Raw genomic sequence first — 115343 nt, forward strand, 5'->3', positions numbered from 1 at the left:
CGCCGCCAAGGCCGCCTTCCCCGGCTGGGCCGCCACCCCGCGCCCCGAGCGCGCCCGCATCCTGCACGCCATCGCCGGGGGAGTCGAGAAGCGGCTCGAAGAGCTGGCCGTCGTCGAGACCACCGACAACGGCGCCCTCCTGCGCTCCCACCGCCGCGGTGTCATGCCCCGCGTCGCGCACAACTTCCGCTTCTTCGCCGACTGGCTGCTGAAGCTGGAGCACGAGGACTTCGAGACCCGCGGTCACACCAACCACGTCAGCTGGGACCCGGCCGGCCCCTGCGTACTGATCACGCCCTGGAACGCACCGCTGATGCTCGCCACATGGAAGGTGGCCCCGGCGCTGGCGGCGGGCAACACGGTCGTCCTCAAGCCGGCCGAGTGGTCCCCGCTGACCGCCTCGCTGCTGGCCGACATCGCGGCCGAGGCCGGGCTTCCAGCCGGTGTGCTGAACGTGGTGCAGGGCTACGGCCCGGAGATCGGCGACGCGCTCACCTCGCACCCGGACGTGCGCAGGATCGGTTTCACCGGCTCCGTCGCGACCGCACGCCGGATCGCCGCGTCGGCCGCCGCCAACCTGACGCCGATGAGTCTGGAGCTGGGCGGCAAGTCCCCGCTGCTGGTGTTCGCCGACGCGGACCTGGACCTGGCCGTCGACCTGGCGGTGGAGCAGTACGACAACGCCGGGCAGGTGTGCCTCGCCGCCACCCGCGTTCTGGTCGAGGAGACGGTCGCGGAGGAGTTCACCCGCCGCTTCGTCGGCAGGGTGTCCCGGCTGAAGCAGGGCGACCCGCGCGACGAGGCCACCGACATCGGCCCCGTCATCCACCCCTGCCAGCTGGAGAAGATCGACGGCTTCGTCCAGCGGGCACTGGCGGCCGGCGCCCGCGCGGTCATCGGCGGACACCCCGAGCAGGGGCAGTACTACGCGCCGACCCTCCTCACCGGCGTCGCCCAGACCTCCGAGATCGTCCAGGAGGAGGTCTTCGGCCCGGTCGTGACGCTCCAGACCTTCACCGGCGAGGAAGAGGCGGTCCGGCTCGCCAACGACACCCGCTTCGGCCTGGCCGCCACCGTCGCCACGGGCGACCCCGAGCGCGCCGGACGCGTCACCGCCCAGCTGGTCGCCGGCACCGTCTGGGTCAACTGCTTCTTCGTCCGCGACCTGAGGGCGCCCTTCGGCGGCTCCCGCCGCTCGGGCATGGGCCGCGAGGGCGGCACCTGGAGCTTCGACTTCTACTGCGACGTGAAGAACACCGTCACCGCCCCGAACGGATGGAAGGCCCATGGGTGAGATCGTCGGGGCGGGCCTGCTCGCCCACGTGCCCACCATCGTGCTCCCGGAGGAGACCCGGCGGCAGCTGAACGAGGGCAAGGAGATCACCCTCGTCACCGGCCTGCGGCAGCTTCGCGAGGACGTCTTCGAGCGCGGCAGCGCCCACGCGTACGACACCGTCGTCGTCCTCGACTCCCACTGGGCCACCACCGTCGAGTTCGTCGTCACCGCACAGCCCCGCCGGGCCGGCCTGTTCACCTCCGAGGAACTGCCGCGCGGCATGTGCCGCATGCCGTACGACTTCCCCGGTGACCCCGAACTCGCCCACCGCATCGCGTCGTTCGCGGACAGGCACGGCACGTTCATCACGGCGATCGACGACCCGTACCTGCCGATCTCCTACGCGACCGTCAACCTGTGGAAGTTCCTCGGTGAGGGCCTGCCGGACAAGCGGTGGGTGACGATCGGCGTGTGCCAGACCGGCGACATGGAGGACCACCTGCGCCTCGGCCGGGCGCTGGCCGACGGCATCGCCGCCACCCCGGGACGCCGGGTCCTGCTCATCGCCTCCGGAGCGCTGTCGCACACCTTCTGGCCGCTGCGTGAGATCCGTGACCACGAGGCCAGCGACCCGGCGCACATCTTCACGCCCGAGGCGCGCGCGGCCGACGAGGAGCGGATCGCCTGGTTCAAGGAGGGCCGCCACGACCGGGTCCTCGACTCCATGGACACGTTCTGGAAGTACAGGCCCGAGGCCAGGTTCTTCCACTACCTGATGACGGCCGGCGCACTCGGCGGGCGGGCGTGCAGGGCCAGGGCCCGCCAGTACGGCGAGTACGAGAACTCGGTCGGCACCGGTCAGGTGCACCTCTGGTTCGACCGTCCCGCCGACGGCTGGACCGGTACCGGCCTGCCCGCCGCGCGCACCCCTCACAGTCGTGTCTAGGAGCCCTTATGCCCGAGTACCGCCGCGTACTCCTCGACGGCGCCGCCGTCCAGGTCACGGTCGACGGGGACGAGCTCGTCGCCGGGGACGGCCGTCGCGTCAGGACCGAGGAGGCCCACCACCTGCCCCCCGTGCTCCCCTCGAAGGTGATCGCGGTCCACCTCAACCACCGCAGCCGCGTCGACGAGTTCCGGATCGGCCTGCCGGACACCCCGACCTACTTCCACAAGCCGGTCTCCGCACTGAACAGCCACAAGGGCGCGATCGTCCGCCCCGGGGGCTGCAAGTGGCTCAACTACGAGGGCGAGGTCGCCCTGGTGATCGGGAGGACGGCCCGCAACATCTCCCCGGCCGAGGCGGGGGAGTACATCGCCGGCTACACGATCGCCAACGACTTCGGCCTGCACGACTTCCGCGACACGGACGCCGGGTCCATGCTCCGGGTCAAGGGGTCCGACACCCTGTGCCCGCTCGGTCCCGGCCTGGTCACCGACTGGGACTTCCATGGCAAGCGGCTTCGCACCTACGTCAACGGCGAGGTCGTCCAGGACGGCTCGACCGATGAGATGACGTGGGACATGCACTACCTCGTCGCCGACATCGCCCGCACCATCACCCTGTGCCCCGGCGACGTCCTGCTGACCGGCACCCCCGCCCACTCCCGTCCCGTGCAGCCCGGCGACGTCGTCGAGGTCGCGGTCGAGGGACTGGGCAGACTCACCAACCACGTCGTCACCGGCCCCACCGCCGTCCGTACCGACGTCGGCGCCCAGCCCACCGAGTCCGAGGAAGTGCTCTCGACCGCCCTGGGCGGCGACTGGGAGTTCCGCGGCATCCGCCCGCCCAGGCGCTGAGCCCCGGGCGCGTCCGCAGTCCATACAGCAGATCGAGGAAGAGGGACGGAATGGATCTGAACAAGTGGCTGGCCTCGGCGCTCGCCTCGAACGCCGAGTGGGCGGAGACCTTCGGCCCCTTCGACCCGCACCCGGCACTGGCCGTCGACGACAACCGGTTCGCCGCCGCGTTCGAGGTCTTCACCGAGCGGCTGAAGGACAACTACCCCTTCTTCCACCCCCGCTACGCGGGCCAGATGCTCAAGCCGCCCCACCCGGCGGCGGTCGTGGGCTACCTGACCGCGATGCTGGTCAACCCGAACAACCACGCCCTGGACGGCGGTCCGGCCACCGCCGCGATGGAGCGGGAGGTGATCCAGCAGCTGGCCACGATGTTCGGCTACGACACCCACCTCGGTCACCTGACCACCAGCGGCACCATGGCCAACCTTGAGGCGCTGTTCGTGGCGCGCGAACTGCACCCCGGCAAGGGCGTCGCGTACAGCACCGAGGCCCACTACACGCACGGCCGCATGTGCGGGGTTCTCGGGGTGGAAGGCTTCCCCGTCCCCACCGACGACCTCGGCCGCATGGACCTCGACGCACTCGAGGAACTGCTGCGCGGCGGCCGGGTCGGCACGGTCGTGCTCACCGCCGGTACGACCGGGCTCGGCGCCGTCGAGCCGGTCCACGAGGCGCTGGCGCTGCGTGAGCGTCACGGTGTGCGGATCCATGTAGACGCCGCCTACGGCGGATTCTTCACCCTGCTGGCCGGCGCGGACGGCCCCGAGGGACTGCCGGTCGAGCCCTGGCGGGCCGTCGCCCGGGCCGATTCCATCGTGGTGGACCCGCACAAGCACGGCCTGCAGCCCTACGGCTGTGGCGCGGTCCTCTTCCGCGACCCCTCGGTCGGCCGGTTCTACCTGCACGACTCGCCGTACACGTACTTCACCTCCGAGGAACTGCACCTGGGCGAGATAAGCCTGGAGTGCTCCCGGGCGGGCGCGGCGGCCGCCGCGCTGTGGCTCACCTTCCAGTTGCTCCCGCCCACCCGTCAGGGTCTGGGCCAGGTGCTGGCGGCCGGCCGGCGGGCGGCGCTGCGCTGGGCGGAACTGATCGAGGGGTCCGAGCACCTGAGGCTCTACCAGCCCCCGCAGCTCGACATCGTCGGCTACTTCCCGCTGACGTCGGGCCGTACCCTCTCGGAGATCGACGCGGCCAGCAACCGGATCCTGCGGGAAGGGATGACCGACACCCGGGACCCGGTCTTCCTCAGCACCCTCCGCGTGGGCGCCGAGCGCTTCACCGCCCGCCACCCGAAGATCACCGCCGACGCCGACGGCGCGCGCATTCTGCGCAGCGTGCTGATGAAGCCCGAGTCCGAGACCTACGTCGAGCACCTGCACCAGCGGGTGGAGCAGCTCGCCCGCTCCTGACCGCCCCTGCCGAATCCCCCTGGAGCGTGATGGCATGGCCCGTGTCCGTGGCTACTTCCACCCCAGGACGGCGACGGGCGCCTCGTCGCTGATCCCCTCCCCGCCGTGGCACTACTCCGGCGACCTGCTCACCGTCGAGTACCGCACGAACCCCGACCGGGTACGCGAACTGCTGCCCGAGCCGCTGGCACTCGCCGACGAGGACCCCGGCGCGGTCGCGCTGATCTGGGCCGACTGGCAGTCCTGCGCGGCGTCGGGGGAGGAGCTGCTGGACCCGGTGCGCTCCCAGTACAAGGAGGCGTTCGCCGTCGTCCGCTGTATGTACCGGGGCCGGACCTACACCCGCTGCGTGTACATCTGGGTCGACAAGGACTTCGCCCTCGCCCGCGGACTGCATCAGGGCTACCCGAAGAAGCTCGGCTCGATCCACCAGAGCCGCCCGCACCCCTACGGGCCGGCGCCCCGGATCGAGGCCGGGGCGCGGTTCGGCGCGACCCTCGCCGCCGCCGACCGGCGCCTGGCCCAGGCCGTGGTGACCCTGCGCGAGCCGGCGGAGACGAACGGGTTCGTCAACGCCCATCCCATGGCCCACCACCGCCGGCTGCCGTCGATCGAGAAGGGGAAGGGCCCCGCCCTGGACGAGCTGATCGAGTCCGGCGCCGCCTCCGTCGAGGGCGGTCGGCCCTGGGCCGGCGACGCCGAACTGGAACTGTTCGAGTCACCCACCGAGGAGCTGGCCCGGCTGGAGATCCGCGAGCCGATCGCCGCGTACTACCGGCAGGTCGGCGTGGTGTGGGACGGCGGCCGACTGCTCGAATCCGGAACTTCTGGCGCCGGGTGAGAGGCCGTCAGGAGACCTCCGCGCACACCGTCGGCACGATCGAAGCCCTCGTCACCGCCGATCGGCCGGCTCGGCGGGGTCGTGGGTGATCAGGTCCCCCGGCTGGCACCGGAGGGCATCGCAGATCCGCGACAGGGTCGAGAAGCGGATGGCCTTGGCCCGCCCGTTCTTGAGCACGGACAGGTTGACGACGGTGATGCCCACCCGCTCGGACAGTTCGGTGAGCGTCATGCCGCGCTCGGCGAGGAGCCGGTCGAGGTGGATCCGGATCGCGTGGAACTCCTCTTCGGGCATCAGATGGTCCCTTCGAGGTCCTCTCGCATACGCACGCCCTCGCGCATGATCTTCCCCATGATCACTGCGGCGAGGCCGGCCAGCACGAGCACCAGCGGCCCGGAGACCGCCGGCCCGGAACCCGCGACCGGCGCCATGCTCCCGACGAGCCAGGACCGCGACCAGCCGACGACGAGGCCGGCCAGCGGCGTGCCCACGGCGACGAACCAGCCGAGAACGGAGAGCCGTCGCGACACCGCGTCGGTGAACGGCCCATCCAGCTGGACGGTCTTGAGCAGCCGGGCGAAGAGCAGCAGCGCGAGGAAGCTGAACAGCAGCCAGGGCAGTTCGCCCCCCAGGTCGGCGGCGCGCTGACCCACGGAGGGACTGTCCTGGCAGAGGCGCGTGGCACTGCCGGACGCCTTCACGCCCTCGCCGACCGGCAGGTGGCCCGCGAGTGAGGCATTGGCCCAGAAGTCCGTCTGCACGCAGACCGCCCCGTCGTCGAGCATGTGCGTGACCCCCGTGCCGATGAAGGCGACCCCGCAGAGCACCGCCAGCAGAAAGGTCACCGAGGCCAGGGTCCTCGTGAGCCGCGTGTTCATCGCATCCGATCCTATCGACTTTCGATATGCCCGAGGGTGGGCGAGCATATCGACAGTCGACAAGTTGAAGATCGCCGCGGTCACCCTGGACGCGCTCGGTCGCCCGGACTCCTGGAGTCAGGCCGTGGCCTCGACCAGCCGCTTCATATGGGGCTGGTCGGTCACGCAGCCCACCAGGCCGAGCGTCCGGGCCAGCGTCAGGTCGCGCTCGTCGTTGACGGTCCAGGCCATCACGTCGATGCCGGCGGCGCCGCACTTCTCCACGATGGCCTGGTTCAGCTGGCGCAGCTCCACGCTGACCAGGGTCGAACCGACCTGCTGAGCACGGCCGACGAAGGTGTCGCGGTGCGCGCTGGGGCCTGCCACCAGCACGGTGCGGGCCTGCGGCAGCAGGCTGTGGATCTCGATCAGCGCCGCGTCGTGGAACGACAGCACCGAGACACGGTCCAGCAGGTCGCGGTCGGCGAGCACCCTGGCCAGCGACCGGGCGGCGGCCACGTCCTTGATCTCCGCCTGGATCGGCAGCGCCGGCCCGACGGCGTCCAGCACCTCCTCGAACGTCGGGATGCTCTCGCCGAGGCCGGCGTCGAGCTTCTTGAGCTGCCGCAACTCCTGGTCGGCGATCGGGCCGGAGCCGTCCGTCGTGCGGTCCAGGGTCTCGTCGTGCATGACGACCAGCTCGCCGTCCTTGCTCAGGTGCAGGTCCAGTTCGATGCCGTCCAGGCCCTCGCGTTCGGCCCGCAGGAAGGAGCGCAGGGTGTTCTCCGGCTCGGCGGCCATGACGCCGCGGTGGCCGATGGTGAAGAAAGACACTCGGTTGCCGTCCTTGGGTGCGGTGGTCCGGGCGGCCGCACGGGTGCCGTACTCCCGCGGGGTGGCGGCCGACCGCCGTCGGAGCGCCCAGCCTAACGGGCCGGCCGGCCGGGCAGCCGGGTGATCGCCGGCTGGGGGATCACCAGTAGGCGTCGTCGTCCCAGGACCGGAAGCCCGCGAACTCGACGGGGTCGTCGTCCTCGTCCAGGGTGGCGAACCCCTGTGTGACCAGCGTGCCGCGCTGCCAGTCGAGGAGGGTGTCGATCAGGCCGCCCTTCAGCGGCGGTCCCTGGTCCGCGTGGCGGGGCCAGACGATCAGCGGCCAGGTGTCGGGGTCCCCGCCCTCGGTGAGCCAGCCGAGGTAGTCGCCGTCGATGGAGTTGGCGAAGGGGAGGAAGCCGCCGGGCTCGGGCCACACGGCCAGCGGGAACCACTCGGCGTGGCTGTGCTTGAGTTGCCGGTAGGCGTCCACGGTGTCCTCGACGTGCGTGAGGAATCGCCGCTCGCCGGTCCGCAGCGGGGTGTGGAAACGCAGCCACCCGCTCCAGATGCCGGCGCCGTACTCGTCCATCAGCCGCACGTATTCCCCGGGCAGCCGTGTGCCCAGCTCGGCGAACAGCCCCTCCCAGGAGCCGTCGCCGAGGTACGGCCGCTCCGGTGGCGGCGACAGCAGCCGCAGCGCGTCCAGCCCGGTGCCGGTCTCCAGCGCGATGCGGCGCTCGGCCTCGGTGAGCCGGGGCGGGACCGGCGCGGGCGGGGTCCACGGTTCGGCGCCGGGAAGGAAGGCGGTCCGTGCGACGGTGCCCGGCAGCGGGCCCAGCAGCGGGCCGGGAGGAGAAGGGAGCTCCCAGGTGTCGCGGACGGTGTGCCGCAGATAGCCGGTGAGCGTCAGGTCGTACCGGTGCCAGGGGAGCAGGCCGCTGCCCGGCACCGCCCCCGAGTGCTGCACCACCACGGTCCACTCGTCGGGGTCGTCGGAGGCCGAGGTGTCCCAGAACAGTACGTCGCTGCCCCGCGTGCAGCCCCAGGCCAACAGGCCGCCGGGCTCGGGGTGGAGCACGGGCCGCTCGTCCTCGGGCAGCTCCCGCGCCTCGATCCGCGCCTCCCGGTGCGTCTCGCGCAGCCACTCGCCGTAGTCGAAGCGGTCCCGCTGGACGCACGGCACGTGGATCCACACGTACTCACCGAAGTCCAGCGGCCCGTACCGGTCGGCGAGCCGCTTGTAGTCGGCGGGCAGCCGCAGTCCGAGCCAGTCCTCGACGGCCGTCCAGTCGACCGGGACGGGGGAGGGCGGGCGCTCCGCGGAGGGGGTGGTGAACGTGCCTATGTCCGATGTCAATTGACGTCCTTCCCGCATGCGCGCCATGTACTCGGCAGATTCTTCCGTCTCCGCGGTCCGGGGCGGAAATCGGGCGGCGGCCGGTGTGCCGCGCGGGTCGGACCGGCGCGCACGGAGGACGGGATCACCCGCGGGGCGGCCGAACCGGACGCGGAGTCGACCGGGGTGGCCGGGGACGTGCAGCACGCGCCGGCCGACCCGTGCCCCGCCGACCGCCGACCTCCTGATCGGCATGCTGATCAGCGAGAGAGCCAGGGCCTCGGCGGCCCACTGGGCGTCCGGCGCGCCGTGCCGCGCCTGCGGCAGGCGTACGACGCGTTCCCGCGGCCGGGGGGAGGCACCCGACGACAGCGAGGGCGAGGGGCCGCGCTGGGCGCTCACTCTCCACGGCGGACGTGGTCCGACCGGGCAGTAGTCTCCGGTTACCCGACCCCGCAATCCCGGAGCGCCCTCATGGAGTTCACCTGGCGTCGGATCGACGAGCAGGACTTCCCGCTGCTGCGCATGTGGCTCCAGCAACCCCATGTGAGGCGTTGGTGGAATCACGAGACCACCGCGGAAGCGGTGGCACGCGACTTCGGTCCCGCGGCCCGCGGGGAGGAGCCCTCGGAGGACCTCCTCGCCTTCCTCGAAGGCCGGCCGGTCGGTCTCGTACAGCGTTCACGTCTGCACGACTACCCCGAGTACCTGGCCGAACTGGCGGCCGTCGTCCCTGTACCCGACGGCGCGGTGACCATCGACTACCTGATCGGCGATCCCCGCCGGACCGGGCAGGGCATCGGGACGGCGATGATCCACTCCGTCATCGTGCGAACCTGGGCCGAACACCCTGCCGCCCCGTGCGTCCTCGTCCCCGTGGTGGCGGCAAATCGCCCCTCGTGGCGGGCGCTTGAGCGAGCGGGGCTGAGCCGGGTCGGGGTCGGAGACCTGGAGCCGGACAACCCGGTCGATGACCGGACCCACTACCTCTACCGCGTCGACCGGCCACGGACCGGCGACTGACGCCACGTCACGAAGAAGCCTTACGACTCGGGGCGATGGCCCGGGCCGCCGGCGCGAGGCGCATGGCGCCGAGGGCCCCGCGGCGCGCCGCCGGGTATGTGTGCGGCACGCGGGCGTTCCGCCGACGCCGCCGTGCTGCTGTTCGCGAAGGCTGAAATCGGCGTCCCGGCCTCAGTGCAGGGCGGGACGGCCTCGGGTCACGGGCAGGGTGCCGGCCCGCCCGCTCCGTACCGGAGGCCGTCGAGGAGCAGGTCGAGGAGGCGGCCGGCCCGTTCGCGTTGGTCGGGCGCGCTGGTGATCAGCGCGACGCCGGCCAGGCTGAAGCCGACGTCCAAGGGGTCGATGTCCGTGCGCAGGACGCCGGTGTCGGCGCCGGCGCGCAGCAGGGTGCCGATCGCGGTGCCGAGCTTGTCGAGGGTCTCGGCGAAGGGGTCCGCACCGGATGCGACCGCTGCCCGCAGCGCGTCCGCCATGCCCTGCTTGGCAGCCAGGTAGTCGATGAAGTTGTCCATCCACAGGCGGATCGCCCGGTCCGGCGCGTGGTCGGCGAGCAGCTTCGCGGCGCTGTCGCAGACGCGGGCCAGCTCGTTGCGGTAGGCCGCCTCGACGAGCGCCTCGCGGGTGGGGAAGTGGCGGTAGAGCGTGGCCGAGCCGACGCCCGCGGTCTTGGCGATCGTGTCGATCGCGACGTCCGGGCCCTTCTCGGAGAAGGCGCGCACGGCCGCTTCGAGGATGCGTTCCCGGTTGCGGCGGGCATCGGCGCGCAACCCGCTCGGCTTGGTGGTCAAGGCTGCTCCCTTCGTCAGGGGGCCAGTCTAGCTGGACAACCGGGGAGTTCCCCGGTTACTGTCCCGGATAACTGGGGAACTCCCCGGTTACGGGTGTCGTCCCGTTGTGCTCCCCCGACAAGGAAGACCTCATGACCTCCCCGAAGACGGTTCTGATCACCGGCACGTCCTCCGGCATCGGCCTGGCCGCCGCCGTCGGAGCCGCCCGGGCGGGCTGGACGGCTGTCGCCACCATGCGCGACACCGGCAAGGCCGAGGCCCTGCTCAAGGCCGCCGCCGAGGCGGGTGTCGCGGACCGGATCCAGATCAAGCGCCTGGACGTGACCGACTCCGCCGGTATCACCGCCTGCCTGGATGAGATCGTTGCCGAGCACGGCCGCCTGGACGCGCTGGTCAACAACGCCGGCGCCGCCCAGGTCGGCACCATCGAGCAGAGCAGCCTCGACGACGTCCGCGCGGCCATGGAGGTCAACTTCTTCGGCGTGGTGGCGGTGACCCGGGCGGCCCTGCCGCACCTGCGTGCGTCGAAGGGCCGGGTGATCACCGTCACCAGCGTCGGCGGCGTCGTGGGCCAGCCCTTCAACGAGGCGTACTGCGCCGCCAAGTTCGCCGTCGAGGGCTTCATGCAGTCCCTCGCGCCGGTCGCCGGCACCGTCGGAGTCGATGTCACCGTGGTCGAGCCGGGCGCGGTGGCGAGCGAGTTCGTCGCCAATCTCGGCCTGGACGTCCCGGCGCTGCTCGCCGCCGCCGGTCCCTACAGCCCTGCGCTTGAGGCCTACCTCAGCCGCACCCGGCAGTCGTTCGGCAACGCCCAGACCCCGGCCGAGGCGGCCGCCCCGATCGTCGAGGCCCTGACCGCCGCCCACCCGCCCTTCCGCATCCAGACCTCGCAGTGGGCCCGCGACTTCGTCGCCACCACCCTCGCCGACCTCGACGGCTCCGCCGTCCAGAACCTCACCGGCACCTGGGTGCGCTGACCGGCCTGCCCCGCGTCCGGGTCGGGGATGCCCGGCCGCACCCGGCCCGGCTCGGAGACCGCAGCGCGCCGAACGCACCACCGACCAGTCACACACCGCGGGACGACCCGCAACAGCAAGGAAGATCACCATGGAACTCCGCACCCTCGGCAGTCAGGGCCTGACCGTCTCCGCCGAAGGACTCGGCTGCATGGGCATGAGCGCCTTCTACGGCGGCACAGACGAGACCGAGGCCCTCGCCACCATCGACCGCGCCCTGGAACTGGGCGTGACCCTGCTGGACACCGCCGAGGGCTACGGGCCGTTCATCAACGAACAGCTCCTCGGCAAGGCCCTCGCCGGGCGCCGCGAGCAGGCCGTCGTCGCCACCAAGACGGGCATCGAGTTCACCGACGACGGCACGCTCGTCGGCCACAACGGGCGCCCCGAGTACATCCGTCGTTCCCTGGACCGCTCCCTGCGCCACCTGGGCACCGACCACGTCGACCTCTACTACCTGCACCGGGTCGACCCGCAGGTGCCGGTCGAGGAGACCGTCGGCGCCATGGCCGACATGGTGGCCGCCGGCAAGGTCCGCTGCATCGGCCTGTCCGAGGTCGCCCCGCAGACCATCCGCCGCGCGCACGCCGTCCACCCGATCACGGCGGTCCAGACCGAGTACTCGCTCTTCGAGCGCGGCATCGAGGACGACGGGGTCATGGCCACCCTGAACGAGCTCGGGATCGGCCTGGTCGCCTACTCGCCGCTCGGACGCGGGTTCCTGTCCGGTGCGATCACCAGCCCGGACGACTTCGCCGCCGACGACTTCCGCCGCACCGACCCGCGCTTCCAGGGGGACAACTTCGCCCGCAACCTGGCCGTGGTCGACGAGGTCCGCCGCATCGCCGCCGCCAAGCGGGTCTCGCCGTCCCAGCTGGCCCTCGCCTGGGTGCTGCACCAGGGCGCGGTCGCCATCCCCGGTACCAAGCGCCGCCGCTACCTGGAGGAGAACGTCGCCGCCACCACCGTGTCGATCACGGACGAGGACGTGGCCGCCATCGAAGCCGTCGCCCCGCGCGGCATCGTCTCCGGCGACCGCTACGCCCCCGAGCTGATGCAGAACCTCAACGGCTGACCCCCGAGGGCGTCTCGGGAAGGCAGCCCGGACTGGGGCTGGAGACCGCACGCGTCCTGCGGGATGCCGGGGCGCCGAAGCACTGCAGGAGGTTCCCCCGGAAGCACCTACCCTTGAGTCATGACCAGCAGCAGCGACCGGAGCCAGGCAGTGGACCCTCGTTCATCTATGACGTACGAAATCCGAACCTACGGGTGCCAGATGAACGTCCACGATTCCGAGCGGCTGGCCGGGCTGCTCGAAGAGGCCGGGTACGTGCGGGCCGCCGAGGGCTCGGACGGGGACGCCGACGTGGTCGTGTTCAACACGTGCGCCGTCCGTGAGAACGCCGACAACCGGCTGTACGGCAACCTCGGCCGGCTCGCGCCGAAGAAGGCCTCGCGGCCCGGTATGCAGATCGCGGTCGGCGGCTGCCTCGCGCAGAAGGACCGCGACACCATCGTGAAGAAGGCGCCCTGGGTGGACGTCGTCTTCGGCACGCACAACATCGGCAAGCTGCCGGTCCTGCTGGAGCGCGCCCGCGTGCAGGAGCAGGCGCAGGTCGAGATCGCCGAGTCGCTGGAGGCCTTCCCCTCCACCCTGCCGACCCGGCGCGAGAGCGCCTACGCGGCCTGGGTGTCGATCTCCGTCGGCTGCAACAACACCTGTACGTTCTGTATCGTCCCGGCCCTGCGCGGCAAGGAGAAGGACCGCCGCCCCGGCGACATCCTCGCCGAGGTCGAGGCCCTGGTCGCCGAGGGTGTCTCCGAGATCACACTGCTCGGCCAGAACGTCAACGCCTACGGCTCCGACATCGGCGACCGCGAGGCCTTCAGCAAGCTGCTGCGGGCCTGCGGGAACATCGAGGGCCTGGAGCGGGTGCGGTTCACCTCCCCGCACCCCCGCGACTTCACCGACGACGTCATCGCCGCCATGGCCGAGACGCCGAACGTGATGCCGCAGCTGCACATGCCGCTGCAGTCCGGGTCGGACACGGTCCTGAAGGCGATGCGCCGCTCGTACCGGCAGGAACGGTACCTCGGGATCATCGAGAAGGTGCGCGCCGCGATCCCGCACGCCGCGATCACCACCGACATCATCGTGGGCTTCCCCGGCGAGACCGAGGAGGACTTCGAGCAGACCCTGCACGTCGTCCGCGAGGCGCGGTTCGCGCAGGCCTTCACCTTCCAGTACTCCAAGCGGCCCGGCACCCCGGCCGCGACCATGGAGAACCAGATCCCCAAGGAGGTCGTCCAGGCGCGCTACGAGCGGCTCGTCGCCCTCCAGGAGGAGATCTCCTGGGAGGAGAACAAGAAGCAGGTCGGCCGCACGCTGGAGCTGATGGTCGCCGAGGGCGAGGGCCGCAAGGACGGCGCCACGCACCGCCTCTCCGGCCGCGCCGCCGACAACCGGCTGGTCCACTTCACCAAGCCGGAGCAGGAGGTCCGCCCCGGTGACGTGGTCACCGTCGAGGTGACGTACGCCGCCCCGCACCACCTCCTCGCCGAGGGCGCCGTCCTCGACGTGCGCCGCACGCGCGCGGGAGACGCCTGGGAGAAGCGCAACGCCGCCGAGGCCGCCAAGCCGGCGGGCGTCATGCTGGGTCTGCCGAGGATCGGCGTGCCGGAGCCGCTGCCGGTCGCCACGGGCTCCGGCTGCGGCTGCGACTGACCCTGGCCGGCTGGGCCACGATCGACGGCGACGCCTGGATGCCGGTCGGGGACGGCTCGTCGGACAGCGTGTTCCTCCGGACTCGGGTCCGATCACCTGCTGACCGCCTGAGCGCGTACGCTGCCGATCATGCTTGTCGCCGCAGCAGTCTGTCCCTGCCCTCCGCTGCTCGTGCCCCAGGTCGCCGCGGGTGCCGCACCCGAGATGGACACCGCGCGCTCGGCCTGCGCCGACACGCTCGGTGTGCTCGCGGCCGCCCGCCCGGATCTCCTGGTGGTGGTCGGGCCCGCCGAGCAGAGCGGGTGCGGATCGTTTCCGCAGGGCACCCGGGGATCCTTCCGCGGGTTCGGGGTCGATCTGGAGGTACGCCTCGGGCCGGGGACGGACACCGTCGGTGAGCGCGAGCTGCCGCCGTCGCTGGCCGTCGGCGCGTGGCTGCTGCAGCGGACCGGGTGGGCGGACGCCCCGATCGAGGGACTCGGTGTCGGGGAAACGCTCGCGCCCGAGCGGTGTGCCGAAGCCGGAAGGGAGATCGGCGCCCGGGCCGGACGGGTTGCGCTGCTGGTGATGGGAGACGCCAGCGCGTGCCGCACGGTCAAGGCGCCGGGTTACCTGGACGAGCGGGCGGCACCCTTCGACGCGGAGGTCGCGCGGGCGCTGGGCGCGGCGGACGTGGCGGCCGTCCAGGCGCTGGACGCCGAGCTGGCGTACGAACTGAAGGCCTCCGGCCGGGCCCCCTGGCAGCTCCTGGCCGGCGCCGCCGAGGGCGCGTCCCTCACCGGCACGCTGCTGTACGAGGACGCGCCCTACGGCGTGGGGTACGTGGTGGCGACCTGGACCTAGCGGGCGGTGGCGCCGGCTTGGCGTTGCCGGGGTGCGTGGTGGTGGCCTGGTGTTGGCGGGTGGTGGCGTTGACTAGGCCTTGTGGCCCCTCGGCTCCCGCAGGGGCACGGCCGTCACCCCGTCCGCCCGGCAGGGCACGGCGGGCACCCCCGCCGTACGCGCGCGAAACGGCGGACGGTCGGGAGCGCCGTTGTGCTCCGCGACCGTCCGCCGATCCGCATGCCCTTCAGGAGACTCAGGAAGCCGGTGGCGGGCCCTCCGGCGGGGTGGGGGTCGTCGGATCGCCGGTGACCGTCTGCGGGCCAGGACCCTCCTTGTGGGCGAGGCGGTCCATCGCCTCCTTGGCCTTGCCGGTGCCCGCCTGGATCCTGTCGCTGTACTTGTGCTTGGTCCGCTCGTCCACGGCCTTCGCGGCCTTGTCGATGCCGTGCTGGACCTTGTCCCCGTGCTGCCGGGCGAGGTCCGACACCTTGTCCCTGGCCGGGCCGAGCTTGGCCTTCATGTTGTCCATCAGACCCATGGTCCACCTTCCTTCGAGGGCGGTTACCTGCGGGCGCCCTCGCCGGCCTCGTTGTCGGCGGCTTCCTCGGCGGACTGCTGCTTGGGGATTCCGGAGCCGTCGGACGCGTCGTCCGCACCGGCGTCCGACGCGGTCGCCACGTCCTCGCTCACGTCCTCGGACGAACCCTTCGCCTCCGCCGAACCGGCTGCCTCCGCCTCCGCCGGCTCCGCTTCCGCCGCCTCGGCCCCTGCCGACTCCGCGCCGGCCTCCGCCTCGGCGACCGACGCCTCCGGAGTCGCCTTCGACCTGCCGAGGAGTCGTGCAAAAACGCCCATATCCACTCCATACGGTACTCGTGCGGGCGAATTCCCGCGTTACCCGGTGCGTACGGTTGCGCCGCCGGGGTCACCGCCTCCGGCGGACCGGAGGCGGTATCTCGCCACGGGCAACGACCGGCGACCCCACCCGTCACGTAACTCGTTCGAGGCGCCGCCAGGACGTTTGCGAGACTGGTGCGGTGAGCAGTGCACCCCCCGCCCCCCGCGTCATCGCCGTCGTCGGACCCACCGCGGCCGGAAAGTCCGATCTCGGAGTCTTCCTGGCACAACAGCTCGGTGGGGAGGTCGTCAACGCCGACTCCATGCAGCTGTACCGAGGGATGGACATCGGCACCGCCAAGCTGACGCCCCAGGAGCGCGGTGGCATCCCGCACCACCTGCTGGACATCTGGGACGTCACGGTCACGGCCTCCGTCGCCGAGTACCAGAAGCTGGCCCGCGCCCGGATCGACGGCCTGCTCGCCGAGGGCCGCTGGCCGATCCTGGTCGGCGGCTCCGGCCTGTACGTCCGCGGGGCCGTGGACAACCTGGAGTTCCCCGGCACCGACCCCGGCGTCCGGGCCCGTCTGGAGGAGGAACTGGTCCTGCGCGGCTCGGGCGCGCTGCACGCCCGGCTGGCCGCCGCCGACCCGGAGGCCGCCCGCGCGATCCTGCCGAGCAACGGCCGTCGGATCGTCCGGGCGCTGGAGGTGATCGAGATCACCGGCCGGCCCTTCACCGCGAACCTGCCGGGTCATGACTCCGTCTACGACACCGTCCAGATCGGCGTCGACGTGGCTCGTCCGGAACTGGACGAGCGCATCGCGCGCCGCGTCGACCGGATGTGGGAGGCGGGCCTCGTGGACGAGGTGCGCGCACTGGAGGCGCAGGGTCTGCGCGAGGGGCGCACGGCGTCGCGCGCGCTCGGTTACCAGCAGGTGCTCGCGGCGCTCGCCGGGGAGTGCACCGAAGCGGAAGCGCGGGCCGAGACCGTCCGTGCGACCAAGCGCTTCGCGCGCCGCCAGGATTCATGGTTCAGGCGCGATCCGCGGGTCAACTGGTTGAGTGGGGCCGTGGCGGACCGCGGGGAACTTCCGCAGCAGGCCCTGGCGTTGGTCGAACGACCGGTTACAGCCTGATCACGTCATGGCATCGGGATGCGCCGCCGGTCATCGCGGCCTTCGGGGCCGTGCCATCATCGAGCTTCGATCGACCAAGTGGAGCCTAGTTGGGAGGGCGCGTGGCGATGGAGGCCGGCCCTCGCGACACCGCACAAAGTGCCGAGCGCGTCACCACCGAGGGTGACGGACCGGGCCGGGCGGAGGGCCGTACGACCGGGAACTGCCCGGGCGGGAACGGGCGGGCCGAGGCCCGTCCGGACGGAGACCGCCCGGGCGAGGAGAGCCTGACCGGACCCCGTCCAGCCGAATCCGGTCCGGGGGGATCCAGCCTGGCCGAATCCGCTCTGGCCGGAGACCCGCTCGCCGAGGACGCCCTCGCCGAGGTCCGGCTGACCGACGACGGCCCCGACGAGACGCCGGTCGGGGTGAGCGACGACGGGCCGGAGCCCGAGGAGATGTACCCGGGCGGTCCGGAGGTCGAGGTCGAGCTGCGCCCGCAGCGCCGGCTGCGGCTGTGGCAGCTCGCCCCCATCGTGGGCCTGTCCGCCGTCGGCTCGCTGATGTTCGCCTTCCCGCTCGCCTTCGACTTCGGCGACAGCGGCGCCGTCATCGCCATGCTCGGCCTGCTGATCTGCTCCTGTGCCGCCGGCTGGGCCATGATGGCCGCCCGCAAGGTGGGCTACACCTGGCCCGGCCTGCCGGCACGCGGCTCGGGCCGCCGCCCGGACTGGCGGGTCGTACTCGGATACGTCCTGCTGGTGGCCGTGGTGGTGATCCTGGCCATGTGGCGGGTGGCCAGGCTCCGCTGAGGCACCCCGCAGAGCCGCGGACTGCCCGCACCGGCCCGCTGAGCGGCACCACCCCCGCCTCTCGCCGGCCGGACCCGGCGGAGCGCTCCCGTACGATCGAGGAATGAGCACACGGATCGCCTTCCTCAAGGGTCACGGGACCGAGAACGACTTCGTGATCATCCCGGACCCGGAGAACGCCCTCGACCTGAGCCCGGCCGCCGTCGCCGCCCTGTGCGACCGCCGGGCCGGAATCGGAGGCGACGGGGTGCTGCACGTGGTGCGCTCGGCCGCGCACCCGGAGGCCGCGTCGATGGCGGCCGAGGCCGAGTGGTTCATGGACTACCGCAACGGCGACGGTTCGGTCGCCGAGATGTGCGGCAATGGAGTCCGTGTGTTCGCGCGCTACCTCCAGCACGCAGGACATGTGGGCGAGGGTGACCTCGCGATCGCCACGCGCGCGGGCGTCAAGACCGTCCACATCGCCAAGGACGGTGACGTCACCGTCGGCATGGGCAGCGCCCGCCTGCCGGAGGGCGACGTCACGGTGAGCGTCGGCGAGCACAGCTGGCCCGCGCGCAACGTGAACATGGGCAACCCGCACGCGGTGGCCTTCGTCGACGACCTCGCGCAGGCCGGCAACCTGTACGACGCGCCGCCGTTCAGCCCGGCCGCCGCCTACCCGGACGGGGTCAACGTCGAGTTCGTCGTCGACCGCGGCCCCCGCCACGTCGCCATGCGGGTGCACGAGCGCGGCTCCGGCGAGACCCGCTCGTGCGGCACGGGGGCGTGCGCCGTCGCCGTGGCCGCCGCCCGGCGCGACGGCGCCGACCCGGCCGTCACCGGCACCCCGGCCACGTACACCGTCGACCTGCCCGGCGGCCGCCTGGTCATCACCGAGCGGCCCGACGGCCAGATCGAGATGACCGGACCCGCCGTGATCGTCGCCGAGGGCGAGATCGACGGCGAATGGCTGGAAAACGCGCTTCGCTGACCCGGCGGCACGACGGTGAGGACGCCTTCCGGCTCCCGGATCAGCGGTTTCCCATGACCGTGGGCGTTCCCAACCGCGGGCGGACCGAGGACGGTTGGCGCAAACCCTAAACCTCCTTTCCGTCGCTCGAATGGGTGATCCGTTTCACGGTCGCCGAGAGGCGGTCGGTCGCACGTGGTGGGCTCGATAGCATCAAGCACCGGCACGGACGGGGGAACGTCGCCATCCCTGAGCCGCGTACGCCCTGGGGCCCCCGTCCGCCGGTCCACGAGCCGGAGGTGCCCATGAGTGCGGAGGCCACGAACCCTGCGACCCCTGGCCCGGTAACGCCCACAGCGTCCGCGGCGGCCTCCGCCCCCGCGGTGCCCCGGGCGGACCGCAGGAAGTCCCGGCCACGGCTCGATCTGCGCAGACTGGGCCGGGCCGCCCTGCTCGGCCCCGCAGCGCGCGGCAAACTGCCCGACGCCATCGGCCATGTCGTGGAGGCGCACCGCGCCCACCACCCCGACGCGGACCTCGACCCGCTGCGCCGCGCCTACGTCCTCGCGGAGTCCTCGCACCGCGGCCAGATGCGCAAGAGCGGCGAACCGTACATCACCCACCCGCTCGCCGTGACCCTGATCCTCGCGGAACTCGGCGCGGAGACCACGACGTTGACGGCATCTCTGCTCCACGACACCGTCGAGGACACCGATGTGACGCTGGATCAGGTCGGGGAACAGTTCGGCGAGGAGGTTCGCTATCTCGTCGACGGCGTGACGAAACTGGAGAAGGTCGACTACGGGGCCGCCGCCGAGCCCGAGACCTTCCGCAAGATGCTCGTCGCCACCGGCAGCGACGTGCGCGTGATGTCGATCAAACTCGCCGACCGCCTGCACAACATGCGTACCCTCGGCGTGATGCGCCCCGAGAAGCAGGCGCGGATCGCCAAGGTCACCCGCGACGTCCTCATCCCGCTCGCCGAACGCCTCGGCGTGCAGGCCCTGAAGACGGAGATGGAGGACCTGGTCTTCGCCATCCTGCACCCCGAGGAGTACGAGCACACACGGGAACTGATCGCCGCGAACGCCGCACGCCCGGACGACCCGCTCGCCGAGGTCGCCGACGAGGTGCGCGGGGTGCTCCGCGAGGCCGGCCTCCAGGCCGAAGTCCTCATCCGCCCCCGGCACTTCGTCTCCGTGCACCGCGTGGCCCGCAAGCGCGGACAGCTGCGCGGCACCGACTTCGGCCGTCTGCTGGTGCTGGTCGCGGAGGACGCGGACTGCTATGGCGTCCTCGGCGAACTGCACACCTGTATGACGCCGGTCGTCTCGGAGTTCAAGGACTTCATCGCCGTACCGAAGTTCAACCTGTACCAGTCGCTGCACACCGCCGTCGCCCGCCAGGACGGCCAGGTCGTCGAAGTCCTCATCCGCACCCACCAGATGCACAAGGTCGCCGAGGCCGGAGTCGTCGCCCTCGGCAACCCGTACGCACCCGCATCCGACGCCCCCTCCTCCGAGGGCACCACCGACGGCGAGCGCGCCGACCCCACCCGCCCCGGCTGGCTCTCCCGCCTCCTCGACTGGCAGCGGGCCGCGCCCGATCCCGACACCTTCTGGTCCACCCTGCGCGAGGACCTCGCCCAGGACCGCGAGATCACCGTCTTCCGCCCCGACGGCGGCACGCTCGGCCTGCCCGAGGGCGCCACCTGCGTGGACGCCGCCTACGCCCAGTACGGCGAGGACGCGCACGCCTGCATCGGCGCCCGCGTCAACGGCCGCCTGGCCACCCTCAGCACCGTCCTGCGGGACGGCGACACCGTCCAGCTCCTCATGGGCCAGGACCCGGCCTCCGAGCCCTCCCGCGAATGGCTGGAGCACGCCCACACGCCGGCCGCCCGCATCGCCATCCAGCGCTGGCTGGCGACGCATCCCGGCGGCGGCACCGGTACGGACGAGATGCCCGGCGCACGTGCCGAACCGGCCGGGGGCGCAGCCGTACCGCACCCCGCACAGGGGGCCGCCCCCGCCGACGGCACCGCACCGCACCGCCCTGCCGCCGCCGACGGTGCCGTCCCGTTCCGACCCGCGGCCGCCCCGGCCGGGGCGGCCGCGGCGTCCCGCCCCCGGCGCGCCGATGTGCTCGCGGACCGCCCGGGGGCCGCCGTACGGCTCGCCGGGTGCTGTACGCCCGTGCCGCCGGACGGGATCACCGGCTTCGCGGTGCGCGGGGGAGTGGTGACCGTGCACCGGGTGGAGTGCCCGGCGGTGACGCACATGAAGGGCCGGGGGCGCACCGAGATCGGTGTGCGCTGGGGGGACACCACCGAGTGCCGGGTCACTCTGGTCGCTGAATCGTTCGGCCGCCCCCATCTGCTCGCCGACCTCACCGAGGCGATCGCTTCGGCGGGCGTCGACATCGTCTCCGCCATCGTCGAACCGCCCAGCCAGCAGCGGGTACGGCACACCTACACCCTCCAGCTCCCCGACGCGGCCCGCCTGCCGGCCCTGATGCGCGCCATGCGGGACGTCGCGGGCGTCTACGACGTGACCCGCGCCCAGCACCAGGCCTCGGCCCCCTGAGGGACGCCGGAGCGTGCCGGAAGGCCGCCGGTCCGTGACGGGCGTGCCCGGTGCGGCGACGACCACGCACGGCGAGAGGAGGTACGCGGAAGGCCCCCAGGACGGGACCCGTTCGGGTGGGTCGGGCGCGCGTCGCCGTCGTAGCGCCGGGGTGCACTGGTAGCGGTGGTGCATGCCGCTCACCCTCCGCTTCAGCCGTCGCGCCCGCTCGCAGGCCCGGCCCCTCCGTGTCGCCCGGCACCGCAAGGCGGCCCTGCTCGCCTCCGCCGTCTCCGTCTGCCTCCTCGCCGCCGGGGCCCCCGCCAAACCGCTCGGTGTCGGCGACCGGCTCTACCCGTACCTGGGCAATCCGGGCTACGACGTGACGTCGTACGACGTGTCGCTCACCTATCCCGGCACCAACGACAAGCCGCTCCAGGCCGTCACCACCATCGACGCCCGGACCACCGCCGACCTGGAGCGGATCAACCTGGACTTCGCGCACGGCGACGTGCGGTCCGTCGAGGTCGACGGTCGTCCCGCCAGCTTCGCCGGCGCGGGCGAGGACCTGGTCGTCACCCCGGACCACCCCCTCTCCGCGGGCAGCTGGACCAGGATCACGGTGAGGCACACCAGCGATCCCGGCGCGGCCAAGGAACAGGACGGAGGCTGGGTGCGCACCTCCGACGGCCTCGCCATGGCCAACCAGGCCGACGCCGCCCACCTGGTGTTCCCGTGCAACGACCACCCGTCCGACAAGGCGATGTTCACCTTCCGCATCACCGCCCCGAACGGTTACACCGCCGTGGCCAACGGCCTGCCCGCCGGTGTGCAGCGGGCCGGCCGCACCACCACCTGGACCTACCGCACCCGCCACCCCATGGCCACCGAACTCGCCCAGGTGTCCATCGGCCGGTCCACCGTGGTGCACCGCGAGGGACCGCACGGGCTGCCGATCCGTGACGTCGTACCCAGCGCCGACGCCAGGGCCCTCGAACCGTGGCTCGCCAAGACGCCCGGCCAGATCGCCTGGCTGGAGAACAAGGTCGGCCCGTACCCGTTCGAGACCTACGGCCTGCTCATGGCACAGGCGTCCACCGGCTTCGAACTGGAGACACAGACCCTGTCGCTCTTCGAGAAGGACATGTTCACCGAGTCCTCCCTGCCCCGGTGGTACAAGGAGTCGATCATGGTGCACGAGCTGTCCCACCAGTGGTTCGGCGACAGCGTCAGCCCCCGCACCTGGTCCGACGTCTGGCTGAACGAGGGGCACGCCACCTGGTACGAGGCGCTGTACGCCGAGGAGACCGCGCACCGGTCCCTGGCCGACCGGATGAAGTCCGCCTACGCCGCCTCCGACAGCTGGCGCGCGGCCGGCGGCCCGCCCGGCCTGCCCAAGCCGCCCTCCCCGGGCCAGAAGATCGGCATCTTCCGGCCCAACATCTACGACGGCGCGGCGCTCGTCCTCTACGCCCTGCGGCAGGAGATCGGCCGCTCGGCCTTCGAGCGGCTGGAACGGGAGTGGGCCCGCGCGCACCGGGACTCCACGGCCTCCAGCGACGACTTCGTCCGGTTGGCCTCGACGGTCTCCGGCCGTGACCTGAGCGGCTTCTTCAAGGCCTGGCTGTACGGCGAGAAGACCCCGCCGATGCCCGGCCACCCCGACTGGAAGGTCTCGGACCCCGCCAGGTCGGCCAAGCCGGGCCGGAAGGCATCGGGGCCGGTCAAGGCGTCGAAGCGGGCCAAGGCGCGGACCGGGCGATAACACGGTGACGAGACGTGCCGCCCCGTGCGACCATCTTCAGGTCGGCGCGGGGCGGGACACGGGAATCTCCCGGGGTACCCGTGCGTTCACCCAAGCAGTGGTCCCGCAGGACCGCGTACCGACGCCGCAACGGCATCCCATCGACGTAAGGATCAAATGACCTCCTCTTCTTCCCCTTCCCAGGACACCAAGCGCCTCGCGCACGCCTATCCCGAGGGTCTTCGGGCCGATGCCCTGATGGAAGAGGACGTCGCCTGGAGCTACGAGATCGACGGCGAGCGGGACGGAGACCAGTTCGACCGCTCCGAGCGCGCGGCCCTGCGCCGCGTGGTGGGTCTGTCCACCGAGCTGGAGGACGTCACCGAGGTCGAGTACCGACAGCTCCGCCTGGAGCGGGTCGTGCTCGTCGGGGTGTGGACCACCGGCACCGCCCAGGACGCCGACAACTCCCTCGCGGAGCTGGCCGCCCTCGCGGAGACCGCGGGCGCGGTCGTGCTCGACGGCGTCATCCAGCGCCGGGACAAGCCCGACGCGGCCACCTACATCGGCTCCGGCAAGGCCCAGGAGCTGCGGGACATCGTCCTCGAAACGGGCGCGGACACGGTCATCTGCGACGGTGAGCTGAGCCCGGGCCAGCTGATCCAGCTGGAGGACGTCGTCAAGGTCAAGGTCATCGACCGTACGGCCCTGATCCTGGACATCTTCGCCCAGCACGCCAAGTCCCGGGAGGGCAAGGCGCAGGTCGCGCTCGCGCAGATGCAGTACATGCTGCCGAGGCTGCGCGGCTGGGGCCAGTCGCTGTCCCGGCAGATGGGTGGCGGTCGCGGCGGCCTCGCCACGCGTGGCCCCGGTGAGACCAAGATCGAGACGGACCGGCGACGGATCCGCGAGAAGATGGCGAAGATGCGCCGGGAGATCGCGGAGATGAAGACCGGCCGCGAGATCAAGCGCCAGGAGCGCAGGCGCAACAAGGTGCCGTCCGTCGCCATCGCGGGCTACACCAACGCCGGCAAGTCCTCCCTGCTCAACCGCCTCACGGGGGCCGGCGTCCTGGTCGAGAACGCCCTGTTCGCGACCCTGGACCCGACCGTCCGCCGGGCGGAGACCCCGAGCGGCCGGCTGTACACGCTGGCGGACACCGTCGGCTTCGTCCGGCACCTGCCGCACCACCTGGTCGAGGCGTTCCGCTCCACCATGGAGGAGGTCGGCGACTCCGACCTGATCCTGCACGTGGTGGACGGCTCGCACCCGGACCCGGAGGAGCAGCTCGCCGCCGTGCGCGAGGTGATCCGGGACGTCGGCGCCACCGACGTGCCCGAGATCGTCGTGATCAACAAGGCGGACGCGGCCGACCCGCTGGTCCTGCAGCGGCTGCTCAGGGTCGAGAAGCGCTCGATCGCCGTCTCGGCCCGCACCGGCCAGGGCATCGACGAGTTGCTCGCCCTGATCGACAACGATCTGCCGCGCCCGTCGGTCGAGATCGAGGTGCTCGTGCCCTACACGCACGGCAAGCTCGTCGCCCGCGCCCACACCGAGGGCGAGGTGCTCTCCGAGGAGCACACCGCGGAGGGCACCCTGCTCAAGGTCCGGGTCCACGAGGAACTGGCGGCGGACCTGGCGCCGTACGTTCCGGTCTCGGCGGCCTGACCAGAGCTGAACGGAAGGCCCGCTCCCTCGTGAGGGAGCGGGCCTTCCCGCTCTCACCGCCCGGCGAACTTCTTGCTGACCGACTCGTACACGCCCTTGGCCACGGAACCGAACCGCGGCCCGGCCAGCCACCCGGACGTCACCGGACCGATCGACGTGTTGGACACCAGTGCCGGCTTGCCGTCGGAACCGGTCTCCACCCAGCCCCCGCCGGAGGAGCCCGCGGTCATCGTGCAGCCGATCCGGTACATCGTCGGGTCCGCCTGGGCGAGGGAGAGCCGGCCCGGCTTGTCCGTGCACTGGTAGAGCAGCTGACCGTCGAACGGAGCCGCCTCCGGGTAGCCGGACGCCGTGATGCTCTTCACCTTCGGCACCGCCGGAGCGTCGAAGTTCACCGGCAGCGCCCCGCCGACCGTCTCCTCCAGCGACTTGCCGCCGGTGCCCTGCTCCGGCGTCACGTGGATGACCGCGTAGTCGTAGGGGGCGCCGTTGCCGCCGGTCTCACCGCCCTGGTCGATCCACTGCTGCGAGGTCCTCGCCGCGTCGGCCCACCAGACGCCGTACGGGGCGACCACCGACCTGCTGGCGTGCTGCAGCTGAGCGACCGGCTTGCCGGAGTTGTTGTACGACGGCACGAAGGCCATGTTGCGGTACCAGCCGCCCTTCTTTCCGGCGTGCACACAGTGACCCGCCGTCCAGACGAGATTCGACTTGCCCGGGTGCGCGGGGTCCTCCACGACCGTTCCGGAGCACACCATGTGGCCCTCGGGGGAGTCGAAGAACACCTTGCCGGAGGTGGCCGCGTTGGCGTGGTACGGCGGCGCCACCGCCCGGGCCTTCACGGGCTGCGGGGTCGGGTCCGTCACGCCCTGGTCACCGGAGATGTCGTTGTCGTGGACGCCCTTGTTGGGGTCGTTGGCGTGCCGCATCCGGTCCGGGTCCCACAGGCCCTTGATGATCGGGTTGATGAAGTCGTTGGCCTCGCGCAGCCAGTCCTGCTTGTTCCAGTCCTTCCAGGCGCCGTTCTTCCACTTGTCGATGTCGATCCCGTGCTCCTTGAGCCTCTTCCTGAGGTCGTCCGGGATCCTGATCTTTCCGTCGCCGGTGCCGGCCGCGGTCGCGGAAGCGGTCGGACTGCCGCCGGCGTTGTCGTCGCCGTTGCAGGCGGTGGCGGTCAGCGCCAGCGCCGAGGCGAGGGCGACCGCCGCCAGTGCGGGGGAGGTGCGGCGGGGGCCCCTCCCTCGCCGGACGCTGAACGACGGTCGTATGGATCGCATGCTTGTGACTCCCCCTGTGATGAAGGTATCTGGCGCTTCGGACGCGACACCGGCCGTGAACTGTCGGGCAGTTCACGGCGGTCCCACGACCGTCCGGGAACGGCATCACACACTATGCGCTCGCTGTGGGGGAGTTCCGACGGAACGGCAACGGTTCGGCTACAAGCCGTCTGACCTGGCCAATCATCCGGAGATCTACCGGTTTGACGTCCACTCACCCCTAGCGCCCGACGGACGATCTTGAGGGAACCCGTAACCCGTCGAACGGTCCGGGGTTGTAGCGGTGGGGGGCCAGCTGCCTGCATCCGGTCCCCGCGGATCAACAGCCTCTGAACAGCGGGGAGGACAGTGCGCCGTGGCCGTAACGGAGTCGATGGCCGGAGGACCGCACGGGGAAGCGCGTGCTGTTCACGAGGGCATCCTCAGACGCCAGTCGGCGCGCGAGTCCTCGGCCCGCACCTACGCCCGGGCCCTGCCCATCGTGCCGGTACGGGCGCGCGGGCTCACCATCGAGGGCGCCGACGGCCGCCGCTATCTGGACTGCCTCTCCGGCGCCGGCACACTCGCCCTCGGCCACAACCATCCGGTCGTGCTGGAAGCCATCCGCCGGGTCCTCGACTCCGGCGCTCCGCTCTCCGTCCTCGATCTGGCGACCCCCGTCAAGGACGCCTTCATCACCGAGCTGTTCCGCACCCTCCCGCCCGGCCTCGTCGACCGTGCCCGTGTCCAGTTCTGCGGACCGGCCGGTACCGATGCCGTGGAGGCCGCCCTGAAACTGGTCCGGGCGGCGACCGGCCGCACCGGCATCCTCGCCTTCACCGGCGCCTACCACGGCATGACCGCAGGCGCCCTGGCCGCCTCCGGCGGTGCCCGTGACGTCCAGGTCGCCCGCCTGCCCTATCCGCAGGACTACCGCTGTCCCTTCGGTGTGGGCGGACCGCGCGGCGCCGAACTCGCGGCCCGCTGGACCGAGTCCCTCCTCGACGACCCCAAGTCCGGGGTGCCCCTGCCGGCGGGGATGATCCTCGAACCGGTCCAGGGCGAGGGCGGGGTGATTCCCGGGCCGGACGACTGGCTGCGCCGCATGCGGCAGCTCACGGCCGACCGGTCCATCCCGCTGATCGCCGACGAGATCCAGACCGGCGTCGGCCGGACCGGCGCCTTCTGGGCCGTCGACCACAGCGGCATCAGCCCCGACGTCCTGGTCCTGTCCAAGGCCATCGGCGGCAGCCTCCCGCTGGCCGTGATCGTCTACCGGGACGATCTGGACGTCTGGCCACCCGGCGCGCACGCGGGGACCTTCCGGGGCAACCAACTCGCCATGGCCGCGGGCACCGCCACCCTCAGCCATGTCCGGGAGAACGGGCTCGCCGAACGAGCCGCCACCCTCGGCTCCCGCATGCTGGGCCAACTCCGGGAACTCGCCGAGACGTTCGCGTGCGTAGGGGACGTGCGGGGGCGCGGGCTGATGATCGGGGTCGAAATGGTCGACCCGGAAGACACCGGCGCCGAGCCCGACGGCCACCGCCGCACGCCCACCGGTCCGGAGCCCGCCCGCACCCCGCACAGGGCCGCGCCCGAACTCGCCGCGGCCGTCCAACGGGAGTGTCTCCAGCGAGGACTGATCGTCGAACTCGGCGGCCGTCACTCCGCCGTGGTCCGGCTGCTTCCGCCGCTCACGATCAGCGACGAACAGGCGGCAGCCGTACTGGACCGCCTCGCGGACGCGGTGGCAGCGGTGGCCCGCACGCACGAGGAACACGCCCCGCACCGCAGCCGGCACCACGACTCCGCGCAGCGCGCAGGCTGAGAGCCGCACCGACACCGCCCACCCGCCGAGGCCCGCACCAGCCTTGGGAAACGGTCCCTTCCGCGCCCAACCCCCTGGCAGGCAGCCCACGGCCCCGCACCATCCAGTCAGCCCACGAGGAGCCGTCATGAACGCCACCCCCACCCCCGACGGCAGCTCCGGTGCTCCCGACGAACAGGGAGACCCCGGCATCCCGGCCTCTCATGTGCCGCTCGCCGAGGCGGTTCCCCAGCAGAAGCGGCGCACCGTGGACCTCACCCGGGTGACCGAGCCCGGCGCCGACCTGCTGGAGGACCCCGACCCGCGCACCGCGGCGCAGGCCGCCGCCGTGGACAACCTGCTGCGCTGCTGGGTACGGGAGAGCAACCTCGCAGCCTCCCACAGCGGCGCGCTCTGCCTGCCGCTTCCGGCCAGTGGCACCTCCCTGCTCGTGCCGGTCCGCTACTGGTCACCGACGGGCTTGCACCGCTTCGGCCCGCCGCGCCTGACCGGCGCCCCCGCGACCGCCCCGGCGGTCGACGCCGTCACCCTGGCGGCTCTGCTCGCCCGGGAGACGGCCGGTGACCCCGGCAGCGCCGATTCCGGCCCGGACCTCAAAGCCGCGGGCCACGTGGACGGCGCTGATCTCGTGGCCAAAGTGGCGGACTCCCAGCGCCGCACCGCGACCTTCATCCGCGACCGGCGCGAGCATCCCTGCGATGTCCCCGACCTCTTTCTCTCCGCCGAGCAGGCCCTCCTCCTCGGACACCCGCTGCATCCGGCCCCCAAGAGCCGGGAAGGCCTGACCGAGGCCGAATCCCGCCGGTACTCACCAGAGCTGCGCGGCTCCTTCCCCCTGCACTGGATGGCCGTCGCCCCGGCCCTGCTCGCCACCGACTCGGCCTGGACCGAGCGAGGCCGTCCCGTCCCGGCCGTCCACCTCGTCCGGCGCCTGGCGGAGACCGGCCTCCCGGTGCCCCCGGGCTACGCCGCCCTTCCCCTGCACCCGTGGCAGGCCCGTGAGCTGTGCCGGCGTGCACCCGTCGCCGCCCTGCTCGACTCCGGACTCCTGCGGGACCTCGGCCCGCTCGGCCCCGGCTGGCATCCCACCTCCTCCGTCCGCACCGTCCACCGATCGGGCGCCCCCGCGATGCTGAAGCTGTCCCTCGGCCTGCGCATCACCAACTCGCGCCGCGAGAACCTGCGCAAGGAGCTCCACCGGGGAGTCGAGGTGCACCGGCTGCTGCGCACCGGCCTGGCCCAGCGCTGGCAGGCCGCACACCCGTCCTTCGACATCGTCCGCGACCCGGCCTGGCTCGCCGTGGACACCCCGGACGGACTTCCCGTAGCCGGGCTCGACGTGGTGATCAGGCACAACCCGTTCGCCCCGGGCGACGACGTCGGCTGCGTCGCCGGACTCCTCTCGCCGCGGCCCGTGCCCGAACCGGACGGCGACTCCTCGCCGCACCGGACCACCTGGCCCATGCGCTCCCGGCTGGCCCAGCTCGTCGAACGGCTCGCGGTACGCACCGGACGGCCCGTCGCGGCCGTGGCCGCGGAGTGGTTCCTCCGGTACCTGGAACAGGTCGTCCGTCCCGTGCTGTGGCTGGACAGTGAAGCCGGCATCGCCCTGGAAGCCCACCAGCAGAACACCCTGCTCCTCCTCGACGCCGACGGCTGGCCCGCCGGCGGCCGCTACCGCGACAACCAGGGCTACTACTTCCGCGAGTCCCGGCGAGCGGAACTGGCAGCCCGGCTGCCCGGCATCGGCGAGCACAGCGACACCTTCGTCTCCGACGAGGTGACCGACGAACGCTTCGTCTACTACCTCGCCGTCAACAACGTGCTGGGCCTGATCGGCGCGTTCGGCTCCCAGCGCCTCGCCGACGAGCGGCTGCTCCTCGCGGCCTTCCGCCGCTTCCTCGCCGACGTCGCCGCAGGGCCCACCGCACTGCGCACCAGCCTGCCCCGCCGACTGCTCGACTCCCCGGTCCTGCGCTGCAAGGCCAACCTGCTGACCCGGCTGCACGGTCTCGACGAACTCGTCGGCCCGGTCGACACCCAGTCCGTCTACGTCACCGTCGCCAACCCCCTGCACTCCTGAGCTGAGAGGAGCGCGCCATGCCTCCCACCGACGCGAACGCCCACTCCGGCCCCGGCCCTGCCCGGCCGACCGCTCCCGTCGTCCCGGGCGCCCCCTACACCGGGTTCACCATCGAGGACGACGACGCGGACTGCGAGGAGACGCTGGAGCTGCATCTGCCCGCGGACTTCCGCGCCCTCCTCGGCAGGGGAACGGCCCATCTCCCGGACGAACTTCCCACGTGGGGCCCGGTGCTCACGCGGGTCGGCGCCTTCCACCTCGTGCCCGTGCGCGTCGACGAAGACCTGCCGCTCGTCCACCGCTGGATGAACGACCCCGCCGTCTCGGAGTTCTGGCACCTGGGCGGGCCCGAGCACCGGACGGAGGACCATCTGCGCAGCCAGCTCGGCGGCGACGGACGCAGCGTGCCGTGTCTCGGCGTACTGGACGGCACACCGATGAGCTACTGGGAGATCTACCGGGCGGACCTGGACCCCCTGGCCCGCCACTACCCGGCCCGCCCCCATGACACCGGGGTCCATGTGCTCGTCGGCGGGGCCGCGGACCGGGGACGGGGGCTGGGATCCGCCCTGCTGCGCGCCGTGGCCGACCTGATCCTCGACCGGCGGCCCGCGTGCGCACGGGTCGTGGCGGAACCCGATCTGCACAACACCCCCTCCGTCGCGGCGTTCCTGAGCGCCGGCTTCCGGTTCGCGGAGGAGGTCGAGCTGCCCGGCAAGCGGGCCGCCCTCATGATCCGGGACCGGGTGCTGCGCGAGGTGTTGTAGCGCAGGGCGGTTCGGCCGGGCCGGTCAGTCCTGGGGGAGGAGGGCCTGGAGTGTGACGGTGCGTAGTTCCTGCCAGCGGTCGACGAGGTCGGTGCGCCGGTGCAGTACGTCGGAGATGTGCTGCATGCCGTAGAAGGAGGCGACGACGACCCGGGCGGCGGCGCGCGGCGGGATTCCCGCTTTGAGCTGTCCGGCCCGTTCGGCCTCTTCGAAGAGGCCCGTGAGGAGGTCGATCCAGCCGACGTAGGGCTCGGGCAGGGGGGTGTGGATGAGTGAGCGTTCGGACTGCAGGCGAGTGGCGGCCTGGATGGTGCGGTCGGTGTGGAAGGCCTCGGCGGTTCGGTCCAGGAGGGCGAGGATGGTGCCGCGGGGGTCGAGGTCCGGGGTGCGGACCTCCTTCAGCAGGGCGGGCCATCGCTCGTAGTTGCTCTCGACGATGGCGATGGCCATGGCTTCCTTGTTCTTGAAGTGGAAGTACACGGCGCCCTTGGTCATGCCGACGCGCTCGGCGATGTCGACGATGGAGGTGGCTTCGTAGCCGCGTTCCGCGAAGAGTTCGGCGGCGGTGTCGAGGACCTGGGCGCGGGTGCGTACGGCGCGTTCCTGCTTGGGTTCCCGGCCGGTCGTGGTGCGGGCGGACGATGTGCTGGTCATGGATCTCCGGCTTTCCGGCGGGCGTGGCGCATGAAGCGGACGCAGTGGTTCAGGTTTCTTCCGCCAAGGTCGGGGGCCTTGGGGCCGGGCTCCCGTGCCTCACCGCTCGGCGCTGAATATACCGTCACGAAGGTTTGAGCTGCCGCGAGGGTCAGGCGTCGAGGGCGGCCCCCGGCGAGCGCAGTGCCGTCGCGACGATGACCCACAGCTCTTCGATGCGGTCCCTGGCGGGCAGGTCGCCGCGGGGGACGGGCAGGTGCTGGAAGCCGAGGACCAGGGAGAGCAGGAGCTGCGCCACGGACTCGGGTGAGCAGCGCATCCGGATCTCGCCGTCGGCCTGCGCCTGTTTCGCGTTGCCCACGAGGAAATCCCAGACCTGGGTGAACAGGGGGCCGCTCTCCAGGGCATCCCCCGGCATCTCCGAGGCGAGGCGGAAGGCCGCCCGCACCCGGACGTCGGACCAGAGCCGTCCGGCCAGCGACAGGGTGGTGGTGCGCAGCGCCCTCAGCGGTGCGAGCCGCGCGGACTCGATGTCCGCCAGGAGCCCGGCCCACACCGCGGCGCCATGCCGTACCAGGGTCCGGGCCAGGTCCTCCTTGGAGGAGAAGTGGCCGTAGAGCGCGCCTTTGGTCAGGCCGGTGCGTGCGACCACGCCGCCGAGCGTCGTGCGGGTGTAGCCGAGCGAGACGAACTCCTCCGCGGCGGCGTCCAGTATCGCCTCGTACGTGCGCCGCGCGCGTTCCTGCTTGGCCATCCTGGGACCCCCCTCCACCCGGCATTGCGACCTCGGAAGGAAAAATACCATCCCCAAGGTATGTTTCCCGCCCCGAGTCGTCCGGTCGGCGGGAGGGGTTCCCGGGGGTGACGCTCTGTAACCCACGTCGACGCGCGGGTCGTCGATCAACGGTCATGCAACACACGATCTCAGAGATCGCCATTGCAATATACCTTCCCGCAGGTATATTTCTCGCCGGTTGCCGGGGGAGCTCTCCCCCGGCCGTCTGCGTGTGCTCAGCGTCTGATTCGTCTATCTGTGTGGGGGCCAGTGATGAGTGGCGGCGTGTTGGTGACGGACATACCGGAGGACGCATGGGGGGAGGGCTTCGAGCGGACCGTTCCGCAGCAACTGGTCCACAAGGAGGCGGCACACGAGGTGCTGCTGACCGACGCCGTACGGGTGCGTCCCGGACTCTTCTACCTGGCCGTGCGGCAGCCGGCCGGCCACGGGCTGTACCGCCCGGACGCCGCCGGGGGAACCGACCCGACGCTCTTCGTCGAGATGCTGCGGCAGACGGCGATCTACCTCTCGCACCGCTTCTACGGGGTGCCGCTGGAGCACCCGTTCGTGTTCTGCGGACTCGACTTCGACATCCCGGCGCCCGGCGCGTACGGCGCCGAGGACGAGTCCGTGGTGCTGGAGGTCCGCTGCCGGGAGACCAGGGAACCCACTCCGAAGCGCGCGGTGATGAGCCTGGAGGCCCAGCTCGTCTCGCCGGGCGGGGTGCGCGCCACGGGCAGCGTCTCCTGGCAGGCGGTCGACCGCGCGAGCTACGCGGCGGTACGCCGTCGCGGCGCCGGCGGGGCCCTGCCGCCCGCTCCCGGCACCGCGATCAGCGCGGTGCAGCCCGGTGCACGGGTGATGGCACCCGAACTCGTGGGCCGCGAGCGGTCCATGGACGTGGTCGTCGCCGAGCCCGGGCTGCCGGACGAGCCGTCGAAGAGTGAGGAGCCGGGTGGCACCTGGCTGCTGCACGTCGATCAGTCCCACCCCGTGTTCTTCGACCACCCCAGCGACCATGTGCCGGGGATGCTGCTGCTGGAGGCCGTCCGGCAGGCCTCACGGGCGGCCCTGGGGCCGGCTCCGGCGCCGCTGTACGAGTGGACGATGTCCGGTGGCGGGGTGAAGTTCGCCGCCTACTGCGAACTGGCCGCACCCACCCGGCTCGTCGTACGGCAGTCCGGCGCGTCCGGGACGGCGGACGAGGTCACCCTGACCGTGGAGGCCGTGCAGAACGGCAGGACCGTGGCGTCCGGCAGCGCGCGCTGGCAGGCGGCCCCGGCTGCCGCCGCCACCGCCGTCCGCCCCGGCGTGGAGGAGGTCTTCGCGTGATCCGGTCCTCCGCCTCCACCCCCGGCGACTCCGAGCGGGAAGAGGGGGCCTCCCCGGCCGCCGGCCTGTCGGTGCGCCGTGCGGCCCGTGTAGCGGCATGGCACGCCGACGAGGCCGACGTACGGCGCCGGCTCGATCTCGACGTGGTCGTGGAGCTGGCCCGGGCCGGCTTCAACCGGCACTTCGTACCCGCTGAACACGGGGGCACGGAAGGCACGTTCACCGATCTGGTGCAGGCCGCCGCGCACGTCGGTGAGGGCTGCACCTCGGCGGCCTGGGTGGCGACGCTCTTCGCCGCCCACGGCCGGATCGCCTCCTACCTGCCCGAGCGCGCCCGCCGCGACCTGTGGAGCACGTCCCCCGACACCCGCATCGCCGCAGGCATCGCACCGCCGGGGCCGCGCGCCACCACCGTCCCCGGCGGCTGGCTGCTCAGCGGCGAGTGGCCGAACGCCAGCGGCGTGGACTTCGCCGACTGGGTGCTGCTCGCGGCACTCGCCGACGGGGGCGGTGGCGAGGGGGCTGGCGGTGTCGGGCCCGCCGGCGGGGGGTCCGGTGGCGAAGGACCCAGTGGTGTGGGGTTCGGCGGTGGGGGATCTGGTGGCGAGGGGCGCGGTGGTGTGAGGCCCGGTGGTGGGGGAGCCGGGGGCGTGGGTCCCGGGGGTGAGGTGCCCATGCTTCTGCTCGTCCCGATCGAGGACTGCGAGGTCCTCGACACCTGGAACCCGCTCGGTATGCGGGGCACCGGCAGCAACACGGTCCGGCTCGACGGTGTCTTCGTGCCCGCGTACCGCGCGGTGCCCCGGGCCCGGCTGCTCGCTCCGCGCGAGCAGGGCGCGGCGCGCTGCCACAGCGTCCCCTACCTGCTCGTGGCGGCGCTGATGTTCGCGGCACCGCTGCTCGGCGCCGCCCGGGGCGCGCTGACGGCCTGGACCCGCGCCGCCGTGGACCGCACGGGCCCGGACGGCGGCCGGGCGGACTCGGCGCCCGCCCTGCCCACGGCACTTGCCCGCTCGTCGGCCGGACTGCGGGCCGCCGAGCTGCTGCTGGACAGTGCCGCACGGCGCGCCGACGCGGCGCGGATCGAGCCCCTGGCGGTGGCGGAGACGGTGCGGGACGTGGTGGCCGCCGTCGAGATGTGCGTGGCCGCCGTGGACCGGCTGTTCCGTACGACAGGGAGCCGGGGGCAGTCCCAGCAGGACCCGGTCCAGCGCCGCTGGCGCGACATCCAGTCCGCGTCGACGCATGCGATGCTCCGCTTCGACGCTTCGGCGCAGTCCTACGCGCAGGCCGTCTTCGGGTCCTGACCCGCCTTCGGGTCCTGACCCGCCCGACTCGGGTGAGTCGCCCGGCCCCCTCGCGGCCGCCGCCGCGTGGCGCGTGCAGCGCGCCCGCGTCGGCGGCCGCCCCCGTCGCACGCACGGCCCGGCTCCTCACTGGAAAAAATACCTTCGAGAGGGTATGTTATTTACCACTCGCAGGATCAGGGGGCGGAGGCAATGGACGGTATGAGCGCACCGACCATCGGGCCCCAGGCCCTGAGACTGTTCGAGTACGCATCGGCCCGCAGCGACTGGACCGTGCACACAGCCTGCGAGCAACTCGACAGCAGCGTCGACGAGATCGAGCAGGCCCGCACGGAACTCCTCGGACTCGGCCTGCTCATCGAGGTGCCCGAGGGTGCCTCGGCGACCGGGGAACGGACCGTCAGGGCGACCGCCCCGGAGGCCGCCCTGCTCAGACTGCTCACGGCCGAGGAGCAGGCGGTCATGGAACTGACCGAGCAGATCCGGCGGACCCGCGAGCGTGTCGGCGCGATGCGCGAGGCGTTTCTGCCGCTGCACACGGCTCGGACGAGCGGCCTTGAGGTGGTCACCTGCCCGGAGAAGATCGCACGCGTCCTCGGCGATGCCGCCGACATGGCCACGTCGGAGATCCTGAGCATGCACCCCGGCCCCGTGATGCCGCCGGACGTGCTCGCCCAGGGACTCCGGCGCGACCGGCGGGTGCTGGACCGGGGGGTGTCGATGCGCAGCATCCATCTGCGGCCCATGACCCGGATCACCCATGCGATGACCCATCTGCAGGAGCTGCGGGCAGCGGGTGCGGACCTGAGGATCGCCAGCATCGTGCCGTTCCGGTTCATCCTGGTCGACCGGGTGCAGGCGCTGGTGCCCGCCCTGCACGTCCGGTCGAGCGGCGCGATGATGGTGCTGCGCGGTGAGGCCGTCACCGCGCTGCTGGCGAAGGTCTTCGAGATGTGCTGGGCGTCCGCCGCTCCCCTGGAGGCGGCCGAGTCCGGCCAGGAGTCCGGGTTCACCTCCCAGCAGCTGTGGATGCTGCGGCTGATGGCCACCGGCCGCAAGGACGAGGCGATCGCCCGCGAACTCGGCGTGTCCGTACGGACGTTGCGCAGGATGATGGCGGACCTGATGGCGCGGCTGGGCGTGGACAGCCGGTTCCAGGCAGGCATCACGGCGGCGAAGCTGGGCCTGCTGGACTAGGGCCCTTCTGAGGGATCTCCGGCACCTGGCCGGGTCCGGGTGGCGGGGCCGGCCTCGGGTTGTCCGGTTGGGGCCAGGCCGCCATGGGCAGGGCTTTCGTGCTGGCCCTTGCCGGGGCCGGTGGACAGGATGGTGCTCCGGCAACGTGCCAGTTGAGTCAGGAGCCCTCCTCGTGTTCGACCCGGTACTCCTCAGATCCCTGACGGGGACACCGCTGCGGGTCCAGTGCGCCGTACTGCCCGTGCCCGCACCCGACGGCGGAGCCGTCGACGTGCCGCGCGAGTGGGCCGTGGTGCGCGTCAGGCTGCGGGGAGCGGGCAGTACCGGGCGGGGAGAGGCCACGCTCCTGCCGTATCTGGAGGCGGACAGCCGCGAAGCCGTCAGCGAGCAACTGGCCTCGATCGAGGCCGAGCTGGCGCGTGTGATCAGCCCGCTCCAACTGCCGGACCTGCTGCCGCCGGGCCCCCTGCGCAGCGCCCTCGACACCGCGCTGTGGGACCTGCTGGCCAAGCGCAGCGGGCAACGGGCCTGGGAACTGCTCGGTGTTCCCCGGCCGCGCCCGGTACCGGTCGTCCGCACCCTCCCGCTGCTGGAGCACACCCGGCTGGAGAGCGAACTGCGCCACAGCGACGGCTTCTCCTCGCTCAAGCTGAAACTCGGGGCCGGTGCCGTGGAGGACGACCTCGCCCGGCTCGACGCGGTGCGCCGCCACCGGCCCGACGCCTGGCTGATGGCCGACGCCGACGGCGGGTGGGACGTGGACCGGCTGCACGCGATGCTGCCGAAGCTCGCGGAGCACGGGGTGCGGGTGCTCGAACAGCCGCTGCCCGAGGCGGAGTCGTCGGCGCTCGTCACCCTGCGCCGCCCGTTCCCGATCATCGCCGATCTCTCCCGGGGCGACATCGGGGACTTGGGGCGGCTCGTGGCCCGGTACGACGGGATCAACCTCAAACTGGACGCCGTGGGCGGTCTCACCACGGCCCTCGCCATGATGGAGCAGGCGGAGCAGCGGGGCCTGCTCGTGCTGCTCGGCTCACCGCCCGCGACCGCGCGGTCCTGGGCGGCGACCCTGCACGCGGCACCCGCGGCGGATCTGGTGAACGTGCCGCAGACGCTGCGTGTCCCGGGGGAGCCCCACGAACCACAGCGGCCGAACGGCCCGCGGGCGCGACCCGCCACGGACCTCTGGGGCTGACCCCGCCCGCACCGGGTCCTCCGGGCCGGGCGGGCGAGTCGTCAGCCCCAGATCAGGTCGTCCTCTGCCGCCGCGGCCGGGGCCGGCGGTGTGGCGGAGCCGGTGGTGCTGCGACGGAACTTTCGCGTGTAACTCATGGTGATCTCCTCCGTGCGGTGGCGCATGCCGGACCGGCAGCAGGCGATGTGGTCGGCCCCACCGATCATCCGACGTACCCGGTCGGGAAACAGCCGCCCGCGCCTGGCCGCCACGGGAATGACCGCTCGATGCCACAGCGGCCGAGGCGCCGCCCCGGGCCGGGAAACGGCGGGCTGCACCGCGGCCCGGAAGGCTGCGGCTGAGGCGGCGAGCCCGCCGGTTCCGCAGGGCGAACGGCGGGTCCCTGGGCCGCGGTCCGGGAGGCGGTGACCTCAGCCGGCCGACAGGCCGGAGAACCGCGGACCGGAGAACGGCGGGCCGGAAAGCCGCGGGTTGGGAAGGCCACGGCGAGGCGGCGAGCCCCGCCGGTTCCGGGCCGCAAGCGGCGGCTCAGAGGCCGCTCCTGGGAAGGCTGCGGTTGAAATGGCGAGGCCGCCGGTTCCGGAGGGTGAACGGCGGGTCGCAGGGCCGCGGTCTGGGAGGCGGCGAGCTCCGCCGGTCGCCGGCCGGAAAACCGTGGGTAGGGGAGCCGTGGTCGGGAAGACCACGGCGAGGCGGCGAGCCACGTCGGTTCCGGACGGTGAAGGGCGGGTTGTAAGGCCACGAGTCGTAAAGCCACGCTCTGGAGGCGCGACCTCCGCCGGTCCCCAAGCCGGAAAACGACGGGCCGGGATGCCGCCGGCCGGAGAAACGACGGGCCGGCATGCCGCGGGTCGGAAAGCGACGGGCCCGAAGGCCGCGGGCCGGAATGCCGAGGGCCCGAAAGCCGCGGGTCGCAAAGCCACGCTCTGGAAGCGCGACCTCCGCCGATCCCCATGCCGGAGAAGGCGGGCCGGAAGGCCGCGGGCCCGAAAGCCGCGGGCCGGAATGCCGCGGGCCGGAATGCCGCGGGCCGGAATGCCGCGGGCCGGAATGCCGCGGGCCGGAATCCGTGGGCCGGAATGCCGTGGGCCGGAGTGCAGCGGAGCGGAATGTGCGAGCCCCGCCGGTCGCCGGGGGTTGGCCGGGCGGCCTGCGGGGCGCGGGGGCGGGCAGGTGCCGCTCTGCGGTGAGCGGCACGCCCGGTCAGCCGGCAGACGCTCAGTAGTGCACGCGGCGGTCCTGCTCCGTCACCCGGTACCGCACGTTCCACAGGCTCCGGCGTACATAGGTCCGCTGCAGCCAGCGGTCCCGGCCGTCGTACCGGGCCGTGAACGTGGACCGGGCGTGCACTCCCTTCCGGTTGTTGATCAGCAGGGCCTGGCCCGGACGCAGCTGGACGCTGTGCGCGACCTGGCGGCAGACCAGCTGGAGCGTCTCCAGCGCCTCCCGTGCCCCGCTGGTGAGCGGGTGCACCCCGTTGGCGGAGATCGCGATCTCCGGGAAGTCGTGATGGCCGCTGATCATCGGCACCGGCTCGGACAGCACGTCCTGCCCGCCGGCGACGTCACGCACGTAACTGCCCGGCGCGTTCAGCCGGAACAGCGGGCTGCGCAGGGTGTCGAGCATCTCCGGCGTCAGCGCGGCCGAGATGTCACGGGCATCGGCGTAGAAGGTGCCGGCCACGCCCTCGTGGTCGGCACGCAGGCAACTGAGTACGAGGAAGTCGGGGTTGGCCACGTCGTACCGGCCGATCACGTCATGCATGATGTCGCTGTGGAAGTTGAGGAAGATCTCGGACCCCTGGTTCGTCTGGGTCCGCTCACCTCCCGCGACCGGAATGACGTCGTGCACCAACTGGCCGGCCTTCTCCGTGAGCACGCCCATGGGCTCACCGAGCAGACCGCTGAGACCCAGCAGCACGCCCTCCGCCACGAACGACGTCTTCTCCCGGCTCGGTCCGCCGTCCGACGGCGTGTCGGGCAGCTCCGGGTCCACCGGCAGGTTGCTGATCAGGCTGACGCCCGGAGTGTCGATGTGCCGGCCGAAGTCCAGGACCTGCTGCAGCAGCTCCGTCGGCAGCGTCGCGAAGATCTGCAGCAGCCGGGTCATCGAGTGGTCTATGTCGATGTTCGGGTCCGGCAGCCGCTCCAGCTGTTCGCCGAGCGCGTCCCGTACCCCGTCGGGCAGGGCGATCTCGCGGAAGGTCTCCTTGGTGACGGGTTCGGCGGCCGGCACGGTGTGGACGGTGGTCGCGGTCATGGCTGTCACACTCCTTGCATTTCGAGCAGCGGCGCGTCGGGGGCGAGGTCCGCGCCGGGACGGTTCACGTAGTCGTGCAGGCGCTGCGTGAGGTGCAGCGCGTCCTCCTCGTCGGCGGCGAGCCGGGTCGCCACCTGGCTGCCGCGCACCGCGGTCACCGGAATGCCCGCGTACTCACCGGGGGTCAGTCCGTTGCGCCGCTGGAACTCCGGCAGGTCGACGAAACCGCCGGTGACGGCGACCAGCGGGCCCGACGTCAGACGGACGACATCGATGTTGGCGCCGTGGAAGACGGTGTAGGCCTGGTCGGCGAGCTCCTCCGTCGCGTACCGCAGGGCCGCCGAGCGCTGGTTCAGGACGACCGCGGCCACCGAGGAGCCCGCGGTGCCGATCACCGAACCGCGCGGGAACGGCGGCCGGTTGTAGCGGCAGACGATCTCGATCCGGTTGCGCTGGGCGAGCCGTACGGCCCTTCGGTGCAGCACCTTCGCGCCGTACAACGACATCAACGCCGCCGTGTTGTACGACACTTCGCCGAGCAGCCGGGCACCCGTGATCAGATGCGGGTCGGAGCTGTAGATGCCGTCCACGTCCGAGTGGATCTCGCAGCTGTGCGCGCCGACCGCCGCCGCGACCGCCACCGCCGACAGGTCCGAGCTGTTCTTGCCCAGCCAGGTCGGCCGGCCGTCCCGGTCGGCGGCCTGGCCGCCCGGCACCACCACGACCTCGTGGTCGCGGACCGCCGTACGCAGCGGCTCCGGGTCGGTGTGCTCCAACCGGGCCCACATGAACGACGAGTCCGTGGTCAGCCCCAGCTGGTGGCCGGCGAGCACCGTGGCGCTGCGGCCCGCTCGGTGCAGCGCGGTGGCGAGCAGCTGCGCGCCCACCGTGTCGGCGAGGGTCAGCAGACCGGCGACGGTCTCGTCCTCCGGGTGCGGGTTGACCTGGCTGAGCCGCTCGCGGAACTGCTCCGTCTCACCGGGCTGGCCGCTCACCACGACGACCAGGCGGCTGCCCTCCACGTCGATCCGCTGGGACAGTGCCTCGGCGAGCTGCTGGTACGCGGCCAGGGTGCGGAAGCTGGAGCCGCCGAACTTCAGGACCGCGGGCGGCTGCTGCGTCGGTGGTGCGGCTGTCACAGGGTCCCCCGGGCGATCAGTTCTTCGGCGATCTGGATGGCGTTGAGCGCGGCGCCGATCGTGAGGTTGTCGGCGACCAGCCAGAGCCAGAAGGCGCGCGGGTTGTTCGGGTTCACGCGGACGCGGCCGACGTGCACCCGGTTGGGGTCGTCGATGGTCGTCGGCGTGGGGAACTCGCGCGGCGACTCACGGTCGTGCACCGTCACCTCGGGCAGCGCCGCCAGCACCTCGACGAGTTCGGCGCGGTCGACCACGCCCTGCGCCTCGATCCACACGGTCTCCGAGTGGCCGTTGACGACCGGCACCCGCACACAGGTGGTGGTGACGTCCAGATGGGGTATGCCGAGGATCTTGCGGGACTCCTGGAGCATCTTCTGCTCCTCCAGCGTGAAGCCGGTGTCCAGGAAGCGGTCGATCTTCGGGATGACGTTGAAGGCCAGTGAGGGGGTGAACTCCTTGGCGGGGTACGGCTCGTCGGGGTTCTCCAGGGCGGCCCGGCTCGACTCGCGCAGTTCCTCGACGCCCGGGTGCCCCAGCCCCGACGCCGCCTGGTAGGTGCTGACCACGGCCTGCCGCACACCCCACCGCTCCTCGACGCCCTTCAGGAGCCGTACCAGCGGGATGGTCGAGCAGTTGGGGTTGGCGATCACCCCGGACTTCGGGCGCCGGTCCAGCTCGTGCGCGTTGACCTGCGGTACGACCAGCGGGGTGTCCGGGTCCATGCGGTAGGCGATGGTGTTGTCGATGACCACGGCGCCGGCGGCGGTCGCCTTCGGCACCCACTGCTGGCTGGCCTCGGTGCCGGCGGAGAAGAACGCCAGGTCGACGGTGGAGAAGTCGAACTCGTCCACGGCCTGCACGGGATACGGCACCCCGTCGACGCTCAGCTCGGTGCCCGCCGAACGGGCCGAGGCGACGAGCTGGATGTCGCGGTAGCGCAGACCGCGCTGCTCGATCAGGTCGATGAGCGTGTTGCCGACGGCGCCGGTGGCGCCGACTATGGCGATCCGGGGGGCGGCGGGGTCGGTGACGCGTGTCATCGGTTTCCTCCAGAGTTGATCTTGACCTTGGGCCCGGTGGCCGGTGCGGCCTCGGCGGCGGGCGCGGTGGCCGCCGCCCTGGCCGCGCGGCCCTTGAAGGACCAGCCGAGGTTGATGCCGAGGCTGGCGGCGACGATCATCGGGATGCCGAGGGCCTGCAGCAGGCTGACGCTGTGCCCGTACACGGCCCAGTCCATGAGCATCGCCACGGCCGGGTACACGAACGCCAGGACGGCGATCTTCGGGGTGGGCAGCTTCTGGTACGAGGAGTACATGAGGACGTACATCACGCAGGTGTGGATGACGCCCAGACCGACCAGCCAGCCCCAGCCGGAGCCGAGGTTCTTCGTCTCGCTCAGCGTGGTGAAGGGCAGCAGCAGGAAGATGCCGAGCACCAGCTGCACCAGGGCGACCAGATGCGGCTTCACGCCGGTGACCCGCTTGGTGATCAGGGTCGAGACGCCGTAGAAGACGGCCGCGAGCAGCGCGTAGCCGAGGCCCGCCAGATAGGCGCTGTCCCCGCTGCCCGTCAGGTCGGACGCCGACACCCCGGCGACCAGGACCAGTCCGGCGAAGGCCACCCCGAGCCAGCCGACCTTGCTGGCCGTGATCTTGTCACGGAAGATCAGCGAGCCGAGGAGCATCACGTAGAAGGGCTGCGTGTGGTAGACGACCGTCGCCACGGAGATCGACGTGCCCTGGTACGACTTGAAGAGGAAGGCCCAGTTGAACACGATGAACGCGCCGCCGAGCGCCGCCAGGCCGAGCTTCTTGGGCGTGAAGCCGTGGTTCTTGAAGAAGCCGCGCACCAGGCAGTACAGACCCAGCGCGACCGTGCCGAACAGGCAGCGGAAGAACACCACGTTGAAGGGTGACGCGCCGGATTCGATCACGAAGACGCCCAGGGTGCCGGAGAGCACCATGGCGAGCGTCAGCTCGATCGCTCCCTTTGTCTCCTGGTTCGGTGCCCGAGTGTCGGTACTCATGTGAAGTGCCTTTCTGAGGGGTTGGGGGCGGTTGGTCAGTGCAGGGGCACGGCGTAGTGCAGGCCGCCCCTGGTCCACAGCTCGTTGAGTCCGCGCGGTACGGCGAGGCCGGTGGCCGGCCCGAGGTTGCGTTCGTAGACGTCCGCGTAGGTGCCGACCGCGGCCAGGACCCGGGCGGCCCAGTCCTGGTCGAGGCCGACGGCCGGCCCGTGCAGGCCCGCCGTCTCGGCGGCCTGGGCCAGCGCCTTCTCCCGCTCGCCCACCTCGTCGACCTGGTGCTCGGCGGACACCAGGAGCTGCAGCACCCACCGGCACAGCCGGAACCAGGCCGGGTCGTCGTCGCGTACGGCCGCCGCCATCGGCTCCCGGGAGATGGCCGTGTCGAGGATGCGGTGGGCCGCGGGGTCGTCCAGCGCCGCCCGCTCCCCGGCGAGCGCCACCCGGTCGAGGACATAGGCCGCGCACGTGCCGTCGGCGTAGGCGGCGAGCGTCTCACCCGGCGTGGTGTACGCCACCGGTTCGACGGCCAGTCCCCGACCGCCGTACCAGGAAGCCAGGTTGGCCGCGCTCGTGGTGCCCGCCTGCACGGCCACGCGGCGCCCGGCCAGCTCCTCGGGGCGGGTGATACCGCTGTCCGCGCGGACCAGGAAGCCCTCGCCGTCGTAGCAGGTGACTCCCGCGAACAGCACGGGCAGGGAGGCCTCCCGGCCCAGGGTCCAGCTGACGTTGCAGACGGTCAGGTCGACCTCGCCGGACGCCAGCCGGCCGAGCCGCTGCGCCGGATCGGTGGGGGCCCACTCGACGGCGTCCGCGCTGCCCAGCGCGGCGGCGGCCACGGCCCGCGCGACATCGGTGTCGAGGCCGCTCCACCGGCCGTCGTCGCCGCGCAGCGACAGCCCGCGGATGCCGCGGCTGACCGCGGCCCGGAGGACACCGCGCTCGCGCACGGCGTCCAGAGTGGATGTGCTCATGACATGCTCGCTCACGGCGTGCTCCTAGCGGGGCCGTTGGGGGGTGTACGGCAGCCCCCTGAGGTGCTGCACATTGGTCAGTTGCTCGCGGTCGAAGCGGCGTTCGTTGAAGCCGAGCATCGTCAGCAGCCCCTTCGCGCTGACCGGCCGGTGGGCGCCGCCGTGCGCCACCTTCAGGGGCATCCGCCCGGGCTCCGCCCAGCGCAGCATGCCGCCCCCGTCCACATACGCCCGCGACCTGTTGGCGTTGTCCTGGTGCAGGCAGTACGGGACGTCCAGATGGCCCCGCGAGAAGGCCCGGACCAGAGACTCGCCGACGGTCGGCGCCAGCTCCAGGGTGCTGTCGATCAGCAGCCGGGCCTCTTCGTAGATGCCCGTGTCCGTGGCCTCGACGTCCGGCACCCGGCCCGCCTCGTCCCGTGCGATGGCGTCGGCGAACTCCAGGGCGTCCACGTTCTCGGCGATCGTGGGGATCCGGTGCGCCTCCGCCGGGGTCTTCACGATCAGCCGCTCGCTGCCGCTGCGCACCGCGAGGCGGACGCTCTCCTCCAGGATCCGGTACGAGCCCACGGGGGTACGCGGGAACACCCCCATGAACGTGTACAGCACCACGTGCCAGTCGGCCCGCGGCAGGCGTTCGCCCGCGAGCCGCCGCAGGGCCGCGATCGCCTCCAGATCCTGTCCCGGGTGGGTCTGCTGCGCATAGCTCAGCGAGATGTCGCTCAGTCCGTGCTCCCGGAAGAACAACGCCTCCAGCACGCTCAGCGCGACCAGCAGACTCGGCGGGCACAACTGCCCGAGCATGCAGCCGCCGAAGCTCTCCAGGTGCATCGGCACCGGCTGCGCGGCGATCAGCTCGCAGCACTGGGCCCAGGCCTTCACCGCCTCGCTGATCGGCGCCCGGCTGTAGGGCAGGCAGTACGAGACGGGACCGCCCTCGGTGGCGTCCACGCCGGCCGCCACCATCGCCTGGAACAGCGGGTACGGCAGCGCGGAGCCGTGCCTGACCTGGACGGGGAAGCCGTCCCCCGACACCTCGTCGAGCAACTGCCGGGTGGTCCCGGGCCCGTGCGCCACCAGCGGGAAGCCGTTCAGCTCCGCGCCGGTGCGCAGGGCCGCCCGCGCCGAGTCGTGGTCGTTGACCCGGGTGTAGCTGTCCAGGGTGATCGTGCCGACCGAGGCGGCGTCGGCGGCCCGCACCCCCAGCAGTCCCTCACGCATCGTGGCGAGATCGGCGAAGCCCATCCGCGGCTGGACGACGAGACGCCCCTGCGCGTGCGCTTCCCGGATGTGGCGCGAGAACCGCCCCAGCGGACCGGTCCCGGCCACGGGATTGTCGTTTGTGCGCGCCGGTGTGTTCACGCGGCGGCCCCGGAGGTGAGTTCGGGCCGTTCCGCGCTTTCCAGGGTCGCCAGGAATTCCTGGAACCCGTCGATTCCGCCGTCCGCCTCGAATACCGCGTCGAACCCGCTGAGCGCGAGTTCCTCGGCGAACACGATGTTCTCGGCGCCGCGCACCCCCAGCTTTCCGCCGATGACCACACGCAGGTCCGCCAGATCCGGCTCACTGCGTATACGGCGGATCAGGCGCAGTCCATCGAGATGGCCATGGCCGTTCACCGTGCTGATGACCAGGGCGTCCGGCCGGGACCGCCGGCACTCCTCGATGATGAGCTCATCCGGCACGCAGGCACCCAGATTGACGACGTCCGCGCCCTGTTCCTCAAGCAGCAACTGCAGAAAGACCAGGTTCCACATATGGGCGTCGGAAGACACGCTCGACACGACAAACTTCTTCGCCGGGAGCATGACTTGAGACATAAGAGTTTCTCCTTGCCGCTGAAACTGTGACTCTCTGAGTCTCCGTACCGGGCTGTGGCCGAGTCCAGAAAACCGGTTCGGTATTGCAGATGGGCTTTATCGAGCCGATCGATCGACAAGACCGGGGATGGCCCCTGACCGCATACCGCTCCTGATTTTTGGGACGCTCCCGCCGATCACGGCTCCTGGTATTCCCGGCTGAGGAATTCGATGACCTGCTCCACGAACACCTGGCGCTCGCGCGACAGCTGCGATCCCTTGCGCCAGGCGAGCTGGGTGTACAGCTCGAACGGCGGCTCCCAGGCCAGCGGCACCAGTGTTCCGGCGGCCAGTTCGTCGGCGACCGTCATCCGCGGCAGCAGGCTGATCCCGAGCCTGGCGCCGACCCCCCGCTTGATCGCCTCGATGTTGCCGAACTCCAGGAACGGCACCGGTTCACCGGAGCCGTCGTTCAGCTCCGCCTCCAGCAGCTCCCGGTAGGCGCACCCCGCCTCGGGCGCGAGCACCGACTCCTGGCGCAGCTCGTCGGTCTCCACCTTGGTCTCGTCGGCCAGCCGGTGGCCCGGAGCGGCGACGATGACCAGCGGCTCGACGCCGAGGACCTCGCTGTGCACACCCGAGTGCTGGGTCTCGGCCTCCATCAGGAAGCCCGCGTCGAACACCCCCTGCCGCAGCGAGTGCAGGGTCTCGGCGCACAGGCTGGGCCGCAGCGCGATCTGCAGCCGCGGGTAGCGGTGGTGGAAGTACTCCAGGACGGGCGGCATGCGGTAGGAGGTGATGCTCTCCATCGTGCCGATCGTCAGCACCCCCTCCGGCCGCGCGTCCGGCGACGCCGCACCGCGCGCCTCGTCCGCGAGCGACAGCATCTGGGCCGCGTACGGCAGCAGCCGCGTACCCGCCGGAGTGAGCTTGACCTTGCCCGCGACCCGCTCGAACAGCTCGCTGCCGAGGGATACTTCGAGGCCCTTGATCTGCGCGGTCACACTGGACTGCGCGTAGCTGAGTTCGGCCGCTGCCCGGGTGAAGCTCCCCAGCGTGGCCACACGGTGAAAGGTCCGGAGTTGCCGGATGTCCATTGGTCTCTCCCGGAGGGATGCGGACGGAAATCGATCCACGGTGGTCGGGACATCGAGCCTGCCGACCCCGCCCGTGCGGCGGAAGGAGATCCCGGTGGCACACAGTGCCCACGGCAGAGATGTGCCGGGGGACGGGAGCCGCGCCGACGACGGCGAGCGCGGGCCGGCCCGGGCGGACGCCGGCGCGTGCCGGGCGGTACGGGCGACGTCACCCGTGAGGATGCCGTCGCCGGACGGCCGGCCCGGGGCCCCGCCCCCGCTGTCCGCTTCTGCCCCACGTTTGTCAGTGCCGGGCCGTAGGGTTGGTCACGCTATGACGAAGCCCCCACTCTCCGAACTCCTGCATGCCGCCGTCACCGCCGTCGGCGGTACGGAGCGCCCCGGCCAGGTGACCATGGCCGAAGCGGTCGCCGAGGCGATCGACGACGGATCCCACCTGCTGGTCCAGGCCGGCACCGGCACCGGTAAGTCGCTCGGCTATCTGGTGCCGGCGCTCGCGCACGGAGAACGGGTGGTCGTCGCCACGGCCACCCTCGCCCTGCAGCGCCAGCTCGTGGAGCGTGACCTGCCCCGCACGGTCGACGCCCTGCACCCGCAGCTGCGCCGCCGCCCGGAGTTCGCGATGCTCAAGGGCCGGTCGAACTACCTCTGCCTGCACCGCCTGCACGAGGGCGTGCCGCAGGACGAGGAGGACGGCCTCTTCGACCAGTTCGAGGCCGCGGCGCCCACCAGCAAGCTGGGCCAGGACCTGCTGCGGCTGCGCGACTGGTCGGACGAGACCGAGACCGGCGACCGGGACGATCTCACCCCGGGTGTGTCGGACCGTGCCTGGGCGCAGGTGTCGGTGTCGTCGCGGGAGTGCCTGGGCGCGTCGAAGTGCGCGTACGGCGCCGAGTGCTTCGCCGAGATGGCCCGCGAGCGTGCCAAGCTCGCCGACGTCGTGGTCACGAACCACGCGCTGCTCGCCATCGACGCCATCGAGGGCGCACCGGTGCTGCCGCAGCACGAGGTGCTGATCGTGGACGAGGCCCACGAGCTCGTCTCCAGGGTCACCGGCGTCGCGACCGGCGAACTCACACCCGGCCAGGTCAATCGCGCGGTGCGCCGCGCCGCCAAGCTCGTCGACGAGAAGGCCGCCGATCAGCTCCAGACCGCCGCGGAGGGCTTCGAGCGGCTGATGGAGCTGGCCCTGCCGGGCCGCCTGGAGGAGATCCCGGAAGACCTCGGCTACGCCCTCATGGCCCTGCGGGACGCCGCCCGTACGGTCATCACCGCGCTCGGCTCCACCCGCGACAAGTCGGTGCAGGACGAGGACGCGGTGCGCAAGCAGGCGCTCGCCTCGGTGGAGACGGTCCACGACGTGTCCGAGCGGGTCCTGAACGGCTCGGAGTGGGACGTCGTCTGGTACGAGCGGCACGACCGCTTCGGCGCGTCCCTGCGGATCGCCCCCATGTCGGTCTCGGGCCTGCTCAGGGAGAAGCTCTTCGCCGACCGCGCCGTCGTCCTCACCTCCGCGACACTCAAGCTGGGCGGCGACTTCAACGGCGTCGGCGCCTCCCTGGGACTCGGCCCCGAGGGCGTCGAGGGGGAGGACCTGCCGCAGTGGAAGGGCGTCGACGTCGGCTCGCCGTTCGACTACCGCAGGCAGGGCATCCTCTACGTGGCCAAGCATCTGGCCCGCCCCGCGCGTGACGGCGAGCGCTCCGACATGCTCGACGAGCTGACCGAGCTCATCCAGGCGGCCGGCGGCCGCACGCTCGGGCTGTTCTCGTCCATGCGGGCCGCGCAGCTCGCGGCGGAGGAGCTGCGCTCCCGGATCCCCGAGTTCCCGATCCTGCTCCAGGGCGAGGAGACCCTCGGTGAACTGATCAAGAACTTCGCGGCCGACCCGAAGACCTGCCTGTTCGGCACGCTGTCCCTGTGGCAGGGCGTCGACGTTCCCGGCCCCAGCTGCCAGCTGGTCGTGATGGACAAGATCCCCTTCCCCCGGCCCGACGATCCCTTGATGAGCGCTCGGCAGAAGGCGGTGGAGGACGCGGGCGGCAACGGCTTCATGGCGGTGGCGGCCACGCACGCGGCCCTGCTCATGGCCCAGGGCGCCGGCCGGCTCGTCCGCGCGTCGGGGGACCGCGGTGTGGTCGCCGTACTGGATCAGCGCCTGGCCACCGCACGGTACGGCGGCTATCTCAAGGCGTCACTGCCGGACTTCTGGTACACGACGGACCGCAACCAGGTGCGCAAGTCGCTCGCGGCGATCGACGCGGCGGCCAAGGCGGCGGAAGCGGAGCACGCGGAGGCGAAGTGATCGCGGGCGTGGCCTGACCGACGCCGGTCAGGCCACGCCGCGCCGAGGAGCATCCGGAGGCAGAGGCGCTGAGCGCCCCTGGATGCGGCAGGGCCCCGGAACCGGCGCAGGGGTTCCGGGGCCCGGTCAGGGAGCGAGCGGCCGTGCGGCCCGCCCGCCGCGGACGTCACACGCGCCGCAGCACCGCGACGACCTTGCCCAGGATGGTCGCGTCGTCGCCCGGGATGGGCTCGTAGGCCGCGTTGTGCGGGAGGAGCCAGACATGGCCGTCCTCGCGCTTGAAGCGCTTGACGGTGGCTTCGCCGTCGAGCATGGCCGCCACGATGTCGCCGTTCTCGGCGACCGGCTGACGGCGCACGGTGACCCAGTCACCGTCGCAGATCGCGGCCTCGATCATGGAGTCGCCGACGACCTTCAGGACGAACAGTTCGCCGTCGCCGACGAGCTGGCGGGGGAGGGGGAAGACGTCCTCGACGGACTCCTCCGCGAGGATGGGGCCACCGGCGGCGATGCGGCCCACCAGCGGGACGTAGGACGCGGCGGGCTTGCCGGCGGTGTCCGTGGGCTGCACGGTCACGGCCTGGTCGGAGCCGCGCACCTCGTAGGCGCGGGGGCGGTGCGGGTCGCGGCGCAGGAAGCCCTTGCGCTCCAGCGCCATGAGCTGATGAGCGACCGACGAGGTGCTGGAGAGGCCGACGGCCTGGCCGATCTCCCGCATCGACGGCGGGTAGCCACGCCGCTGGACGGAGTCACGGATGACTTCGATCACGCGGCGCTGCCGGTCGGTGAGTCCGGAGCTGTCCGCCCGGATTCCTGGAGGTCGGCCCGGCAGGGAGCGCTTGGGCCCCTCGGGATTCGTGGCTTCGTTCATCACGTGTACCGGCTCGACTCGGCCCTGGGAGCGGTCCTCGGCGGTGATGGTGGCACTGTCTGCGGTGGTGGTCACGTCGGCCCCTCTCGATGGTCTCCCTGCTGCACAACGGTAGATGCTTTCGAAAGGTTGCGCCAAACACACGTTCGAGTGAAAAAGTGCGATTCACCTGACGCGATCGCGTGTCTGGGTGTATTGCTGACGCGCCGCCCGGCGGGCAAAAGCGCCCATTGCTGTACTCTTCACCGCTGGGATTTCCGACCTCGTGGGTCGCCGCCCCAGTCTGCCATCCGGAACCCGGCCGTCCGGGGTTCGGGTTCCTTCCGTGCCGGAGCCCTACGTGTCCTCCGCGCGGCGCCCACGGTATCCCCGTAAGCGCCACAGTGGTACGGCTCCGCGTCCGCGTGTCCCCGCGGTCACCTGTGTGCGCGGCCGTCGGCCGCCCTGTCGCAGCGACACGCGCGTCTGCCTCGGCGTATGAGTCGATCCCCACATCTAGTGGTTGGATGGCTACAGCAGCCCACAAGTTGTGGTCCCCCGGGTCTGAGATGGCTCCGCGATCGCCTATGCTTAGGGCTGCTTCGCGGGGCCCATGAGGTCCGGCGAGGTTGTTGAGTCTGCTGTGAGGAGGGTTGGAGATCATGCACTGCCCCTTCTGCAGGCACCCCGACAGCCGCGTGGTCGACAGTCGTACGACCGACGACGGCACGTCGATCCGCAGGCGCCGTCAGTGCCCTGACTGCTCCCGTCGTTTCACGACCGTGGAGACGTGCTCGCTCATGGTGGTCAAGCGGTCGGGGGTCACGGAGCCCTTCAGCCGCGCCAAGGTCATCAACGGCGTGCGCAAGGCGTGCCAGGGGCGGCCCGTGACCGAGGACGCACTCGCCCAGCTCGGCCAGCGGGTCGAGGAGGCGGTGCGGGCCACCGGAAGCGCCGAGCTGACCACCCACGACGTGGGGCTGGCCATACTCGGCCCGTTGCAGGAACTCGACCTCGTCGCCTATCTGCGATTCGCCTCCGTCTACCGGGCGTTCGACTCGCTTGAGGACTTCGAGGCCGCCATCGCGGAGCTGAGGGAAGCGCCGCGAGGCCCCGCCGCGGACGAGGGTGACGCGGCGGCGGGGAGCCAGGAAGACGATCGCGGGCCCGGGCGGACCACTCAGGTCCCCGTGCCCGCCCACGCCGCCGACTGACCGGAGGGCCGGAAACCGGGAGGAGCCCCGGGTTCCGGCCGGAAGGCGGCGACCGAAGACCTGTTGCGGGTGGCGGCTGAGGGTGCCCGCAACACACGACAGAACACCGTGCCACGGGAACAAACGGGGCACTTCAGGGCGTTTTTGCCCGTATCAGGGAGGCGGCATGACAGAGACGGCGAGCGGTCCGGCACGAGGTTCCCGAGCCAAGGGCGGCAAGGCGGGAAACAAGGGGCTGCAGATCGAGCGCATCCACACCACCCCCGGCGTACACCCGTACGACGAGGTCGAGTGGGTGAGCCGTGACGTCGTCATGACCAACTGGCGCGACGGCTCGGTCAACTTCGAGCAGCGTGGCGTCGAGTTCCCCGACTTCTGGTCGGTGAACGCGGTCAACATCGTCACCAGCAAGTACTTCCGCGGTGCCGTGGGCACCCCGCAGCGCGAGACCAGCCTCAAGCAGCTGATCGACCGCATCGTGAAGACGTACCGGAAGGCCGGTGAGGACCACAAGTACTTCGCCTCGCCCGCCGACGCGGAGATCTTCGAGCACGAGCTGGCGTACGCCCTCCTGCACCAGATCTTCAGCTTCAACAGCCCCGTCTGGTTCAACGTCGGCACGTCGCAGCCCCAGCAGGTGTCCGCCTGCTTCATCCTGTCCGTCGACGACTCCATGGAGTCGATCCTCGACTGGTACAAGGAAGAGGGCATGATCTTCAAGGGCGGCTCCGGAGCCGGCCTGAACCTCTCCCGCATCCGCTCCTCCAAGGAGCTGCTGTCCTCCGGCGGCAACGCCTCCGGTCCGGTCTCCTTCATGCGCGGCGCCGACGCCTCCGCCGGCACCATCAAGTCCGGTGGCGCCACCCGCCGCGCCGCCAAGATGGTCGTGCTCGACGTCGACCACCCCGACATCGAGGACTTCATCGAGACCAAGGTCAAGGAAGAGGAGAAGATCCGCGTCCTGCGCGACGCGGGCTTCGACATGGACCTGGGCGGCGACGACATCACCTCCGTCCAGTACCAGAACGCCAACAACTCGGTCCGCGTGAACGACGAGTTCATGAAGGCGGTCGAGGCCGGCGGCAAGTTCGGTCTGCGCGCCCGGATGACCGGCGAGGTCATCGAGGAGGTCGACGCCAAGGCGCTCTTCCGCAAGATCGCCGAGGCCGCCTGGGCCTGCGCCGACCCGGGCATCCAGTACGACGACACCATCAACACCTGGCACACCTGCCCCGAGTCCGGCCGGATCACCGCGTCGAACCCGTGCAGCGAGTACATGCACCTGGACAACACGTCCTGCAACCTGGCCTCGCTGAACCTGATGAAGTTCCTGAAGGACGACGGCAAGGGCAACCAGTCCTTCGAGACCGAGCGCTTCCAGAAGGTCGTCGAGCTGGTCATCACCGCGATGGACATCTCGATCTGCTTCGCGGACTTCCCGACCCAGAAGATCGGCGAGAACACGCGCGCGTTCCGCCAGCTCGGCATCGGCTACGCCAACCTCGGCGCCCTGCTGATGGCCACCGGCCACGCCTACGACTCCGACGGCGGCCGCGCCCTCGCCGGCGCCATCACCTCCCTGATGACGGGTACGGCCTACCGCCGCTCCGCCGAGCTGGCCGCGGTCGTCGGCACCTACGACGGCTACGCCCGCAACGCCGACGCCCACAAGCGCGTCATGAAGCAGCACGCCGACGCCAACGGCACGGCCGTCCGCATGGACGACCTGGACACCCCGGTGTGGGCCGCCGCCACGGAGGCCTGGCAGGACGTCGTCCGCCTCGGTGAGAAGAACGGTTTCCGTAACTCCCAGGCGTCCGTCCTCGCCCCGACCGGCACCATCGGTCTCGCGATGTCCTGCGACACCACCGGTGTCGAGCCCGACCTCGCGCTGGTGAAGTTCAAGAAGCTGGTCGGCGGCGGCTCGATGCAGATCGTCAACGGCACCGTCCCGCAGGCCCTGCGCCGCCTGGGCTACCAGGAGGAGCAGATCGAGGCGATCGTCGCCCACATCGCCGAGCACGGCAATGTGATCGACGCCCCCGGCCTCAAGCACGAGCACTACGAGGTGTTCGACTGCGCCATGGGCGAGCGCGCCATCTCCCCGATGGGCCACGTCCGCATGATGGCCGCGATCCAGCCGTGGATCTCCGGTGCCATCTCCAAGACGGTCAACATGCCGGAGACGGCGACCGTCGAGGAGGTCGAGGAGATCTACTACGAGGCCTGGAAGCTCGGCGTCAAGGCCCTCGCGATCTACCGCGACAACTGCAAGGTCGGCCAGCCGCTCTCCGCCAAGACCAAGGAGAAGGAGAAGGCCGAGGTCACGGAGAAGGCCGAGGCGGCCATCCGCGAGACGGTCGAGAAGGTCATCGAGTACCGCCCCGTCCGCAAGCGCCTCCCCAAGGGCCGCCCGGGGATCACCACGTCCTTCACGGTCGGCGGCGCCGAGGGCTACATGACCGCCAACTCCTACCCGGACGACGGTCTCGGCGAGGTCTTCCTGAAGATGTCCAAGCAGGGCTCCACCCTCGCGGGCATGATGGACGCCTTCTCCATCGCGGTCTCCGTCGGCCTCCAGTACGGCGTGCCGCTGGAGACGTACGTCTCGAAGTTCACGAACATGCGCTTCGAGCCGGCCGGCATGACCGACGACCCGGACGTGCGGATGGCGCAGTCGATCGTCGACTACATCTTCCGCCGCCTGGCGCTGGACTTCCTGCCCTTCGAGACCCGCTCCGCGCTCGGCATCCACTCCGCCGAGGAGCGCCAGCGGCACCTGGAGACCGGTTCCTACGAGCCGGCCGACGACGAGGTCGACGTCGAGGGCCTGGCCCAGTCGGCGCCGCGCGCCCAGGAGCTGAAGGCGGTCGCCACCCCGAAGGCCGAGTCCGAGGCGGTCAAGCCCGCCCCGAAGCAGGCCCACACCAGCGCCGAGCTGGTGGAGATGCAGCTGGGCATCCAGGCCGACGCCCCGCTGTGCTTCTCCTGCGGTACGAAGATGCAGCGGGCCGGTTCCTGCTACATCTGCGAGGGCTGCGGCTCGACCAGCGGCTGCAGCTGACGGTCCTGACCTGAAGTAAGGGGCGCCGGTCCATGGCCGGCGCCCCTTACCGTTACCGTGCCCTGCCCATGACCCGGGTGAAGGTCGCCGGATCCTCCTCGAAGCCCTGCACACCGGGACGGAAGATCCAGTCCCCGGAGTCGTCGCGCACGAATTCGGCGATCGTGGCCGCCGTCGCCCCGGGTACCGAGCCGAAGTCGTCCTGGGCGAGCACGGTGTAGCGGTCCACCCGGACGCGCATGGCCGGGTTCAGCACGCCGGCGAACGTCCTGTGGCCGTACCGCTGTTGGATGACGACACCGACCACCACGCGCGCGTACCGGGCGTCGAGCCGGTCCAGTTCCAGCATCATGACCTCGTCCCAGCCGAAGCCCCTGCCGTCCGTGCTGTCCCGGTTGAGGAAGATCGTGCCGTCCGGTGAGCGGCTGTCGAAGTGCACCAGGTAGGCCGGATCCCCGTGGGTGTCGCCGGAGACGAACGTCGCGGCCACGATGTCGAGATCGGTGGGCGGCTGCCCCGCCGGACTCGGGTCCCACTTGAGGCCGACCTCGACCTTGCCGATTCCCTTGCTGAAGCCGGTCAACGGGCTTCCCCTTCCCCCCTGGTGGTTGCCTCGCCCCCAACTCCCGTGGAGCTGGGGCTCCTTGTCCATCGTGCCACGCGAGCGCCGCGCATGCGCGGGTGATCTGCGCCGGAGCGTGACCGACGCCACGCCCGGTGGCCTTACGATGGCGCGGTGCTGGTCAAGTGGATTCGCTGCACCGTGGTGGACCGCCGCGGTTTCGAGCGGGGGCAGCGGAAATGGGCGGGGCTTCCGGGGGAGCCGGGTTTTCGGGGGCAGGGCGGAGGCTGGAGCCGGCAGCGGCCGGGGGTGGCGCACATATTCGCCTTCTGGGAGAGCCGCGCCTTCTACGACTCCTTCATGGCCCGCTCCCACGACCGACTGGCGGCCGCCCAGTCCGGCACGTTCAAGGACGCCCAGGTCAAGCTCTTCGAGTACCGCTTCGATGTGAAGACGGGGTTCGAGCCGCGGTTCACCGACACGGATCTGATCCGCGTGGCCCTGTGCCGGGTCCACGAGGAGCGCGTCGAGCACTTCACGCTCATGCAGGAGAAGGTCTGGAACCCCGCGATGGCCGGTTCGCCCGGGATGATCCGCGGGATGTTCGCCGAGGCACCCGAGCAGGAGTTCCTGGTCCTGTCGATGTGGCGGTCCGCGGCCGAACACGGCAAGTACCGCACCGAGCGCGTGGAGCGCCTCGCGCTGCGCGCACAGACCGAGGCCGACGTCGCGGCGCTCTCCGGTGACATAGTGGAGCTGGAGCCGTCCTGGACGGTCTGAGGCAACGACAGCGCGTTCGAGGAGCGCACTCGTGTGATCTACGCTGTATGGGGCCGTTCGAGTGCTCGGCTTTCCCTCGTTCGATCTAGGGTTCTGGCATGGCACGACCACGGCGCATCGTCCTTGTCCGGCACGGCGAGTCAACGGGCAACATCGACGACTCCGTGTACGAACGCGAACCCGACCACGCCCTCGCGCTGACCGAGCGCGGCTGGCGGCAGGCCGAGGAGACCGGCAAGAAGCTCCGGGAAGTCTTCGGCCGGGAACGCGTGAGCGTGTACGTCTCCCCCTACCGCCGGACGCACGACACGCTCCGCGCCTTCCACCTCGACCCCGGCCTGATACGCGTCCGGGAGGAGCCCAGGCTCCGCGAGCAGGACTGGGGGAACTGGCAGGACCGCGACGACGTGCGCCTGCAGAAGGCCTACCGCGACGCGTACGGCCACTTCTTCTTCCGGTTCCCGCAGGGCGAGTCCGGCGCCGATGTGTACGACCGCGTCGGCGGCTTCCTGGAGAGCCTGTACCGCAGCTTCGAGGCACCGGACCATCCGCCGAACGTCCTCCTGGTCACGCATGGTCTCGCGATGCGGCTGTTCTGCATGCGCTGGTTCCACTGGACGGTGGCGGAATTCGAGTCGCTGTCGAACCCGGGGAACGCCGAGATGCGGATGCTCGTTCTCGGAGAGGACGGCAAGTACACACTCGACCGGCCCTTCGACCGCTGGCGGGAGCCGGTGCCGTTCTGGGCGAACGGATAGAGTGGCAGAGCGATGACCCCTGACTCCTCTTCCCCCGGGCGCCTGGAGCGCGCCCTGGCGAGCCTGCGCGGACTGGCCGTGGGGGACGCCCTGGGCTCCCAGTTCTTCGTTCCGGCGCACTACCCCCTGCTGAAGCGGCGCGAGCTGCCCCCGGGGCCCTGGCAGTGGACGGACGACACCGAGATGGCCTGCTCCGTGGTCGCCGTACTCGCCGCCCACCAGCGCATCGACCAGGACGCGCTGGCCCGCTCCTTCGCCGGCCACCACGACTTCGACCGGGGCTACGGCCCCGCCGTCAACCGGCTGCTCAGACTCGTCCGGGAGGGCGGGGACTGGCGTGAGCTGGCCGCCGGCCTGTTCAACGGGCAGGGGTCCTGGGGCAACGGAGCGGCGATGCGGATCGCGCCCCTGGGCGCCTGGTACGCGGATGATCCGGAGCAGGCGACCCACCAGGCGGAGATCTCGGCCTACCCCACCCACCAGCACCGTGAAGCCGTCGTCGGCGCCATGGCCGTGGCCGCGGCGGCGGCGCTGGCCGGTTCGCCGGACGGCCCGCCCAGCCCCGAGTCACTCCTCGACGGCGTCATCGCCCTGGTGCCGAAGAGCGCCGTCGGCCAGGGACTCCGGCGTGCCCGGGACATGCTCGACTACGGCGACGCGGGCACCGTCGCGGCCGTACTGGGATGCGGACGGCGTACGACCGCCCACGACACCGTGCCCTTCGCCCTCTGGTCCGCCGCACGGAGCCTCGGTGACTTCGAGGCGGCCTTCTGGACGACGGCCGGGGTGGGCGGCGACGTGGACACGACCTGCGCGATCGTGGGCGGCGTGCTCGCCTCGGGCAAGGCGGGGGCGCCGCCCGCCGCGTGGGCGGAACGGGTCGAGGCACTGCCGGACTGGGTGCCGACGGGGTCCTGAGAGGCCGTCACCAAGGATTCTGCGGAAGGGCGTTACGTCGGGCGAGGCCGGCTGGTAGCGCTGTGCTCATTAATTCGCTAATGCAATCAAGTCTAGGCGGAGCGCTTCCGAGTGGTCGTCGTCAGGGGTGTGACGGAGTCGACCCGTCAAACCCCTTTGGGGGTCATATCCCCTTGAATGGGGCGGAAACGGGTGCGGTCGGGTGCGGCCGACGGCTGTGTCGTCGATGCCGTTCCGGTCGCGATGACGCACCGCTCGAAAATGTGCGCCAGCGAATGAAGTGGCCGGGATCTTGAAGGCATGTCCGACCTGTACGGTGGTCGGGCGACCGGGGTGTCGGGTGGCGATCCCGGCGGCGTACGCTAAAGGCGCCATGCCGTACGAACCACCTACTCACACCGTCGAGCGCTCCCTGCGCGCCACGACCGGAGCGAAGGTCATTGCCGGTGTCGACGAGGTGGGGCGCGGCGCCTGGGCCGGACCTGTCACCGTCTGCGCCGCGATCACCGGGCTCCGCCGTCCACCGGAGGGGCTGACCGATTCCAAGCTGCTGACGATCAAGCGGCGCACGGAACTGGCCGGCGTCCTGCAGGCGTGGGTGACGGCCTATGCGCTGGGGCATGCTTCCCCCGAGGAGATCGACGAGCTGGGGATGACGGCCGCACTGCGGCTCGCCGCGGTCCGCGCCCTGGACTCCCTGCCGGTACGTCCCGACGCCGTGATCCTCGACGGGAAGCACGACTACCTCGGCGCCCCCTGGACGGTGCGCACGGTGATCAAGGGCGATCGCTCGTGTGTGGCGGTCGCCGCGGCGTCGGTGATAGCCAAGGTCCAGCGCGACAAAATGATGGCCGAACTGGGTATCGACCATGCAGACTTCGGTTTTGCGGACAACGCCGGGTATCCGTCGCCCGTGCACAAGGCCGCACTGGCGGAGTGGGGGCCCACCCCACACCACCGCTTGTCGTGGGCGTATCTTGATGCGTTGCCCCAGTGGCGGCATCTCAAGAAGGTCCGCAGCTGGGCGGACGGAAACGTTCCGGAAATCGAGGGTCAGCTCGGCTTCGATTTCTGACGGTTCCGATCGCACTGATGTGCCCCCCGGCCGCCCGCGCCGCACCAAAGTTTGATAAATATCAGCTCATGCCTCTCATTCCCGAGGAGCCTCAGATTCACGAGAGTGCCCAGGGTCCCCGCGCCACACCGGCCACCGGCCGTACCGCGCCGACCCCCCGCCCCGTACCCGGCCCCCGCCCCGCGGCTCCGTCCCGCCCCGGTCGCCCCGGCCCTCCGCGGCCTGCGCCGCCGGTGCAGCGCACGGCGCGTGACGTGGCTCCGGCCAAGCCCGGCCCGTCGGGCCCGGCCGCTCCCGCCGCTCCGCCGGCCGCCCCGCAGATCCAGCTGATCCCGGCCTCGGCCGAGGGCGCGCTCGACGCCGCCGAGGAGGCGGTGGACCTGCTGCTGGACTCGGGTCGTGCCCCCGGGGACGTTCTCGTGCTCACCACCGGGTCCCAGCACCCGTGGGCGGAGCACGAGTTGTCCTTCGGCGAAGCCTCCTACTGGGCGCAGCACGATGCCGGTGACGACGTCTTCTACGCGGACGCCGCCCTCGCCTCCCGCGCCGCGTCCCGCCCCGTGGTCGTCGTGGCCGTCAACGGAGGCCCCGCTTCCGCTGCTGCCGCGGCTCTTCCGCTGGCCCTCGCCAGGGCCGGTGCCCTGCTGATCGTCTGCGGTGACCCGGAGCAGATCAACTCGGTGCTGGGCGCCGGCGTCTGAGCCGCGTCCCGCACCCCGGGGCGCCCGGGGCGGACAAGCAGCCGCTCCGACGGCATCCGCACGGCGTGGCCTCCGGCATGCCCGGACGACCGGCGGCCGTTCCGCTCGTGGAACGGCTTCCCGGCGAGGCACCGAGGGCGCACCGCCGGGGGACTCGCGGAGTGGATCACGCACGCCTCGTACGGCCGCTGGGAGCGGCGCAGGTGCCGGCCGGCTCCCGGCAGGGGCCTGCGGCTCCCGGCCTGCGTCTCCCGGCGGAGTCCGGGCCTCGTCGTACGACGTCCGGGCAGCCCACGCGGCGAGCGGCCGACGGCTGTCCGCGCGCCCCGTCCGGGGCGCGGAAGGCGGTCGGGCGTAGGGGCCCGACCTGCTGCCGCGTCCCTCAGCGGGCCGCCGCGCGGCGCAGGACCTCGGAGACCGGGCCGCCGGTGCGCGGCGCGAGCGGCGGGGCCTCGGCCAGGGCGAGGGACTCCGGCGCGGAGTCGGCGTTGGGGCGGCGTCCGCTGCGCCCCTCGCCGAGCACGTGCCAGCCGTCGTGGGTCAGCGTGATGTACGCCCCGCACCGCAGCCCGTGCAGGGTGCAGGCGTCACGCAGGCCCCACATCCAGGCGCCGTCCTCCTCCGTCCAACGCGCGTCGCCCTCACGGCAGTAGACGAGTATCGCCGTGCGCACCGGGGTGCGGCGCCGCAGGTCGTGCGGAATGACCCGGCGCAGCTGTGCGAGCAGCGCGTTGCGGAACATCCAGCCGTCGGCCGGGGCCGGACGACGCGTGAACGACGCGCTGGCGCACAGCCGCTCGTCCGGATCGAGCACTGCCACGATCGCCGTGGAGGGTCTTGGGCCATGGCGGGCGTGCAGCCCGCTGACGACCTCACGGGGGTTGCGCAGCAAGGGGATTCCGGCGGCGGCCCATTCGGCCGGCTCCAGCAGGCGACTGGCGGAAGCGGCGGACGCGGACGTCGACAACGAGGCCGCCGAGGACGAGGCGAATCCGAAGGTCACGTTCCTCCCTTCGGCTACGCGCCCACACTGCGGGCGAGGTCGGATTCGGGGGACCGCGCACCGCAGCAGAGCCCAACCGGATCACGGGCGAGCCGTGCGGGGAGCGGACCTCAATTCTTCCTGCCGAACTGGGATGCGGCAACGATCAATTGGGGCCACCGACTGTTATCCGACGGTGCGTGGCTTATATCCCTACCCAAAGGTTGGCCCCATGACGCCTGAGGTGCGGCGGCGTGCCCGCGGGGCCGCCGCAGACGGGTGCGCGGCCGGCCCCGAACGGCCGGGACCAGCGGCAACACCGCCCGCCGCCGGACGGCTGGTGAGCCGGTCGTCGCGCTGGGTGAGTTCGCCGATTGTCAGTGGCATCGGGTTGCATGGGGGCATGGACGATCTGGAGCTGCGCACCGAAGCCGACGCCGTGCTCGCCGAGCTGGTCGGTGATCCGGGCGGATCGGCGCGGTTGCGGGAGGACCAGTGGCAGGCGGTGGCGGCGCTGGTCGAGGAGCGTCGGCGTGCTCTGGTGGTGCAGCGCACCGGCTGGGGCAAGTCGGCGGTGTACTTCGTGGCCACGGCGTTGCTGCGCAGGCGCGGGTCGGGTCCGACGGTGATCGTCTCCCCCTTGCTTGCGCTGATGCGCAACCAGGTCGAGGCGGCGGAGCGGGCCGGTATCCAGGCGCGGACGATCAACTCGGCCAACCCGGAGGAGTGGGAGACCATCTACGAGGAGATCTCGCGCGGCGAGATCGACGTCCTGCTCGTGAGTCCGGAGCGCCTCAATTCGGTGGACTTCCGCGATCAGATGTTGCCCAGGCTGGCGGGCACGACCGGTCTGCTGGTGGTGGACGAGGCGCATTGCATCTCCGACTGGGGCCACGACTTCCGGCCCGACTACCGCAGGCTGAGGGCCATGCTCGCCGGCCTCCCGCCCGGTGTGCCGGTGCTTGCCACCACCGCCACCGCGAACGCCCGGGTCACCGCGGACGTGGCCGAGCAGCTGGGCACGGGTGCCGGTGAGGCGCTGGTGCTGCGGGGCTCGCTGGAGAGGGAGAGCCTGCGGCTGGGAGTCGTCCGGCTGCCGGACGCCGCGCACCGGCTGGCCTGGCTGGCGGAGCATCTGGACGACCTGCCGGGCTCGGGGATCGTCTACGCGCTGACGGTGGCCGCGGCCGAGGAGGCCACCGCTTTCCTGCGGCAGCGAGGCTTCACCGTGGCCTCCTACACCGGCAAGACGGAGAACGCCGACCGGCTGCAGGCCGAGGCCGATCTGCTGGCGAACCGGGTGAAGGCGCTGGTGGCGACTTCGGCGCTGGGGATGGGCTTCGACAAGCCGGACCTGGGCTTCGTGGTGCACCTGGGTTCGCCGTCCTCGCCGATCGCCTACTACCAGCAGGTGGGGCGTGCGGGCCGCGGTGTCGAGCACGCTGATGTGCTGCTGTTGCCGGGCAAGGAGGACGAGGCGATCTGGCGCTACTTCGCCGACACCGCCTTTCCGCCCGAGGCGCAGGTCCGCCAGACCCTCTCGGCCCTGGCGGACGCGGGACGGCCGCTGTCCGTGCCGGCCCTGGAGGCGGCGGTCGATCTCCGGCGTACCCGGCTGGAGACCATGCTGAAGGTGCTCGACGTGGATGGCGCGGTCAAGCGGGTGAAGGGCGGCTGGATCTCCACCGGCGAGCCGTGGGTCTACGACGCCGAGCGGTACGCCCGGGTGGCCCGGCAGCGGGCGGCCGAGCAGGAGGCCATGCGCGAATACGCGAGTACGACCCGGTGCCGGATGGAGTTCCTGCGCCGGCAGCTGGACGATGAGGGCGCGGCCGCGTGCGGGCGGTGCGACAACTGCGCCGGCGCCTGGGTCGACGCCTTCGTCTCGGCCGAGGCGTTGACCGGCGCGGTGAAGGAGCTGGACCGGCCGGGGGTGGAGGTGGAGCCGCGCCGGATGTGGCCGACGGGGATGCCCGCGCTCGGCATCGACCTCAAGGGCCGTATCCCTGCCAAGGAGCAGTGCTCGGCCGGGCGTGCCCTGGGGCGGCTGTCGGATATCGGCTGGGGCAACAGGCTGCGCCCGTTGCTGGCCGAGAACGCGCCCGACGGACCCGTCCCGGATGACGTCCTGCGGGCCGCGGTGGCGGTCCTCGCGGACTGGGCGCGCTCCCCGGGCGGCTGGGCACCGAACGTCCCGGACGCCTCCGCCCGGCCGGTCGGCGTCGTCGCCGTACCGTCCCTGGCCCGTCCGCAGCTGGTGGGTTCCCTGGCCCAGGGGATCGCGACCGTCGGCCGCCTGCCCTTCCTGGGCACCCTGACGTACACGGGGGAGGGCGGCGGGCACGCGGCACGGCGCAGCAACTCCGCACAGCGTCTTCGGGCCCTGTCCCGTGCCTTCACCGTCTCCGGCGACCTGGCCGGCGCCCTGGTGCGCTCGCCCGGCCCCGTTCTCCTCGTGGACGACTACACCGACTCGGGCTGGACCCTCGCCGTCGCCGCCCGCCTGCTCCGGCAGGCAGGCAGTGGACAGGTCCTCCCGTTGGTCCTCGCCGCGGCAGGCTGAACGGCCGGCCTTCGCAGGAACGCCTGACGGCATTCGAGCGGGATTGACGCACCGCTTCGGTCAGGTGGGGTCGATAATCGTCTCTTTGGGATTCACAAAGCTTTCATATGAGATGAAATTCGGTCCTCTGTGGATGATTCGGAGGCGCTGCCGCCCCTGGGCCGGTAGAAAATCCCTGTCGCCCTCGCACGCCGCGACCTGCGGAGACGAACGCCGCTCGGGCGTGAATGCGACTCCCGAATCCGTGTACGGACGGTGATTCCCGCCATCAGTAGATAAATGCTCCCTTGTGGTGAATCGTTCGCCAGGCAGACGATCGCTCCTCGTTCCAGCGCCCTACCTGCGAGGAGTTCTCATGAGCGAGCGGTCCAGCCTCGGCCCGGATGCCGCACGGCAACTCGCCAACACCACCAAGACGACACCGCAGATGCGCGGCATCACGCCGCGCTATCTGCTGCGCGCGCTGCCCTGGGTGGACATCGAGTCCGGCGTCTACCGGGTCAACCGGCGCCGTACGTACGTCCTGGGCGACGACCGCATCAGCACGACCGACGACGACACGCCGCGCGTCGTCGCGGGGGACCTCCGCGAGGTGCCGTACCTGCGCGAGGTGGACGGCACGCTGCTGGATGAACTGGCGGGCGCGTTCACGCAGGTGTCCTTCGAGCCGGGCGAGACGCTGGCCCAGGAGGGCGCCCCGGCCGACCGGCTGTGGGTGATCGTGCACGGGCGCGCGGAGAAGCGCGCAACAGGCCAGTACGGCGCGGACGCGCTCCTCGACGTCATCGGCGACGGCCAGTTCTTCGACCTCGGCGCATGGACCCGCGCCGAGACCATGCCGTACCGGGTGCAGGCGCTGACCGCAGGCGTCGCCCTCTGCCTGGCGCGCGCGGAACTCGCGCGGCTCGCCGAGCGGGACGAGACCTTACGGGGCGCGGTGGACGCGTACGTCACCGGCGCCGACGTCATGGCCGGTGCCGAGGTCCCCGTCGACCTCACCGCGGGACACGACGGCGAGCCGGAGCTGCCGGGCACGTACGTCGACTACGAGGACACACCCCGCGAGTACCACATGACGCTCGCGCAGACCGTGCTGCGCGTGCACACACGTGTCTCCGACCTCTACAACGGGCCGATCGACCAGACGCGGGCCCAGGCCAACCTCACCGTGCACGCACTGCGCGAGCGGCAGGAGGCCTCGACGCTGTACCACCCGGAGTTCGGCCTCTTCAACAACGTCGCCCCCGGGCAGCGCGTACAGACGCGCACCGGCGCGCCGACCCCCGACGACCTGGACGAGCTTCTGACCCGGGTGTGGAAGCAGCCCGCGTACTTCCTCGCCCATCCGAAGGCGATCGCGGCGTTCGGCCGCGAATGTACGCGCCGGGGCGTGCCCCCGGTGATCGAGAACCGCTTCGGCAGCCCGATGCTCACCTGGCGGGGGGTGCCGCTGCTCCCGTCGGACAAGGTGCGCTTCTCCGGGGGCGCGGGTGTGGGTACGACCGAGATCCTGCTGATGAGGCTGGGCGAGGCGGAGCAGGGCGTGGTGGGCCTGCGGCCGTCGAAGGTGGCCGACGAGGTCGAGCCGGGCCTGGCGATGAAGAACATGGGCGTCGACCAGAAGGGCATCACGTCGTACCTGATGACGGCGTACTTCAACGCGGCGGTACTGGTGGAGGACGCGCTGGCGGTCCTCCAGAACGTCGAGGTGTCCAAGTACCATGACTATTCCTGACGTTACCGCTCCAGGCGGCCTGACGGCCCCGACCGCTACGGTCCCGACCGGCCTCTCCGGCCTCTCCGGGCGCACGGCCGCACCCGGCCCCGAAGCCGTCTCCCAGGGCTTCTCGCCCGAAGCGGCCCGCCGTGACGTACCGGTCCTGCACCGCACGGTCAACGGTCACCCGCTGGTCTGGCTGGACAACGGCGCCACCACGCAGAAGCCACGTCAGGTGATCGAGACGCTGGCGGCGTTCTACGCCTCCGCCAACTCGAACATCCACCGGGGCGCGCACACCATGGCGCGCGAGGCCACGGAGATGTACGAGGCGGGCCGGGCCGCGGTCGCGCGGTTCCTGGGCGCGCCCGCGCCCGAGAGCATCGTCTTCACCCGGGGAACGACCGAGGCGATCAACCTGGTCGCACAGAGCTGGGGGCGCGCGAACCTCGGTCCCGGAGACGACATCCTGGTGCCGGTGCTGGAGCACCACGCGAACATCGTGCCCTGGCAGTTGGTCGCCCAGCAGACACGAGCGCGCGTCGTACCCGTACCCCTGCGGCCCGACGGCGGCATCGACCAGGACGCGTACGCCGATCTGCTCTCCACGCGGACCAGGCTCGTGGTCATCAGCCACGCCTCGAACGTCCTCGGCACCGTGCCACCGGTGCGGGAGATGACGGCGCTCGCCCACCGCTACCAGGCGAAGGTGCTGGTCGACGGGGCACAGGCGGTGGCCCACTTTCCCGTCGACGTACAGGATCTGGACGCCGACTTCTACGCCTTCTCCGGCCACAAGATCTACGCCCCCACGGGCATCGGCGCCATGTACGCCAGGCCGGAGATCCTCCGGACCATGGCGCCGTGGCAGTCGGGCGGCAACATGATCGAGTCGGTGAGCTTCGACCGTACGACGTATGCCCCGGTCCCCCACCGCTTCGAAGCCGGCACCGGCCACATCTCCGGCGTGGCCGGCCTGCTGTCCGCGCTCGACTGGCTGACGGGCTTCGACCGCAAGGCGGTGGCGGACTACGAGACGCAGCTGATGGCCTATGCGCAGGAGGCCCTGGCCCAGGTCCCGGGCCTCGAACTGCTGGGCCGGGCGGCCGACCGGATCGGCGTGCTGACCTTCACCGTGCCCGGCCACACCCCGACCGAGATCGCCGACTGGCTGGACGGCGAGGGCATCGCCGTCCGGGCAGGCCACCACTGCGCCCAGCCGGCTCTGGCCCACTACGGCCTCGATTCGGCGGCCCGCGCGTCGCTTGCGCTGTACAACACGAGGGAGGAGGTGGACCGGCTGGTGGCGTCGCTGCTGGGGCTGCAGGCCGCCTGAGGCCGGACACCCGGTGGCCCCGGACCGGGCTGATGGACCTGCCCGTACGACCCCGACCAGGGGCGTACGGGCGGGCTCGTCCCGGAGATACGCACAACCGGGACGGCCTTGTCGTGTCCCTGGCCCGACTTATCCACAGGCGCAACCGGAATCCCAAGATCCGCGAGATCGTCGGCGCATGACGAATCACAGCGAAACCACCGGACCGTTCGAAAACGGCGACATCTCGGGACGGGAGCCGTGCACGGACCTGTCCGCGCACGACACGCAGGTCACGCTCCGCACCCCCGCCGAACTGGCCGACGCCCTGCCCTACCTCCTCGGCTACCGCCCGGAGGACAGCATGGTGCTGGTCGCCCTGCACGACCGCGAAGGCCAAGGCAGGTTCGGCGGCCGGGCCCGGCTCGGCATCCCCGCCAACGAGGAGGACTGGGAGGCGGCCGCACGCCAGCTGGCCCAGGGACTGGTGACGGGCAGCGAACGGCGAGGCGCCCGGCCCGAGCAGATGGTGGCCTATGTCTGCCGGGAACCAGCCCCGGGCGAGTCCGGCCGCGACGTCAAACGACGGCTTGAGCGGCTGGCCCACCTCCTGCGCACCCAGTGCGGAAACCTCGATGTGCCGGTCATCGAGGCACTGTGCATCTCCGACGGCCGTTTCTGGTCCTACTGCTGCCCCCTCCAGGGCTGCTGCCCCGACGACGGCACGCCGATGGGCCTTCCCGGCACCTCCGTACTGGCCGCCGCGGCCACCTACGCCGGCATCCAGGTGCGCGGCACCCTGCGGGAACTGCGCACCAGGCTGCAGCCCTGGGAGACGACCGCGGCCCTGGAGCAGGAGATCGCCCTCGACGCGGCCGGGATGACCTTGGTGCCCCGCATTCTCGACGAGGGGTCCCGCGCGGAAGTGGCGGAGGAGACCCTCGGCCTCGCCGAGCAGCTCATCCACCGCTTCGCCGCCGCCGCACCGGTGTCCGGCACCCACCCGGCGGACCTGCGTGACGACGGGCTCCTGACGCACGACGAGGCGGCGACGCTGATCCTCGGACTCCAGGACCGCACGACCCGCGACCGGGCGGCCGTCTGGATGGAGGACGACGAGGCGGCTCCCGCGCTGCGCCTCTGGCGCGCCCTGGCCCGCCGCTGCGTCGGCCCCTACGGCGAGCACGCCGCGGCCCCGCTGACCCTGGCCGGCTGGGTGGCCTGGTCCATGGGGGACGAGTTGGAGGCCCGTGAGGCGCTGGCCATGGCACTGGGCGCGGACCCCGACTATCTGTTCGCCCGGCTGCTTCACCAGGCCTGCAACGACGGCATCGACCCGGAAGCGATCCGCCGCTGCCTGCGCGCGGGGCGCGCGCGGGCGGACCGCACCGCTCAGCCGCATCCGGAGGCGAGGGCCGCTCGGGCCGCGCTCCCGGCAACCGAGAGCGGGACGCCCGGCGCGGGTGCTGGGGCGGACGGCGAGGGCCCGGATGAGGCGCGGGGAACGGGCACGCGCCGACGGCGCCGTGTGCGATCCGCCGAGGGAAGTGATGCTCCTCGCGCGGCTCGCTCCACGGGCGGCCGGCGCAGGCCGGCCGGCTCCCGGCCGGGCTCCTCGGCAGCCGTGTCCGCGCGCCCCGGCGGCCGTGGCCAGGGCGGCACGCGTGCGCGGGCGGCGGAGCCGGGCACCACCACGACCAGCGCGGCCCCGTCGGTGAGCGAGCGTGGCAAGCCCGAGGAGGAAGGGTGAGCGCCGTGCGGGGGCGCGCGGCCGGAGCCCTGGTCCAGCAGGTCTGCAGGTCTGCGCGCGGACGGCGCGCGGCCCGGCAGCGGTGTCCGCGGGATGCGGCGCACGCCCCTGGAGGTCGCCGCGGAACCGCTCTCGTGCGAGCCGGTGCCGCTCCGGTGACGGTGGCCCGCCTGGCCCGCCTGGCCCGCTTGGCCCGCAGGGCCCACCGGGCACGCACGACCGCTCGGCCGGCCTGCGACGGCCCGTCGCGCGTGCGCTGGTGGCAGCGGTTCACCACCGGCCCGAACGGCATCACCGCCCTCGCACGCCGTCATCGGGCCGGCTGCCCCGAGGCCAGCCGTGACCCGGACGACTCTCCCTCCGTTCACCTGAGTGGCGGAACGCCTGTATGGCCCCTGCCGCCGTACCACCCCTGTTCTCCCGGGCGTCCCTCCGGTCGCCCAGCACGGCATAGGCGCACCGAGCGCCGAGGAAGCCATCCCATGCACCAGCAGCCGACTCCGCCCTCCACCGCCGATGACGAATGTCCGCCCTGGGACAGGCACGACCGGTTCCCGCCGGACGGTGCCGCCACGGCACGACGTTCGGTCGGTGTGCTGACCTCGGCCAAGAGCCCCGGGCCGAGCGCCTCGGCAGGTCACCCGAGGCCACTGGCGCCGGGCCGCGGCAGCCGGCCCGCCGCAGTCCCGCCGGTGCCCTCACCGCGGGGCTACCGCCCGGCACCCGAGCTGCCGTCGACGCACGCCGCCTTGATCTGTGTGGCCCTGCCCGGCCTCGCCATCTCCGGTGACGGGCAGCTGGCCGGCCGAGGGCTGGACGGGTTCTACCGAGGTGGCAGGCGTCTGCTCTCGCGGTGTCAGGTCCGCGTGGCCGGCCGTGAGCCGCTGGCCGTGCAGGCCAGGATGACCGGTGCCGACAGTGCCCGCTTCGTGGGGGCACTGCGCGCTTCACCGACGGCGGGCCCCGATCCGGACGTCGTCGTCGAACGGACCCGTCGTGCCGACGGAACCGAACGGATCACGCTGCGCAACGCCGCCGCGCGACCGCTGAAGCTGCCCCTTGAGATCGCCCTCGGTACGGACCTCGCCGAACTCGGCACCATCGCCTCCGGCCGGGCAGGGCCCGAACTCCCGGCCAGTGTCCATGACTCGGGCCTGCGCTGGGCCACGGCTGGTGCCGCCGCCTCCGTCACCGCCGACCCGCCGCCCTCCGACGCCCTGGCGTCCGCCGGCCTGCTGCGCTGGGAACTGGAAGTGCCTCCCGGCGGCACGGCAGCGGTGGAGCTCCGCGTGCGGCTCGACGGCGCGGGTCCGCTGCGGGCGGCGGGCCACGCCACGACCAGTCCGTTCGCGCCCGCCAAGGCGACAGGCGACGATCACCGAGTGGCTCCACTGCTGCACACGGCGGTGGCCGACCTCCAGGCTCTGCTCCTGCGTGACCCCGCCCATCCCGCCGACACCCATCTCGCGGCGGGCGCGCCCTGGCGCTGCGGACTGGCCCCCGCCGAGGCGCTGGCGGCGGCCCGCATGGCGCTGCCGCTCGGCACCCGGCTCGCCGCCGGCACCCTGCGCACCCTGGCCCGCACCCAGCTCCCGGACCGGAGCCCGCGGCCCGGCATGATCCCCGGACCGCGACGCGACGCCGGCCCGCTCCTTCCCGCGGGATGCACGGGCACGGAGGCCACACTGCTCTTCCCCGTCCTGCTCGCCGAGGCCCGCCGCTGGGGGCTGCCCGAGCAGGAGACGGAGGAGCTGCTGCCCGCGGCAGAACGCTGTCTCGCCTGGCTGCGGGCCACCGCCGGCGACGGCTCCTACCTGCACGACCCCCAGCCCGGGGGCCCGGCGCGCTGCGAGACACAGGCGCACGCGTATCGGGCGGCCCTGCTCGGCGCCGATCTGCTGGAGGCGTACGACCGGCCCGGCGCCGTCGAGTTACGCCAGTGGGCCCAGGCCTTGCAGGCGGCCTTCCGAGCCGACTTCTGGGTCGCGGACCGCGGCGGCGGACGTCCGGCCGCAGCCCTGGCACCGGACGGCCGCCCCGTGCCGCACCTCGGCTCCACCACCGTCCACCTCCTCGACACCGGCCTCCTCGGTTCCGGCCGGCTCGCCCCGGGCCTGCTCGACCCCGTGCAGACCGAACACCTCGCCCGGCTGCTCGGCGCTCCTGCCATGGACGCGGGCTGGGGGCTGCGTGGTCTCGGAGCCAAGGAGGCGGGACACAATCCGTTCGGCCACCGGAGCGGAGCCGTCCGGGTGCCCGAGACCGCACTCGCCGTCGCCGGACTGGCCGCCGCCGGCTACGAGAAGGAAGCCGGCGGCCTGCTGAGAGGTCTGCTGGACGCGGCGGAACACTTCGGCCACCGGCTGCCCGAGATGTTCGCCGGTGAGCAGCGCACCACCGGGAGCGCGCCGCTTCCGCACCCCGCGGCCTGCCGGCCGGCGGCCACTGCGGCGGCTTCGGTGATCATGATGCTCACCTCGCTCGCGGGTGTCCGCCCCGACACCCCCGCCCGCACGGTCACCCTGTGCCCCGTCCGGAGCGCACCGCTCGGCGAACTCGGCCTGACCGGGCTGCGGGTCGCCGGTGCGCCGTTCGCCGTACGGGTCAGCCGGCTGGGGCTCGCCATGGTCGAGGAGGCGGCGGACGGCCTGCAACTGGGAGTGTGACCTCGTACGACGGTCGTACGACGCCGCTGGGCCGAAGAGCGGGTGCTGGTGCTGCGCCCCGTACGGGAACGACGCGGAACCACTGTCGATGCGCCCGGAGGAGGGAGTGTTTATCGTCAGGAAGACGACTATGATCGCCGCATGCCCTACGACCCGTCAGCCTTTCCGCCCTTCGCCGTCACCGTGGACCTGGTCGTGCTGACCGTGCGCCGCCATGCCCTGTGCGCGTTGGCGATCCGCAGGGGCGAGCCACCGTTCCAAGGGCGCTGGGCGCTGCCCGGTGGTTTCGTACGGGCGGACGAGGACCTCACCCAGGCGGCGGCGCGGGAGCTCGTCGAGGAGACCGGGCTGTGCGCACACGACCCCGAGGCCCCGGCCCAGGGCAACGGGGCCCACCTCGAACAGCTCGCCACCTACGGCGACCCCAAGCGGGACCCGCGTATGCGTGTGGTGAGCGTCGCGCACCTCGCACTCGCGCCGGACCTGCCCGCCCCGCGGGCGGGCGGCGACGCGAGCAACGCGCGCTGGGCGCCGGTGGAGGAACTGCTCCAGCAGGGCGGTTACGGTCGCGACGGCGAGCCCGTGGCGCCGCTCGCCTTCGATCACGCCCAGATCCTCGCCGACGGGGTGGAGCGGGCCCGGTCCAAGATCGAGTACTCCTCGCTGGCCACCGCCTTCTGCCCGAGCGAGTTCACCGTCGGCGAGCTGCGCAGGGTGTACGAGGCGGTGTGGGGGGTGGCGCTCGATCCGCGCAACTTCCATCGCAAGGTCACCGGAACACCCGGATTCCTCGTCCCCACCGGAGGAACGACCACGCGCCAGGGTGGCCGGCCGGCGCAGCTCTTCCGTGCTGGTGGCGCCACCCTGCTCAATCCGCCGATGCTGCGCCCCGAGGTCTGAGGCTCCGTCAAACGGTGGACGTGAGCGGGCCATGCCCGCATCGCGCGCGATAACAGACCGGGTTATACCGGAAAAACAGGACATCTCACGCTATCTTGCTGCAGGTGATCCATGCCTTCGGACTGACCAGCAATCCCCGCAAGGCGCACCCGCCCGCCGTCGACGACGTCTCCTTCGAAGCGCGCGCGGGAGATGTCACCGTGCTCCTCGGGGGCGCCGGCGCGGGCAAGACGACGGCGCTCAGACTGATGCTTGAGCTTCAACCGGGGCGCGGCATCACCTACTTCAGAGGGCGGCCCCTGCACCGGATCGCCCATCCGGCACGGGAAGTCGGCGTGCTCCTCGGCGACGTACCGGGGCATCCTGCCCGCTCGGTCCGTGGCCATCTGCGCATGTTGTGCGCGGCCTCGGGAGTTCCCGCACGGCGGGCCGACGAGGTCCTCGAAGCGGTCGGCCTCGTCAGCTTCCGCGAGGAGCGCCTCGGCACGCTTTCGCGCGGTATGGACCGCAGACTCGGTCTGGCCTGCGCCCTGCTGCCCGACCCGGACACGCTCGTCCTGGACGAACCCGCCGACGGACTCTCCGCCCGTGAGGCGCAGTGGGTGCACGGCATGCTGCGGGCCCACGCCGAGCAGGGCGGCACGGTGCTCCTCACCTCCGCCGATCCCAAGGAGGCCGCGCGCACGGCCGACCGGGTCGTCACCCTGGACGCCGGCCGACTCGTGGCCGACCAGGACGTGCGGGAGTTCAGCCGTACCCGCCTGCGTCCGCGCGTGGCCGTCCGCAGCCCGCACGCGGTGCGACTCGCGGCCCTGCTCACCAAGGAGGCCCGTACCGGCCGCCGCTCCGTCGAAGTCGTACACGAGGGCGGCAACCGCCTCTCGGTGTACGGCTCCACGACCGCCGACATCGGCGAGGCGGCGTTCCGCCACGGCATCCTCATCCACCAACTCGCCGACGAAGTGGGCGACATGGGACCGGGCGCCGGTGCCGGACCCGGCATCCACGGGTCCGGGGAGGCGGGTGCGGCGGTGGAGGAGGAACAGGCGGCCCCCGCGCTGGTGGAACCGGAACCGGCCGTGCGCGCCTTCCCGGCAGGGGAGTCGGACGTACCGGGTGCCGGTGCGGGACTCACCGGCGTCCCGTCGGGGGAGGCGGGCGCGGGGTCGACGGAGGAACCGGCGGTGGAGCGGGACCAGGCCGCCATGCCGGGCCCTTCGCCGGCGGAACCGGAGCCCATCGCGCGTGGCTCGTCGATGCTGGAGCCGCAGACGGCCCTGTGCGACGTGCCGACGGTGGAGTCGGGCATCTCAGGCCACGGCGCGGCGGCGTCGGCGTCGAACTCCTCGGCGTCCGGCTCGCTGTCCGCCCGGGCGGGTGTGCCGACGCTCGGCTCGTCCGCGTCGGAGCAGGCCGCGGTGGTGTCCGGCCCCTCGTCGGCAGAGCCGGGCGTCACGGCGCTGGGTGCCTCGGCGAGAGAACGGGGCGCCATGCCGTTCGGGTTCTCGGTGGGCAACCGCGAGAACGCCGCAGCAGACACCTCGGCGCCGCAGCGGCCTGTGCCCGGCGGCTCCCTCGGTGAAGAATCGTCAGCGGAGGGAGAACCGCCGTCGGGGCAGAAGCAGCGGGCCCTCGGCGCCGAGGCGGCGTCGCCCGGCCAGGCAACCGACGTCTCCTCGGATCAACAACCCCCGGAGGGGGAGACGGGGCAGGCCCTCAGCGGTGAGGTGCCGTCGCGCGGAGAGGCATCCGACTCCCGGCCGGGTGCTGAGCGGACAGGGACCGCCCGTCCCGCGGTGACCGAGGGCGCGTGGCCGGACGACACCGTCACGGAAGCCGGCGGGGCGGAGCCCGGCGTCGAGCCGGACGCCGAGGACACGCCAGGCAGCGCGAACGGGCCCCTCGGGCACGGCATGCCCGAAGTCGCCACGCCCGACGGCGACGACGGGCCCATCGGTCAGGACGCGCCCGGCGAAGGCGGAGCCGGGGCTGTCCCCGGAGAGGTGCTCGCGGGAGCCGACGGCAGCCGGACCGCCGGAGCCGCGACCACGGCGAGTACCCGGCGTGATGCGATCTCGGTGGCCCAGGAACCGCAGACCGGCGGCACCACCTTCGCGGCCCGCGGTATCACCGCCCTCCGCACCCGCCTCCCCGGCGCCAGGAATCCCGGCAACCGTCAACCGCACTCCGCACGAGCCGTCCGCTCCGACGATGTCAGCACCTTCGACGCCCTGCCCCCGCTCCCGCCCCCCATCTCCGTCCGCCCCGCCCCCAGCCCCCTCCGACCCCTGCGCTACGAGATCCGACGCGCCACCGGCATCGGCACCGGCTTCCTCACCTGCGGCGCCGTACTGGTGGTGTCCGCACTCACCGCCGTACTGCTGGCCAGGCTCGGCCACACCCCGCAGGCGCGGCTGTTCGGCGCGTGGCCGCAGGAACTGCCGCTGCCGCCCGCGGCCCTCGCGGCAGGGCTGCTCGGTGCGCTGGCCTTCGGGGACGAGTTCCGCCACCCCGCCCTCGCGGCGGACCGCGGCACCGTGCCCCGCCGGCTGGGGCTGCTCACCGCGAAACTGCTCGTCTCCGGAGCCACCGCGATGATGCTGGCCTTCCTCACCCTCGGCTGCGACGCCGAAGCGCTCTACATCGTCTACGGACGGGAGCTGACACAAGTTCCCGCCGACTGGCTTTCACTCAGCGCCAGTTGGTTCGGCCTGGTCGTCGGCTGCGCCTGGGCCGGTGTACTCGCGGCCGGTGTGTTCCGGTCCACCACGGGCGGCCTGGCGGCCGTACTCGCCGTACCCGTTGTCGTCGTCCCCCTCGTGCGCGAGGTCACGCGGGGGCCGGCCCTGCACATGGCGACCGGGTTCCCGGCGCGGATGCGGGAGGTCTACCTGCTGCAGTGGCCCTTCGGTGGCGAGCGCTACCTGCTCGGGCTGGCGCGCGTGATCGCCCAACCCGTGGGCTGCGCACTGGCGTTGTCGCTGTCGGCACTGCTGTGCGCGTATCTGTTCACGACGCTGCGCACCCGGTTCCGGTGACGGGCATGAGCACACTTCCGATCCCGCCGTGTGCACAACTCCCCGCGGAAAGCCCATTTCTTTCCGATAAGGCGTCAATTGCGACGGGGTGAGCGATCACCCTTTCGTGTGCTTTTCACCAAAGACCTCAAGGGAGTTGGAGGCGGCGCCGACAAAGGATCCGTGAGTACCCTTGCGCACACCATGATGACCGCCGCCCGCTCCACCGACTCCGGTCTGGCCGGCCCGGGCGACCTCGACCGCTACCCCTACGCAGAGTCCCAGGTGGGTGAGCGCGTAGCAGCGCCCTCCTGGGAAGGCGCGGACCCCGACCTGGGGCGCGTCGGCCGGCGTGCCGCGGGCAGTCGCGGACGTGGACTGCACGGCCAGCTCGTTCAGCAGCTCGGCCAGATGATCGTCTCCGGCGACCTCGGCGCCGACCGTCCGCTGGTGCCCGAGGAGATCGGCCAGCGCTTCGAGGTCTCCCGCACCGTCGTCCGTGAGTCCCTCCGCGTCCTCGAAGCCAAGGGCCTCGTCAGCGCCCGACCGAACGTCGGCACGCGGGTGCGTCCCGTCAGCGACTGGAACCTGCTCGATCCGGACATCATCGAGTGGCGGGCCTTCGGCCCCCAGCGCGACGACCAGCGCCGCGAGCTGAGCGAGCTGCGCTGGACGATCGAGCCACTCGCGGCCCGGCTCGCCGCAGGGCACGGGCGCGAGGAGGTGCAGCAGCGCCTCTGCGACATGGTCGAGATCATGAGCCACGCCATGGCACAGGGTGACGCGCTGACGTACTCGCGTGCCGACGGCGAGTTCCACTCCCTGCTCATCCAGATCGCCGGCAACCGCATGCTGGAGCACCTCTCCGGCATCGTCTCGGCCGCGCTGCAGGTCTCGGGCGGCCCCGTCACGTCATGCGACCGGCCGAACGAGGCGTCCCTCGCGCAGCACGCGCGGATCGTCGACGCGCTCGGCACCGGCGACGGCACGGCGGCCGAGGCGGCCATGCGTCAACTGCTCACGGTCCACCCCGAGGTCGAGCGCGTGGTGCCCGCGCCGCGCGAGCACTGACCTCCGCGGCCAAGGCGGTGCGGTCGCCGGTGCGTGGCGTCCTCGTGGTGCTCGCGGCGGCGCCGGGCTCGGATGCCGGCCGTCGCCGGACCCTGCCGGACCCTGTGCGGTCCGGCGGGGTCCAGTGGTGCGAGGGGTCCCCGAGCTCATGCACGCGACCGGGTATGACGCCGAGACTGATCTCGTATGTCCATGTCTGACTGTTTTTAATCGCTTACGGGGTGTGACTCGGGCCACGCAGATTGGGCGTAACGCTCCCGGAAACAGCGCGATGACCTAAGAGGTGACAGTCGCGGAGGGAATACGGACGCCATGACAGGCGCTGTGCATCTCCCCGGCCCTCGCCCGCGCCGTCGGCCCATCCCCAGGCCGGTGGTCGGCTCCTGTCCGCAGTGGACGGTGCCGGAAGCCGTTTTCCAACGTTCCGAGAGGTTGTTCGTGTCGGCCAGCACATCCCGTACGCTCCCGCCGGAGATCGCCGAGTCCGTCTCTGTCATGGCGCTCATTGAGCGGGGAAAGGCTGAGGGGCAGATCGCCGGCGACGATGTGCGTCGGGCCTTCGAAGCTGACCAGATTCCGGCCACTCAGTGGAAGAACGTACTGCGCAGCCTCAACCAGATCCTTGAGGAAGAGGGTGTGACGCTGATGGTCAGTGCCGCAGAGCCCAAGCGCACCCGCAAGAGCGTCGCAGCGAAGAGTCCGGCGAAGCGTACCGCCACCAAGACGGTCGCGGCGAAGACGGTGACGACCAGGAAGGCCACCGCCACCACGGCCGCCCCGGCGGCGCCCACCGCTCCGATCGCAGCCGATTCCGCCGAGGAAACCGCACCCGCCAAGAAGGTCGCGGCCAAGAAGACGACCGCCAAGAAGGCGGCCGCCAAGAAGACCGTCGCGAAGAAGACGGCCGCGAAGAAGACCACGGGCAAGAAGGACGACGTCGAGCTTCTTGAGGACGAGGTCCTTGAGGACACCAAGGTCGCCGACGAGCCCGAGGGCGCCGAGAACGCGGGCTTCGTCCTGTCCGATGAGGACGAGGACGACGCGCCCGCCCAGCAGGTCGCCGCGGCCGGGGCCACCGCCGACCCGGTCAAGGACTACCTGAAGCAGATCGGCAAGGTCCCCCTCCTCAACGCCGAGCAGGAGGTCGAGCTCGCCAAGCGCATCGAGGCGGGTCTGTTCGCCGAGGACAAGCTGGCCAACGCCGACAAGCTGGCGCCGAAGCTCAAGCGTGAGCTGGAGATCATCGCCGAGGACGGCCGCCGCGCCAAGAACCACCTCCTGGAGGCCAACCTCCGACTGGTGGTCTCCCTGGCCAAGCGCTACACCGGCCGCGGCATGCTCTTCCTGGATCTCATCCAGGAGGGCAACCTCGGTCTGATCCGCGCGGTCGAGAAGTTCGACTACACCAAGGGCTACAAGTTCTCCACGTACGCCACCTGGTGGATCCGTCAGGCCATCACCCGCGCCATGGCCGACCAGGCCCGCACCATCCGTATCCCGGTGCACATGGTCGAGGTCATCAACAAGCTCGCGCGCGTGCAGCGCCAGATGCTCCAGGACCTGGGCCGCGAGCCCACCCCGGAGGAGCTGGCCAAGGAACTCGACATGACCCCGGAGAAGGTCATCGAGGTCCAGAAGTACGGCCGCGAGCCCATCTCGCTGCACACCCCGCTGGGTGAGGACGGCGACAGCGAGTTCGGTGACCTCATCGAGGACTCCGAGGCCGTCGTTCCCGCCGACGCCGTCAGCTTCACGCTCCTGCAGGAGCAGCTGCACTCCGTTCTGGACACCCTGTCCGAGCGCGAGGCCGGCGTCGTCTCCATGCGGTTCGGTCTCACCGACGGTCAGCCGAAGACCCTCGACGAGATCGGCAAGGTGTACGGCGTGACGCGTGAGCGCATCCGCCAGATCGAGTCCAAGACCATGTCGAAGCTGCGCCACCCGTCGCGTTCGCAGGTGCTGCGCGACTACCTCGACTAGGTCGCAGTCGTACCACGGCGAAGGCCCGGTTCCCCTGCGGGGGCCGGGCCTTCGTGCTGCGCGCAGTCGTGTCGTGGATCACTCTGGGTGTCCCAGTAACAGCCCAGAGTGAGGAGCCTGCATGCTTCTTTCCGTTGCCCGGTCACTGATCCGGCCGCTTGCCATGGCGGCCACCATGACCGTGATACCCCTGGTCAACGCGACACCCGTGGCCGCCGACAGCATCGTCGTCGGGGGCTTTTCGATAGATGTCACCCAGGCCCCGTGGACGGTCGCGCTGTCCAGCCGTGACCGGTTCGGCGGTACGCGGGCAGGCCAGTTCTGCGGCGGCGTGGCGGTCGCCCGGACCACGGTGCTCACCGCGGCTCACTGCATGGGCGAAGACGTCCTCGGGGCTCCGCCGGGCCGCGTACGCGACCTGAAGGTCATCGCGAGCCGCACCGACCTGCTGTCGGACGGGGGGCAGGAGATCGCCGTACGTGACGTGCGGATCAACCCGGGATACGACAGCGAGACCCACGCCGGCGACTTCGCCGTGCTCACTCTCGCCAAGGAACTGCCGCAGAGCGCGGTCGTCGCCATGGCGAGCGCGGGTGACCCGGCCTACGCGCCGGGCACTGAGGCGCTGGTCTCGGGATGGGGGGACATCACCGGCTCGGGTGCCTACCCGCACACGCTGCACGCCGCACGCGTGCGTGTCCTGGCCGACGATCTCTGCACCCGCGCCTATCCGGGCGGCCCCGACGGCACCTACCGGCCCGACAGCATGCTCTGCGCCGGGGAGCCCGCCGGCGGCCCGGACGCCTGCCAGGGCGACAGTGGCGGTCCGCTGGTGGCCGAAGGGCGGCTGATCGGACTCGTCTCCTGGGGGAGCGGCTGTGGAAGGCCGGGCAAGCCCGGCGTCTACGCCCGCATGTCCGACGTCGTACAAGGCGTGCGGGCGGCCTCAGGGGGCGTAGAACGGCCCCACGGGCGCTCCTGAAGCGTTCGCACGGGGCATGAGCACGGGCGGCCGCTCCTCTTGAGGAGCGGCCGCCCGTGCACCGGCCTGTGCCGGGGCTGGCTCGTCGTGTGTGCGAGATTCAGCGCTCTTCTTCGGAAGCGGTGTTCGGAACGGAGGTCAGCCGCTCCGTCTCGTCCTGTATCTCAGCGGCGATCTTCTTGAGTTCCGGCTCGAACTTGCGACCGTGGTGGGCGCAGAAGAGCAGTTCTCCGCCGCTCAGCAGGACGACGCGCAGGTATGCCTGGGCGCCGCAGCGGTCGCAGCGATCGGCGGCCGTCAGCGGGCTCGCGGGGGTCAGAACAGTAGTCACGTCGCCTCTTCTCTAGCTCGACGAGCTGTCGTACCAGGGTCAACATCCAACCAGCCCGAAAACGTTCCCGCTCGTGGCTTTTCCTCGAAAAAAATCTTCCGGGTCGGCTGACTGCTGCCGGTTGGCGGCGAATGTGCCGTAGTGCGTCTCTTGGGTGCTTACGGTTTCGCGCTGTGGTGTGTCTTGGTCCTCCCGGCCGGGTTGCCGGTTGTTCATGAGGACGTGCCCGGAGCCTAAATGGTTCATGCCTCCAAGGGAACGTGATGTGCACTTCACTCCATCGAGGGATCGAACGTGTATGCGAGCGTGGACTAGTCTGAGTTCTCGACGAGGGTGGCGTTACACCGGCTCTACCAGGCCTCGGTACCCTCTGAGCGGCGACCGAAGCCGCCCCCTTACCCAGTAGGGGGCCCACTGAAATTCAGCGAGGAGCGAACCGCGTGACCGCCGATACGTCCGTGCCGTCCACAGCGCTGCTGGCAGGAGCAGACCGGGACGGTTCCAACTACACCGCGCGGCACCTGCTCGTCCTCGAGGGCCTCGAGGCCGTGCGCAAGCGCCCGGGCATGTACATCGGCTCGACCGACAGCCGCGGTCTGATGCACTGCCTGTGGGAGATCATCGACAACTCCGTCGACGAGGCGCTCGCGGGTGTCTGCGACCGCATCGAAGTGGTCCTGCACGACGACGGCTCCGTGGAGGTGCGCGACAACGGCCGCGGCATCCCCGTGGACGTCGAGCCCAGGACCGGCCTGTCCGGCGTCGAGGTCGTCATGACCAAGCTGCACGCCGGCGGCAAGTTCGGCGGCGGCTCGTACGCCGCCTCCGGTGGTCTGCACGGCGTCGGCGCCTCCGTGGTCAACGCCCTCTCCGCCCGCCTCGACGTCGAGGTGGACCGCGGCGGCCACACGCACGCCATCAGCTTCCGGCGCGGTGTGCCGGGCGCCTTCGCGACCGAGGGCGCCGACGGGAAGTTCGAGGCCAAGAGCGGTCTGCGCAAGACCAAGAAGATCCCCAGGACCCGTACCGGCACGCGCGTGCGGTACTGGGCCGACCGGCAGATCTTCCTCAAGGACGCCAAGCTCTCCCTGGAGAACCTGCACCAGCGCGCCCGCCAGACCGCCTTCCTGGTGCCGGGCCTGACCATCGTCGTCCGCGACGAGTTCGGCCTCGGCGAGGGCGGCAGCAAGGGCGAGGAGTCCTTCCGCTTCGACGGCGGCATCAGCGAGTTCTGTGAATACCTGGCGGGCGACAGGCCGGTCTGTGACGTGCTGCGCTTCTCGGGCCAGGGGACCTTCAAGGAGACCGTCCCGGTCCTGGACGAGCACGGCCAGATGACCCCCACCGAGGTCACCCGCGAGCTGGGCGTCGACGTCGCGCTGCGCTGGGGGACGGGCTACGACACCACGGTCCGCTCCTTCGTCAACATCATCGCCACGCCCAAGGGCGGCACCCACGTCGCCGGCTTCGAGCAGGCCCTCACCCAGACGATGAACGACGTGCTGCGGGCCAAGAAGCTGCTGCGAGTGGCCGAGGACAACATCGTCAAGGACGACGCCCTGGAGGGCCTCACGGCCGTCGTCACCGTGCGCCTGGCCGAGCCGCAGTTCGAGGGGCAGACCAAGGAGGTCCTCGGCACCTCGGCGGCCCGCCGCATCGTGAACAACGTGGTCACCAAGGAGCTGAAGGCGTTCCTGACCGCCACCAAGCGGGATGCCGCCGCGCAGGCCCGGGTCGTCATGGAGAAGGTGGTGGCCGCCGCCCGTACGCGCGTCGCGGCCCGCCAGCACAAGGACGCCCAGCGGCGCAAGACCGCCCTGGAGTCCTCGTCGCTGCCGGCGAAGCTCGCCGACTGCCGCAGCGACGACGTCGACCGCAGTGAGCTGTTCATCGTCGAGGGCGACTCCGCGCTCGGTACGGCCAAGCTGGCGCGGAACTCCGAGTTCCAGGCTCTGCTGCCGATCCGCGGCAAGATCCTCAACGTGCAGCGGTCGTCGGTGACCGACATGCTCAAGAACGCCGAGTGCGGCGCGATCATCCAGGTCATAGGAGCGGGCTCGGGCCGTACCTTCGACATCGACCAGGCCCGCTACGGCAAGATCATCATGATGACCGACGCCGACGTGGACGGCTCCCACATCCGCTGCCTGCTGCTCACGCTGTTCCAGCGCTACATGCGGCCGATGGTCGAGGCCGGCCGGGTGTTCGCCGCGGTGCCGCCGCTGCACCGCATCGAGATCGTCCAGCCGAAGAAGGGCCAGGACAAGTACGTCTACACGTACTCGGACCGCGAGCTGCGCGACAAGCTCATGGAGTTCCAGAGCAAGGGCATCCGGTACAAGGACTCCATCCAGCGGTACAAGGGTCTGGGCGAGATGGACGCCGACCAGCTGGCCGAGACCACGATGGACCCCCGTCACCGCACCCTGCGGCGGATCAACCTGTCCGACCTGGAGGCCGCCGAACGGGTCTTCGACCTGTTGATGGGCAACGACGTGGCACCGCGCAAGGAGTTCATCTCCAGCTCGGCGGCGACGCTGGACCGCTCGCGCATCGACGCGTAGCCGCTGCGCCGGCCTTCGGCCCACGGAGGCGCTTTCCCCGGGCGGGCTGAGAGGAGCTTGCCCGGGGCGTAGGGCGCGAGCGGAGGAGGCTGGAGCGGGGCGGCGGCACCTGTGGGCCGGTGGAGGGTGACGGTTGGTCGTGCTTCGCCGGCCGGTGGTCGCGCTTGAGGGCTGAACGAGTTCCGGCGGGGCGTGGTCGGTCGTGGCCGGCCGGCGCCTTCGGCCGTCTGCCGGCTCACCCGCCGCACCCGGGGCGGCACTCCTCCACCGGCCGGACGGGGGAGCCCGCGTCTCGGCACCGGTCGACTCGGTACCTCACCGTGTCCGACCACCGCCTTTCTCCCACCCCGCTTCCGTCCCAGCCCGGTCTCTGCACCCGTGGGTGGAGACCAACCGCTCCAGGTTTCCACCCTTGATCCACCCCAGCGCCGATCTCCCGAACTGGGCTTTTCCGTAGCTTCGTAGGTGTCGGCAGCGCCTGCTCCCGGCACCACCTTCTCGCTCACGGAGGCTCTGATGTCCGGGCTCGTCAACGCGCTGGTGATCATGGCCGTGGCCGGTGTCGTGATCGCGCGGCAATTCCGCGCCCGCGCGATCGACACCGACCGGCGCTGGTGGCTCATCCCCGTGATCCTCGCCGTTGTCGCGCTGCGCGATCCCGGCGTCCTCGACGCCCACCACCGCGCGGAATCCGCCGTGCTGCTCGCGGTGGAGCTGCTCATAGGTGTGGCCACCGGCGCCGGCTGGGCCTGGACGACCCGTGTCTGGACGGCTCCGGACGGCGTCGTGTGGACCAAGAGCACCAAGGCAAGCCTTGCAGCATGGGGCGTGGGCATCGCCCTGCGGATCGGTCTTTACGGACTCGGCCTCGCGCTCGGCCTGCACCAGAGCAGCTCCGCCCTGACGCTCACTCTCGGCACCACTCTGCTGGTCCGCGACGGCATCCTGGTCTGGCGGGCGCAGTCCCTCGGCACCGCGGACCGTCCGGCCCCGGCGTACGGTGACGACATGCGGTCGGCCCGGAAGGAACGCGTGTGACGGAGTACGTCTTGACCCGCTGGCCGTCGCGAGAGGCGCTCGGCCGTGAGGGAATCTCCCGCCCCCGGCGCGTGATCGCCTGGGCCGTGCGACTGCTCGTGCTCATCCTGCTGCTGTGGAGTGCCTTCAGCCAGAGGCATGTCGGCGTCTGGAGCGGACTCGCGGCAGCGGCGGGAGTCCTGCTCGCCGCTCTCGTCTCCTGGGCCTTCTTCCGGACCACCTACCAGCACCGGCTGGTGCCCTCCCTCGCGCTCGTCGGCATCCTCCTGGGCATCGCCGCGGTCGCCGAGGCAACGGGGTTCAGAGCACCGGCCCTGGTGCTCTGGTGCGGCTGCGGAATCAGCGCCCTGGAGAGGCTCCCGCTGGGAGCTGCAGTACCCGTGGCGTCGGTCGCGCTGGCCTCGTACTCCGCGTTCAACAACGATGCGTGGCTGACCACGGCCGCCACCGTGGCCGGTATGGCCCTCGCCGGATACGTCCTGAGGCTGGACGCGGAGGCCCGCGGCAGCGCGCAGCGGCTCCTTGCCCAGGAGCGTGCCGCCCGGGCGGCCGAGGCCGAGTCCGCAGCGCTGGCCGAGCGAGCGAGGATCGCCCGGGAGATCCACGACGTGCTGGCCCACAGCCTCTCGGCGCAGCTGGTGCACCTGGAGGCGGCCCGGCTGCTGATCGAGAACGGCGCGGACCGCGAGCGCATCCGGGAGCGGGTGGTGGCCGCGCGGGGCATGGCTCGCGACGGGCTCGCCGAGACCCGGCAGGCTCTGTCCGCCCTGCGGGGCGAACTGACCCCGCTGGAGGACTTCCTGAGCGAACTCGTCAGCGGAGCCGACGGCGCCGAGGTCACCGTGACGGGTGAGCGCAGGCTCCTGTCGGCCGAGGCCTCCCAGGCTGTGCGCAGAGTGGCCCAGGAGGCGCTGACGAACGTCCGCAAGCACGCGCACGGTGCCAAGGTGCAGCTGCGGCTCGACTACGGCGAGCACGAAGTGACCCTGGAGGTACGGGACTCGGGCGGGCCGCCGGGCGAACTGACGGGGTCAGGAGGGGGATACGGTCTGCTGGGCATGCGGGAGCGTGCCGAGCTGCTGGGCGGCTCTCTGGACGCGGGGCCGGGCGAGGAGGGGTTCGTGGTGACGCTGAAGGTGCCCGTATGACGGAGACGGAGGGAGCGAAGAAGCCCGCACGGGTGGTGGTCGCCGACGACCAGACCGTGGTCCGGGAGGGCATCGTGATGCTGCTCGGGCTGCTGCCCGGTGTGGAGGTCGTGGGTGCCGCGGGAGACGGCGAGGAGGCGGTGCGTCTGGTGGCGGAACTGGCGCCGGACGTCGTCCTGATGGATCTCAGGATGCCCCGCTGCGACGGCGTGGAGGCCACCCGGCGGATCCGTGCGCAGTACCCCGGGACCCAGGTCGTGGTGCTCACCACGTTCGCGGACGACGAGTCGTTGTTCCCCGCGCTGCGCGCCGGCGCCCGGGGCTATCTGACCAAGGACGCGGGCGGTGACGAGATCGTGCGTGCCGTGGAGAGCGTGCTGTCAGGGGACGCGGGGCTGTCGCCGAGCGTCCAGCGCCGGTTGCTGGAGCGGCTGTCACAGCCCGAGCCGGGCCCGCCGGTGACCGCTGAGGCGCCGCCCGACGGACTGACCGCGCGGGAGACCGAGGTCCTGTTGCTGATCGCCGAAGGACTCAGCAACCAGGAGATCGCCCGCAAGCTGCATGTGTCGACCGCGACGGTCAAGACACACATCAACAATCTCTTCTCCAAAACGGGACTCAAGGACCGGGCACAGGCGGTGCGTTACGCCTACAGCAAGGGGCTGGTACGGCCGCCCGCCGGGTGAATCACCTGATGGGGTGAAGAGCCGGGGGAAGAAGAGTCAGGGATCCTCCCGGTCTGGCCATCCTTGGGCATGCAGTCAAGCAATGATCATCCTCGGGGAGCCGGGGACGGTCCCGAGAGTTCGGCCGAGAACCGGGAAGAGCACGACGTGCTGCCGTCCCGCGACGTGGTGCATGAGGACCCTTGGTACGACGCCTTGGCCTCCGGCTGGGGCGAGCTGGACCGTCCCGGTGCGCCGACGCCCGCCGTGCCGCCCGCTCGCGGGGAGCGGAGCGGCACTGGGCTCCGTGCCCGGGACGTGTACGCCGAGGTGCAGCGCAGCGCGGCCTTCCAGGAGGTGCGCACCAGGTACCGGCGGTTCGTCGTACCGGGAGTCGCCGTGTTCCTCGTCTGGTACGTGAGCTATCTGGTCACCGCCACGACCGCTCCAGGGCTCATGGCCCGGCCCGTGGCCGGAGCGGTGAACGTGGGCATGCTGGCCGGGCTGGGACAGTTCCTCACCACGTTCCTGCTCACCTGGGCCTATGCCCGGCATGCGCGGCTGCGCCGGGACCGGGTGGCGCTGGAGCTGCGCTGGGACACCCAGGAACTGACCCGCGGAGCACGGGGAGACGCCTCGTGACCGGTCACCACCAGACGCCGGCAGTGCTGCTGTTCAGCGGCTTCGTGGCCCTCACCCTCGGGATCACGACGTGGTGAGCCGTCGCCGGCACGGTTCGGCGGAGGAGTTCTATGCGGGAGGGCGGTTGTTCTCCCCCATGGAGAATGGTTTTGCCATCGCGGGTGACTACATGTCGGCCGCCTCCTTCCTCGGGGTCACCGGGTTGATCGCGCTGTACGGGTACGACGGGATGCTGTACGTCGTGGGCTTTCTCGTGGCCTGGCTGGTGGTGCTGTTCCTGGTGGCCGAACTGGTCCGCAACTGCGGGCGTTTCACGCTGGCCGACGTGGTGGCCGCGCGGATGCGTGAGCGGCCGGTGCGGATCGCGGTGGGAACTTCCTCGGTGACGGTGTCCGTTCTGTATCTGGTGGCGCAAATGGTCGGCGCGGGCAGCCTGGTGGCGCTGCTGCTGGGGCGGACGAGCGGGGCCGCCGGGGCCTGGGCGGTCATCGGGGTCGGCGCGCTCATGGTGATCTATGTGTCGTTGGGAGGGATGCGGGCCACCACCTGGATCCAGATCGTGAAGGCGGTCCTGCTGCTGGGCGGCACGATCGCGCTGACCGTGCTCCTGCTGCTGCGCTTCCACGGCGACGTCGACCGGTTGCTGCTCACGGCCGCCGAGCGCAGCGGTCATGGAAGGGCGTTCCTGGCGCCGGGGCTCAGGTACGGCGGCACCTGGACCGCCCGTCTGGACTTCATCAGCCTGGGACTCGCCCTGGTGCTGGGCACGGCGGGACTGCCGCACATCCTGTCGCGTTTCTACACCGTGCCCACCGCGCGGGCCGCCCGCCGTTCCGCGGTGTGGTCCATCGGACTGATCGGCGGTTTCTATCTGATGACGATCGTGCTCGGCTTCGGAGCGGCCGCGGTCGTCGGGCCGGATGCGGTGCGCGGTTCGAACACGGCGGGGAACACGGCGGTTCCCCTGCTCGCGCTCACGCTGGGCGGCGGCGCAGGTTCCACTGGCGGAACGGTTCTCTTCGCGGTCGTCGCCGCCGTCGCGTTCGCCACGATCCTCGCCGTGGTCGCCGGCATCACGCTCGCCTCATCGGTGTCGGTGGCGCACGATCTGTACGCGTCGCTGCGGCGGTCGCGCGGCAGGATGCGCAGCGAGGTGGCGGTGGCACGGTGGGCGGCGGTCGGCATCGGCGTCGTGGCGATCGCGCTCGGTCTGCTGGCCCGTGATCTCAACGTGGCCTTCCTCGTCGGTCTCGCCTTCGCCGTCGCCGCGTCGGCGAACCTTCCGGCGCTGCTGTATGCGTTGTTCTGGCCTGGTTTCACCACCGCGGCGGGCTGATCCCGGCGCTGGGACTCGTGCTGCTCTCCCCGGTGGTGTCCGGCAGCCCGGCCTCGCTCTTCCCGGACGTCGACTTCCAGTACTTCCCCTTGCAGAACCCGGGCATCGTCTCCATCCCGCTCGGCTTCCTCGCCGGCTGGCTCGGCACGGTCACCTCGGTCGAGGTCGCGGACGAGGCCAAGTACGCCGAGACGGAGGTGCGGTCGCTGACCGGCGCCGGGGCCGCGTAGCGGGCACGCGCTTCATCCCACGGCGGCGCTCCAGCCCAGGGCGGCGCGGATCCTAGGGCGCCACCCAGGCGTACCGGTGTTCCGGCCGGCCGGTGTCGCCGTACTTCAGGGAGAGCCGGAGGCGGCCGGCCTGTTCCAGGTGGCGGAGGTAGCGCTGGGCCGTGGAGCGGCTCAGGCCGGTCCTGGCGGCCACCTCGTGGGCCGACAGCGGCTGGGCCGCGCGGTGCAGGACGCCGCAGATCAGATCGGTCGTGGGCTCCGAGTGGCCGCTCGGCAGGCCGGGCGCGGACGGTGCGGGGGTGGCGCGCAGCGCCCCGAAGATCCGGTCGACCTGCTCCTGTCCCGTCAGGCCCCGGCCGCCGACGCGGTCCACCGTGCGACGCAGGGCGGCATAGGAGTCGAGGCGGGCGCGCAGGGCGGCGAAGGTGAAGGGCTTGACCAGGTAGTGCAGGGCGCCCAGGCGCATCGCCTGCTGGACGGTCGTCACATCGCTGGCCGCGGTGATCATGATGACGTCCGTGCCGTGGCCCTGCTCCCGCATGAGATGTACCAGGTCGAGTCCGGTCCGGTCCGGAAGATAGTGGTCGAGCAGGACCAGGTCGATGCCACCGCGTTCGACGGCGGTCAGGGCCTGGGCGGCGCTGTGCGCGCGGGCGGCCGCCCGGAAGCCGGGAACCTTTGCCACGTACTTGGCGTTTATCTCAGCGACGCGGAAGTCGTCGTCCACGACCAGGACGTCAATCATCAGGCCTCTCCTCAGGCCGGCGGGCGTTAAGCCCGTGTTTCGTGCTCCGCAGTTGTAGCGCGAGCAAAATGAGCACAACAGGCTCTTGCGAGCAAAAGAAGGGCTTGTGCTCACAAGACTCCTGCTGTGGCCGGGGCCACACCTACCGTCCCGGGCCATGAGCGCACACACCAGCCCCGCCATTGAGCTGCGGGGCGCGAGCAAGACCTTCAGAACCCCGTCAGGGGGACTGCACACGGCCGTGCGCGGTCTGGACCTCACCGTCCGGCGCGGCGAGTTCGTGGCCGTCGTAGGACCGACCGGCTGCGGCAAGTCCACCACGCTGACGCTGGTCAGCGGCTTGGAGGAGCCCACCGAGGGCGAGGTGCTGGTGGCCGGCGAGCCGGTCGACGGTGTCGGCGACAAGGTCGGCTTCGTCTTTCAGCAGGACGCCACGTTCCCCTGGCGCACGGTCCTGTCCAACGTCATGGCCGGCCCGCGCTTCCGGGGCGTACCGAAGGCCGAGGCCAAGGAGAAGGCCCGGGAGTGGCTGGCCCGCGTCGGACTCGCCGCCTTCGAGGACCGCTACCCGCACCAGCTCTCCGGCGGTCAGCGCAAGCGCGTCGCCCTCGCCGCCACGTTCGTCAACGACCCCGAGATCCTGCTGATGGACGAGCCGTTCTCGGCGCTGGACGTGCAGACCCGGGCCCTGATGTCGGACGAGCTGCTGGAGCTGTGGGAGGGCACGGGAGCCTCCGTCGTCTTCGTCACCCATGACCTGGAGGAGTCCATCGCGCTCGCCGACAAGGTCGTCGTGATGACCGCCGGACCCGCGACCGTGAAGCAGGTCTTCGACATCGATTTGCCCCGGCCGCGCAAGGTCGAGTCGGTGCGCCTTCAGCCGCGGTTCATCGAGATCTACCGCGAGATCTGGGAGTCCCTCGGCGAAGAGGTCCGCATCACCCGCGAAAGAGGTGCCGCCCATGTCGCCTGACGTCATGCCCGAGGCCCAGGTCGCACCGACCATGACGGAGCCCGCCGACAAGACGAACCGGGCGCGGACCCGCGCCCAGGCCGCCCGCCGCCGCAAGGCCGTCGTCACCGCCGTGCGCGTGCTGCTGCTGGTCGCCGTCCTCGGGCTGTGGGAGGGACTGTCCCGGGCGAAGATCATCGATCCGTTCAACTTCTCGATGCCGTCGCAGATCTGGGACCAGATCCGGACCTGGGTCATGCACGGAACCGCGCTCGGATCGCTCGGCGAACAGATCTGGTACACCCTTTACGAGGCACTCCTCGGCTGGGTCCTCGGTGTGGTTGCCGGTGTGTTGCTCGGCATCGCGCTCGGGCGGATCAGATTGCTCGCCGAGGTCCTTGGTCCGTACATCAAGGTGCTCAACTCGATCCCCAGGATCGTCCTGGCGCCGATCTTCCTGATCTGGTTCGGGCTCGGGCCGTCCTCCAAGGTCGCCTCCGCAGTCGTGCTGGTCTTCTTCCCGGTGTTCTTCAACGCCTTCCAGGGCGCCCGGGAGGTGGACCGCAACCTGGTGGCCAACGCCCGCATCCTGGGCGCCAGCGACCGCCGGGTCACACTCCAGGTGGTCATCCCGTCGGCCACCTCCTGGATCTTCACGAGCCTCCACGTCAGCTTCGGCTTCGCGCTCATCGGCGCCATCGTCGGCGAGTACATCGGCGCCACGAAGGGCATCGGCCTGCTCGTCTCGCAGTCGCAGAACACCTTCAACTCGGCCGGTGTGTACGCCGCGATGGTCATCCTCGCGGTCGTCGCCCTCGCCGCCGAAGGACTGCTCACCTTCGCCGAGCGCCGCATCTTCCGCTGGAAGCCCGCCGGTTCCGACGACTGACCGGCCCCGCCCCGACCAGCCCCCCACGCCTTCCCCGCACCGCCCTCTCACAAGGACGTGAACCGCATGCGCAACACCGCCAGATACGCCTCCCTGGCCGCCGCCGGCCTGCTCGCCCTCTCCTCGCTCACCGCCTGCGCCAACGACGCGGCCAGCTCCACCGCCGACACCGGGGGCGGCGGCAAGGGCGAGACGGTCAAGATCATGGTCGGTGGCCTCGACAAGGTCATCTACCTGCCCGCCATGCTCACCCAACGCCTCGGCTACTTCCAGGCCGAGGGTCTGAATGTCCAACTCCTCAGCGAGCCCGCCGGTGTCCAGGCCGAGACCGCGCTCGTTTCCGGCCAGGTGCAAGGAGCGGTCGGCTTCTACGACCACACCCTGGATCTGCAGACCAAGGGCAAGTCGGTCGAGTCGGTCGTGCAGTTCTCGCACGCGCCCGGCGAGGTCGAGGTCGTCTCGGACAAGGCGGCCGGCGACCTGACCTCGCCGAAGGACTTCAAGGGCCGCAAGCTGGGTGTGACCCAGCTCGGTTCCTCCACCGACTTCCTCACCAAGTACCTGGCGGTCAAGAACGGTGTGAACGTCAGCGAGTTCTCGCCCGTCGCCGTGGGGGCGGGGCCCACGTTCATCGCGGCCCTGCAGAAGGGGGCGATCGACGGCGGTATGACCACCGACCCGACCGTCGCGACCATCCTGGACAAGAAGGCCGGCAAGATCCTCCTCGACATGCGTACCCCCGAGGGCTCGCAGAAGGCGCTGGGCGGGCCGTACCCGTCGTCAAGTCTGTACATGCAGACGGACTGGGTGAACGGACACAAGGACACCGTCCAGAAGTTGGTCAACGCATTCGTCAAGACGCTCAAGTGGATGTCCACCCACAGCGCCGACGAGATCGCCGCGAAGATGCCCGCCGACTACTCCCAGGGCAGCAAGGCGCTCTACACGCAGGCCATCAAGAGCACCCTGCCGATGTTCACCGACGACGGCGTGATGCCCCAGGGCGGCCCGGAGACCGTTGAGAAGGTCCTCAAGTCGTTCAACCCCAACATCAAGAACGCCAAGGTCGACTTGAGCAAGACCTACACGACCGAGTTCGTCAAGGCTGCCAAGTAGCTGCCGAGCAACTGCCGAGAAGACGAGTCCGCTCAGCCGCGGGCCGCCCACACGTAACGGTGTTCCGGGCGGCCCGCGTCGCCGTACCTGAGGGTCAGCCGCGCCCGTCCGGTGCGCTCCAGGAGCTTCAGATACCGCTGGGCCGTCTGCCGGCTCACCCCGGTCCGCTCGGCGACCTCCTGGGCGGACAGCGGTCCTTCGGCGTTCATCAGCGCCTGGCGCACCAGCTCGGCCGTCGCGGGGGAGTGCCCCTTGGGCAGTTCCGGCTCCGACGGCGCGGACAGGGCGCCGAAGATGCGGTCCACCTGGACCTGTTCGGCCTCGCCGCCGCCGTCCAGGGTGCGGCGCAGCTGCGCGTACGCCTCCAGCTTGGCGCGCAGACCCGCGAAGGCGAACGGCTTCACCAGGTACTGCAGCGCCCCCTGCCGCATCGCGGCCTGGACGGTCGACACGTCCCGCGCCGCCGTCACCATGATCACGTCGGTCTGGTAGCCGCGCCGGCGCATCTCCCGCACGACCGCGAGACCGGTGTCGTCGGGCAGGTAGTGGTCCATGAGGACCAGGTCCAGCCGCGGCAGTGTCCCCACCTGGCGCAGCGCCTCTGCCGCACTGTGCGCCTCGCCGGCCACGTGGAATCCCGGCACCTTCTCCACGTAGGCGGCGTTGACCCGGGCGACGCGGGTGTCGTCGTCCACGACCAGGACCTCGATCATCGCGCCTCCTCCTCGGTGCGGGCGGCAGGTTCGGCGGACTCCTCGGGTACCGCGGATTCCAGCTCCGGACCGGTCAGCGCCTCCGGCAGGACCACCGTGAACTCCGCACCGCCGCCGTCCGCCGCGTCCACCGTCGCGCTCCCGCCCTGCCGTTCGGCGAGCCGGCGCACCAGCGAGAGCCCGATGCCCCGCTTGCCGTGCGCGGGCGGCTTCTTGGTCGACCAGCCGTCAGTGAAGATCAACTCCCGCTGTCCGGCCGGGATTCCGGGGCCCGTGTCGCGCACCCTGAGCACGACCGTACGGCCCTCGGCGCGCAACTCGACCTCCACGCGCGCGTGCAGTGTGCCGGCGACCGCGTCGAGGGCGTTGTCCACCAGGTTGCCCACCACCGTGACCAGCCCCCGGGGATCGATCAGCCGGTCCGGCAGCCGGGTGTCCTCCGACACCCACAGCGCGACACCGCGCTCGGCCGCCACGGTCGCCTTGCCGACCAGCAGCGCGGCCAGCAGCGGATCCTGGATCTTCTCGGTGACCTGTTCGGCGGTGACCCGGTGGTCGCCGACCACCTCGCCGACGAACTCCACGGCGTCGTCGTACATCTCCAGTTCCAGCAGTCCGAGCAGGGTGTGCATGCGATTGGCGTGCTCGTGGTCCTGGGCGCGCAGCGCGTCGATCAGTCCGCGCGTGGAGTCCAGTTCGCGCCCCAGCTGCTCCAGCTCGGTGCGGTCGCGCAGGGTGGCCACGGCGCCGCCGTCGTCGGTGGGCATGCGGTTGGCGACCAGCACCCGCTGGCCGCGCACGGTGAGCAGGTCGGTGCCGGTCACCCGGCCGGCCAGCACATCCGTCGTACGGCCCGCGCCGAGCGCCTCGTCGGGGGTCTGTCCGACGGCCTCGTCGCCGATGCCCAGCAGCCGCCGCGCCTCGTCGTTGAACAGGCGGATGCGCCCGCCGCGGTCGAGGGCGACCACGCCCTCACGGATGCCGTGCAGCATCGCCTCGCGCTCCGCGAGCAGCGCCGAGATGTCGGAGAAGGCCAGGTCCCGGGTCTGCCGCTGGACCCGGCGGGAGATCAGCCAGGCGGCCAGCGCACCCACCGCGAGAGCGCCCCCGGCGTACGCGAACAGTCCCGGGATCGCACCGATCAGCCGCGCCCGCACACTGTCGTACGCGATACCGACCGAGACCGCCCCGATGATGCGGTGGTGGGCGTCGTACAGCGGCACCTTGCCGCGCGCGGAGCGCCCCAGGGTGCCGGTATCGATCTGCATGACCTTGTGGCCGGCCAGCGCCTCTTCCGGGGAGGTCGAGACGTGGTCGCCGATCTCCGAGGGGGTGGTGTGCGACCAGCGCACGCCCCGTCGGTCCATCACGACGATGTACTCGGCGTGCGTGGCCTTCCGGATCCGCTCGGCCTCCTTCTGCACCGGGCCGTCGCTGGTCGGCGGGGTGGTCAGGACGCCCTCCGCGATCTGCGGGTCCTGGGCGGTGGTCTCGGCGATGGCCAGCGCGCGGCGCATCGCCTCCTGGTCCAGCTGCTTGCTCAGCGGCGCCAGGAACAGGCCGGTCGCGAGCACCGCCACCCCCGCCGCGATCGCCACCTGCATCAGCAGCACCTGCGAGAACACCCGCCGTGGCAGACCGAGGCGCAGACGGCGTGCGGAGGGCGTGGGGCTCATGCCCATGACGGTACGTGGAAGGGCTCACCACGCCCCAGGGGGGTGTGGTGGGGATCTCTTGACCGGTTCTTGAACGAGGTGGCCGCTCAGCTCGCCAGCGCTGTCGGCCTCAGCCGGCGCACGTCGACCACGTCCATCCGCGCGGGCGTCCCCAGCACCGCCGCGCCACAGCTCTCCGGCCGGGGCGGCAGCGACGCGCCCTGTGCCACGGTCACCCGCCAGCGGCGGCCGTCGGCGTGTCCGACGGTGACCTCCCAGCGCGGAGCCCGGCCGTCGGTCCGTACGACGCGCAGCACCCCCGCCCGGTACTCGCCCGCGGCCGACCGGACGGCCAGCTCGGCCGCCTGACCGGGCCGTTCCCAGGCCGAGCACCCGCGGCACCCCTCCACCACGACGCGCTCTTCCCGGACACCGTGCAGCGCCTCCTTGACGGTGTGCGCCTCGACGCGGCCGTAGGCGTAGCCGTACGGCAGGACGAGCACCGTCGGCGAGAAGCGATGTCCACCCAGATGGGTGACCTCCCAGACGCCGCGCACTCCGGAGGCGGCCAGTTCGGCGGCCAGGGGACGGCCCAGGAGGGCGCAGCAGCGGTCCCGCTTGCCGTTGGTGCACACCAGTGCGAGCGGGTCGCCGCGGTGTGCCCGCCCGCCGAGCGCGGTGCCGAAGGAACGGTGGTCACCCGCTCCGAGGGCGGCGAAGTCGAGCCCGAGGAGCCGCTGGGGGTCGCGGATCCTGGCGCTGTGCAGCCACACGCGGCCCGGCACGGTGTGGGCGGCGTACAGCTGCCGGACGGAGGGTCTGCCCGGGTCGGCGTGACGTCCGGGGCGCCGGATGAGGGCGACGCGTACGCCGGTTCCCTCGGCGGCCGACTCCAGGGCCCGGCCCAGTGCGGGGTCCAGGTGACTCGAAGTGAGCGCCTTCGCGCCCCACGGGCCGGGCTGTTCCAGCAGCAGCCACGTCGTCGCCGTGGCCGCCGTACCGGAAACGGGCTCGTCGAGGCTCCGGGAGACGGTCGCGCACCTACTCACAGAGGTGAGCCTAACCTGACTCTCCCTGGGGCGACTTCCGGCCGTCGTTGTGTCCTACTCCGGGAGGGGCTGCGGAGGCCGCGGGCCGACGTAGTGGCCGACGGGGCGCATGCGCAGGGGGCGCTCGCCGTACTCCTCCAGGGCGTGCGCGATCCAGCCCGCGGTCCGGGCGACGGCGAAGATCGTCTCACCTGCCGTCGCGGCCATGCCGCTGGACGCGGTGAACACCGCCAGGGCCAGGTCGACGTTGGCGTGCAGCGGGGTGTGCCGCGCGGTCGTGGCGACGATGTCGCGGGCGGCGAGCAGGGCGGACTCCGCGCTCGGGACCTGCTCCAGGAGGCCGAACAGCACGCGCGCGCGGGGGTCCTCGCCGGTGTACAGCCGGTGGCCGAGCCCGGGGACGCGGCGGCCCGCGCGCAGTTCGTCGGCGATGACCGGGACCGCCGTGCCCTGGTCGAGCACGTCGAGCAGCATCCGGTGGGCCATGCCGCTCGCGGCACCGTGCAGCGGGCCCTCCAGGACGCCGAATCCGGCCGAGACGGCCGCGTAGGCGTGCGCGCGGGCCGAGGCGGCGACGCGGACCGCGAGTGTGGAGGCGGCCAGGTCGTGGTCGGCGAGCAGGGCGAGCGCGGTGTCCAGGACGCGCAGCGACGCCTCGTCGGCGGGGTGGCCGGTCAGCCGGGTCCACAGCCGGTGGGCGAGCGGGCCGTCGTCCTTGTGGGCGTGCCGGGCCGGCGGCAGCGCGGCGACGAGGGTCGGGATGAGGATCCGCGCGGTGTTCAGGACGGCCTCCTCCGACAGGTCGAAGCGCAGCGGGTCCTCGGCCGCCGCGGCGATCGCCGCGACGCGCAGCCGGTCGGTGGGGGAGGCGTGCTCGCTCAGGGCGTTGACCGCGCGGCGGGCCACCTCGACGGTGGGTCCGGGCGCGGAGAAGGTGACGCCCGGCGTCAGCCGCCCCGTCCACAGCCATTCCGCGACCTCCTCGTAGGAGTGGCGCAGGGACATCTCCACGGCGTCCACACCCCGGAAGAAGTACTGGTCCCGCTCGATCAGCGTGATGCGGGTCCGGACGGAGAGGTCCCCGCCGGAGCCCGGGCTCACGGCCGCCTCGCGCCGGTGGCGCCGGACGAGGGCCTCGACCTCCTTCGCGTCGAAGGTGCTGGCGCGGCCCCCGGGCTCGCGTCTGCTGGTGAGCAGGCCGCGACTCACGTACGCGTACACGGTCTCGGGCTTCACGCCGAGCAGTTCGGCGGTCTCCTTGGTGGTCAGCCTCCGCCCGGGACGGCCGGGGGGAGCGGGTTCGTGATCGCGCATGGGGGTCACCGTAGCCGCCCTCGCATACCTTGATCGCACTACATTGAGTCAATCAATATTGACAGGAAATGAGTCAAGCATGGACAGTCGGATCAAGTCCAGGGAGGAGAACCATGGCCATCAACAGGACCGCAACCCCGCTCATCGACGCACCGCCCGGTCTCGCCGGCGTCGTCGTCACCGAGACCGAGATCGGCGACGTCCGAGGGCGGGAGGGCTTCTACCACTACCGCCAGTACTCGGCCGTCGAACTCGCGCGGACCCGTGGCTTCGAGGACGTCTGGCATCTCCTGGTGCACGGCGCCCTCCCGGACGCGGAGCGCCGCGCCGCCTTCACCGCCGAGACCGCGGCGCTGCGCCGGCTGCCCGAGGAGGTCCGCGCGGCGCTGCCCGCGATCGCCGCGGCCGGCCGAGGGCCGGGCCCGCTGTCCGGACTGCGCACGGCCCTGTCGCTGCTGGGTTCGGCGCGGGGTCTGCGACCGGTGTACGACATCGACGCGGACCGGCGCCGCGCCGACACCGTGGCGATCTGCGCGGCCGTACCCACGCTGCTCACCGCGCTGTACCGGCTCGGGCAGGGCCTCGCCCCGGTCGAGCCGCGCGAGGACCTCTCCTACGCGGCCAACTACCTGTACATGCTCAACGGCGAGGAACCCGAGCCGCGGCGGGCGCGTGCTGTCGAGCAATACTTGATCTCAACCATTGATCATGGATTCAACGCGTCCACCTTCACCGCCCGCGTCATCGCCTCCACCGGCGCCGACGTGGCCGCCTGCCTGACCGGCGCCGTCGGCGCCCTGTCCGGTCCGCTGCACGGAGGCGCGCCCAGCCGGGCCCTGGACACCCTGGACGCCATCGGTACCCCGGACCGGATCGACCCCTGGATCCGGGAGCGGGTGCTCGCCGGTGACCGGATCATGGGCTTCGGACACGCCGTCTACCGCACGGAGGACCCCCGTTCGCGGATGCTGCGGGAGATCGCCCTCGGATTCGGCGGTCCGCGGGTGGACTTCGCGGTGGAGGTCGAGCGCCGGGTCGAGGTGATCCTCGCCGAGCTGAAGCCCGGCCGTGAACTGCACACCAACGTCGAGTTCTACGCCGGCGTGGTCATGGAACTCTGCGGCCTGCCCCGCGAGATGTTCACCCCCACCTTCGCCGCGGCACGGGTGGTGGGCTGGAGCGCCAACGTCCTGGAACAGGCGGCCGACTCGAAGATCATCCGGCCGGTGGCGCGGTACGTGGGGCCGCAGCCGCCGGTCGCGGTACCGGCCGCCCGCTGACGGCGCGAGGCGACCGCAGTGCCCTCTTATGCTGGTCCGGCAGCCGGTCCCCAGCGGCCCGGTCCACCGGCGCCCCGGTTCACCGGGGCCGCCCCGTCCACGCAGAGAGGTCACCCGTTGGGGAACAGCAGCGGTCCGCAGATCCCGGTCGTCGTGCTCGCCGGTTTCCTGGGCTCCGGCAAGACCACGCTCCTCAACCACCTCCTGCACCGCAGCGGAGGCAGCCGCATCGGGGCGATCGTCAATGACTTCGGGGCCATCGAGATCGACGCGATGGCCGTCGCGGGCGCGCTCGGCGACTCCACCGTCTCGCTGGGCAACGGCTGCCTCTGCTGTGCCGTCGACGCCGGCGAACTCGACCTCTACCTGGACCGGCTCGCCGACCCGGGCACCGGCATCGACGTGATCGTCATCGAGGCCAGCGGGCTCGCCGAGCCCCAGGAACTCGTGCGGATGGTGCTGGCCAGCGAGCACCCGAGGGTCGTCTACGGCGGCCTGGTCGAGGTCGTGGACGCCGCCGAGTTCGGCGACACCCGTGCCCGGCACCCCGAGATCGACCGGCATCTGGCCCTCGCCGACCTGGTGGTGGTCAACAAGCTCGACCGCGCCGAGGACGGCGAGCGGGTCCTCGGCCTGGTGCGGTCCCTCACGGACCGCGCCGCCGTGGTCCCCGCCACCTACGGCCGGATCGACCCCGAGCTCCTCTTCGACTGCAGGCCGAGCGAGGAGCGGATCGGACAGCTGTCCTTCGACGACCTGCACGAACACAACCGGGACGACGGGCGCGAGGAGCACTCCGGTCATCTGCACACCGGCTACGACAGCCTGTCCTTCACCTCCGAGGTCCCCCTGGAACCCCGTCGGCTCATGCGGTTCCTGGACAGCCGGCCCGAGGGGCTGTACCGGATCAAGGGATACGTCGACTTCGGGCCCTACGACCCCCTCAACCGGTACGCCGTGCACGCCGTCGGCCGGTTCCTGCGCTTCTACCCCGAGCCCCGGGGCGCCTCCGGCGACCGCCTCACCCAGCTCGTGCTGATCGGCTCCGGCATCGACACGGAGGCCCTCGGCCAGGAGCTCAAGAGGTGCGAGAACGACGCCCCACACGCCGACGAACACGGCATGTGGGGCGTCCTGCGCTACGTCCAGGGCACCGAGGAGGAGCCCGGCCCGGAGCCGTACGAGGCCTAGGACACCGGCCCCGCAACCACCGACACCGTCTTCGGCAGCGACGTGCCCGAGCCGTCCCGGCGCGGGTCCAGCTCCGGGAGCTCCGCCGGGGTGCCGGTCTTCTGCGCCGCGCGCGCGGGAGCCGGTCCCGCCCAGGCCAGCGCCAGGCAGTCCTCGCCCTTCAGGAACCGCTGACAGCGCACGCCGCCCGTGGCCCGGCCCTTGCGCGGGTACTGGTCGAACGGCGTCAGCTTGGCCGTCGTCTGCACCGAGTCGTCCAGCGTGCCGCGTGATCCCGCCACCGTGAACACCACCGCGTCGGCCGCGGGGTCGACGGCCGTGAAGGAGATGACCTTCGCGCCCTCGGCGAGCTTGATGCCCGCCATACCGCCCGCCGGGCGGCCCTGCGGGCGCACGATGGACGCCTGGAAGCGCAGCAGCTGCGCGTCGTCGGTGATGAACACCAGGTCCTCCTCGCCGGTGCGCAGCTCCACCGCGCCGACGATCCGGTCGCCCTCCTTGAGGGTGATGACCTCCAACTCCTCCCGGTTGGACGGATAGTCGGGCACCACACGCTTGACGACACCCTGCTCGGTGCCGAGCGCGAGGCCCGGCGACGACTCGTCCAGCGTGGTCAGACAGACCACCGTCTCGTCGTCCTCCAGGGAGACGAACTCCGCCAGCGGCGCCCCTCCGGACAGGTTCGGGGCCGCCGCCGTCTCCGGCAGCTGGGGCAGGTCCACCACGTTGATCCGCAGCAGCCGGCCCGCCGAGGTCACCGCGCCGATCTCGCCGCGCGCGGTCGTGGGGACCGCCGAGACGATCACGTCGTGCTTGACGCGCTTGGCGCCCGCCTGCTCCGGGAGGGGCTCGCCCGTCGCCGTGCGGGCCAGCAGACCCGTCGAGGACAGCAGCACCCGGCACGGGTCGTCGGCGACCTGCAGCGGCACCGCGGCCACCTGGGCGCCCGCCGACTCCAGCAGGACCGTACGCCGGTCGGTGCCGAACTTCTTGGCCACGGCGGCCAGTTCGGCCGAGACCAGCTTGCGCAGCTCCGCGTCGGAGTCCAGGATCCGGGTCAGCTCCGCGATCTCCGCCGTGAGCCTGTCCTTCTCCGCCTCCAGCTCGATGCGGTCGTACTTGGTGAGCCTGCGCAGCGGCGTGTCGAGGATGTACTGCGTCTGCACCTCGCTCAGCGAGAAGCGCTCCATCAGGCGCTCCTTGGCCTGCGCGGAGTTCTCGCTGGACCGGATCAGCCGGATGACCTCGTCGATGTCGACCAGCGCGGTCAGCAGGCCCTCGACCAGGTGCAGCCGGTCGCGCTTCTTTCCGCGGCGGAACTCGCTGCGCCGCCGCACCACGTCGAAGCGGTGGTCGAGGTAGACCTCCAGCAGTTCCTTCAGACCCAGAGTGAGCGGCTGGCCGTCCACCAGGGCGACGTTGTTGATGCCGAAGGACTCCTCCATCGGGGTCAGCTTGTACAGCTGCTCCAGGACCGCCTCCGGCACGAAGCCGTTCTTGATCTCGATGACCAGACGCAGGCCGTGCTCACGGTCGGTGAGGTCCTTCACGTCGGCGATGCCCTGGACCTTCTTCGCGTTGACCAGGTCCTTGATCTTCGCGATGACCTTCTCGGGGCCGACCGTGAAGGGCAGTTCGGTGACCACCAGGCCCTTGCGGCGGGCGGTCACCGTCTCGACCGAGACCGTGGCGCGCATCTTGAAGGTGCCGCGGCCCGAGGCGTACGCGTCGCGGATGCCGTCCAGCCCGACGATCCGGCCGCCGGTGGGCAGGTCCGGGCCCGGCACGTGCTTCATCAGCGCGTCCAGGTCCGCGTTCGGGTACTTGATCAGGTGGCGGGCGGCCGCGATGACCTCGCGCAGGTTGTGCGGCGGCATGTTCGTCGCCATGCCGACCGCGATGCCCGAGGAGCCGTTGACCAGCAGGTTCGGGAAGGCGGCGGGCAGCGCCACCGGCTCGCGCTCCTGGCCGTCGTAGTTGGGCGCGAAGTCGACCGTGTCCTCGTCGATCGACTCGGTCATCAGGCTCGTGGCCTCGGCCTGGCGGCACTCGGTGTACCGCATGGCGGCCGGCGGGTCGTCGTTGCCCAGCGAGCCGAAGTTGCCGTGGCCGTCGACGAGCGGTACCCGCATGGAGAACGGCTGGGCCATGCGCACCAGGGCGTCGTAGATCGACGCGTCGCCGTGCGGGTGCAGCTTGCCCATGACCTCGCCGACGACGCGCGCGCACTTCACATAGCCGCGGTCGGGGCGCAGGCCCATCTCGTTCATCTGGTACACGATCCGGCGGTGCACCGGCTTGAGGCCGTCACGGGCGTCCGGCAGTGCGCGCGAATAGATGACCGAGTAGGCGTACTCAAGGTAGGAGCCACGCATCTCGTCCACGACGTCGATGTCGAGGATCCTCTCCTCGTACGAATCGTCGGGCGGCGGGGTCTTCGTGCTGCGGCGGGCCATCGCTGCCTGGCTCCTTGCGTGAAGCGTGGGACGGATCTGACGCCGACCATTGTGGACCGAGGCACTGACAAGCCGTACCACGACCCGGGTCCAGGCGGCTTCCCGGGCCGGTGGGCCGGGTCCGGGGCAGGCTACGCGATCCGCTCTGGGCGTACGTCCCGCGGGAACTTCGCCGAGCCCCCGCACGCTGTGCATACAGTGGCAGGAACGGCAGGAAGACCGCGGTTTCCACAACCGCATCCGCTCGCGAAGGGATGTACATGCCCATGGGTCACACGACCACAGCCGAGGCAGGCTCCGGGGGCCTGACAGCGACCGAGCACCGCCTGGCCAACGGTCTGCGCGTGGTGCTTTCCGAGGACCACCTGACCCCGGTGGCGGCGGTCTGCCTCTGGTACGACGTCGGCTCCCGCCACGAAGTCAAGGGACGTACCGGTCTGGCTCACCTTTTCGAGCACCTGATGTTCCAGGGCTCGGCACAGGTCAAGGGCAACGGTCACTTCGAGCTGGTGCAGGGCGCCGGCGGCTCGCTCAACGGCACCACCAGCTTCGAGCGCACCAACTACTTCGAAACCATGCCCGCCCACCAGCTGGAGCTCGCCCTCTGGCTGGAGGCCGACCGCATGGGCTCGCTGCTCGCCGCCCTGGACGACGAGTCCATGGAGAACCAGCGGGACGTCGTCAAGAACGAACGCCGCCAGCGCTACGACAACGTCCCCTACGGCACCGCCTTCGAGAAGCTGACCGCCCTGTCGTACCCGGAGGGCCACCCCTACCACCACACGCCGATCGGCTCGATGGCGGACCTGGACGCGGCCACCCTGGAGGACGCCCGCCAGTTCTTCCGCACCTACTACGCGCCGAACAACGCGGTGCTCTCCGTGGTCGGCGACATCGACCCCGAGCAGACCCTCGCCTGGATCGAGAAGTACTTCGGCTCCATCCCCGGGCACGACGGCAAGCCCGCGCCGCGCGACGGCTCCCTTCCGGAGGTCATCGGCGAGCAGAAGCGCGAGGTCGTCGTCGAGGAGGTTCCGGCGCGCGCCCTGATGGCCGCCTACCGGCTCCCGCACGACGGCACGCGCGCGTGCGACGCGGCCGACCTCGCCCTGACCGTCCTCGGCGGCGGCGAGTCCTCCCGCCTGTACAACCGGCTGGTGCGCCGCGACCGTACGGCCGTCGCGGCCGGCTTCGGCCTGCTGCGCCTGGCCGGCGCGCCCTCCATGGGCTGGCTGGACGTGAAGACCTCCGGTGACGTCGAGGTGCCCGTCATCGAGGCCGCCATCGACGAGGAGCTGGCCCGGTTCGCCGAGGAGGGGCCCACACCCGAGGAGATGGAGCGCGCCCAGGCCCAGTTGGAGCGCGAGTGGCTCGACCGGCTCGGCACGGTCGCCGGCCGCGCCGACGAACTGTGCCGGTACGCCGTCCTGTTCGGTGACCCGCAGCTCGCCCTCACCGCCGTGAAGCGCGTCCTGGAGATCACCCCGGAGGAGGTCCAGGAGGTCGCCAAGGCCCGTCTGCGCCCCGACAACCGCGCGGTGCTGGTCTACGAACCGAAGTCCCCGCAGGATGCCCCGGACGCCGACGTGCCCGAGGACCCGGAGCAGGAAGCGACCGTAGAGGCCGGTAACGAGAACGAGGAGACGGCCAAGTGACCGAGCTCGCCACCATGGACTTCCACCCCCAGCCGCAGCCCGGCGACGCCCGGCCCTGGGCGTTCCCGGCGCCCGAGCGCACCGCGCTGGACAACGGCCTGACCGTGCTGCGCTGCCACCGCCCCGGCCAGCAGGTCGTCGCCGTCGAGGTACTGCTCGACGCGCCCCTGGACGCCGAGCCGGCCGGCCTCGACGGCGTCGCCACGATCATGGCGCGGGCGTTCTCCGAGGGCACCGACAAGCACTCCGCCGAGGAGTTCGCCGCCGAGCTGGAGCGCGCGGGCGCCACGCTCGACGCGCACGCCGACCACCCCGGCGTCCGGCTCAGCCTGGAGGTCCCGGCCTCCCGCCTGGCCAAGGGCCTCGGCCTGATCGCCGACGCCCTGCGCGCGCCCGCCTTCGCCGAGAGCGAGGTCGAGCGGCTGGTCCGCAACCGCCTGGACGAGATCCCGCACGAGCTGGCCAACCCCTCCCGCCGGGCCGCCAAGGAGCTCTTCAAGGAGCTGTTCCCGGTGACCTCGCGCATGTCGCGTCCGCGCCAGGGCACCGAGGAGACCGTCGAGAAGATCGACGCCGCCGCCGTCCGCGCCTTCTACGACCGGTACGTACGCCCCGCCACGGCCACGGCCGTCGTGGTCGGCGACCTCACCGGGGTCGACCTGGACGCGCTGCTCGGCGACACCCTGGGCGCCTGGACCGGCACCCCGGGCGAGCCGCGGCCCGTGCCGCCGGTGACCGCGGACGACACCGGCCGCGTGGTCATCGTGGACCGGCCCGGCGCCGTGCAGACACAGCTGCTCATCGGCCGCGTCGGTGCCGACCGGCACGACCGCGTGTGGCCCGCCCAGGTCCTCGGCACCTACTGCCTCGGCGGCACCCTCACCTCCCGCCTGGACCGCGTGCTGCGCGAGGAGAAGGGCTACACCTACGGGGTGCGGGCCTTCGGACAGGTCCTCCGGTCCGCACCGGACGGCACGGGCGCCTCGATGCTCGCCATCAGCGGCTCCGTGGACACCCCCAACACCGGTCCCGCGCTGGAGGACCTGTGGAAGGTGCTGCGGACCCTCGCGGCGGAGGGCCTGACCGACGCCGAGCGGGACGTGGCCGTGCAGAACCTCGTCGGGGTGGCGCCGCTGAAGTACGAGACCGCGGCGGCCGTGGCGAGCACACTGGCCGACCAGGTCGAGCAGCACCTGCCCGACGACTTCCAGGCGACGCTGTATCAGCAGCTGGCCGCGACGGGCACGGTGGAGGCCACGGCGGCCGTCGTGAACGCCTTCCCGGTGGACCGCCTGGTGACCGTCCTCGTCGGTGACGCCGCCCAGATCAAGGCGCCCGTCGAGGCGCTCGGCATCGGCGAAGTGACCGTGGTGGCGGCCGAGTAGCACGGCACGCACGCGTGGGGCCCTGACGGTCAACACACCGTCAGGGCCCCAGCTGTTCCACTCCCTTCTCCAGATGCCCGATTTGGGACGGAGGTTGCCTGTCTGCCCTGTGGGATGCGCTACAAAGAACCGGATTCGTTTGGGATTCGACAGCAGCCTTCCGTAGCGTCGTCCGGGCTGTTCGTCAGGCAGTGCGCCGCACCCGCGGCACCGGACAGCCATCGCCGAGTCCCCGTACGGCGCGAGCCAGGGGAGCCGGGGACCCACGCAGTCCCTGGGGTGAATCGGGCGCCCGCGCGAACCGCGAGGGGGTCCGTAGGAGACCTTCCTGCTCCGAACCCGTCAGCTAACCCGGTAGGCGAGAGGGAAGGAAAGGACCAGCCACTTCATGGCGTTCATGTGCGCCACCGGGAAGCACCGCAAGCCCGGCCGGGTCAAGCGCACCACCGCTCAGGCGGCCGGCATCGCGGCCCTCACCACCACCGGCGTCATCGGCACCCTCGCGGCGTCTCCGGCGACGGCCGCCGAGAACACCGCCGAGCAGACCGGCCTCACCCCGGTGATCAGCGTCGGCGACGACATCGCCGAGCAGATCGACGCGCAGGCCGCCGCCCAGCAGCAGGCCGCCAACCAGAAGGCGGCCGAGCAGGCCGCGGCCAAGAGGGCCCATGAGCTCCGCGAGGCCAGGGCGCGCGCCGCCAGGGCGGCCGAGCGCGAGCGCCTGAACGCCTTCGTGATCCCGATAGCGAACTCCTACGTCTCCACCGGCTACCAGGCCAGCAGCTCCCTGTGGTCCTCCGGCCACCACACGGGCATCGACTTCCACGCGGCCAGTGGCACGCCCGTCCACGCGGTCGGCATGGGCACCGTCGTCTCCACCGGCTGGGGCGGCGCGTACGGCAACGAGATCGTGATCCGGATGGCCGACGGCATGTACACCCAGTACGGCCACCTGTCGTCGATCGGCGTCACGGTGGGCCAGCAGGTCACCCCGGGCCAGCAGATCGGCCTGTCCGGCGCGACCGGCAACGTCACCGGTCCGCACCTCCACTTCGAGGCCCGTACGAGCCCCGACTACGGCTCGGACGTCGACCCCGTCGCCTACCTCCGCAAGCACGGCCTGGACGTCTGACGCTCCTGCCGCACCCTGGGAAGCCCCGGCCCGCACCGGCCGGGGCTTTCACCGTTTTCCGTGCGTCCACCGGACCCGCCGACCAAAAAACTTCCATGGATTCCGGCCTGCCGTCGGAATGTCCGACGCATTGGAATAGAGTCACGGAACACGCGTCCATCGTCGACGTTTCACGGGGATTAAGGCGGAGGTCGGTCATGCGTATTCCGGCGCACTCGGTGTGCACGGCGATCCGGGACGACATCGTCGCCGGTGTCCATGAGCGCGGCGGCCGCCTCACCGAGGAAGTCCTGGCCCGCCGCTACGGCGTCTCGCGCGTCCCCGTCCGCGAGGCTCTGCGCACTCTGGAGGCCGAGGGCTTCGTGGTGACCCGCCGGCACGCGGGCGCGTGCGTGGCCGAGCCGACCGAGCAGGAGGCCGCCGACCTGCTGGAGATGCGCCTGCTCCTGGAGCCGCTCGGGGCCGCCCGGGCCGCCCAGCGCCGCACGGAGGCCCACCTGAAGGTGCTGCGCGGCCTGGTCAGGCTCGGTCAGGAGCGGGCCAGGAGGGGCCACAGCGAGGATCTGCGCTCACTGGGCGGCTGGTTCCACGAGACGCTCGCGCAAGCCTGTGGCAGCCCCTCGCTGACCGCGATGCTCAGCCAGCTGCGGCACAAGATCGCCTGGATGTACGCGGTGGACGCGCCACCGAGCCCGGTGGAGGCCTGGGCGGAACACGGCGCCATCGTGGACGCGGTGGCGCGCGGCGACGGCGAACGCGCGCGGGCGGTCACGGCGCTGCACACCGAGCGCGCGACGGCCGCGCACCGGCTGCGCTTTCCCGGGTCCGCCGAGCGTGTGAGGACTTCGCAACACGCCGTAAACATGTCGAGGCTTCGGCATTAACACGGGCGCCGTATACAAAGGAGGGGCTATTTGCCGGGTGCAGATTTCCGGTGCCATTTTCTCGGGCGTCCTGAATTCACGCTCCGGAAAACGCGGAAGCCGCGCCACCCGGAATGGGCGGCGCGGCTCCCTCGCTTTGCTCAGACGGTCTCGGGCAGCTCTTCCAGGCCCTCGGAGACCAGCTTGGCCAGCCGGTCCAGGGCGGCGTCCGCGCCCTCGGCGTCGGAGGCGAGGACGATCTCCTCGCCACCCTGGGCGCCCAGGCTCAGGACAGCCAGCATGGAGGCCGCGTTGACGGGGTTGCCGTCAGCCTTGGCGATCGTCACCGGGACACCTGCGGCCGTGGCGGCCCGGACGAAGATGGAAGCGGGGCGGGCGTGGAGGCCCTCGGCCCAGCCGACGTTGACGCGGCGCTCAGCCATGTGTTGCTGCCCTTCAGTACTCAGGGTTGTCTAGACCAGTTTCCCATATCGTGAAGCATGCCCGGAGCGGACCTTCGTCCGGCCCTGGCGTGTCGTCGGACCGCGGCCTCGGTCCGACTCGTCGTCCTCCACAGACTGCCCCGCGCCGTTGTCGTACGCGAGCCGTACTCTGGGGCCCATGCAGACCTCGGCGGACCGGCAGGACCGGCACCAGTACCCCGCCCACTGGGAGGCGGACGTGGTGCTGCGCGACGGGGGAACCGCACGCATCCGGCCCATCACCATTGATGACGCCGACCGCCTGGTCAGCTTCTACGAGCAGGTCTCGGACGAGTCGAAGTACTACCGCTTCTTCGCGCCGTACCCCAGGCTCTCCGCCAAGGACGTCCACCGCTTCACGCACCACGACTTTGTGGACCGGGTGGGACTCGCGGCCACCGTCGGCGGCGAGTTCATCGCCACCGTACGCTATGACCGCATCGGCGCCGACGGTCTGCCCGCCTCCGCGCCCGCCGACGAGGCCGAGGTCGCCTTCCTCGTGCAGGACGCCCACCAGGGCCGCGGGGTCGCCTCCGCCCTGCTGGAGCACATCGCCGCCGTCGCCCGCGAGCGCGGCATCCGCCGCTTCGCCGCCGAGGTGCTGCCCGCCAACACCAAGATGATCAAGGTGTTCACGGACGCCGGCTACACCCAGAAGCGCAGCTTCGAGGACGGCGTCGTACGCCTGGAGTTCGACCTCGAACCCACCGACCGCTCCCTCGCCGTGCAGCGCGCGCGGGAACAGCGCGCCGAGGCCCGCTCGGTACGGCGGCTGCTCGCGCCCGGTTCCGTGGCGGTCGTCGGCGTCGGCCGGGCCCCCGGCGGCGTCGGCCGCAGCGTCCTCGGCAACATCCGGGACGCCGGGTACGCCGGCCGGCTGCACGCCGTGAACACGGCCTTCCCGGAGGACCTCGGGGAGGTCGACGGGGTGCCGGCGCACCGGTCCGTGCGGGACATCGACGGCCCCGTGGACCTCGCCGTCGTCGCCGTACCGGCCGAGCGCGTGCCCGCCGTGGTCGCCGAATGCGGAGAGCACGGGGTGCAGGGGCTCGTGGTGCTCTCCGCCGGGTACGCCGAGAGCGGGCCCGGGGGACGCGAGCGGCAGCGGGCGCTCGTGCGGCAGGCACGCGCGTACGGCATGCGGATCATCGGCCCGAACGCGTTCGGGATCATCAACACCGCAGCGGACGTCCGGCTGAACGCCTCCCTGGCCCCGGAGATGCCCCGCCCCGGCCGCATCGGCATGTTCGCCCAGTCCGGCGCCATCGGCATCGCCCTGCTGTCCCGGCTGCACCGGCGCGGCGGAGGGGTCACCGGGGTCACGGGGGTCTCCACCTTCGTGTCCGCCGGCAACCGCGCGGACGTCTCCGGCAACGACGTCCTCCAGTACTGGTACGACGACCCGGAGACCGACGTCGCCCTCATGTACCTGGAGTCCATCGGCAACCCCCGCAAGTTCACGCGCCTCGCACGGCGGACGGCGGCGGCGAAACCGCTGGTCGTGGTGCAGGGAGTCGGATCCGCGCCACAGGGGCACGCCGTCCGGGCCACCCGGCTGCCGCACGCCACCGTCTCCGCGCTGCTGCGGCAGGCCGGGGTGATCCGGGTCGAGACGATCACCGAGCTGGTCGACGCCGGGTTGCTGCTCGCGCGGCAGCCGCTTCCCGCGGGGCCCAGGGTGGCGATCCTCGGGAACTCCGAGTCGCTGGGGGTGCTGACGTACGACCGCTGTCTCGCCGAGGGGCTGCGGCCGTCGCCTCCGGTCGATCTGACGACAGGGGCGACGGCGGAGGACTTCCACCGGGCGCTGACACGGGCGCTGGCCGACGACACGTGCGACTCCGTCGTGGTGACGGCGATACCGGCCATCGGGGAAGCGTCGCCGGGGGACGCGGAGTTGGCGGAGGCACTGCGGTCGGCTGCGGCGGCCGTTCCGGGGAAACCGGTGCTGGTGGTGCACGTGGAGCTCGGGGGACTTGCGGAAGCGCTGTCGGCTGCGGCGAGTACCGCACCCCAGGCCGTTGACAGGGCACCCGGTACCGCGGGTGGCGCCCGCCCGTTCCCCCCTGCGGAACGACTGCCCAGCGCGCCCGCGTCCCCTCCCGAAGGCACGCACCTCATCCCCGCCTACCCCGCCGCCGAGCGCGCCGTCCGCGCACTGGCCGAAGCCGTCAAGTACGGGCAGTGGCGGCGCGAGGCCCTGGATCCGGGGAAGGTGCCCGAGTACGACGACATCGACGAGAAGGGTGCCGCGCGGCTGATCGGTGAGCTGCTCGCGCGCGGGCAGGGACTCACCATCTCCGACGCCGAGACCTGCGAGCTGCTCGGGAAGTACGGCATCCCGGTGCGGCGAGCACTGCCCGCCCCCACGCCCGACGCCGCCGCCGAGGCCGCCCGCACGCTCGGCTACCCGGTGGCTCTCAAGGCCACCGCCCCGCACCTCAGACACCGCGCCGACCTGGGCGGCGTACGTCTCGACCTCGCGGACGAGGAGCAACTGCGCCGGGCGTACGCCGAGTTGACGGAGCTGTTCGGCAAGCCGGAGGAGCTGCGGCCGGTGGTGCAGGGCATGGCGCCGCGCGGCGTCGACACCGTCGTACGGGCGGTGATCGACCCGGCGGCCGGGGCCGTGCTGTCCTTCGGGCTCGCCGGGGCCGCCTCGCAGCTGCTCGGGGACATGGCGCACCGGCTCGTCCCGGTCACCGACCGGGAGGCGACCTCGCTGGTGCGCTCCATCCGCACCGCGCCGCTGCTCTTCGGCTGGCGCGGCTCCACACCCGTCGACACCCCCGCACTGGAGGAGCTGCTGCTGCGGGTGTCCCGGCTGGTCGACGATCACCCGGAAGTGGTCGCCGTCACCCTGGAACCGGTCGTCGTCGCCCCGCACGGCGTGAGCGCCCTCGGCGCCACGGTACGGCTCGCGCCCCCGCCCGCCCGCGACGACCTCGGCCCGCGCACGATGCCGGCCTACTGAGCGGGCGTGGGGGAGCGCGCGGAGACCGCCGGCCCGGAGGCCGGCTTCGCCGACCCGCCCACGGGACCCGTCCCCGGACCGCCACGCGCGCGTACGCGGACCTTCCCCGGGTCTGCGCGACTGGCCCGGACCCCCCTTGCCCACGGATTAGGATGGACGCCATGGCCAAGACCAGTACGACGACCCAGGGGCTGCGCGCGGCGATCGAGCGCAGCGGCTACTACCCGGCCCTCGTGGCCGAGGCGGTGGAGGCCGCTGTGGGCGGCGAGCCCATCCGGTCGTACCTGGTCCACCAGGAGACGACGTTCGACCAGAACGAGGTCCGCCGGCATGTCACGGTGCTGGTCCTCACCGGCAACCGCTTCATCGTCAGCCACACCGACGAGCAGGCCGCCGACAGCACCTCCCCGACGCCGTACGCCACCACCTCCACCGAGTCCGTGAAGCTCGGCCGGATCTCCTCGGTCGTGGTCAGCCGCGTGGTCGCGAACCCGGAGCAGTACGCGCCGGGCACGCTGCCCCGGGAGGTCGTGCTCACCATCGGCTGGGGCGCGGTCAACCGCATCGACCTGGAGCCCGCCGCCTGCGGCGACCCCAACTGCGACGCCGACCACGGCTACACGGGCAACTCCACGGCGGACGACCTCAGCCTGCGCGTCAGCGAGGCCGGGGACGGCCCGGAGACGGTGCGCCAGGCGCTCGCCTTCGCCCAGGCCATCTCGGAGGCGACCGCGGACATCGCGCACTGATGTCCCAGCTCTCCGCCTGGGACCACCCGGAACCGCTCGCCCTGGACACCGCGCCGCTGCCCGAGTACGGCACCGGCTCCCTCGCCGATCTGCTGCCCACCCTGGCCGCCGGGATGGGCGTCCCCGGCATGTCCGCGACGATCCCGGAGCTGACCGCCGCCGACCGCGTCTGTGTCTTCCTGGTCGACGGGCTCGGCTGGGAGCAGCTGCAGGCCCACCGGGACGAGGCGCCCTTCCTGGCCTCCCTGCTCGGCACCTCCCGCGGCGGCACCGGCCGCCCGCTCACCGCCGGCTACCCGGCGACCACCGCGGTCTCCCTCGCCTCCGTCGGCACGGGCCTGCCGCCCGGCGCCCACGGCCTGCCCGGCTACACGGTCCGCAACCCGGCCACCGGCGAGCTGATGAACCAGCTCCGCTGGCAGCCGTACACCGATCCGCGCGCCTGGCAGCCGTACCCCACCGTCTTCCAGCTGGCCGAGCAGGCCGGGGTGCACGCCGCACAGGTGACCTCGCCGGCCTTCGAGCACACCCCGCTCACCAAGATCGCGCTGAGCGGCGGCGGCTTCCACGGCCGGCTGAGCGGCGAGGAACGCATGGACCTCGCGGCCGCGCAACTGGCCGCCGGGGACCGCTCGCTGGTCTACACGTACTACTCCGAGCTGGACGGCGCCGGACACCGCTACGGCGTCGCCTCCGACACCTGGCGCGGCCAGCTGATGTACGTCGACCGGCTCGCCCAGCGCCTCGCCGAGCAACTGCCGCCGCGCAGCGCGCTGTACATCACCGCCGACCACGGCATGGTCGACGTCCCGTTCGACGAGGAGCACCGCCTCGACTTCGACACGGACTGGGAGCTGCGGGCCGGGGTCGCCCTGCTGGGCGGCGAGGGCCGGGCGCGGCACGTGTACGCGGTGCCGGGTGCCGAGAACGACGTCCTGACCGTCTGGCGCGAGGTGCTCGGCGAGCAGTTCTGGGTGGCCTCGCGGGACGAGGCGATCGCGGCGGGCTGGTTCGGGCCGCACATCGACGAGCGGGTGTACGCACGGCTCGGGGACGTGGTCGCGGCCGCGCACGACGACGTCCTGATCATCGCGTCCGAGCGGGAGCCCAAGGAGTCGGCGCTGGTCGGCAACCACGGTTCGATGACGCCCGCGGAGCAGCTGGTCCCGCTGCTCGAAGTACGCTCCTGAAGCCCCCTGTCCCGACTGTCCGCCGAAAGGTGCTCAACTCCTCATGCCCGAGCTGGTGTTCTTCTCCGGAACGATGGACTGCGGGAAGTCGACGCTGGCTCTGCAGATCGAGCACAACCGCTCCGCGCGCGGCCTCGTCGGCATGATCTTCACCCGGAACGACCGCGCGGGCGAGGGCAAGCTGTCCTCGCGGCTCGGCCTGGTCACCGACGCGGTGGAGGTCGCCGACGACCAGGACCTGTACGGCTATCTCGTGGAGCACCTCTCGCAGGGCGGCCGGGCCGACTACGTGATCGCGGACGAGGCGCAGTTCCTCGCACCCGGGCAGATCGACCAGCTCGCGCGCGTGGTCGACGACCTCGGCCTGGACGTGTACGCCTTCGGGATCACCACCGACTTCCGCTCCAAGCTCTTCCCCGGCTCGCAGCGGCTGGTGGAGCTGGCCGACCGTATCGAGGTGCTCCAGGTGGAGGCGCTGTGCTGGTGCGGCGCCCGCGCCACGCACAACGCCCGCACGGTAGGCGGCGAGATGGTCGTGGAAGGCGCCCAGGTGGTCGTCGGCGACGTCAACCAGGCGGCGGGCGAGGTCGGCTACGAGGTGCTGTGCCGTCGCCACCACCGGCGCCGGATGACCGCCGCAACGGCCCGCGCGGCGGCCCTCTCCCCGGACGTCCTCCCCGTCTCGGCGTCCTGACCCCTCGGGCCGGCCCAGGACCCGCCAGGGGCGTGGGGCTCGTTCCCGGCGCGCCCTGAGCCCGGTCGTCCCGTTCGGCCACGTGCTGGGCCGGTACGGCGCCCTGCCGTGCCCGCGTCCTCGTCCCGGCGTCCCGGGCCCGGCCGGGCCCGCCCGGCCGTCACGAGCCGGTCCAGCGCCCTTGCCGCCCCGTCCTCCGGGTCCTGGGACTCGCCCCGTTCGCGGCGGAGCCGCATGGCGGTGGGGGCCCCCCGCCCCGGGGCGCCCCCCCCCCCCCCCGGCCGGGGGGGCGCCCCGGCGGGCACTGGGGGGGGGGGGGGCCCCCGCACACCCCCCCCCCCCCCGCCCCCCCCGACCCCGGGTCCCTGGGCCTCCCCGCGTGGGGGGGGGCGCCGCTTGGGGGGGGGCCCCCGCGCCCGGGGCCCCCACCGCACCCGTCGGTCCGGGGGCGCCGCCGTTTCGCTCAGTGCGGGTTCTGGACCACGCAGAACTCCGCGCCCTCCGGGTCCGCCACCGTGGCCACGCGGCCGTGCGGGCTGTCGTGCGGCGGCCGGACGACCCGGCCGCCGAGGTCCGCGACCTGACGCGTCGTCGCGTCGGTGTCGGCGACCTCGAAGTACGTCTGCCAGTGCGGTCCGCGATCGCGGGGCAGGGCGTGGCCCACGCCGTGCAGTCCGGCCACCGGCCGGCCGGCGAGGTGGAGGGTCACGTAGTCGAAGTCGGCGGACACCACCGGCTCCTGCTCGTATCCGAACACGGTCGCGTAGAACTTGGCGACGCTCTCGGTCTCGAAGGTCACCAGCTCGTTCCACGCGGGCGTCCCGGGCACACCGGTGATCGCGCTGCCGACGTGCGCGGAGCCCTGCCAGATGCCGAACACCGCGCCGGAGGGGTCCGCGGCGATGGCCAGCCGCCCGGCCTCGGCGGCGTCCAGCGGGCCGACCGCCACCGTGCCGCCGCACTCCCGCACCGTGTCGGCCGTGTGGTCCACGTCGCCCGAGGCGAAGTACGGCGTCCAGGCGATCGGCAGCCGGCGGTCCGGGGGCAGCTGGCCCATGCCCGCCACCTCGTGCCCGTCCAGCAGCGCCCGCACATACGGGCCGAGCTGCTGCGGGCCCGGCCGGAACTCCCAGCCGAACAGCTCACCGTAGAACTCCTCGGTGGCGCCCAGCCCGTGCGCCATCAGGCTCACCCAGCAGGGCGTACCGGGCGCACGCCGCGCGTGCGGACCGGCCGGCTCCCGTGCCTCGGTCATCGATCACTCTCTCCCCGGCCCCTCGCGGTGGCCGTGTCGCATCCGCTCCCCGGAAGGGGTGTCCACGCCGGCGGCGGGTACGCCCGTGCCGGTGCCCGCATCGTCCACGGCTGCCTCGTGCGATACCGCGCAGCCGCCCGGCGCTACCTCCGGGAGGATGCCCGATCTGCCGTCTTTCGCCGCTTCCTGACGAGGGCCGGCGGGTGTCCGTCGGCTGTACAGCCCGTGCTCGATCCCGTACGCCTGGTGATCGAGCGTGTCCGGCCGAGCAGAGTAGCCGGACCTGGACGCCGCGGCCACCCCTGGCGTATGGATGGACGCCATGACAGCCATCATCACCGCAACCGATCTCGCGCACGAACTGGCCGGGGACCGCCCGCCGCTGCTGCTGGACGTGCGCTGGCAGCTGAGCCTGGCCAAGGCGGCGGGCGCGCCGGCCTTCGACGGACGGGCCGAGTACGCGGCCGGTCACCTCCCCGGCGCGGTCTTCGTCGACCTGGACCGTGAACTGGCCGGGGCGCCCGGGGCCCAGGGCAGGCACCCGCTGCCGGACCTCGCGGAGTTCGGTGCCGCGATGCGCCGTGCGGGCGTGTCGGCCACCCGCCCGGTCGTCGTGTGCGACGGCGGCCAGGGCTGGGCGGCGGCGCGCGCCTGGTGGCTGCTGCGCTGGACGGGTCACCCGGACGTGCGGGTCCTGGACGGCGGTCTGGCGGCCTGGGAGGGCGAACTGTCCACCGAGGCGCCGGAGGTGACCGAGGGGGACTTCCGGCCGGTACCGGCCGCCGCGGGGCTGCTGGACGCGGACGGGGCCGCGGCCCTGGCCCGCGCGGGTGTACTGCTGGACGCGCGTGCGGGGGAGCGGTACCGCGGCGAGGTGGAGCCGGTGGACCGGATCGGCGGGCACATCCCGGGCGCGGTGTCGGCGCCCACGACGGAGAACGTGGGTCCCGACGGCCGCTTCCTGCCCGCGGCGGAGCTGCGGGACCGCTTCAAGGCGCTGGGCGTCTCCACGGACACCGAGGTGGGCGTGTACTGCGGTTCGGGCGTCTCGGGTGCCCACGAGGTCCTCGCCCTCGCCGTCGCCGGCATTCCGGCGGCCCTGTACGTGGGTTCGTGGTCCGAGTGGTCCTCGGACCCGTCCCGTCCGGTGGCCGTCGGGGCCGATCCGCAGTAGGGGCAGCCGGAAGCGGGGCACGCACGCGTGCCCCGCTTCCGCCGTACGGCCTGCTTACTCCTGCTTCTTGCGCCGGGTGCCGAACACGATCTCGTCCCAGCTCGGGACGGCCGCGCGGCGGCCGGGGCGGACGCCGTCGGCCTCGGCCTGCCGGTCGGTCGCGCCGATGAGCCGGTCGCGGTGGCTGCCGACGGAGCGGGGCATGAGGACGTCCGCGTAGGCCGAGCCGGCCGAGGCGGCGGGGGCCGGCGGCTCCTCGGCGGCCGGTTCGTCGGCGGGCTCCTCCGGTGTCTCCGCGGGGCGCTCGGGGACCACGAGGTCGCCCCGGAAGCTCGGCACGGCCTCCAGCAGGCTGGTCAGCGAGTCGCGTTCGCCCGCGCTGTCCTCGGTGGGCTCGGACGGCTGCGCGGGCAGGCTCGGCCGCTCCCGGTCGCTCCGGTCGAGTGCGCGGTCCATCGAACGCTCGCGCGGCAGCCGGGCGATGCGCGGGACGAACGGGAAGCTCGGCTCGGGCACGGCGAGGTCGTCGGACTCGCCGATGAGCGAGCGCGCCTCCTCGTCCACGGCCTGGACGAGCCGCCGGGGCGGGTCGTACGTCCAGCTCGCCGAGTGCGGTTCGCCCGCGACCCGGTAGACGAGGAGCACCTCCCAGGTGCCGTCGTCACGGCGCCAGGAGTCCCACTGCACGGTGTCCTTCTCGGCGCCGCGCAGCAGCAGGCGTTCCTGCACGGTCTCGCCGAGCAGCGGGCCGGAGTTCTCGCCGGGACGGCGGACGGGGGTCTTGCGGGCGCGCTCCGCCATGAAGGCGCGCTCGGCCAGCACGGGCCCCTCGAACCGCCGTACGCGGTCGACGGGGATGCCGGCGAGCTGGGCGACCTCTTCCGCGGTGGCCCCGGCGCGTATACGCGCCTGGATGTCACGCGGGCGCAGATGGCTCTCGACCTCGATCTCGATCTGACCGAGACGCGGCCGGTCGCCGCGCACGGCGGCGCGGAGCCGTTCGTCGATCGGAAGCGTGTACTCCGTAGAGTCGGCAGCCTTGAGCACCAGCCGTGTGCCGTCATTCGAGACGGCCACGACACGCAGTTCGGGCATGGGGACCTCCCGGGTGGTGCCTGCCGACGTCACGTGCGTCGCTGCTTCCGCTAGTCGAGTGTGGCCTGCCCGGGTGCAGCCTGCCACAACCTTGCCGAGTTGCCCGGCGTGTCGGGCACGGACCCTGGGTCGCCGTTATGGCACGGTTACCTGTTCGCAACGCTAAGTGACCAAGTCTGTCACCCTGTGCAACTAGCCCCCCTCCCGGCGGTCCTGCAAGGCCGCGGACACCCTGGTGGGAGACCGGACCCAGGGCTCGCAACAGTACTCCATTTGGACCATGTGCGTGGATGGGCGCGCCGCCCAACTTCTGGCAAGGCCTACGACTTGGCCCTTGGCAACCGGTTTTACCGATCATGAAAGTGGCGAACGTCACGCAATCCGCAGAAACGGAACTATTGGCTTCGTCGGTCCGTCGCGGCGCCTACGACCCCAGGACCCTCCGCAGGTAGTCGTTCTGGAACAGCCGTTCCGGGTCGAGACGGTCCCTCAGTGCGGTGAACTCCGCGAAACGCGGGTACACGCGCGCGAAGTACTCCGCGTCCCGCGTGTGCACCTTGCCCCAGTGCGGCCGGCCCTCGTGCGCGGTGAAGATCCGCTCGGCGGCGGTGAAGTAGGCGTGGTAGGGCGTGCCCCGGAACATGTGGACGGCGATGTAGGCGCTGTCCCGGCCGGACGCGGTGGACAGGGTGATGTCGTCGGCCGGCGCGGTGCGCACCTCCACGGGGAAGCTGACGCGCAGCCCCGAGCGGTCGACCATGGCCTTCAGCTCCCGCAGCGTTTCCGCCAGGGCCGCGCGCGGGACGGCGTACTCCATCTCCACGAACCGCACCCGGCGCGGCGAGGTGAAGACCTTGTAGGGGATGTCCGTGTACGTCCGCGCGGACAGGGCCCTGCTGGAGATCCGGGCGATGGCCGGGACGGTGGCGGGCACGGCGCGGCCGACCCACTGGGCCACCTGGAAGACGCCGTTGGAGAGGAACTCGTCCTCGAACCAGCCGGCCAGCTGCCCCACGGGCTGCTCGGGGCCGGCGCTGCGGTTGTTCCGCTTGGTGTTGGTGTTGCCGGTGTGCGGGAACCAGTAGAACTCGAAGTGCTCGTTCTCGGCCCACAGTTGGTCGAACTCGGCCAGCACCCGCTCGAAGGGCATCGGCTCCTCGCGCGCGGTGAGCAGGAACAGCGGCTCCACGGCGAAAGTGATGGCGGTGACGACGCCGAGGGCGCCGAGGCCTGTCCGGGCGGCCGCGAAGACGTCCGGGTTCTCCTTCTCGGAGCAGGTGAGTACCGAGCCGTCGGCCGTGACGAGTTCGAGGCCCTTGATCTGGGCGGCGATGGAAGCGGACTCGCGGCCCGTGCCGTGCGTGCCGGTGCTGGTGGCCCCGGAGACGGTCTGCTCCATGATGTCGCCCATGTTGGTCAGCGACAGGCCCTCGCGCGCCAGAGCCGCATTGAGTCTCTTGAGCGGGGTGCCGGCCTCCACCGTGACCGTCATGGCCTCACGGTCAATCCTGCGTATCCCGGTCAACAGTTGAGGGCGGATCAACACACCGTCGGTGGCCGCGATCGACGTGAAGGAGTGGCCGGTCCCGACCGCCTTCACCTTCAGGCCGTCCTCCGCCGCCCGGCGCACCGCCGCGGCCAGCTCGTCCACCGACGCCGGCGCGACCTGCCGGGCGGGCCGCGCCGAGACGTTCCCGCCCCAGTTACGCCAGGTGCCGTTCTTCCCGCTCGCTGTGCTGCTCAACGGTGCCTCCCCGACCCGCGGCCGGCCTGCGCAGCCGGCGGTACCCCAGGAAACCGACCGCGACCGCGACGGCCCCGGACACGGCCGGAACCCCGTACCCGGACCCTGCCCCGGCGGCGTCGATCAGCCAGCCGGCCACGGAGGAGCCGAGCGCGACCCCGACCGCGAGGCCGGTGCTCACCCAGGTCATGCCCTCGGTGAGCTGCGCGCGAGGTACGTGCTCTTCGATGAGGGACATCGTCGTGATCATCGTCGGTGCGATGGACAGCCCCGCAACGAACAGCGCCACGGCCAGAAGCGGCAGGTTTCCGACCAGTAGGAGGGGGATCATACTCACGGCCATCCCCGCCACGCCCAGCAGCC

93 protein-coding genes, 1 pseudogene and 1 riboswitch (2 of these 95 only partly in view) are annotated in these 115343 nt (G+C 71.8%); of the genes and pseudogenes, 61 read left to right on the plus strand and 33 right to left on the minus strand.

The window, feature by feature from the left end; genetic code table 11:
• The 5 genes in view from ABT171_RS19315 to ABT171_RS19335 are tightly spaced (at most 50 nt apart) and all read left to right on the plus strand, a layout consistent with a single transcriptional unit that may run on beyond the window.
• Nucleotides 1–1294, plus strand: partial view of an aldehyde dehydrogenase gene (locus tag ABT171_RS19315; RefSeq protein WP_351245273.1) — the 3' portion only. It extends 176 nt beyond the left edge of the window; the window shows 1294 of its 1470 coding nt (coding positions 177–1470); its start codon lies off the left edge, out of view; the stop codon is at nucleotides 1292–1294.
• Complete coding sequence (locus ABT171_RS19320) at nucleotides 1287–2222, plus strand: 3,4-dihydroxyphenylacetate 2,3-dioxygenase (protein ID WP_351245275.1); 936 nt, start codon at nucleotides 1287–1289, stop codon at nucleotides 2220–2222. The genes ABT171_RS19315 and ABT171_RS19320 overlap by 8 nt, the downstream gene beginning before the upstream one ends.
• Before the next feature lie 8 nt (nucleotides 2223–2230).
• On the plus strand, nucleotides 2231–3076 hold the full coding sequence (locus ABT171_RS19325; RefSeq protein ID WP_351245277.1) for a fumarylacetoacetate hydrolase family protein: 846 nt from the start codon (nucleotides 2231–2233) through the stop codon (nucleotides 3074–3076).
• Nucleotides 3077–3126: 50 nt separating this feature from the next.
• Nucleotides 3127–4491, plus strand: coding sequence for a pyridoxal phosphate-dependent decarboxylase family protein (locus ABT171_RS19330; protein WP_351245278.1), 1365 nt, complete (start codon nucleotides 3127–3129; stop codon nucleotides 4489–4491).
• A 34-nt stretch (nucleotides 4492–4525) separates the two neighbouring features.
• Nucleotides 4526–5332, plus strand: coding sequence for an acetoacetate decarboxylase family protein (locus ABT171_RS19335; protein WP_351245280.1), 807 nt, complete (start codon nucleotides 4526–4528; stop codon nucleotides 5330–5332).
• Nucleotides 5333–5383: 51 nt separating this feature from the next.
• On the opposite strand, the gene ABT171_RS19340 is transcribed toward ABT171_RS19335, so the two are convergent.
• The 4 genes from ABT171_RS19340 to ABT171_RS19355 form a co-directional block, all read right to left on the minus strand.
• Nucleotides 5384–5626 (minus strand): helix-turn-helix domain-containing protein, encoded by a 243-nt coding sequence (locus tag ABT171_RS19340; RefSeq protein ID WP_351245282.1) that lies wholly within the window; start codon nucleotides 5624–5626, stop codon nucleotides 5384–5386.
• Nucleotides 5626–6210 (minus strand): DUF2975 domain-containing protein, encoded by a 585-nt coding sequence (locus ABT171_RS19345; protein ID WP_351245284.1) that lies wholly within the window; start codon nucleotides 6208–6210, stop codon nucleotides 5626–5628. The genes ABT171_RS19340 and ABT171_RS19345 overlap by 1 nt, the downstream gene beginning before the upstream one ends.
• A 117-nt stretch (nucleotides 6211–6327) precedes the next feature.
• Complete coding sequence (locus tag ABT171_RS19350; RefSeq protein WP_351245286.1) at nucleotides 6328–7023, minus strand: glycerophosphodiester phosphodiesterase; 696 nt, start codon at nucleotides 7021–7023, stop codon at nucleotides 6328–6330.
• A gap of 139 nt (nucleotides 7024–7162) precedes the next feature.
• Nucleotides 7163–8743, minus strand: coding sequence for an SMI1/KNR4 family protein (locus ABT171_RS19355; protein WP_351245288.1), 1581 nt, complete (start codon nucleotides 8741–8743; stop codon nucleotides 7163–7165).
• A gap of 72 nt (nucleotides 8744–8815) precedes the next feature.
• Between ABT171_RS19355 and ABT171_RS19360 the strand changes: the two genes are divergently transcribed.
• Entirely contained in the window at nucleotides 8816–9364 is a 549-nt protein-coding gene (locus ABT171_RS19360) for a GNAT family N-acetyltransferase (RefSeq protein WP_351245290.1), read from the plus strand.
• 197 nt (nucleotides 9365–9561) lie between these two features.
• Here the strand turns inward: ABT171_RS19360 and ABT171_RS19365 are convergent, their stop codons facing one another.
• Nucleotides 9562–10152, minus strand: coding sequence for a TetR/AcrR family transcriptional regulator (locus ABT171_RS19365; protein ID WP_351245292.1), 591 nt, complete (start codon nucleotides 10150–10152; stop codon nucleotides 9562–9564).
• A 131-nt stretch (nucleotides 10153–10283) separates the two neighbouring features.
• Here ABT171_RS19365 and ABT171_RS19370 point away from each other — a divergent pair, with 131 nt between their 5' ends.
• The 4 genes from ABT171_RS19370 to ABT171_RS19385 all read left to right on the plus strand — a co-directional run bounded on the left by ABT171_RS19370 (nucleotide 10284) and on the right by ABT171_RS19385 (nucleotide 14736).
• Nucleotides 10284–11129 (plus strand): SDR family NAD(P)-dependent oxidoreductase, encoded by an 846-nt coding sequence (locus tag ABT171_RS19370; RefSeq protein WP_351245294.1) that lies wholly within the window; start codon nucleotides 10284–10286, stop codon nucleotides 11127–11129.
• A gap of 130 nt (nucleotides 11130–11259) precedes the next feature.
• Complete coding sequence (locus ABT171_RS19375) at nucleotides 11260–12243, plus strand: aldo/keto reductase (protein WP_351245296.1); 984 nt, start codon at nucleotides 11260–11262, stop codon at nucleotides 12241–12243.
• A gap of 120 nt (nucleotides 12244–12363) precedes the next feature.
• Nucleotides 12364–13893: a tRNA (N6-isopentenyl adenosine(37)-C2)-methylthiotransferase MiaB gene (miaB, locus tag ABT171_RS19380; RefSeq protein ID WP_351245298.1), complete on the plus strand. Its 1530-nt coding sequence runs from the start codon at nucleotides 12364–12366 to the stop codon at nucleotides 13891–13893.
• A 129-nt stretch (nucleotides 13894–14022) separates the two neighbouring features.
• A complete protein-coding gene (locus ABT171_RS19385) occupies nucleotides 14023–14736 on the plus strand; it encodes a class III extradiol dioxygenase subunit B-like domain-containing protein (protein ID WP_351245300.1) in 714 nt (237 codons plus the stop codon).
• A gap of 235 nt (nucleotides 14737–14971) precedes the next feature.
• Here ABT171_RS19385 and ABT171_RS19390 read toward each other — a convergent pair whose 3' ends face one another.
• Both ABT171_RS19390 and ABT171_RS19395 read right to left on the minus strand, forming a co-directional pair.
• Nucleotides 14972–15256 carry an antitoxin gene (locus ABT171_RS19390; RefSeq protein ID WP_351245302.1) on the minus strand — a complete coding sequence of 95 codons (285 nt, stop codon included), beginning with the start codon at nucleotides 15254–15256 and terminating at the stop codon, nucleotides 14972–14974.
• A 23-nt stretch (nucleotides 15257–15279) separates the two neighbouring features.
• Nucleotides 15280–15573, minus strand: coding sequence for a hypothetical protein (locus ABT171_RS19395; RefSeq protein WP_351245304.1), 294 nt, complete (start codon nucleotides 15571–15573; stop codon nucleotides 15280–15282).
• 182 nt (nucleotides 15574–15755) lie between these two features.
• On the opposite strand from ABT171_RS19395, the gene miaA reads away from it, so the two are divergent.
• From miaA to hflX, 6 genes are all read left to right on the plus strand, one after another.
• Nucleotides 15756–16694 (plus strand): tRNA (adenosine(37)-N6)-dimethylallyltransferase MiaA, encoded by a 939-nt coding sequence (gene miaA / locus ABT171_RS19400; protein ID WP_351245306.1) that lies wholly within the window; start codon nucleotides 15756–15758, stop codon nucleotides 16692–16694.
• 311 nt (nucleotides 16695–17005) lie between these two features.
• Complete coding sequence (locus tag ABT171_RS19405) at nucleotides 17006–17485, plus strand: hypothetical protein (protein WP_503075821.1); 480 nt, start codon at nucleotides 17006–17008, stop codon at nucleotides 17483–17485.
• Nucleotides 17486–17588: 103 nt separating this feature from the next.
• Complete coding sequence (gene dapF, locus ABT171_RS19410; protein ID WP_351245308.1) at nucleotides 17589–18458, plus strand: diaminopimelate epimerase; 870 nt, start codon at nucleotides 17589–17591, stop codon at nucleotides 18456–18458.
• A 284-nt stretch (nucleotides 18459–18742) separates the two neighbouring features.
• The gene (locus ABT171_RS19415) at nucleotides 18743–21022 is read left to right on the plus strand and encodes a RelA/SpoT family protein (protein WP_351245310.1); all 2280 of its coding nucleotides are present in this window, start codon (nucleotides 18743–18745) and stop codon (nucleotides 21020–21022) included.
• A 172-nt stretch (nucleotides 21023–21194) separates the two neighbouring features.
• Nucleotides 21195–22766 (plus strand): M1 family metallopeptidase, encoded by a 1572-nt coding sequence (locus ABT171_RS19420; RefSeq protein WP_351245312.1) that lies wholly within the window; start codon nucleotides 21195–21197, stop codon nucleotides 22764–22766.
• A 156-nt stretch (nucleotides 22767–22922) separates the two neighbouring features.
• Nucleotides 22923–24413, plus strand: coding sequence for a GTPase HflX (hflX, locus tag ABT171_RS19425; protein WP_351245314.1), 1491 nt, complete (start codon nucleotides 22923–22925; stop codon nucleotides 24411–24413).
• A gap of 53 nt (nucleotides 24414–24466) precedes the next feature.
• Here the strand turns inward: hflX and ABT171_RS19430 are convergent, their stop codons facing one another.
• Nucleotides 24467–25690, minus strand: coding sequence for a trypsin-like serine peptidase (locus tag ABT171_RS19430; protein ID WP_351245316.1), 1224 nt, complete (start codon nucleotides 25688–25690; stop codon nucleotides 24467–24469).
• 373 nt (nucleotides 25691–26063) lie between these two features.
• Between ABT171_RS19430 and ABT171_RS19435 the strand changes: the two genes are divergently transcribed.
• The 3 genes from ABT171_RS19435 (at nucleotide 26064) to ABT171_RS19445 (ending at nucleotide 30350) form a co-directional block, all read left to right on the plus strand.
• The gene (locus ABT171_RS19435) at nucleotides 26064–27500 is read left to right on the plus strand and encodes a diaminobutyrate--2-oxoglutarate transaminase family protein (protein WP_351245587.1); all 1437 of its coding nucleotides are present in this window, start codon (nucleotides 26064–26066) and stop codon (nucleotides 27498–27500) included.
• 127 nt (nucleotides 27501–27627) lie between these two features.
• The gene (locus ABT171_RS19440) at nucleotides 27628–29583 is read left to right on the plus strand and encodes an IucA/IucC family protein (protein ID WP_351245318.1); all 1956 of its coding nucleotides are present in this window, start codon (nucleotides 27628–27630) and stop codon (nucleotides 29581–29583) included.
• A 17-nt stretch (nucleotides 29584–29600) separates the two neighbouring features.
• A complete protein-coding gene (locus ABT171_RS19445) occupies nucleotides 29601–30350 on the plus strand; it encodes a GNAT family N-acetyltransferase (protein WP_351245320.1) in 750 nt (249 codons plus the stop codon).
• A gap of 24 nt (nucleotides 30351–30374) precedes the next feature.
• Here ABT171_RS19445 and ABT171_RS19450 read toward each other — a convergent pair whose 3' ends face one another.
• Together ABT171_RS19450 and ABT171_RS19455 are read right to left on the minus strand one after the other, a co-directional pair.
• Nucleotides 30375–31004, minus strand: a complete 630-nt coding sequence (locus ABT171_RS19450; protein WP_351245322.1) for a ScbR family autoregulator-binding transcription factor — start codon at nucleotides 31002–31004, stop codon at nucleotides 30375–30377.
• Nucleotides 31005–31155: 151 nt separating this feature from the next.
• Nucleotides 31156–31758, minus strand: a complete 603-nt coding sequence (locus ABT171_RS19455) for a TetR family transcriptional regulator (RefSeq protein ID WP_351245324.1) — start codon at nucleotides 31756–31758, stop codon at nucleotides 31156–31158.
• Between the two features lie 306 nt (nucleotides 31759–32064).
• Here ABT171_RS19455 and ABT171_RS19460 point away from each other — a divergent pair, with 306 nt between their 5' ends.
• The 4 genes from ABT171_RS19460 to ABT171_RS19475 all read left to right on the plus strand — a co-directional run bounded on the left by ABT171_RS19460 (nucleotide 32065) and on the right by ABT171_RS19475 (nucleotide 36813).
• Nucleotides 32065–33114: a ScbA/BarX family gamma-butyrolactone biosynthesis protein gene (locus ABT171_RS19460; RefSeq protein WP_351245326.1), complete on the plus strand. Its 1050-nt coding sequence runs from the start codon at nucleotides 32065–32067 to the stop codon at nucleotides 33112–33114.
• Nucleotides 33111–34421 carry an acyl-CoA dehydrogenase family protein gene (locus tag ABT171_RS19465; protein ID WP_351245328.1) on the plus strand — a complete coding sequence of 437 codons (1311 nt, stop codon included), beginning with the start codon at nucleotides 33111–33113 and terminating at the stop codon, nucleotides 34419–34421. Before ABT171_RS19460 ends, ABT171_RS19465 begins: the two co-directional genes overlap by 4 nt.
• Nucleotides 34422–34622: 201 nt before the next feature.
• Complete coding sequence (locus ABT171_RS19470) at nucleotides 34623–35618, plus strand: helix-turn-helix transcriptional regulator (protein WP_351245330.1); 996 nt, start codon at nucleotides 34623–34625, stop codon at nucleotides 35616–35618.
• Between the two features lie 172 nt (nucleotides 35619–35790).
• Nucleotides 35791–36813: an enolase C-terminal domain-like protein gene (locus ABT171_RS19475; RefSeq protein WP_351245332.1), complete on the plus strand. Its 1023-nt coding sequence runs from the start codon at nucleotides 35791–35793 to the stop codon at nucleotides 36811–36813.
• A gap of 1218 nt (nucleotides 36814–38031) precedes the next feature.
• Here ABT171_RS19475 and ABT171_RS19480 read toward each other — a convergent pair.
• The 8 genes from ABT171_RS19480 to ABT171_RS19515 form a co-directional block, all read right to left on the minus strand.
• Complete coding sequence (locus tag ABT171_RS19480) at nucleotides 38032–39072, minus strand: TauD/TfdA family dioxygenase (protein ID WP_351245334.1); 1041 nt, start codon at nucleotides 39070–39072, stop codon at nucleotides 38032–38034.
• Nucleotides 39073–39077: 5 nt separating this feature from the next.
• A complete protein-coding gene (locus ABT171_RS19485) occupies nucleotides 39078–40211 on the minus strand; it encodes an amino acid kinase family protein (RefSeq protein WP_351245336.1) in 1134 nt (377 codons plus the stop codon).
• Nucleotides 40208–41251, minus strand: a complete 1044-nt coding sequence (locus ABT171_RS19490) for an aspartate-semialdehyde dehydrogenase (protein WP_351245338.1) — start codon at nucleotides 41249–41251, stop codon at nucleotides 40208–40210. The genes ABT171_RS19485 and ABT171_RS19490 overlap by 4 nt, the downstream gene beginning before the upstream one ends.
• Nucleotides 41248–42237: a DMT family transporter gene (locus tag ABT171_RS19495; RefSeq protein ID WP_351245340.1), complete on the minus strand. Its 990-nt coding sequence runs from the start codon at nucleotides 42235–42237 to the stop codon at nucleotides 41248–41250. The genes ABT171_RS19490 and ABT171_RS19495 overlap by 4 nt, the downstream gene beginning before the upstream one ends.
• Before the next feature lie 35 nt (nucleotides 42238–42272).
• Nucleotides 42273–43208 carry a transporter substrate-binding domain-containing protein gene (locus ABT171_RS19500; protein ID WP_351245342.1) on the minus strand — a complete coding sequence of 312 codons (936 nt, stop codon included), beginning with the start codon at nucleotides 43206–43208 and terminating at the stop codon, nucleotides 42273–42275.
• A gap of 24 nt (nucleotides 43209–43232) precedes the next feature.
• Nucleotides 43233–44537, minus strand: a complete 1305-nt coding sequence (locus tag ABT171_RS19505; RefSeq protein WP_351245344.1) for a methylaspartate mutase — start codon at nucleotides 44535–44537, stop codon at nucleotides 43233–43235.
• A gap of 29 nt (nucleotides 44538–44566) precedes the next feature.
• Nucleotides 44567–45016, minus strand: coding sequence for a cobalamin B12-binding domain-containing protein (locus ABT171_RS19510; RefSeq protein ID WP_351245346.1), 450 nt, complete (start codon nucleotides 45014–45016; stop codon nucleotides 44567–44569).
• A gap of 188 nt (nucleotides 45017–45204) precedes the next feature.
• Complete coding sequence (locus ABT171_RS19515) at nucleotides 45205–46104, minus strand: LysR family transcriptional regulator (protein ID WP_351245348.1); 900 nt, start codon at nucleotides 46102–46104, stop codon at nucleotides 45205–45207.
• Nucleotides 46105–46417: 313 nt separating this feature from the next.
• Here ABT171_RS19515 and ABT171_RS19520 point away from each other — a divergent pair, with 313 nt between their 5' ends.
• Nucleotides 46418–48409, plus strand: coding sequence for an ATP-dependent DNA helicase (locus ABT171_RS19520; protein WP_351245350.1), 1992 nt, complete (start codon nucleotides 46418–46420; stop codon nucleotides 48407–48409).
• Between the two features lie 166 nt (nucleotides 48410–48575).
• Here the strand turns inward: ABT171_RS19520 and lexA are convergent, their stop codons facing one another.
• The gene (gene lexA / locus ABT171_RS19525; RefSeq protein WP_351245352.1) at nucleotides 48576–49355 is read right to left on the minus strand and encodes a transcriptional repressor LexA; all 780 of its coding nucleotides are present in this window, start codon (nucleotides 49353–49355) and stop codon (nucleotides 48576–48578) included.
• Between the two features lie 566 nt (nucleotides 49356–49921).
• Between lexA and nrdR the strand changes: the two genes are divergently transcribed.
• Together nrdR and ABT171_RS19535 are read left to right on the plus strand one after the other, a co-directional pair.
• Nucleotides 49922–50473 carry a transcriptional regulator NrdR gene (gene nrdR, locus ABT171_RS19530; protein ID WP_351245354.1) on the plus strand — a complete coding sequence of 184 codons (552 nt, stop codon included), beginning with the start codon at nucleotides 49922–49924 and terminating at the stop codon, nucleotides 50471–50473.
• Nucleotides 50474–50639: 166 nt separating this feature from the next.
• Nucleotides 50640–53537: a vitamin B12-dependent ribonucleotide reductase gene (locus ABT171_RS19535; RefSeq protein WP_351245356.1), complete on the plus strand. Its 2898-nt coding sequence runs from the start codon at nucleotides 50640–50642 to the stop codon at nucleotides 53535–53537.
• 52 nt (nucleotides 53538–53589) lie between these two features.
• Here ABT171_RS19535 and ABT171_RS19540 read toward each other — a convergent pair whose 3' ends face one another.
• Complete coding sequence (locus ABT171_RS19540; protein WP_503075763.1) at nucleotides 53590–54189, minus strand: TerD family protein; 600 nt, start codon at nucleotides 54187–54189, stop codon at nucleotides 53590–53592.
• A gap of 84 nt (nucleotides 54190–54273) precedes the next feature.
• On the opposite strand from ABT171_RS19540, the gene ABT171_RS19545 reads away from it, so the two are divergent.
• The 5 genes from ABT171_RS19545 to ABT171_RS19565 all read left to right on the plus strand — a co-directional run bounded on the left by ABT171_RS19545 (nucleotide 54274) and on the right by ABT171_RS19565 (nucleotide 58331).
• Nucleotides 54274–54879 carry a YdbC family protein gene (locus ABT171_RS19545; RefSeq protein ID WP_351245360.1) on the plus strand — a complete coding sequence of 202 codons (606 nt, stop codon included), beginning with the start codon at nucleotides 54274–54276 and terminating at the stop codon, nucleotides 54877–54879.
• Between the two features lie 98 nt (nucleotides 54880–54977).
• Nucleotides 54978–55637: a histidine phosphatase family protein gene (locus ABT171_RS19550; RefSeq protein WP_351245362.1), complete on the plus strand. Its 660-nt coding sequence runs from the start codon at nucleotides 54978–54980 to the stop codon at nucleotides 55635–55637.
• Between the two features lie 12 nt (nucleotides 55638–55649).
• A complete protein-coding gene (locus ABT171_RS19555; RefSeq protein ID WP_351245364.1) occupies nucleotides 55650–56555 on the plus strand; it encodes an ADP-ribosylglycohydrolase family protein in 906 nt (301 codons plus the stop codon).
• Between the two features lie 373 nt (nucleotides 56556–56928).
• Nucleotides 56929–57630 carry a ribonuclease HII gene (gene rnhB, locus ABT171_RS19560; RefSeq protein WP_351245366.1) on the plus strand — a complete coding sequence of 234 codons (702 nt, stop codon included), beginning with the start codon at nucleotides 56929–56931 and terminating at the stop codon, nucleotides 57628–57630.
• A gap of 68 nt (nucleotides 57631–57698) precedes the next feature.
• On the plus strand, nucleotides 57699–58331 hold the full coding sequence (locus ABT171_RS19565; RefSeq protein WP_351245368.1) for a hypothetical protein: 633 nt from the start codon (nucleotides 57699–57701) through the stop codon (nucleotides 58329–58331).
• Between the two features lie 382 nt (nucleotides 58332–58713).
• Here the strand turns inward: ABT171_RS19565 and ABT171_RS19570 are convergent, their stop codons facing one another.
• Nucleotides 58714–59334, minus strand: coding sequence for a hypothetical protein (locus ABT171_RS19570; RefSeq protein ID WP_351245370.1), 621 nt, complete (start codon nucleotides 59332–59334; stop codon nucleotides 58714–58716).
• 382 nt (nucleotides 59335–59716) lie between these two features.
• Between ABT171_RS19570 and ABT171_RS19575 the strand changes: the two genes are divergently transcribed.
• The 10 genes from ABT171_RS19575 (at nucleotide 59717) to ABT171_RS19620 (ending at nucleotide 77274) form a co-directional block, all read left to right on the plus strand.
• Nucleotides 59717–61876 (plus strand): RecQ family ATP-dependent DNA helicase, encoded by a 2160-nt coding sequence (locus tag ABT171_RS19575; protein WP_351245372.1) that lies wholly within the window; start codon nucleotides 59717–59719, stop codon nucleotides 61874–61876.
• 355 nt (nucleotides 61877–62231) lie between these two features.
• Entirely contained in the window at nucleotides 62232–63611 is a 1380-nt protein-coding gene (locus ABT171_RS19580; protein WP_351245374.1) for a family 2B encapsulin nanocompartment shell protein, read from the plus strand.
• Entirely contained in the window at nucleotides 63598–64929 is a 1332-nt protein-coding gene (locus ABT171_RS19585; protein ID WP_351245376.1) for a SufS family cysteine desulfurase, read from the plus strand. Before ABT171_RS19580 ends, ABT171_RS19585 begins: the two co-directional genes overlap by 14 nt.
• A 178-nt stretch (nucleotides 64930–65107) precedes the next feature.
• A complete protein-coding gene (locus ABT171_RS19590) occupies nucleotides 65108–66658 on the plus strand; it encodes a DUF4192 domain-containing protein (RefSeq protein WP_351245378.1) in 1551 nt (516 codons plus the stop codon).
• A 482-nt stretch (nucleotides 66659–67140) separates the two neighbouring features.
• Nucleotides 67141–69324, plus strand: a complete 2184-nt coding sequence (locus ABT171_RS19595; protein ID WP_351245380.1) for a glycogen debranching N-terminal domain-containing protein — start codon at nucleotides 67141–67143, stop codon at nucleotides 69322–69324.
• A gap of 141 nt (nucleotides 69325–69465) precedes the next feature.
• Nucleotides 69466–70224, plus strand: coding sequence for an NUDIX hydrolase (locus ABT171_RS19600; protein ID WP_351245382.1), 759 nt, complete (start codon nucleotides 69466–69468; stop codon nucleotides 70222–70224).
• 104 nt (nucleotides 70225–70328) lie between these two features.
• Nucleotides 70329–73262, plus strand: a complete 2934-nt coding sequence (locus tag ABT171_RS19605; protein ID WP_351245384.1) for an ATP-binding cassette domain-containing protein — start codon at nucleotides 70329–70331, stop codon at nucleotides 73260–73262.
• A 162-nt stretch (nucleotides 73263–73424) separates the two neighbouring features.
• Nucleotides 73425–74312: a FadR/GntR family transcriptional regulator gene (locus tag ABT171_RS19610; protein WP_351245386.1), complete on the plus strand. Its 888-nt coding sequence runs from the start codon at nucleotides 73425–73427 to the stop codon at nucleotides 74310–74312.
• Between the two features lie 438 nt (nucleotides 74313–74750).
• Nucleotides 74751–76292, plus strand: coding sequence for an RNA polymerase sigma factor (locus ABT171_RS19615; RefSeq protein WP_351245388.1), 1542 nt, complete (start codon nucleotides 74751–74753; stop codon nucleotides 76290–76292).
• 121 nt (nucleotides 76293–76413) lie between these two features.
• A complete protein-coding gene (locus tag ABT171_RS19620; RefSeq protein WP_351245390.1) occupies nucleotides 76414–77274 on the plus strand; it encodes a serine protease in 861 nt (286 codons plus the stop codon).
• A gap of 100 nt (nucleotides 77275–77374) precedes the next feature.
• Here ABT171_RS19620 and ABT171_RS19625 read toward each other — a convergent pair whose 3' ends face one another.
• Entirely contained in the window at nucleotides 77375–77605 is a 231-nt protein-coding gene (locus ABT171_RS19625; protein ID WP_030735014.1) for a DUF7455 domain-containing protein, read from the minus strand.
• A gap of 440 nt (nucleotides 77606–78045) precedes the next feature.
• On the opposite strand from ABT171_RS19625, the gene ABT171_RS19630 reads away from it, so the two are divergent.
• The 6 genes and pseudogenes from ABT171_RS19630 (at nucleotide 78046) to ABT171_RS19655 (ending at nucleotide 85228) form a co-directional block, all read left to right on the plus strand.
• Complete coding sequence (locus ABT171_RS19630; protein WP_351245392.1) at nucleotides 78046–80169, plus strand: DNA gyrase/topoisomerase IV subunit B; 2124 nt, start codon at nucleotides 78046–78048, stop codon at nucleotides 80167–80169.
• 516 nt (nucleotides 80170–80685) lie between these two features.
• Nucleotides 80686–81207, plus strand: coding sequence for a DUF1453 domain-containing protein (locus ABT171_RS19635; RefSeq protein WP_351245394.1), 522 nt, complete (start codon nucleotides 80686–80688; stop codon nucleotides 81205–81207).
• Nucleotides 81204–82355, plus strand: coding sequence for a sensor histidine kinase (locus ABT171_RS19640; RefSeq protein WP_351245396.1), 1152 nt, complete (start codon nucleotides 81204–81206; stop codon nucleotides 82353–82355). The genes ABT171_RS19635 and ABT171_RS19640 overlap by 4 nt, the downstream gene beginning before the upstream one ends.
• A complete protein-coding gene (locus ABT171_RS19645) occupies nucleotides 82352–83041 on the plus strand; it encodes a response regulator transcription factor (RefSeq protein ID WP_351245398.1) in 690 nt (229 codons plus the stop codon). The genes ABT171_RS19640 and ABT171_RS19645 overlap by 4 nt, the downstream gene beginning before the upstream one ends.
• A 69-nt stretch (nucleotides 83042–83110) precedes the next feature.
• Nucleotides 83111–83662, plus strand: coding sequence for a DUF485 domain-containing protein (locus tag ABT171_RS19650; RefSeq protein WP_351245400.1), 552 nt, complete (start codon nucleotides 83111–83113; stop codon nucleotides 83660–83662).
• A pseudogene (locus ABT171_RS19655) lies at nucleotides 83659–85228 on the plus strand (monocarboxylic acid transporter). The gene ABT171_RS19650 and the pseudogene ABT171_RS19655 overlap by 4 nt, the downstream one beginning before the upstream one ends.
• A 52-nt stretch (nucleotides 85229–85280) precedes the next feature.
• Here ABT171_RS19655 and ABT171_RS19660 read toward each other — a convergent pair.
• Complete coding sequence (locus ABT171_RS19660) at nucleotides 85281–85973, minus strand: response regulator (protein ID WP_351245402.1); 693 nt, start codon at nucleotides 85971–85973, stop codon at nucleotides 85281–85283.
• Between the two features lie 157 nt (nucleotides 85974–86130).
• Here ABT171_RS19660 and ABT171_RS19665 point away from each other — a divergent pair, with 157 nt between their 5' ends.
• The 3 genes from ABT171_RS19665 to ABT171_RS19675 all read left to right on the plus strand — a co-directional run bounded on the left by ABT171_RS19665 (nucleotide 86131) and on the right by ABT171_RS19675 (nucleotide 88930).
• Nucleotides 86131–86946: an ABC transporter ATP-binding protein gene (locus ABT171_RS19665; RefSeq protein WP_351245404.1), complete on the plus strand. Its 816-nt coding sequence runs from the start codon at nucleotides 86131–86133 to the stop codon at nucleotides 86944–86946.
• Nucleotides 86936–87814: an ABC transporter permease gene (locus ABT171_RS19670; RefSeq protein ID WP_351245406.1), complete on the plus strand. Its 879-nt coding sequence runs from the start codon at nucleotides 86936–86938 to the stop codon at nucleotides 87812–87814. The genes ABT171_RS19665 and ABT171_RS19670 overlap by 11 nt, the downstream gene beginning before the upstream one ends.
• A gap of 66 nt (nucleotides 87815–87880) precedes the next feature.
• Nucleotides 87881–88930, plus strand: a complete 1050-nt coding sequence (locus ABT171_RS19675) for an ABC transporter substrate-binding protein (protein ID WP_351245408.1) — start codon at nucleotides 87881–87883, stop codon at nucleotides 88928–88930.
• Nucleotides 88931–88962: 32 nt separating this feature from the next.
• Here ABT171_RS19675 and ABT171_RS19680 read toward each other — a convergent pair whose 3' ends face one another.
• The 4 genes from ABT171_RS19680 to ABT171_RS19695 form a co-directional block, all read right to left on the minus strand.
• Nucleotides 88963–89643, minus strand: a complete 681-nt coding sequence (locus ABT171_RS19680; protein ID WP_351245410.1) for a response regulator — start codon at nucleotides 89641–89643, stop codon at nucleotides 88963–88965.
• Nucleotides 89640–91319: an ATP-binding protein gene (locus tag ABT171_RS19685; RefSeq protein ID WP_351245412.1), complete on the minus strand. Its 1680-nt coding sequence runs from the start codon at nucleotides 91317–91319 to the stop codon at nucleotides 89640–89642. Before ABT171_RS19685 ends, ABT171_RS19680 begins: the two co-directional genes overlap by 4 nt.
• An 86-nt stretch (nucleotides 91320–91405) precedes the next feature.
• Nucleotides 91406–92347, minus strand: a complete 942-nt coding sequence (locus tag ABT171_RS19690) for a ferredoxin family protein (RefSeq protein ID WP_351245414.1) — start codon at nucleotides 92345–92347, stop codon at nucleotides 91406–91408.
• A gap of 54 nt (nucleotides 92348–92401) precedes the next feature.
• Nucleotides 92402–93661 (minus strand): citrate/2-methylcitrate synthase, encoded by a 1260-nt coding sequence (locus ABT171_RS19695; RefSeq protein ID WP_351245416.1) that lies wholly within the window; start codon nucleotides 93659–93661, stop codon nucleotides 92402–92404.
• A 113-nt stretch (nucleotides 93662–93774) separates the two neighbouring features.
• On the opposite strand from ABT171_RS19695, the gene ABT171_RS19700 reads away from it, so the two are divergent.
• Nucleotides 93775–94941: a citrate synthase gene (locus ABT171_RS19700; RefSeq protein ID WP_351245418.1), complete on the plus strand. Its 1167-nt coding sequence runs from the start codon at nucleotides 93775–93777 to the stop codon at nucleotides 94939–94941.
• Nucleotides 94942–95058: 117 nt separating this feature from the next.
• The gene (locus ABT171_RS19705) at nucleotides 95059–96132 is read left to right on the plus strand and encodes a CobW family GTP-binding protein (RefSeq protein WP_351245420.1); all 1074 of its coding nucleotides are present in this window, start codon (nucleotides 95059–95061) and stop codon (nucleotides 96130–96132) included.
• Here ABT171_RS19705 and ABT171_RS19710 read toward each other — a convergent pair.
• A complete protein-coding gene (locus tag ABT171_RS19710) occupies nucleotides 96129–98588 on the minus strand; it encodes a DNA gyrase/topoisomerase IV subunit A (protein ID WP_351245422.1) in 2460 nt (819 codons plus the stop codon). The two genes, ABT171_RS19705 and ABT171_RS19710, sit on opposite strands and share 4 nt — an antisense overlap.
• Nucleotides 98589–98848: 260 nt before the next feature.
• Between ABT171_RS19710 and ABT171_RS19715 the strand changes: the two genes are divergently transcribed.
• From ABT171_RS19715 to ABT171_RS19730, 4 genes are all read left to right on the plus strand, one after another.
• On the plus strand, nucleotides 98849–100243 hold the full coding sequence (locus ABT171_RS19715; RefSeq protein ID WP_351245424.1) for a M16 family metallopeptidase: 1395 nt from the start codon (nucleotides 98849–98851) through the stop codon (nucleotides 100241–100243).
• Nucleotides 100240–101628, plus strand: coding sequence for a M16 family metallopeptidase (locus tag ABT171_RS19720; protein WP_351245426.1), 1389 nt, complete (start codon nucleotides 100240–100242; stop codon nucleotides 101626–101628). The genes ABT171_RS19715 and ABT171_RS19720 overlap by 4 nt, the downstream gene beginning before the upstream one ends.
• A gap of 212 nt (nucleotides 101629–101840) precedes the next feature.
• A riboswitch (cyclic di-AMP (ydaO/yuaA leader) is annotated at nucleotides 101841–102004 on the plus strand.
• 12 nt (nucleotides 102005–102016) lie between these two features.
• On the plus strand, nucleotides 102017–102760 hold the full coding sequence (locus ABT171_RS19725; protein WP_351245428.1) for a M23 family metallopeptidase: 744 nt from the start codon (nucleotides 102017–102019) through the stop codon (nucleotides 102758–102760).
• Between the two features lie 197 nt (nucleotides 102761–102957).
• Nucleotides 102958–103644 carry a GntR family transcriptional regulator gene (locus ABT171_RS19730; protein ID WP_351245430.1) on the plus strand — a complete coding sequence of 229 codons (687 nt, stop codon included), beginning with the start codon at nucleotides 102958–102960 and terminating at the stop codon, nucleotides 103642–103644.
• Nucleotides 103645–103784: 140 nt separating this feature from the next.
• On the opposite strand, the gene ABT171_RS19735 is transcribed toward ABT171_RS19730, so the two are convergent.
• Complete coding sequence (locus ABT171_RS19735) at nucleotides 103785–104066, minus strand: HPr family phosphocarrier protein (RefSeq protein ID WP_351245432.1); 282 nt, start codon at nucleotides 104064–104066, stop codon at nucleotides 103785–103787.
• Nucleotides 104067–104244: 178 nt separating this feature from the next.
• Here ABT171_RS19735 and ABT171_RS19740 point away from each other — a divergent pair, with 178 nt between their 5' ends.
• From ABT171_RS19740 to ABT171_RS19755, 4 genes are all read left to right on the plus strand, one after another.
• Nucleotides 104245–107079 carry a bifunctional acetate--CoA ligase family protein/GNAT family N-acetyltransferase gene (locus ABT171_RS19740; RefSeq protein WP_351245433.1) on the plus strand — a complete coding sequence of 945 codons (2835 nt, stop codon included), beginning with the start codon at nucleotides 104245–104247 and terminating at the stop codon, nucleotides 107077–107079.
• A 161-nt stretch (nucleotides 107080–107240) separates the two neighbouring features.
• Nucleotides 107241–107828, plus strand: coding sequence for a DUF5998 family protein (locus ABT171_RS19745; RefSeq protein WP_351245435.1), 588 nt, complete (start codon nucleotides 107241–107243; stop codon nucleotides 107826–107828).
• Nucleotides 107828–109018 carry an alkaline phosphatase family protein gene (locus ABT171_RS19750; protein ID WP_351245437.1) on the plus strand — a complete coding sequence of 397 codons (1191 nt, stop codon included), beginning with the start codon at nucleotides 107828–107830 and terminating at the stop codon, nucleotides 109016–109018. The genes ABT171_RS19745 and ABT171_RS19750 overlap by 1 nt, the downstream gene beginning before the upstream one ends.
• A gap of 43 nt (nucleotides 109019–109061) precedes the next feature.
• Nucleotides 109062–109712, plus strand: a complete 651-nt coding sequence (locus tag ABT171_RS19755; protein WP_351245439.1) for a thymidine kinase — start codon at nucleotides 109062–109064, stop codon at nucleotides 109710–109712.
• 463 nt (nucleotides 109713–110175) lie between these two features.
• Here ABT171_RS19755 and ABT171_RS19760 read toward each other — a convergent pair whose 3' ends face one another.
• Entirely contained in the window at nucleotides 110176–110967 is a 792-nt protein-coding gene (locus ABT171_RS19760) for a VOC family protein (protein ID WP_351245441.1), read from the minus strand.
• Between the two features lie 322 nt (nucleotides 110968–111289).
• On the opposite strand from ABT171_RS19760, the gene ABT171_RS19765 reads away from it, so the two are divergent.
• The gene (locus ABT171_RS19765) at nucleotides 111290–112141 is read left to right on the plus strand and encodes a sulfurtransferase (protein ID WP_351245443.1); all 852 of its coding nucleotides are present in this window, start codon (nucleotides 111290–111292) and stop codon (nucleotides 112139–112141) included.
• Between the two features lie 54 nt (nucleotides 112142–112195).
• Here the strand turns inward: ABT171_RS19765 and sepH are convergent, their stop codons facing one another.
• The 3 genes from sepH to ABT171_RS19780 form a co-directional block, all read right to left on the minus strand.
• Entirely contained in the window at nucleotides 112196–113236 is a 1041-nt protein-coding gene (gene sepH, locus ABT171_RS19770) for a septation protein SepH (protein WP_351245445.1), read from the minus strand.
• 424 nt (nucleotides 113237–113660) lie between these two features.
• Nucleotides 113661–114980: a D-arabinono-1,4-lactone oxidase gene (locus tag ABT171_RS19775; protein WP_351245447.1), complete on the minus strand. Its 1320-nt coding sequence runs from the start codon at nucleotides 114978–114980 to the stop codon at nucleotides 113661–113663.
• Nucleotides 114940–115343 carry the end of an MFS transporter gene (locus tag ABT171_RS19780; protein ID WP_351245449.1) on the minus strand. It continues 835 nt past the right edge of the window, so the window shows 404 of its 1239 coding nt (coding positions 836–1239); the start codon falls outside the window, past its right edge — the gene reads right to left on this strand; the stop codon is at nucleotides 114940–114942. Before ABT171_RS19780 ends, ABT171_RS19775 begins: the two co-directional genes overlap by 41 nt.

It is taken from the genome of Streptomyces sp. NPDC001851, assembly GCF_040297165.1.
Taxonomy (GTDB): domain Bacteria; phylum Actinomycetota; class Actinomycetes; order Streptomycetales; family Streptomycetaceae; genus Streptomyces.

What these genes read in the sequence shown, in the direction of transcription:
- ABT171_RS19765 (WP_351245443.1), top strand. Translation starts at nt 111,290, where the DNA reads ATGACAGCCATCATCACCGCAACCGATCTCGCGCACGAACTGGCCGGG.
- ABT171_RS19500 (WP_351245342.1), bottom strand. Translation starts at nt 43,208, where the DNA reads ATGAGCACATCCACTCTGGACGCCGTGCGCGAGCGCGGTGTCCTCCGG.
- ABT171_RS19575 (WP_351245372.1), top strand. Translation starts at nt 59,717, where the DNA reads ATGGACGATCTGGAGCTGCGCACCGAAGCCGACGCCGTGCTCGCCGAG.
- ABT171_RS19470 (WP_351245330.1), top strand. Translation starts at nt 34,623, where the DNA reads ATGAGCGCACCGACCATCGGGCCCCAGGCCCTGAGACTGTTCGAGTAC.
- ABT171_RS19660 (WP_351245402.1), bottom strand. Translation starts at nt 85,973, where the DNA reads ATGATTGACGTCCTGGTCGTGGACGACGACTTCCGCGTCGCTGAGATA.
- ABT171_RS19455 (WP_351245324.1), bottom strand. Translation starts at nt 31,758, where the DNA reads ATGGCCAAGCAGGAACGCGCGCGGCGCACGTACGAGGCGATACTGGAC.
- ABT171_RS19735 (WP_351245432.1), bottom strand. Translation starts at nt 104,066, where the DNA reads ATGGCTGAGCGCCGCGTCAACGTCGGCTGGGCCGAGGGCCTCCACGCC.
- ABT171_RS19370 (WP_351245294.1), top strand. Translation starts at nt 10,284, where the DNA reads ATGACCTCCCCGAAGACGGTTCTGATCACCGGCACGTCCTCCGGCATC.
- ABT171_RS19760 (WP_351245441.1), bottom strand. Translation starts at nt 110,967, where the DNA reads ATGACCGAGGCACGGGAGCCGGCCGGTCCGCACGCGCGGCGTGCGCCC.
- ABT171_RS19695 (WP_351245416.1), bottom strand. Translation starts at nt 93,661, where the DNA reads ATGCGCGATCACGAACCCGCTCCCCCCGGCCGTCCCGGGCGGAGGCTG.
- ABT171_RS19595 (WP_351245380.1), top strand. Translation starts at nt 67,141, where the DNA reads ATGCACCAGCAGCCGACTCCGCCCTCCACCGCCGATGACGAATGTCCG.
- ABT171_RS19325 (WP_351245277.1), top strand. Translation starts at nt 2,231, where the DNA reads ATGCCCGAGTACCGCCGCGTACTCCTCGACGGCGCCGCCGTCCAGGTC.
- ABT171_RS19555 (WP_351245364.1), top strand. Translation starts at nt 55,650, where the DNA reads ATGACCCCTGACTCCTCTTCCCCCGGGCGCCTGGAGCGCGCCCTGGCG.
- ABT171_RS19375 (WP_351245296.1), top strand. Translation starts at nt 11,260, where the DNA reads ATGGAACTCCGCACCCTCGGCAGTCAGGGCCTGACCGTCTCCGCCGAA.
- ABT171_RS19420 (WP_351245312.1), top strand. Translation starts at nt 21,195, where the DNA reads ATGCCGCTCACCCTCCGCTTCAGCCGTCGCGCCCGCTCGCAGGCCCGG.
- ABT171_RS19345 (WP_351245284.1), bottom strand. Translation starts at nt 6,210, where the DNA reads ATGAACACGCGGCTCACGAGGACCCTGGCCTCGGTGACCTTTCTGCTG.
- ABT171_RS19360 (WP_351245290.1), top strand. Translation starts at nt 8,816, where the DNA reads ATGGAGTTCACCTGGCGTCGGATCGACGAGCAGGACTTCCCGCTGCTG.
- ABT171_RS19395 (WP_351245304.1), bottom strand. Translation starts at nt 15,573, where the DNA reads ATGGGCGTTTTTGCACGACTCCTCGGCAGGTCGAAGGCGACTCCGGAG.
- ABT171_RS19550 (WP_351245362.1), top strand. Translation starts at nt 54,978, where the DNA reads ATGGCACGACCACGGCGCATCGTCCTTGTCCGGCACGGCGAGTCAACG.
- ABT171_RS19680 (WP_351245410.1), bottom strand. Translation starts at nt 89,643, where the DNA reads ATGATCGAGGTCCTGGTCGTGGACGACGACACCCGCGTCGCCCGGGTC.
- rnhB (WP_351245366.1), top strand. Translation starts at nt 56,929, where the DNA reads ATGCCGTACGAACCACCTACTCACACCGTCGAGCGCTCCCTGCGCGCC.
- ABT171_RS19750 (WP_351245437.1), top strand. Translation starts at nt 107,828, where the DNA reads ATGTCCCAGCTCTCCGCCTGGGACCACCCGGAACCGCTCGCCCTGGAC.
- ABT171_RS19730 (WP_351245430.1), top strand. Translation starts at nt 102,958, where the DNA reads ATGCGTATTCCGGCGCACTCGGTGTGCACGGCGATCCGGGACGACATC.
- ABT171_RS19330 (WP_351245278.1), top strand. Translation starts at nt 3,127, where the DNA reads ATGGATCTGAACAAGTGGCTGGCCTCGGCGCTCGCCTCGAACGCCGAG.
- ABT171_RS19320 (WP_351245275.1), top strand. Translation starts at nt 1,287, where the DNA reads ATGGGTGAGATCGTCGGGGCGGGCCTGCTCGCCCACGTGCCCACCATC.
- ABT171_RS19335 (WP_351245280.1), top strand. Translation starts at nt 4,526, where the DNA reads ATGGCCCGTGTCCGTGGCTACTTCCACCCCAGGACGGCGACGGGCGCC.
- ABT171_RS19415 (WP_351245310.1), top strand. Translation starts at nt 18,743, where the DNA reads ATGAGTGCGGAGGCCACGAACCCTGCGACCCCTGGCCCGGTAACGCCC.
- ABT171_RS19450 (WP_351245322.1), bottom strand. Translation starts at nt 31,004, where the DNA reads ATGACCAGCACATCGTCCGCCCGCACCACGACCGGCCGGGAACCCAAG.
- ABT171_RS19620 (WP_351245390.1), top strand. Translation starts at nt 76,414, where the DNA reads ATGCTTCTTTCCGTTGCCCGGTCACTGATCCGGCCGCTTGCCATGGCG.
- ABT171_RS19585 (WP_351245376.1), top strand. Translation starts at nt 63,598, where the DNA reads ATGACTATTCCTGACGTTACCGCTCCAGGCGGCCTGACGGCCCCGACC.
- ABT171_RS19440 (WP_351245318.1), top strand. Translation starts at nt 27,628, where the DNA reads ATGAACGCCACCCCCACCCCCGACGGCAGCTCCGGTGCTCCCGACGAA.
- ABT171_RS19645 (WP_351245398.1), top strand. Translation starts at nt 82,352, where the DNA reads ATGACGGAGACGGAGGGAGCGAAGAAGCCCGCACGGGTGGTGGTCGCC.
- sepH (WP_351245445.1), bottom strand. Translation starts at nt 113,236, where the DNA reads ATGCCCGAACTGCGTGTCGTGGCCGTCTCGAATGACGGCACACGGCTG.
- nrdR (WP_351245354.1), top strand. Translation starts at nt 49,922, where the DNA reads ATGCACTGCCCCTTCTGCAGGCACCCCGACAGCCGCGTGGTCGACAGT.
- ABT171_RS19540 (WP_503075763.1), bottom strand. Translation starts at nt 54,189, where the DNA reads ATGGACAAGGAGCCCCAGCTCCACGGGAGTTGGGGGCGAGGCAACCAC.
- ABT171_RS19725 (WP_351245428.1), top strand. Translation starts at nt 102,017, where the DNA reads ATGGCGTTCATGTGCGCCACCGGGAAGCACCGCAAGCCCGGCCGGGTC.
- ABT171_RS19600 (WP_351245382.1), top strand. Translation starts at nt 69,466, where the DNA reads ATGCCCTACGACCCGTCAGCCTTTCCGCCCTTCGCCGTCACCGTGGAC.
- miaB (WP_351245298.1), top strand. Translation starts at nt 12,364, where the DNA reads ATGACCAGCAGCAGCGACCGGAGCCAGGCAGTGGACCCTCGTTCATCT.
- ABT171_RS19715 (WP_351245424.1), top strand. Translation starts at nt 98,849, where the DNA reads ATGCCCATGGGTCACACGACCACAGCCGAGGCAGGCTCCGGGGGCCTG.
- ABT171_RS19480 (WP_351245334.1), bottom strand. Translation starts at nt 39,072, where the DNA reads ATGACCGCGACCACCGTCCACACCGTGCCGGCCGCCGAACCCGTCACC.
- ABT171_RS19650 (WP_351245400.1), top strand. Translation starts at nt 83,111, where the DNA reads ATGCAGTCAAGCAATGATCATCCTCGGGGAGCCGGGGACGGTCCCGAG.
- ABT171_RS19535 (WP_351245356.1), top strand. Translation starts at nt 50,640, where the DNA reads ATGACAGAGACGGCGAGCGGTCCGGCACGAGGTTCCCGAGCCAAGGGC.
- ABT171_RS19580 (WP_351245374.1), top strand. Translation starts at nt 62,232, where the DNA reads ATGAGCGAGCGGTCCAGCCTCGGCCCGGATGCCGCACGGCAACTCGCC.
- ABT171_RS19745 (WP_351245435.1), top strand. Translation starts at nt 107,241, where the DNA reads ATGGCCAAGACCAGTACGACGACCCAGGGGCTGCGCGCGGCGATCGAG.
- ABT171_RS19385 (WP_351245300.1), top strand. Translation starts at nt 14,023, where the DNA reads ATGCTTGTCGCCGCAGCAGTCTGTCCCTGCCCTCCGCTGCTCGTGCCC.
- ABT171_RS19565 (WP_351245368.1), top strand. Translation starts at nt 57,699, where the DNA reads ATGCCTCTCATTCCCGAGGAGCCTCAGATTCACGAGAGTGCCCAGGGT.
- ABT171_RS19495 (WP_351245340.1), bottom strand. Translation starts at nt 42,237, where the DNA reads ATGAGTACCGACACTCGGGCACCGAACCAGGAGACAAAGGGAGCGATC.
- ABT171_RS19340 (WP_351245282.1), bottom strand. Translation starts at nt 5,626, where the DNA reads ATGCCCGAAGAGGAGTTCCACGCGATCCGGATCCACCTCGACCGGCTC.
- hflX (WP_351245314.1), top strand. Translation starts at nt 22,923, where the DNA reads ATGACCTCCTCTTCTTCCCCTTCCCAGGACACCAAGCGCCTCGCGCAC.
- ABT171_RS19670 (WP_351245406.1), top strand. Translation starts at nt 86,936, where the DNA reads ATGTCGCCTGACGTCATGCCCGAGGCCCAGGTCGCACCGACCATGACG.
- ABT171_RS19515 (WP_351245348.1), bottom strand. Translation starts at nt 46,104, where the DNA reads ATGGACATCCGGCAACTCCGGACCTTTCACCGTGTGGCCACGCTGGGG.
- ABT171_RS19740 (WP_351245433.1), top strand. Translation starts at nt 104,245, where the DNA reads ATGCAGACCTCGGCGGACCGGCAGGACCGGCACCAGTACCCCGCCCAC.
- dapF (WP_351245308.1), top strand. Translation starts at nt 17,589, where the DNA reads ATGAGCACACGGATCGCCTTCCTCAAGGGTCACGGGACCGAGAACGAC.
- ABT171_RS19390 (WP_351245302.1), bottom strand. Translation starts at nt 15,256, where the DNA reads ATGGGTCTGATGGACAACATGAAGGCCAAGCTCGGCCCGGCCAGGGAC.
- ABT171_RS19665 (WP_351245404.1), top strand. Translation starts at nt 86,131, where the DNA reads ATGAGCGCACACACCAGCCCCGCCATTGAGCTGCGGGGCGCGAGCAAG.
- ABT171_RS19510 (WP_351245346.1), bottom strand. Translation starts at nt 45,016, where the DNA reads ATGCTCCCGGCGAAGAAGTTTGTCGTGTCGAGCGTGTCTTCCGACGCC.
- ABT171_RS19430 (WP_351245316.1), bottom strand. Translation starts at nt 25,690, where the DNA reads ATGCGATCCATACGACCGTCGTTCAGCGTCCGGCGAGGGAGGGGCCCC.
- ABT171_RS19710 (WP_351245422.1), bottom strand. Translation starts at nt 98,588, where the DNA reads ATGGCCCGCCGCAGCACGAAGACCCCGCCGCCCGACGATTCGTACGAG.
- ABT171_RS19635 (WP_351245394.1), top strand. Translation starts at nt 80,686, where the DNA reads ATGTCCGGGCTCGTCAACGCGCTGGTGATCATGGCCGTGGCCGGTGTC.
- ABT171_RS19445 (WP_351245320.1), top strand. Translation starts at nt 29,601, where the DNA reads ATGCCTCCCACCGACGCGAACGCCCACTCCGGCCCCGGCCCTGCCCGG.
- ABT171_RS19755 (WP_351245439.1), top strand. Translation starts at nt 109,062, where the DNA reads ATGCCCGAGCTGGTGTTCTTCTCCGGAACGATGGACTGCGGGAAGTCG.
- ABT171_RS19435 (WP_351245587.1), top strand. Translation starts at nt 26,064, where the DNA reads ATGGCCGGAGGACCGCACGGGGAAGCGCGTGCTGTTCACGAGGGCATC.
- ABT171_RS19490 (WP_351245338.1), bottom strand. Translation starts at nt 41,251, where the DNA reads ATGACACGCGTCACCGACCCCGCCGCCCCCCGGATCGCCATAGTCGGC.
- ABT171_RS19685 (WP_351245412.1), bottom strand. Translation starts at nt 91,319, where the DNA reads ATGAGCCCCACGCCCTCCGCACGCCGTCTGCGCCTCGGTCTGCCACGG.
- ABT171_RS19700 (WP_351245418.1), top strand. Translation starts at nt 93,775, where the DNA reads ATGGCCATCAACAGGACCGCAACCCCGCTCATCGACGCACCGCCCGGT.
- ABT171_RS19520 (WP_351245350.1), top strand. Translation starts at nt 46,418, where the DNA reads ATGACGAAGCCCCCACTCTCCGAACTCCTGCATGCCGCCGTCACCGCC.
- ABT171_RS19590 (WP_351245378.1), top strand. Translation starts at nt 65,108, where the DNA reads ATGACGAATCACAGCGAAACCACCGGACCGTTCGAAAACGGCGACATC.
- ABT171_RS19675 (WP_351245408.1), top strand. Translation starts at nt 87,881, where the DNA reads ATGCGCAACACCGCCAGATACGCCTCCCTGGCCGCCGCCGGCCTGCTC.